105 protein-coding genes (1 of these 105 only partly in view) are annotated in these 113316 nt (G+C 69.0%); 52 read left to right on the top strand and 53 right to left on the bottom strand.

What is annotated here, in order from left to right:
- The 3 genes from argF to kynB form a co-directional block, all read left to right on the top strand.
- Positions 1-939, top strand: partial view of an ornithine carbamoyltransferase gene (argF, locus tag KBC94_RS05115; protein ID WP_234196151.1) — the 3' portion only. 18 nt of this gene lie to the left of the window's left edge; the window shows 939 of its 957 coding nt (coding positions 19-957); its start codon lies beyond the left edge, outside the window; the stop codon is at positions 937-939.
- A gap of 19 nt (positions 940-958) precedes the next feature.
- Positions 959-1267 carry a YkgJ family cysteine cluster protein gene (locus tag KBC94_RS05110; RefSeq protein ID WP_294367055.1) on the top strand — a complete coding sequence of 103 codons (309 nt, stop codon included), beginning with the start codon at positions 959-961 and terminating at the stop codon, positions 1265-1267.
- A 100-nt stretch (positions 1268-1367) separates the two neighbouring features.
- A complete protein-coding gene (gene kynB, locus KBC94_RS05105; protein ID WP_294367053.1) occupies positions 1368-2012 on the top strand; it encodes an arylformamidase in 645 nt (214 codons plus the stop codon).
- Between the two features lie 6 nt (positions 2013-2018).
- On the opposite strand, the gene KBC94_RS05100 is transcribed toward kynB, so the two are convergent.
- A complete protein-coding gene (locus KBC94_RS05100) occupies positions 2019-2399 on the bottom strand; it encodes a RidA family protein (RefSeq protein ID WP_017761821.1) in 381 nt (126 codons plus the stop codon).
- Positions 2400-2619: 220 nt separating this feature from the next.
- Here KBC94_RS05100 and KBC94_RS05095 point away from each other — a divergent pair, with 220 nt between their 5' ends.
- Both KBC94_RS05095 and kynA read left to right on the top strand, forming a co-directional pair.
- Complete coding sequence (locus KBC94_RS05095) at positions 2620-3813, top strand: amino acid aminotransferase (protein ID WP_294367048.1); 1194 nt, start codon at positions 2620-2622, stop codon at positions 3811-3813.
- Positions 3814-3839: 26 nt separating this feature from the next.
- Positions 3840-4724, top strand: coding sequence for a tryptophan 2,3-dioxygenase (gene kynA, locus KBC94_RS05090; protein ID WP_294367041.1), 885 nt, complete (start codon positions 3840-3842; stop codon positions 4722-4724).
- Positions 4725-4731: 7 nt separating this feature from the next.
- On the opposite strand, the gene KBC94_RS05085 is transcribed toward kynA, so the two are convergent.
- The 6 genes from KBC94_RS05085 to KBC94_RS05060 form a co-directional block, all read right to left on the bottom strand.
- Positions 4732-5928: an FAD-dependent monooxygenase gene (locus KBC94_RS05085; protein ID WP_294367038.1), complete on the bottom strand. Its 1197-nt coding sequence runs from the start codon at positions 5926-5928 to the stop codon at positions 4732-4734.
- Between the two features lie 64 nt (positions 5929-5992).
- Positions 5993-6259 (bottom strand): DUF6587 family protein, encoded by a 267-nt coding sequence (locus KBC94_RS05080; protein WP_294367037.1) that lies wholly within the window; start codon positions 6257-6259, stop codon positions 5993-5995.
- Positions 6260-6284: 25 nt separating this feature from the next.
- A complete protein-coding gene (gene feoB, locus KBC94_RS05075) occupies positions 6285-8165 on the bottom strand; it encodes a ferrous iron transport protein B (protein WP_294367035.1) in 1881 nt (626 codons plus the stop codon).
- Complete coding sequence (locus tag KBC94_RS05070) at positions 8158-8451, bottom strand: FeoA family protein (RefSeq protein WP_234196137.1); 294 nt, start codon at positions 8449-8451, stop codon at positions 8158-8160. The genes feoB and KBC94_RS05070 overlap by 8 nt, the downstream gene beginning before the upstream one ends.
- 224 nt (positions 8452-8675) lie before the next feature.
- Positions 8676-11423: an aconitate hydratase AcnA gene (acnA, locus tag KBC94_RS05065; RefSeq protein ID WP_294367027.1), complete on the bottom strand. Its 2748-nt coding sequence runs from the start codon at positions 11421-11423 to the stop codon at positions 8676-8678.
- 90 nt (positions 11424-11513) lie between these two features.
- Positions 11514-11933: a hypothetical protein gene (locus tag KBC94_RS05060; RefSeq protein ID WP_294367022.1), complete on the bottom strand. Its 420-nt coding sequence runs from the start codon at positions 11931-11933 to the stop codon at positions 11514-11516.
- 136 nt (positions 11934-12069) lie between these two features.
- On the opposite strand from KBC94_RS05060, the gene KBC94_RS05055 reads away from it, so the two are divergent.
- Together KBC94_RS05055 and KBC94_RS05050 are read left to right on the top strand one after the other, a co-directional pair.
- On the top strand, positions 12070-12930 hold the full coding sequence (locus KBC94_RS05055) for a helix-turn-helix transcriptional regulator (RefSeq protein WP_294367020.1): 861 nt from the start codon (positions 12070-12072) through the stop codon (positions 12928-12930).
- Between the two features lie 117 nt (positions 12931-13047).
- Positions 13048-13545: a pyridoxamine 5'-phosphate oxidase family protein gene (locus tag KBC94_RS05050; protein WP_234196131.1), complete on the top strand. Its 498-nt coding sequence runs from the start codon at positions 13048-13050 to the stop codon at positions 13543-13545.
- A gap of 149 nt (positions 13546-13694) precedes the next feature.
- Here the strand turns inward: KBC94_RS05050 and KBC94_RS05045 are convergent, their stop codons facing one another.
- From KBC94_RS05045 to KBC94_RS05025, 5 genes are all read right to left on the bottom strand, one after another.
- On the bottom strand, positions 13695-16286 hold the full coding sequence (locus tag KBC94_RS05045) for a bifunctional aconitate hydratase 2/2-methylisocitrate dehydratase (protein ID WP_294367014.1): 2592 nt from the start codon (positions 16284-16286) through the stop codon (positions 13695-13697).
- Between the two features lie 147 nt (positions 16287-16433).
- On the bottom strand, positions 16434-17018 hold the full coding sequence (locus KBC94_RS05040) for a hypothetical protein (protein WP_294367012.1): 585 nt from the start codon (positions 17016-17018) through the stop codon (positions 16434-16436).
- 31 nt (positions 17019-17049) lie between these two features.
- Positions 17050-18075, bottom strand: coding sequence for a CoA ester lyase (locus KBC94_RS05035; protein ID WP_294367009.1), 1026 nt, complete (start codon positions 18073-18075; stop codon positions 17050-17052).
- Positions 18072-18848 (bottom strand): trans-aconitate 2-methyltransferase, encoded by a 777-nt coding sequence (tam, locus tag KBC94_RS05030; RefSeq protein WP_294367006.1) that lies wholly within the window; start codon positions 18846-18848, stop codon positions 18072-18074. The genes KBC94_RS05035 and tam overlap by 4 nt, the downstream gene beginning before the upstream one ends.
- Positions 18849-18982: 134 nt before the next feature.
- On the bottom strand, positions 18983-19969 hold the full coding sequence (locus KBC94_RS05025) for a malate dehydrogenase (RefSeq protein ID WP_058644257.1): 987 nt from the start codon (positions 19967-19969) through the stop codon (positions 18983-18985).
- A gap of 206 nt (positions 19970-20175) precedes the next feature.
- On the opposite strand from KBC94_RS05025, the gene KBC94_RS05020 reads away from it, so the two are divergent.
- From KBC94_RS05020 to KBC94_RS04920, 21 genes are all read left to right on the top strand, one after another.
- Positions 20176-20931, top strand: coding sequence for a GntR family transcriptional regulator (locus KBC94_RS05020; RefSeq protein ID WP_234196123.1), 756 nt, complete (start codon positions 20176-20178; stop codon positions 20929-20931).
- 187 nt (positions 20932-21118) lie between these two features.
- On the top strand, positions 21119-21565 hold the full coding sequence (gene sdhC, locus KBC94_RS05015; protein ID WP_234196121.1) for a succinate dehydrogenase, cytochrome b556 subunit: 447 nt from the start codon (positions 21119-21121) through the stop codon (positions 21563-21565).
- A gap of 25 nt (positions 21566-21590) precedes the next feature.
- Positions 21591-21956, top strand: a complete 366-nt coding sequence (sdhD, locus tag KBC94_RS05010) for a succinate dehydrogenase, hydrophobic membrane anchor protein (protein ID WP_017761522.1) — start codon at positions 21591-21593, stop codon at positions 21954-21956.
- A gap of 4 nt (positions 21957-21960) precedes the next feature.
- Positions 21961-23769, top strand: a complete 1809-nt coding sequence (sdhA, locus tag KBC94_RS05005; protein WP_294366993.1) for a succinate dehydrogenase flavoprotein subunit — start codon at positions 21961-21963, stop codon at positions 23767-23769.
- Between the two features lie 28 nt (positions 23770-23797).
- Positions 23798-24499 carry a succinate dehydrogenase iron-sulfur subunit gene (locus KBC94_RS05000; RefSeq protein ID WP_017761520.1) on the top strand — a complete coding sequence of 234 codons (702 nt, stop codon included), beginning with the start codon at positions 23798-23800 and terminating at the stop codon, positions 24497-24499.
- A gap of 34 nt (positions 24500-24533) precedes the next feature.
- The gene (locus KBC94_RS04995) at positions 24534-24845 is read left to right on the top strand and encodes a succinate dehydrogenase assembly factor 2 (protein ID WP_294366978.1); all 312 of its coding nucleotides are present in this window, start codon (positions 24534-24536) and stop codon (positions 24843-24845) included.
- Positions 24846-24908: 63 nt separating this feature from the next.
- Positions 24909-26219: a citrate synthase gene (locus KBC94_RS04990; protein ID WP_294366975.1), complete on the top strand. Its 1311-nt coding sequence runs from the start codon at positions 24909-24911 to the stop codon at positions 26217-26219.
- Between the two features lie 171 nt (positions 26220-26390).
- Positions 26391-26531, top strand: a complete 141-nt coding sequence (locus tag KBC94_RS04985) for an entericidin A/B family lipoprotein (RefSeq protein WP_114802580.1) — start codon at positions 26391-26393, stop codon at positions 26529-26531.
- A gap of 186 nt (positions 26532-26717) precedes the next feature.
- Positions 26718-27689 carry a LysR substrate-binding domain-containing protein gene (locus KBC94_RS04980; protein ID WP_294366971.1) on the top strand — a complete coding sequence of 324 codons (972 nt, stop codon included), beginning with the start codon at positions 26718-26720 and terminating at the stop codon, positions 27687-27689.
- A gap of 208 nt (positions 27690-27897) precedes the next feature.
- Positions 27898-29319, top strand: a complete 1422-nt coding sequence (gene leuC / locus KBC94_RS04975) for a 3-isopropylmalate dehydratase large subunit (RefSeq protein ID WP_294366967.1) — start codon at positions 27898-27900, stop codon at positions 29317-29319.
- 17 nt (positions 29320-29336) lie between these two features.
- Positions 29337-29987, top strand: coding sequence for a 3-isopropylmalate dehydratase small subunit (leuD, locus tag KBC94_RS04970; protein ID WP_294366963.1), 651 nt, complete (start codon positions 29337-29339; stop codon positions 29985-29987).
- 29 nt (positions 29988-30016) lie between these two features.
- Positions 30017-31087: a 3-isopropylmalate dehydrogenase gene (gene leuB, locus KBC94_RS04965; RefSeq protein ID WP_294366960.1), complete on the top strand. Its 1071-nt coding sequence runs from the start codon at positions 30017-30019 to the stop codon at positions 31085-31087.
- 319 nt (positions 31088-31406) lie between these two features.
- The gene (gene asd, locus KBC94_RS04960; protein ID WP_294366957.1) at positions 31407-32537 is read left to right on the top strand and encodes an aspartate-semialdehyde dehydrogenase; all 1131 of its coding nucleotides are present in this window, start codon (positions 31407-31409) and stop codon (positions 32535-32537) included.
- Between the two features lie 145 nt (positions 32538-32682).
- Positions 32683-35370: a FimV/HubP family polar landmark protein gene (locus KBC94_RS04955; RefSeq protein ID WP_294366954.1), complete on the top strand. Its 2688-nt coding sequence runs from the start codon at positions 32683-32685 to the stop codon at positions 35368-35370.
- A 124-nt stretch (positions 35371-35494) separates the two neighbouring features.
- Positions 35495-36307 carry a tRNA pseudouridine(38-40) synthase TruA gene (truA, locus tag KBC94_RS04950; RefSeq protein ID WP_294366952.1) on the top strand — a complete coding sequence of 271 codons (813 nt, stop codon included), beginning with the start codon at positions 35495-35497 and terminating at the stop codon, positions 36305-36307.
- Between the two features lie 64 nt (positions 36308-36371).
- Positions 36372-37064, top strand: coding sequence for a phosphoribosylanthranilate isomerase (locus KBC94_RS04945; protein WP_294366946.1), 693 nt, complete (start codon positions 36372-36374; stop codon positions 37062-37064).
- 127 nt (positions 37065-37191) lie between these two features.
- Positions 37192-38448 carry a tryptophan synthase subunit beta gene (trpB, locus tag KBC94_RS04940; protein WP_294367617.1) on the top strand — a complete coding sequence of 419 codons (1257 nt, stop codon included), beginning with the start codon at positions 37192-37194 and terminating at the stop codon, positions 38446-38448.
- Complete coding sequence (gene trpA / locus KBC94_RS04935; RefSeq protein ID WP_294366944.1) at positions 38445-39308, top strand: tryptophan synthase subunit alpha; 864 nt, start codon at positions 38445-38447, stop codon at positions 39306-39308. The genes trpB and trpA overlap by 4 nt, the downstream gene beginning before the upstream one ends.
- A gap of 108 nt (positions 39309-39416) precedes the next feature.
- Positions 39417-40289 (top strand): acetyl-CoA carboxylase, carboxyltransferase subunit beta, encoded by an 873-nt coding sequence (gene accD, locus KBC94_RS04930; RefSeq protein ID WP_017761322.1) that lies wholly within the window; start codon positions 39417-39419, stop codon positions 40287-40289.
- Positions 40290-40456: 167 nt separating this feature from the next.
- Positions 40457-42550 (top strand): TonB-dependent siderophore receptor, encoded by a 2094-nt coding sequence (locus KBC94_RS04925; RefSeq protein ID WP_294366926.1) that lies wholly within the window; start codon positions 40457-40459, stop codon positions 42548-42550.
- An 18-nt stretch (positions 42551-42568) separates the two neighbouring features.
- Complete coding sequence (locus KBC94_RS04920; RefSeq protein WP_294366923.1) at positions 42569-45034, top strand: sulfite reductase flavoprotein subunit alpha; 2466 nt, start codon at positions 42569-42571, stop codon at positions 45032-45034.
- A 60-nt stretch (positions 45035-45094) separates the two neighbouring features.
- Here KBC94_RS04920 and KBC94_RS04915 read toward each other — a convergent pair whose 3' ends face one another.
- Positions 45095-45652, bottom strand: coding sequence for a YggT family protein (locus KBC94_RS04915; RefSeq protein WP_294366920.1), 558 nt, complete (start codon positions 45650-45652; stop codon positions 45095-45097).
- 72 nt (positions 45653-45724) lie between these two features.
- Here KBC94_RS04915 and KBC94_RS04910 point away from each other — a divergent pair, with 72 nt between their 5' ends.
- Positions 45725-46351: an LON peptidase substrate-binding domain-containing protein gene (locus tag KBC94_RS04910; protein ID WP_294366918.1), complete on the top strand. Its 627-nt coding sequence runs from the start codon at positions 45725-45727 to the stop codon at positions 46349-46351.
- Between the two features lie 231 nt (positions 46352-46582).
- Positions 46583-48121 (top strand): lysine--tRNA ligase, encoded by a 1539-nt coding sequence (gene lysS / locus KBC94_RS04905; protein ID WP_294366915.1) that lies wholly within the window; start codon positions 46583-46585, stop codon positions 48119-48121.
- A 38-nt stretch (positions 48122-48159) separates the two neighbouring features.
- Here lysS and KBC94_RS04900 read toward each other — a convergent pair whose 3' ends face one another.
- The 23 genes from KBC94_RS04900 to KBC94_RS04790 form a co-directional block, all read right to left on the bottom strand.
- Positions 48160-48393: a DUF167 domain-containing protein gene (locus tag KBC94_RS04900; RefSeq protein ID WP_294366912.1), complete on the bottom strand. Its 234-nt coding sequence runs from the start codon at positions 48391-48393 to the stop codon at positions 48160-48162.
- Between the two features lie 11 nt (positions 48394-48404).
- Entirely contained in the window at positions 48405-49508 is a 1104-nt protein-coding gene (nagZ, locus tag KBC94_RS04895; protein ID WP_294366908.1) for a beta-N-acetylhexosaminidase, read from the bottom strand.
- Positions 49509-49613: 105 nt separating this feature from the next.
- Positions 49614-50009, bottom strand: a complete 396-nt coding sequence (gene acpS, locus KBC94_RS04890) for a holo-ACP synthase (RefSeq protein WP_017758930.1) — start codon at positions 50007-50009, stop codon at positions 49614-49616.
- Positions 50006-50770: a pyridoxine 5'-phosphate synthase gene (locus KBC94_RS04885; RefSeq protein WP_294366902.1), complete on the bottom strand. Its 765-nt coding sequence runs from the start codon at positions 50768-50770 to the stop codon at positions 50006-50008. Before KBC94_RS04885 ends, acpS begins: the two co-directional genes overlap by 4 nt.
- Positions 50771-50828: 58 nt before the next feature.
- Positions 50829-51611, bottom strand: coding sequence for a DNA repair protein RecO (gene recO / locus KBC94_RS04880; RefSeq protein ID WP_294366900.1), 783 nt, complete (start codon positions 51609-51611; stop codon positions 50829-50831).
- 221 nt (positions 51612-51832) lie between these two features.
- Positions 51833-52819 carry a GTPase Era gene (gene era, locus KBC94_RS04875; RefSeq protein ID WP_294367615.1) on the bottom strand — a complete coding sequence of 329 codons (987 nt, stop codon included), beginning with the start codon at positions 52817-52819 and terminating at the stop codon, positions 51833-51835.
- Between the two features lie 80 nt (positions 52820-52899).
- On the bottom strand, positions 52900-53583 hold the full coding sequence (gene rnc / locus KBC94_RS04870; RefSeq protein WP_294367614.1) for a ribonuclease III: 684 nt from the start codon (positions 53581-53583) through the stop codon (positions 52900-52902).
- A 61-nt stretch (positions 53584-53644) separates the two neighbouring features.
- Positions 53645-54001 carry a DUF4845 domain-containing protein gene (locus KBC94_RS04865; protein ID WP_294366899.1) on the bottom strand — a complete coding sequence of 119 codons (357 nt, stop codon included), beginning with the start codon at positions 53999-54001 and terminating at the stop codon, positions 53645-53647.
- Between the two features lie 63 nt (positions 54002-54064).
- Positions 54065-55039 (bottom strand): signal peptidase I, encoded by a 975-nt coding sequence (lepB, locus tag KBC94_RS04860; protein ID WP_294366897.1) that lies wholly within the window; start codon positions 55037-55039, stop codon positions 54065-54067.
- 52 nt (positions 55040-55091) lie between these two features.
- On the bottom strand, positions 55092-56903 hold the full coding sequence (lepA, locus tag KBC94_RS04855; protein WP_294366895.1) for a translation elongation factor 4: 1812 nt from the start codon (positions 56901-56903) through the stop codon (positions 55092-55094).
- 558 nt (positions 56904-57461) lie between these two features.
- Positions 57462-58931 carry a DegQ family serine endoprotease gene (locus tag KBC94_RS04850; RefSeq protein ID WP_294366893.1) on the bottom strand — a complete coding sequence of 490 codons (1470 nt, stop codon included), beginning with the start codon at positions 58929-58931 and terminating at the stop codon, positions 57462-57464.
- Positions 58932-59060: 129 nt separating this feature from the next.
- A complete protein-coding gene (locus KBC94_RS04845) occupies positions 59061-60011 on the bottom strand; it encodes a MucB/RseB C-terminal domain-containing protein (protein ID WP_017758939.1) in 951 nt (316 codons plus the stop codon).
- Between the two features lie 158 nt (positions 60012-60169).
- A complete protein-coding gene (locus KBC94_RS04840) occupies positions 60170-60796 on the bottom strand; it encodes a sigma-E factor negative regulatory protein (protein ID WP_294366889.1) in 627 nt (208 codons plus the stop codon).
- Between the two features lie 13 nt (positions 60797-60809).
- Complete coding sequence (gene rpoE, locus KBC94_RS04835; protein ID WP_294366888.1) at positions 60810-61448, bottom strand: RNA polymerase sigma factor RpoE; 639 nt, start codon at positions 61446-61448, stop codon at positions 60810-60812.
- Complete coding sequence (locus KBC94_RS04830; RefSeq protein WP_294366886.1) at positions 61445-61906, bottom strand: hypothetical protein; 462 nt, start codon at positions 61904-61906, stop codon at positions 61445-61447. The genes rpoE and KBC94_RS04830 overlap by 4 nt, the downstream gene beginning before the upstream one ends.
- Positions 61907-61956: 50 nt before the next feature.
- A complete protein-coding gene (gene fabF / locus KBC94_RS04825) occupies positions 61957-63201 on the bottom strand; it encodes a beta-ketoacyl-ACP synthase II (protein ID WP_114802592.1) in 1245 nt (414 codons plus the stop codon).
- A 181-nt stretch (positions 63202-63382) separates the two neighbouring features.
- The gene (gene acpP / locus KBC94_RS04820) at positions 63383-63622 is read right to left on the bottom strand and encodes an acyl carrier protein (RefSeq protein ID WP_017758944.1); all 240 of its coding nucleotides are present in this window, start codon (positions 63620-63622) and stop codon (positions 63383-63385) included.
- Between the two features lie 152 nt (positions 63623-63774).
- Complete coding sequence (fabG, locus tag KBC94_RS04815) at positions 63775-64518, bottom strand: 3-oxoacyl-ACP reductase FabG (protein WP_294366879.1); 744 nt, start codon at positions 64516-64518, stop codon at positions 63775-63777.
- A 30-nt stretch (positions 64519-64548) separates the two neighbouring features.
- Positions 64549-65496 (bottom strand): ACP S-malonyltransferase, encoded by a 948-nt coding sequence (gene fabD, locus KBC94_RS04810; protein ID WP_294366878.1) that lies wholly within the window; start codon positions 65494-65496, stop codon positions 64549-64551.
- Positions 65497-65568: 72 nt separating this feature from the next.
- Positions 65569-66546, bottom strand: coding sequence for a beta-ketoacyl-ACP synthase III (locus KBC94_RS04805; RefSeq protein WP_294366876.1), 978 nt, complete (start codon positions 66544-66546; stop codon positions 65569-65571).
- On the bottom strand, positions 66543-67634 hold the full coding sequence (plsX, locus tag KBC94_RS04800) for a phosphate acyltransferase PlsX (protein WP_294366873.1): 1092 nt from the start codon (positions 67632-67634) through the stop codon (positions 66543-66545). Before plsX ends, KBC94_RS04805 begins: the two co-directional genes overlap by 4 nt.
- 60 nt (positions 67635-67694) lie before the next feature.
- Positions 67695-67877: a 50S ribosomal protein L32 gene (rpmF, locus tag KBC94_RS04795; RefSeq protein ID WP_017760020.1), complete on the bottom strand. Its 183-nt coding sequence runs from the start codon at positions 67875-67877 to the stop codon at positions 67695-67697.
- Positions 67878-68152: 275 nt separating this feature from the next.
- Entirely contained in the window at positions 68153-68719 is a 567-nt protein-coding gene (locus tag KBC94_RS04790) for a YceD family protein (RefSeq protein WP_294366869.1), read from the bottom strand.
- An 81-nt stretch (positions 68720-68800) separates the two neighbouring features.
- Here KBC94_RS04790 and KBC94_RS04785 point away from each other — a divergent pair, with 81 nt between their 5' ends.
- From KBC94_RS04785 to KBC94_RS04775, 3 genes are read left to right on the top strand one after another with little or no spacing between them, the layout of a single operon-like run.
- Positions 68801-69382 carry a Maf family nucleotide pyrophosphatase gene (locus KBC94_RS04785; protein ID WP_294366867.1) on the top strand — a complete coding sequence of 194 codons (582 nt, stop codon included), beginning with the start codon at positions 68801-68803 and terminating at the stop codon, positions 69380-69382.
- Positions 69379-70185 carry an SAM-dependent methyltransferase gene (locus KBC94_RS04780; protein WP_294366865.1) on the top strand — a complete coding sequence of 269 codons (807 nt, stop codon included), beginning with the start codon at positions 69379-69381 and terminating at the stop codon, positions 70183-70185. The genes KBC94_RS04785 and KBC94_RS04780 overlap by 4 nt, the downstream gene beginning before the upstream one ends.
- The gene (locus KBC94_RS04775) at positions 70182-71360 is read left to right on the top strand and encodes an MFS transporter (protein ID WP_294366863.1); all 1179 of its coding nucleotides are present in this window, start codon (positions 70182-70184) and stop codon (positions 71358-71360) included. The genes KBC94_RS04780 and KBC94_RS04775 overlap by 4 nt, the downstream gene beginning before the upstream one ends.
- A 26-nt stretch (positions 71361-71386) precedes the next feature.
- Here KBC94_RS04775 and KBC94_RS04770 read toward each other — a convergent pair whose 3' ends face one another.
- From KBC94_RS04770 to KBC94_RS04755, 4 genes are all read right to left on the bottom strand, one after another.
- The gene (locus KBC94_RS04770) at positions 71387-72436 is read right to left on the bottom strand and encodes a S49 family peptidase (RefSeq protein WP_234196049.1); all 1050 of its coding nucleotides are present in this window, start codon (positions 72434-72436) and stop codon (positions 71387-71389) included.
- 45 nt (positions 72437-72481) lie between these two features.
- Positions 72482-72853: a Rieske 2Fe-2S domain-containing protein gene (locus KBC94_RS04765; protein WP_234196047.1), complete on the bottom strand. Its 372-nt coding sequence runs from the start codon at positions 72851-72853 to the stop codon at positions 72482-72484.
- A 118-nt stretch (positions 72854-72971) separates the two neighbouring features.
- Positions 72972-73652 (bottom strand): HAD-IA family hydrolase, encoded by a 681-nt coding sequence (locus KBC94_RS04760; protein ID WP_294366859.1) that lies wholly within the window; start codon positions 73650-73652, stop codon positions 72972-72974.
- Positions 73639-74688, bottom strand: a complete 1050-nt coding sequence (locus tag KBC94_RS04755; RefSeq protein WP_294367613.1) for an RluA family pseudouridine synthase — start codon at positions 74686-74688, stop codon at positions 73639-73641. The genes KBC94_RS04760 and KBC94_RS04755 overlap by 14 nt, the downstream gene beginning before the upstream one ends.
- A gap of 238 nt (positions 74689-74926) precedes the next feature.
- On the opposite strand from KBC94_RS04755, the gene KBC94_RS04750 reads away from it, so the two are divergent.
- Both KBC94_RS04750 and KBC94_RS04745 read left to right on the top strand, forming a co-directional pair.
- Positions 74927-75127: a hypothetical protein gene (locus KBC94_RS04750; protein ID WP_294366857.1), complete on the top strand. Its 201-nt coding sequence runs from the start codon at positions 74927-74929 to the stop codon at positions 75125-75127.
- Positions 75128-75267: 140 nt separating this feature from the next.
- Positions 75268-78309, top strand: coding sequence for an Rne/Rng family ribonuclease (locus KBC94_RS04745; RefSeq protein ID WP_294366852.1), 3042 nt, complete (start codon positions 75268-75270; stop codon positions 78307-78309).
- Positions 78310-78519: 210 nt separating this feature from the next.
- Here KBC94_RS04745 and KBC94_RS04740 read toward each other — a convergent pair whose 3' ends face one another.
- The 4 genes from KBC94_RS04740 to hemC are packed head-to-tail and all read right to left on the bottom strand — an operon-like array spanning position 78520 to position 82593.
- Positions 78520-79794, bottom strand: coding sequence for a heme biosynthesis HemY N-terminal domain-containing protein (locus tag KBC94_RS04740; protein ID WP_294366849.1), 1275 nt, complete (start codon positions 79792-79794; stop codon positions 78520-78522).
- A 4-nt stretch (positions 79795-79798) separates the two neighbouring features.
- On the bottom strand, positions 79799-80884 hold the full coding sequence (locus KBC94_RS04735) for a uroporphyrinogen-III C-methyltransferase (RefSeq protein WP_294366848.1): 1086 nt from the start codon (positions 80882-80884) through the stop codon (positions 79799-79801).
- A complete protein-coding gene (locus KBC94_RS04730) occupies positions 80881-81639 on the bottom strand; it encodes a uroporphyrinogen-III synthase (RefSeq protein ID WP_294366846.1) in 759 nt (252 codons plus the stop codon). Before KBC94_RS04730 ends, KBC94_RS04735 begins: the two co-directional genes overlap by 4 nt.
- A gap of 42 nt (positions 81640-81681) precedes the next feature.
- Positions 81682-82593, bottom strand: a complete 912-nt coding sequence (gene hemC / locus KBC94_RS04725; RefSeq protein WP_294366845.1) for a hydroxymethylbilane synthase — start codon at positions 82591-82593, stop codon at positions 81682-81684.
- Between the two features lie 104 nt (positions 82594-82697).
- On the opposite strand from hemC, the gene ppc reads away from it, so the two are divergent.
- The 8 genes from ppc (at position 82698) to KBC94_RS04685 (ending at position 94938) form a co-directional block, all read left to right on the top strand.
- The gene (gene ppc, locus KBC94_RS04720) at positions 82698-85559 is read left to right on the top strand and encodes a phosphoenolpyruvate carboxylase (protein ID WP_294366843.1); all 2862 of its coding nucleotides are present in this window, start codon (positions 82698-82700) and stop codon (positions 85557-85559) included.
- A 174-nt stretch (positions 85560-85733) separates the two neighbouring features.
- Positions 85734-87527, top strand: a complete 1794-nt coding sequence (gene gcl, locus KBC94_RS04715; RefSeq protein ID WP_294366841.1) for a glyoxylate carboligase — start codon at positions 85734-85736, stop codon at positions 87525-87527.
- 93 nt (positions 87528-87620) lie between these two features.
- Positions 87621-88400: a hydroxypyruvate isomerase gene (gene hyi / locus KBC94_RS04710; RefSeq protein ID WP_294366839.1), complete on the top strand. Its 780-nt coding sequence runs from the start codon at positions 87621-87623 to the stop codon at positions 88398-88400.
- Between the two features lie 41 nt (positions 88401-88441).
- On the top strand, positions 88442-89416 hold the full coding sequence (locus KBC94_RS04705; protein WP_294366837.1) for a 2-hydroxy-3-oxopropionate reductase: 975 nt from the start codon (positions 88442-88444) through the stop codon (positions 89414-89416).
- A 287-nt stretch (positions 89417-89703) separates the two neighbouring features.
- Positions 89704-92004: an NADP-dependent malic enzyme gene (locus tag KBC94_RS04700; RefSeq protein ID WP_294366834.1), complete on the top strand. Its 2301-nt coding sequence runs from the start codon at positions 89704-89706 to the stop codon at positions 92002-92004.
- A gap of 188 nt (positions 92005-92192) precedes the next feature.
- Positions 92193-93224, top strand: a complete 1032-nt coding sequence (locus tag KBC94_RS04695; protein WP_294366831.1) for an ABC transporter substrate-binding protein — start codon at positions 92193-92195, stop codon at positions 93222-93224.
- Between the two features lie 79 nt (positions 93225-93303).
- Positions 93304-94146: an ABC transporter ATP-binding protein gene (locus tag KBC94_RS04690; RefSeq protein ID WP_294366829.1), complete on the top strand. Its 843-nt coding sequence runs from the start codon at positions 93304-93306 to the stop codon at positions 94144-94146.
- Between the two features lie 24 nt (positions 94147-94170).
- A complete protein-coding gene (locus KBC94_RS04685) occupies positions 94171-94938 on the top strand; it encodes an ABC transporter permease (protein ID WP_294366827.1) in 768 nt (255 codons plus the stop codon).
- A 342-nt stretch (positions 94939-95280) separates the two neighbouring features.
- On the opposite strand, the gene KBC94_RS04680 is transcribed toward KBC94_RS04685, so the two are convergent.
- Positions 95281-95694, bottom strand: coding sequence for an OsmC family protein (locus KBC94_RS04680; RefSeq protein WP_294366826.1), 414 nt, complete (start codon positions 95692-95694; stop codon positions 95281-95283).
- A 415-nt stretch (positions 95695-96109) separates the two neighbouring features.
- Here KBC94_RS04680 and KBC94_RS04675 point away from each other — a divergent pair, with 415 nt between their 5' ends.
- Positions 96110-96970, top strand: coding sequence for a DUF2272 domain-containing protein (locus tag KBC94_RS04675; RefSeq protein WP_294366824.1), 861 nt, complete (start codon positions 96110-96112; stop codon positions 96968-96970).
- Between the two features lie 89 nt (positions 96971-97059).
- A complete protein-coding gene (locus KBC94_RS04670) occupies positions 97060-97509 on the top strand; it encodes a C40 family peptidase (protein ID WP_294367611.1) in 450 nt (149 codons plus the stop codon).
- 56 nt (positions 97510-97565) lie between these two features.
- Here KBC94_RS04670 and KBC94_RS04665 read toward each other — a convergent pair whose 3' ends face one another.
- From KBC94_RS04665 to araD, 6 genes are all read right to left on the bottom strand, one after another.
- A complete protein-coding gene (locus KBC94_RS04665) occupies positions 97566-98555 on the bottom strand; it encodes a tripartite tricarboxylate transporter substrate binding protein (RefSeq protein WP_294366823.1) in 990 nt (329 codons plus the stop codon).
- Between the two features lie 49 nt (positions 98556-98604).
- The gene (locus KBC94_RS04660; RefSeq protein ID WP_294366821.1) at positions 98605-99564 is read right to left on the bottom strand and encodes a 2-hydroxyacid dehydrogenase; all 960 of its coding nucleotides are present in this window, start codon (positions 99562-99564) and stop codon (positions 98605-98607) included.
- Between the two features lie 65 nt (positions 99565-99629).
- Positions 99630-100601 (bottom strand): tripartite tricarboxylate transporter substrate binding protein, encoded by a 972-nt coding sequence (locus KBC94_RS04655; protein WP_294366819.1) that lies wholly within the window; start codon positions 100599-100601, stop codon positions 99630-99632.
- A gap of 12 nt (positions 100602-100613) precedes the next feature.
- Positions 100614-101594 carry a tripartite tricarboxylate transporter substrate binding protein gene (locus KBC94_RS04650; protein WP_294366817.1) on the bottom strand — a complete coding sequence of 327 codons (981 nt, stop codon included), beginning with the start codon at positions 101592-101594 and terminating at the stop codon, positions 100614-100616.
- Positions 101595-101635: 41 nt separating this feature from the next.
- Entirely contained in the window at positions 101636-102346 is a 711-nt protein-coding gene (locus KBC94_RS04645) for a ribonuclease activity regulator RraA (protein WP_294366815.1), read from the bottom strand.
- Between the two features lie 74 nt (positions 102347-102420).
- Positions 102421-104151 (bottom strand): L-arabinonate dehydratase, encoded by a 1731-nt coding sequence (gene araD / locus KBC94_RS04640; RefSeq protein ID WP_294366814.1) that lies wholly within the window; start codon positions 104149-104151, stop codon positions 102421-102423.
- A gap of 101 nt (positions 104152-104252) precedes the next feature.
- On the opposite strand from araD, the gene KBC94_RS04635 reads away from it, so the two are divergent.
- Positions 104253-104942, top strand: coding sequence for a GntR family transcriptional regulator (locus KBC94_RS04635; protein WP_294366811.1), 690 nt, complete (start codon positions 104253-104255; stop codon positions 104940-104942).
- Between the two features lie 33 nt (positions 104943-104975).
- Here the strand turns inward: KBC94_RS04635 and KBC94_RS04630 are convergent, their stop codons facing one another.
- Entirely contained in the window at positions 104976-105980 is a 1005-nt protein-coding gene (locus KBC94_RS04630; RefSeq protein ID WP_294366810.1) for a 2OG-Fe(II) oxygenase family protein, read from the bottom strand.
- A 535-nt stretch (positions 105981-106515) separates the two neighbouring features.
- Between KBC94_RS04630 and KBC94_RS04625 the strand changes: the two genes are divergently transcribed.
- The 5 genes from KBC94_RS04625 (at position 106516) to KBC94_RS04605 (ending at position 110620) form a co-directional block, all read left to right on the top strand.
- Positions 106516-107544: an ABC transporter substrate-binding protein gene (locus KBC94_RS04625; protein WP_294366808.1), complete on the top strand. Its 1029-nt coding sequence runs from the start codon at positions 106516-106518 to the stop codon at positions 107542-107544.
- A 17-nt stretch (positions 107545-107561) separates the two neighbouring features.
- Positions 107562-108524, top strand: a complete 963-nt coding sequence (locus KBC94_RS04620) for a 2-oxoglutarate and iron-dependent oxygenase domain-containing protein (protein ID WP_294366806.1) — start codon at positions 107562-107564, stop codon at positions 108522-108524.
- A gap of 140 nt (positions 108525-108664) precedes the next feature.
- Positions 108665-108934 (top strand): hypothetical protein, encoded by a 270-nt coding sequence (locus KBC94_RS04615; protein ID WP_294366804.1) that lies wholly within the window; start codon positions 108665-108667, stop codon positions 108932-108934.
- 206 nt (positions 108935-109140) lie between these two features.
- A complete protein-coding gene (locus tag KBC94_RS04610; RefSeq protein WP_294366802.1) occupies positions 109141-109659 on the top strand; it encodes a nucleoside deaminase in 519 nt (172 codons plus the stop codon).
- A gap of 130 nt (positions 109660-109789) precedes the next feature.
- Positions 109790-110620: an urease accessory protein UreD gene (locus tag KBC94_RS04605; RefSeq protein WP_294366800.1), complete on the top strand. Its 831-nt coding sequence runs from the start codon at positions 109790-109792 to the stop codon at positions 110618-110620.
- Between the two features lie 248 nt (positions 110621-110868).
- Here KBC94_RS04605 and KBC94_RS04600 read toward each other — a convergent pair whose 3' ends face one another.
- On the bottom strand, positions 110869-111105 hold the full coding sequence (locus tag KBC94_RS04600) for a hypothetical protein (RefSeq protein ID WP_294366798.1): 237 nt from the start codon (positions 111103-111105) through the stop codon (positions 110869-110871).
- Between the two features lie 122 nt (positions 111106-111227).
- On the opposite strand from KBC94_RS04600, the gene KBC94_RS04595 reads away from it, so the two are divergent.
- Positions 111228-112688, top strand: coding sequence for an MFS transporter (locus KBC94_RS04595; protein ID WP_294366796.1), 1461 nt, complete (start codon positions 111228-111230; stop codon positions 112686-112688).
- The last annotated feature ends 628 nt before the right edge of the window (positions 112689-113316 follow it).

Here is a 113316-nt window from a genome sequence, read left to right as displayed (position 1 = left end):
CGCCACTACCTCCAGTTCAGCGACTTCACGGCCGACGAGTACGCGTACCTGTTCCGACGCGCGGCGCTCATCAAGAAGAAGTTCAAGACCTACGAGAAGCACCACACGCTGGCGGATCGCACACTGGCCATGATCTTCGAGAAGGCCAGCACCCGCACCCGCGTGAGCTTCGAGGCCGGCATGTACCAGCTCGGCGGCAGCGTCGTGCACCTGACCACCGGCGACAGCCAATTGGGTCGCGCCGAGCCCATCGAGGACAGCGCCAAGGTCATCAGCCGTATGACCGACCTGGTCATGATCCGCACCTACGAGCAGGAGAAGATCGAACGCTTCGCCGCCAACTCGCGCGTGCCGGTCATCAACGGCCTGACCAACGAATTCCATCCCTGCCAGATCCTGGCCGACCTGTTCACCTACCTGGAGCACCGCGGTCTCGGCGCCGACGGCACGCCGGACCCCGAGGCGCTGCGTGGCAAGACTGTGGCCTGGGTGGGCGACGGCAACAACATGGCCAACACCTGGCTGCAGGCTGCCGAGATCCTCGGCTTTGCAGTGCACGTGAGCACGCCCAGCGGCTACGAGGTGGACCAGGCCGTCGCCGGCATCCGCTCCGGCGACAGCTACAAGGTCTTCAAGGACCCGATGGACGCCTGTCGCGACGCCCATCTGGTCACCACCGATGTGTGGACCAGCATGGGCTACGAGGCCGAGAACGAGCAGCGCCGCCAGGCCTTCGCCGACTGGTGCGTGGACGAGGCCATGATGGCCGTCGCCCAGCCCGACGCCCTCTTCATGCATTGCCTGCCCGCCCACCGCGGCGAAGAGGTCACGGGCGAGGTCATCGACGGCCCGCAGTCGGTCGTCTGGGACGAGGCCGAGAACCGCATGCATGTGCAGAAGGCACTGATGGAGTATCTGCTGCTCGGCCGCATCGGCTGACGGCGTTCGCGGCGCGTCCATGAGCCCCTGCCAGAGCTGCGGTGCCTGCTGCGCCAGCTACCGTGTCGACTTCAGCATCTATGAGCTGGACGACATGGGCGGCACGGTGCCCGCCGGGCTGACGGTCGAGGTCAACGGCGCCACCTGCCGCATGCGAGGCACGGACCATGTGCCGATTCGCTGCGCGGCGCTCACCGGCAAGGTGGGGCAATCGGTGAGCTGCGGCATCTACGAGTGGCGACCGAATCCCTGTCGCGAACTCGAGCCCGGGAGCTACGGCTGCGAGAAGGCGCGCGCACGGCACGGCCTGCCGGCACTCGAGGGCTGAGCGAGCGCCTGACGCCGGGGCAACGCGCACAGGTCGCGTCTTCGTCCGCGTTGGGAATAACCGACACCACGCCCGCCGCGGCAGCGCTATGGTCCGACCCATGTCTGCCACCTCTGCCCGCCTCTGGGACATTTCGCCGCCCGTCTACGTCGGCGCCCCCGTCTTTCCTGGTGACACGCCCTATGCACAGCAATGGGCCGCGACGCTGGGGCCCGGCTGCCCGGTCAACGTCAGCCAGATCACGATGTCGCCACACGTGGGCGCGCATGCCGACGCCCCTCTCCACTACGCGGCCGATGGCACGACCATCGGCCTGGTGGACCTGGACGCCTTCCTCGGCACCTGCCGCGTGATCCATGCCATCGGCGCGGCGCCGCTCATCGAATGGCGGCACATCGCTCATGCAGTCGACGACCACCTGCCGCCGCGCGTGCTGGTACGCACCTATGAACGCGCCCCCGTGGACCGCTGGGACCCGCAACTGCCCGCCTACGCGCCCGAGACGGTCGAGCGCCTCGCCGCGCTGGGCGTGCGGCTGATCGGCATCGACACGGCCAGCATCGACCCGGCCGACAGCAAGGCCCTGCCCAGCCATCAGACCATCCGCCGCCACGACATGCGCGTGCTGGAGAATTTGGTGCTCGACGCCGTGCCCGAGGGCGACTACGAGCTGATCGCGCTGCCACTCAAGCTTGTGCAGGCGGATGCCTCGCCCGTGCGCGCCGTGCTGCGCGCGCTGACCTGACGGCCCTCAGGCCGGCACCATGGCGTAGGCGACGATCTCTATCTTCATGCCCGGCACCACCAGCGCCGCCACGGCGGCGCTGGAGCGGTTGGGATACGGCGCCTCGAAGAACTCGCGGTAGACCGCGTCGATGGCCGGCATGTCGGCCACGTCGGTCATGTAGATCAGCACCTGCGTCACATCGGCCATCGTGCCGCCGGCCGCCTGCACGGCGCGCCGCAGGTTCTCGAAGGTCAGGCGCGTCTGCGCCTCGATGGTCCCGGTGTCGATGGTCCCGTCGGTGCGGACGGGCCCATGCGCGGTGAACAGCATCGCGCCCGTGGCCTTCACGGCCCAAGAAAAAGGTTGCTTGAGCGCCGGCAGGCCCACATCGATCACTTGCTTCATCACAGCCCCAGATGTTCCATACATAAAACGACGTTTATTTTATGGTCACCGTTGGAAATAAGCGACACAACGCATTTTTTGACGGTGATAACTTCCCCGCTTCGCTCCGTAGCGCCCTGTCCTACGCCGCTCGTCCCCGAGCGCGGCAGCCCGCCCGGCCCGCAGCTTGCATCGTCCGTGCCGCCCTCCGCCCACGGACCGCACCACCGAAAGCCACGCCATGTTCGAACACATTCCCGCCTACCCCGGTGACCCGATCCTCTCGCTGATGGAGGACTTCCAGCGCGACACGCGGCCCAACAAGGTGTCGCTGAGCATCGGCATCTATTTCGACGACGACGGCCGCCTGCCCGTGATGAAGGCGGTGCGCACCGCCGAGACCGCGCTGCTGCAGGAAATCGGCCCGCGCTCCTACCTGCCCATGGAAGGCATGGCCGACTACCGCGCCGCGGTGCAGAAGCTGGCCTTCGGCCCCACGCACGAAGCCGTCACCAGCGGCCGCGTTGCCACCATCCAGACCATCGGCGGCTCCGGCGGCCTGAAGGTGGGCGGCGACTTCCTCAAGCGCTACTTCGGCGATTCGCAGGTGTGGGTCAGCGACCCGACCTGGGAGAACCACCGCGCCATGTTCGAGGGCGCCGGCTTCCAGGTGAACCTGTACCCGTACTACGACCCGGCCACCGGCGGCCTGCGCTTCGAGAACATGCTGGCGGCCTTCAAGACGCTGCCCGCCCGCAGCATCGTGCTGATGCACGCCAGCTGTCACAACCCCACGGGCGTCGACCTGTCGCAGGACCAGTGGAAGCAGCTGATCCCCGTGATCGCCGAGCGCGGCCTGATTCCCTATGTGGACATGGCCTACCAGGGCTTCGGCGACGGCCTGGTCGAGGACGCCTTCGCGCCGCGCGCGCTGGCCGATGCGGGCGTGCGCTTCTTCCTGGCCAACTCCTTCTCCAAGAGCTTCTCGCTGTACGGCGAGCGCTGCGGCGGCCTGTCGGTGGTGTGCGGCTCGGCCGAGGAAGCCGGCCGGGTGCTGGGCCAGCTCAAGAGCTCGGTGCGCGCCAACTACTCCAGCCCGCCGACGCACGGCGCGCGCATCGTGACGCGCGTGCTGAGCACGCCCGAGCTCTACGCCCAGTGGGACGCCGAGCTCGCCGAGATGCGCGGCCGCATCAAGGCCATGCGCGAGGCCCTGCATGCCACGCTGGCCGACCGCCTGCCCGGCCGCGACTTCGGCTACTTCCTGACCCAGCGCGGCATGTTCAGCTACACCGGTCTCACGCCCGAGCAGGTGGACCGCCTGCGCGAAGAGCATGCGGTGTATCTGGTGCGCTCGGGCCGCATGTGCATCGCCGGCCTGTCGACCAAGAACGTGGCCTACGTCGCCCAGGCCATGGCCGCCGTGCTGGACTGACCCCTACCCCTCCAAGGAGCCTTGCGATGAATTCCTCGACATCCGCCGGCCCGGCGGAGTGCGGAGCACTGCCCGAACAGATCGTCCACGAAGAAAAGGCCCAGCTCGACTTCAGCCAGTCGATGAGCTACGGCGACTACCTGCATCTGGACGAGATCCTGAGCGCCCAGCATCCGCTGTCGCCCACGCATGACGAGCTGCTGTTCATCGTGCAGCACCAGACCAGCGAGCTGTGGATGAAGCTCATGCTGCACGAGTTGACGGCCGCCACGGCCGCCATCGCCAACCCGAGCGAGAACACCAAGCCCGAGGCCTTCAAGATGCTCGCGCGGGTGACACGCATCATGGAGCAGCTGGTGGGCGCGTGGACGGTGCTGTCGACCATGACGCCGCCGGAGTACACCGCCATGCGGCCCTACCTGGCCAATTCCAGCGGCTTCCAGAGCGCGCAGTACCGCTGCATCGAGTTCGCGCTGGGCAACAAGAACGCCGCCATGCTCAAGCCGCATGCCCACCGGCCGCACCTGCTGGCCATGGTGGACGCCGCGTGGCGCCGCCCTTCGCTCTACGACGAGACCCTGCGACTCATGGCCCGCGAGGGCCTCGCCATTCCGGCCGACAAGCTCGAGCGGGACTGGACGCAGCCCTACACCGCGAGCGAGGCCGTCCAGGAGGCCTGGCTCACGGTCTACCGCGACCCGAAGGCCCACTGGGACCTCTACCAGCTCGGCGAGAAGCTCACCGACATCGAGGACGCCTTCCGCCTCTGGCGCTTCCGCCATGTGACGACGGTGGAACGGGTGATCGGCTTCAAGCGCGGCACTGGCGGCACCGGTGGGGTGAGCTACCTGCGCAAGATGCTGGACGTGGTGCTGTTCCCTGAACTCTGGACGCTGAGGACGGAGCTTTGATGGCTATTCAGCCCGCGTAGAGCCAGGGCTGGTCCATCAGGGCCGGACCGGCCAGGCGCATCGCGAGGTCGCGACCCCAGCGCACCGGCCCGCCCAGGTGGAAGATGCGCCCGTTGCGCCGCGCACGGGCCTGCACCTGCGCATTGCGGGCCCAACGCGCCTGCGCATAGCGCGCCAGGGCCTGGGGCACCTCGGCCGAGGTGCAGCCACTGAGCTGCTGCGCCAGCGTCACGGCGTCCTCGATCGCCATGCCGGCACCCTGCGCCAGGTAGGGCAGCATCGGGTGCGCCGCATCGCCCAGCAGCGCCACACGGCCGTCGACCATCTCCTGCGGACCGGTCAGCGGCGTCCGGTCGCACAACGTCCAGGCTCGCCACGCCGGAACGGCATCGAGCAGCGCCCGCAGCGGCTGGCCGACATGGCCGGTGGCACGGTCGAGTGCAGCGCGGCTGGCGGCCTGGTCCCAATCGCGCGCATCGGCACCGACCTCGTCCGGCGATGTTTCGGTCAGCACCACCAGATTGAGCCGTTCGCCCCCCCGCACCGGATAGGCCACGGCGTGCAGTCGCGGCGCCAGCCAGACATCCACCTGCCGGCTGCGCAGTGCCGCGGGCAAGGCGTTCTGCTCCAGCAATGCACGAAAGGCCATGTGCCCGGTCGGCCGCGCCGGCGCTGCGTCGGGCCAGATGCGCGGCCGGACACGACCCCACACACCATCGGCGCCGATGAGCGCATCGCCTTCCCAGGCGCGGCCATCGTCGGTGGCGGCGCAGACGAATTCGTCGCCGCGGGTGGACAGGCGCTCGATGCGCGCGCCCGTGCTGAGCGTCACGGCGCCCGAGGCCTGCGCGCGTACGGCCTCCAGCAGCAGGCCGTGCAGATCGGCGCGATGGACCGTGAAGTAGGGCGCGCCGTAGCGCTGCTCCATGGCGCCTGCAAGGGGCATGGTGGCGATGCGGCCACCATTCAGCGCCGATGACACGCACAGCCGCTCGGGATGGGCCACGATGGCATTCAGCGCCTCGCCAAGCCCCAGAGCGCGCAGCCTCCGGACCACGTTCGGTCCCAGCTGGATGCCCGCGCCCACCTCGCTGAAGGCGGGCGCCTGTTCCATCAGGTCTGCCGTGTGGCCGGCCCGCGCCAGGGCCAGGGCGGCGGCCAGACCGCCGATGCCGCCGCCGACGATGAGGGAATGGATGCGCATGCGCTCGTGGATCCCAAAAAGTCCACGATTCTCGGCCCGACCGCGCCGGCCGGGCTGCGCTGGATCAGCGGCGCGCCGACGGCGAGGCACCGTCGCGGCCCGAGACCGGCGTCGGGCCGCAGGTGCCGCAGCTGTCGCAGGAACCGCAGCCGCCCGCCTGGCCCAGGGAGCGGGCCACCTTGGCCTCGCGCTCCTCGCGCACCAGGCCGCTGCGCGCCATCCAGCGCGCCATGCGGGGCGCGAGCGACCGGCGCCAGCCGGCCGGCATCCAGTGCCAGGCGGCATAGACGGCGGCCACGAGGACGATCAGGGCAACGACGGCGTTCTGCATGACTCGGATCTCCGCAAGAGAAGCGTCAGCCGGCCCCGAGGGCCACTGCGACGCGGTAGGTGATGAAGCAGGCCACGTAGGCCAGCCCGAACAGGTAGCCGGCCATGATGAAGACCTGCTTCCAGCTGTTGGTCTCGCGCTTCACGGTGGCCAGCGTCGAGATGCACTGCGGCGCGAACACGAACCACACCAGTAGCGACAGGGCCGTGGCCAGCGACCAGCTGCCGGCGATCAGCGGCTCCAGCGCGCCCGCCACCTCTTCGCCGGAGGCCGCCAGCGCATACACCGTGCCCAGCGCGCCCACCGCCACCTCGCGGGCGGCCATGCCGGGCACGAGGGCGATGGAGATCTGCCAGTTGAAGCCGATGGGCGCGAAGATGTATTCCAGCAACTGGCCCAGCCGGCCGGCGAAGCTGTATTCGATGGCCGGGCCGGTGGCACCGGCGGGCGGCGCCGGGTAGCTGGACAGGAACCACAGCAGGATGGTGAGCGTGAGGATGATGGTGCCCACGCGACGCAGGAAGATCCACGCCCGCTCCCACAGCCCCAGCAGCAGATTGCGCAGGTTGGGCCAGCGGTAGGCCGGCAGTTCCATCAGCAGCGGCGAATGGCCCTGCTGCGTGCGCAGGCGCTTGAGAACCCACGCCACGGCCATGGCCGAGACGATGCCGAAGACATACAGCAGGAACAGCACCACGCCCTGCAGGTTGAAGATGCCCAGCACCTCGCGCTGCGGGATGAAGGCGCCGATCAGCAGCGCATACACCGGCAGGCGGGCCGAGCAGGTCATCAGCGGCGCGATCAGGATGGTGGTCAGCCGGTCGCGCCAGTTGCTGATGGTGCGCGTAGCCATGATGCCGGGAATGGCGCAGGCGAAGCTGGACAGCAGCGGAATGAAGGAGCGCCCCGACAGGCCCACCGTGCCCATCACCCGGTCCAGCAGGAAGGCGGCGCGCGGCAGGTAGCCCGAGTCCTCCAGCGCCAGGATGAAGAGGAACAGGATCAGGATCTGCGGCAGGAAGATCAGCACGCCGCCCACGCCCGCCACCACGCCGTCGACCAGCAGGCTGCGCAGCGGGCCCTCGGCCATGACACCCTGCAACCAGCCGCCGATGGCGTCGGTGCCGGCCTTGATGGCGTCCATGGGCACCGCTGCCCAGCTGAACACGGCCTGGAACATCAGGAACAGGGTCACGGCCAGCACCAGCATGCCCCACACCGGGTGCAGCACAACGCGGTCGATGCGGTCGCTGGTGGCCAGGCTGCCCTGCGGCGTCTGCACCGCGAGGTCGAGGATGCGGCGCACTTCCCTGTGCGAGGCCAGCACGTCGTCCATCGAGGGCGCCTCCCAGGGCAGCGGCGAGGAGGCGGGCACTGGGATGTCGAGCGCGGCCAGCAGGTCGGTGGCGCCATTGCGGCGCACGCCCACGGTGCGGATCACCGGGATGCCCAGCTCGCGCGAGAGGATGTCGGTGTCGACGCGGATGCCCTGGCGCTCGGCCATGTCGGTCATGTTCAGCGCCATCACCATCGGCACGCCCAGGCGCTTGGCCTCGAGCACCAGGCGCAGGTTCAGCCGCAGGTTGGTGGCGTCGGTCACGCACACCAGCAGGTCGGGCAGTTGGTCGCGCCGGCCAGTGACGACGTCGCGCGTCACCGCCTCGTCGGCCGACAGCGCATTGAGGCTGTAGGCACCGGGCAGATCCAGCACCGCCACGTGGCGACCGCCGGGTGTGCGCAGTTCACCTTCCTTGCGCTCGACGGTCACGCCGGCGTAGTTGGCCACCTTCTGGCGGCTGCCCGTCAACAGATTGAACAGGGCCGTCTTGCCGCAGTTGGGATTGCCCAGCAGCGCGACGCGGCGCGGTGGGTTGGGCGACTGGAACGCGATGCTCGCCTTAGCCATGGGCGGCCTCCGCAGGTGCGACGTGGATCAGTGCGGCCTCATAGCGACGCAGGGCGAAGGTGGTGTGACCCAGGCGCACGGCCAGCGGCTCGCGACCGGGGTGACCACTGGCCACCACGCAGACGCGCTCGCCGGGGACGAAGCCGATTTCAGTCAGGCGCAGCGCCAGGTCGCGGTCGTCCGCGGCTTCGCCGCGGGCGACATCCATCACGGTCGCCCATTGGCGGTCGGGCAGTTGGTCGAGCGGCAGAAAGGCGGCCGGTGCGCGCGAGGCAGAGGTGGACACGGAAGCAATGGGCCCCGCCGCAAGGCGAAGCTCTCTCTGGCAAAAGCCAGATGCTAACAATTTTCAATTGCAAGCAGGAGTCCCGGGGATCAGAAACCGCGTTGCCATTCGGCAATGCTGGCCAAAGCGGGCCGCGCAAAACAAAGGCCGCGGACCGGCGCTCACCGTTCCGCGACCTTGCTGGCACCGGGACCGCGTCCAATCGGACGCAGCGGCCGGGCGCTTCAGCCCTGCAGCAGCTGCCGCAGCACGAAGGGCAGGATGCCGCCGTGCTTGTAGTACTCGACCTCGATCGGCGTGTCGATGCGCAGGCGCACGGTCACCTCCTTGCGGCTGCCGTCGGCGCTTTCAATCACCAGCTTGACGTCCTCGCGCTGCGGCTTGAGCTCGCCGGGAATGAGCACGTCGATCTTCTCGTCACCCTTGAGGCCCAGGCTCTGCCAGGAGTCGGCACCCAGGAACTGAAGCGGCAGCACGCCCATGCCGACCAGGTTGGCGCGGTGGATGCGCTCGAAGCTGCGGGCCACCACGGCCTTGATGCCCAGCAGCTGCGTGCCCTTGGCGGCCCAGTCGCGGCTGGAGCCAGTGCCGTATTCCTCGCCGGCGAAGATCACCGTCGGCACGCCCTGTTCGATGTACTTCATCGCGGCGTCGTAGATGTACATCTTCTCGCCATTGGGCTGGAACAGCGTCAGGCCGCCCTCTTCCCGCGAGCCGTCGGCGCCGGCCGGCAGCATCAGGTTCTTGATGCGCACGTTGGCGAAGGTGCCGCGCATCATCACCTCGTGGTTGCCGCGGCGCGAGCCGTAGCTGTTGAAGTCGGCCTTGCCCACGCCATGCGCCTTGAGCCACTGTCCGGCGGGCGAGCTCTCCTTGATGGAGCCGGCCGGCGAGATGTGGTCGGTGGTGATCGAGTCGCCGAAGAGCGCCATCACGCGCGCCCCGGTCACGCCCGCCTCCGTTGCCTCCGGCTGCATGCCGAAGCCTTCGAAGAAGGGCGGCTCGGCAATGTAGGTGGAGGTGGGCCAGTCGTAGACCTCGCCCTGCACGCCCTTGATGCTGTTCCACAGCTCGCCCGGGTTGGCGGTGATCTGCTCGTAGTTGCGGCGGAAGGCCTGCGCGTCCATGGCGAAATGCAGCAACTCGTCCACCTCGGCGGCGCTGGGCCAGATGTCGCCCAGGTACACGTCCTTGCCGCCCGTGCCCTTGCCCACGGGCTGCGTCATCAGGTCGACCGTCACGTTGCCGGCGATGGCGAAGGCCACCACCAGGGGCGGCGAGGCCAGGAAGTTGGCCTTGAGGTTGGGATGGATGCGCGCCTCGAAATTGCGGTTGCCCGACAGCACGGCCGCGCACACCAGGTCGTTGCCGGTGATGGCGTCGTTGATCTCGGGCGCCAGGTCGCCGGCATTGCCGATGCAGGTGGTGCAGCCATAGCCGGCCAGGTAGAAGCCCAGCTTCTCCAGGTATGGCAGCAGCTTCGTCTTCTGCAGGTAGTCGGTGACGATGCGCGAGCCGGGCGCCAGCGAGGTCTTGACGTGCGGCTTGACCGTCAGGCCCGCCTCCACCGCCTTCTTGGCCAGCAGGCCGGCCGCCAGCAGCACGCTGGGGTTGGAGGTGTTGGTGCACGAGGTGATGGCCGCGATCAGCACGTCGCCGTTGCCGATGGAGACCTGCTTGCCGTCCAGTGCGATGTCATGGCGCACTGCCAGCTTGTCGGCCGGCTGGTTGAAGCCGCTGGCCTCGTTGGGCTTGCTGTAGAGCTCGGTAAAGCGGCCGGCCAGATGGCCCAGGTCGATGCGGTCCTGCGGCCGCTTGGGGCCGGCCAGGCTGGGCGTGACGGTGGACAGGTCCAGCTTGACGGTCTTGGTGTAGTTGAGCGCGCCGGGGGCGGGCATGCCGAACAGGCCCTGGGCCTTGTAGTAGGCCTCCAGGCGCTCGATCTCCTCGTCCGTGCGGCCGGTGCCGCGGAAGTACGCGATGGTCTTCTCATCCACCGGGAAGAAGCCCATGGTGGCGCCGTATTCGGGCGCCATGTTGCCGATGGTCGCGCGGTCGGGCACCGGGATGGACGCGGCGCCCGGGCCGAAGAACTCGACGAACTTGCCGACCACCTTCTCCTGCCGCAGGATCTGCGTGACGTAGAGCACCAGGTCGGTGGCAGTCACGCCTTCGCGCAGCTGGCCGGTGAGCTCGAAGCCCACCACGTCGGGCGTGAGGAAGTACACCGGCTGGCCCAGCATGGCGGCCTCGGCTTCGATGCCGCCCACGCCCCAGCCCACGACGCCCACGCCGTTGATCATGGTGGTGTGGCTGTCGGTGCCGACCAGCGAATCGGGATACCAGGTCGCCACCTCGGCCTTGTCGTCGGCCGCCTTGTAGACACCGCGCGCCAGGTACTCCAGGTTCACCTGGTGCACGATGCCGAAGCCCGGCGGCGTGACGCCGAAGGTGTCGAAGGCCTGCATGCCCCACTTCATGAACTGGTAGCGCTCCTTGTTGCGGGAGAACTCCAGCTTCATGTTCAGGTCGAGCGCTTGCGGCGTGCCGTAGTGGTCGACCATCACCGAGTGGTCCACCACCAGGTCGACGGGCACCAGCGGCTCGATGGTCTTGGGCGACTTGTCCAGGCGTTTGGCGGTGCTGCGCATGGCGGCCAGGTCGGCCAGCAGCGGCACGCCGGTGAAGTCCTGCAGCACCACGCGCGTGACGACGAAGGGAATCTCTTCCGTGCGCTCGGCATTGGGCTGCCAGTTGGCCAGCTGCTCCACATGCTCCGCGGCGACCTTCTGGCCGTCGCAGTTGCGCAGCACCGACTCCAGCACGATGCGGATCGACACTGGCAGCTTGGCAATGTTGGGAAATTTCTTGGTCAGCTCGGGCAGCGACCAGTATTTGCCTTGCCGGCCGGAGGCCGTCTTGAAGGTCTTGAGGGCGGAAGCGAAGACGTGGGCAGGAGCAGCGTCGGCCATGGAAAGCATCCTTCTTGTTCGAACCAACGAGCAAGATAGCAGGCTTTGAAGGCACTGGACGTCAGCGGGATGCCCCTCCTACCGAGGCGCTCAGGCTTGCAGCGCCGGCCGGCGGCGGGGCGACGTGGCGCGCAGGCCGGCCCATTGCGCAGCAGCCAGTGCCAGCACCACCACGGCCTGCAACCCCACCCAGGCCGCGCCGAGCGCCGTGGGCTGCAGGCGGCCACCGGCAAGCAAGGCCAAACACCCCAGCGCCCAGCCGAGATTGCCGACGGCCACCAGGGCGATGAGAACGCGGGGCGGCGCGGCGCGGCTGGCCATCCACGCCGCCGCGGCGGCATAGACCAGCAGGAACAGGCCGCTGTAGCCAAGCAGTGCCGAAGGCAGGCCGGTCAGCGCGGACAGCGGCGCGGTCGCTGCGCACTGGATGGCGCCCGTGAGCAGGCAGGACGCGGCATCCAGCCCCATCACGCGGGAAAGAAAACGGGGCGAGGTCAGGATCGGGGACATGGCAACTCCTTGCAGGGTGGATGGAATCGACGGGGCCGCGGGACCCCGTCGAACGCATCCTCCCGCCGCCGCTGCACCGCGGCCATGACCTGGCAGGTCATGGTCCGGCCGCGGAGGGGGCCGCCAGAATGGCCGCATGTCCGCCAGTCCCCACCCCGACTCCTCCCCGCCGCCGGGCAGCGACGCGTCTTTCGGTGCCCATCTGCGCCACTGGCGCCAGCACCGGCGAATGAGCCAGCTCGACCTGGCCCATGAGGCCGACATCTCCACGCGCCACCTCAGCTGTGTCGAAACGGGCCGAGCCCTGCCCAGCCGCGACATGGTGCTGCGGCTGGCCGAGCGGCTCTCGGTGCCGCTGCGCGAACGCAACCGGTGGCTGGTGTCCGCCGGCTATGCGCCGATGTACCGCGAACGGCCCATCGACGATCCGGCCCTGGCCATGGCCCGCAAGGCCGTCGACCGTCTGCTGCAGGCCCACGAGCCCTACCCCGCACTGGCAGTGGACCGCCACTGGCAACTGGTGGCCGCCAATGCGCTCGTGCCACGGCTGCTCGAAGGCGTCGCGCCCTTTCTGCTGGCAGCGCCGGTCAACGTGCTGCGCCTGAGCCTGCATCCCCAGGGCCTGGCGCCGCGCATCACCAACCGGCGCGCCTGGCGGGCACACCTGCTGGAGCGCCTGGCCCAGCAGATCGGCGCCACCGGCGATCCGGTGCTGCAGGCGCTGCACCAGGAGTTGTCCGGCTACGCCCTGCCGGCGCCCCGGGACGAGGCGGTGGCCGATGGCGATCTCGCGGGCATCGCCGTGCCCTTGTGCCTTCGCCATGGCGGGGCGGTGCTCAATCTCATCAGCACCACCACCGTCTTCGGCACGCCGGTGGACATCACGCTGCAGGACCTGGCCATCGAATCCTTCTTCCCTGCCGACGCGGCCACCTCGGCGGCGCTTGCCGCCCTGGCAGACGACGCACCGCTGTCGAGCGGGGTCGGCATGCGCTGACAGGCGGACGCGCCTGCAGGCGTCAGGCGCCCCCGCGGAGGGCTTCTACGGTGCATGGCACGCGTCCACACGACGCGCCGCCTCACCCACCCATCAGAAGGACAAAGGAAGTTCGCCATGACTCACACCGACGACCACGCCAAGCTCTGGGAGCTGATCAAGGACACGCGCTTCGGCATGCTCACGCACCGCCATGGCGATGGCCTGCTGCACAGCCACCCGCTGACTACGCAGAACCGCTCGGTGGACGAGAACGCCACGCTGTACTTCTTCATCCCGCTCGACGGCGAGATCGCCCGCCATGTCGCCAGCGATCCGGTCGTGAACGTGGCCTATGCGAATCCGGACGACGACAGCTATGTGTCGGTAGCCGGCCGGGCCGTGCTCTCGAATGACGAGACCATGAAGCGCGAGCTCTTCAACAAGGTCGCGGAGGCCTGGTTCCCCAAGGGCGTGGACGATCCCAACCTGGGTCTGCTGGCTGTGGGTATCGAAGCGGCCGAGTACTGGGACGTGACCGAGAGCAAGGTCACGCAGCTGCTCAAGATCGCGCGCGCCGCCATGGGCGGCAAGGCGCCGCCCTCGATGGGCGAGCACAAGAAGCTGGATCTCTGATCCCGTTGCGCGCTTCTGCTCGGCGCGACGGGGCTTTAACCGAACGACAGCGAGGCTGCAGGTTTGCGGCCCCCGGACGAACGAAAAAGGGCCCGCCGAAAGGCGGGCCCTTGCATTGGCGATGCGCTGGCTGAGGCCGGCGATCAGGATCAGGCAGCGACGCCGTCGGCCACTTCCTTGTAGTCCTCGATCTTGTCGAAGTTCAGGTACTGGTAGATCTTGTCGCCGTTCTGGTTGATGACGCCGATGTCCGCCATGTACTCGTCCTTGGTCGGAATGCGGCCCAGCTTGGAGCAGATGGAGGCCAGTTCCGCCGAACCCAGGTACACGTTGGTGTTCTTGCCCAGACGGTTGGGGAAGTTCCGGGTGCTGGTCGACATCACCGTCGCGCCTTCGCGCACCTGGGCCTGGTTGCCCATGCACAGCGAGCAGCCCGGCATCTCGGTACGGGCACCGGCATTGCCGAACACGCCGTAGTGACCTTCCTCGGTCAGTTGCTGGGCATCCATCTTGGTCGGCGGTGCGATCCACAGCTTGACCGGGATGTCGCGCTTACCTTCCAGCAGCTTGGACGCCGCGCGGAAGTGGCCGATGTTGGTCATGCACGAGCCGATGAACACCTCGTCGATCTTGGCGCCGGCCACGTCGGACAGCGTCTTCACGTCGTCCGGGTCGTTCGGGCAGGCCACGATGGGCTCGTGGATGTCGGCCAGGTCGATCTCGATCACGGCGGCGTACTCTGCGTCCGCGTCGGCCTTGAGCAGTTGCGGGTCCTTCAGCCAGGCTTCCTGCGCGTCGATGCGGCGCTGCAGCGTGCGGGCATCCGCGTAGCCCTCCGCGATCATCCACTTCATCAGCGTGATGTTGCTGTTGATGTACTCGATGATCGGTTCCTTGTTCAGGTGCACCGTGCAGCCGGCGGCCGAGCGCTCGGCGCTGGCGTCGGACAGTTCGAAGGCCTGCTCCACCTTCAGCTCGGGCAGGCCCTCGATCTCGAGGATGCGGCCGGAGAAGATGTTCTTCTTGCCCTTCTTCTCGACCGTCAGCAGGCCCTGCTTGATGGCGTAGAGCGGAATGGCGTTGACCAGGTCGCGCAGCGTGACGCCGGGCTGCATCTTGCCCTTGAAGCGGACCAGCACCGACTCGGGCATGTCCAGCGGCATCACGCCGGTGGCGGCCGCGAAGGCCACCAGGCCGGAGCCTGCGGGGAAGCTGATGCCGATCGGGAAGCGCGTGTGCGAGTCGCCGCCGGTACCGACGGTGTCGGGCGTCAGCAGGCGGTTGAGCCAGCTGTGAATGACGCCGTCGCCCGGGCGCAGCGAGATGCCGCCACGGGTGCTGATGAAGTCGGGCAGCTCGTGGTGCATCTTCACGTCCACCTTCTTGGGGTAGGCGGCCGTGTGGCAGAAGGACTGCATGACCAGATCGGCCGAGAAGCCCAGGCAGGCCAGGTCCTTCAGCTCGTCGCGGGTCATCGGACCGGTGGTGTCCTGGGAGCCGACCGAGGTCATCTTGGGCTCGCAGTAGGTGCCCGGGCGGATGCCCTGGCCTTCGGGCAGGCCGCAGGCGCGGCCGACCATCTTCTGCGCCAGCGAGAAGCCCTTGCCGGTGTCGACCGGCGCCTTGGGCAGGCGGAACAGCGTGGAGGCCGGCAGGCCCAGCGCCTCGCGTGCCTTGGTGGTGAGGCCACGGCCGATGATCAGCGGAATGCGGCCACCGGCGCGCACTTCGTCGAACAGCACGTCGCTCTTGACCTGGAACTCTGCGATGACCTTGCCGTCCTTCAGGGCCTTGCCTTCGTAGGGACGCAGCTCGACGGTGTCGCCCATGTTCATCTGGCTCACGTCCAGCTCGATGGGCAGGGAGCCGGCGTCTTCCATGGTGTTGTAGAAGATCGGGGCGATCTTCGTGCCCAGGCAGATGCCGCCGAACTTCTTGTTCGGGATGTAGGGGATGTCCTCGCCCGTCCACCACAGCACGCTGTTGGTGGCCGACTTGCGCGAGGAGCCGGTGCCGACCACGTCGCCGACGTAGGCCACGGGCAGGCCGCGGGAGACCAGGTCCTGGATGAACTTGACCGGGCCGCGCTTGCCGTCTTCCTCGGGCTCGAAGGGCGCGCCATCGCGCTTGTTCTTCAGCATCGCCAGGGCGTGCATCGGGATGTCGGGACGGGTGGTGGCGTCGGGGGCGGGCGACAGGTCGTCGGTGTTGGTCTCGCCGGGCACCTTGAAGACGGTGAAGGTGATGCTCTGGGGCACTTCGGGCCGGCTGGTGAACCATTCCGCGTCGGCCCAGCTCTGCAGCACCGCCTTGGCGTTGGCATTGCCGGCATCGGCCAGTTCCTTGACGTCATGGAACTGGTCGAACATCAGCAGCGTCTTCTTGAGGCCTTCGGCCGCCACGGCGCCGACCTCGGCGTCCTTGAGCAGATCGATCAGCGGGCCGATGTTGTAGCCGCCCAGCATGGTGCCCAGCAGTTCGGTGGCGTGCGCACGGCTGATGAGCGCGTTCTTCTCGGTGCCATGGGCGATGGCGGCGAGGTAGCTGGCCTTGACCTTGGCCGCGTCGTCCACGCCGGCAGGCACGCGATAGGTCAGCAGGTTCAGCAGGAATTCGCCATCCTTGGCGGTGGCGGACTTCAGAAGTTCGATGACTTCGCTGGTCTGCTTGGCCGACAGGGGAAGCGGGGGGATGCCCAGCGCGGCGCGCTCGGCGACATGGTCAACGTAGGCTTGCAACATCTTTCTTTTCTCCGGAAAACGTTCGGACAGCATCCATTCACGCCGGCAGCCGCAGGGGTTCGAGCCCTCCCAGGGCCTGCGCGCCGACGGTGGCCACGGCGACGGGCTCCAAGCAAGAGCCGCGCCGGTGACCAGCCGGGCTGTGGGTTACTTCTTGGGTGCGTCGGCGCCTTCGAACAGCGCCTTGGGCGGGTTCTTCTTCATCTCTTCGGCAAAAGCCACCTGCGGTGCAGCCTGGCATTCGTCGGCCATGCGCACGCCCTGCTTCTGGTTCATCAGCATGGACTTGTTGCCCAGCTGCAGCCACATGGCGCCGGCATGGCTGTCTTCCAGGCGGATGGCGCCGGTGCGGCTCTCGACCGGGTGCATGCGGTACTTGGCGCCCTTGGTGCTGACGGTGAAGAAGCCGGGCTTGGCATCGTCGGCCGTGACGGTCACGTCGGCACCCAGTTCGCACTGGATCTTGCCGGTGAAGACGCGCTTGGCGACTTCGATGTCGTTGTCGGTGAGCACGGCGTCGTCGGCGACGGGCGTGGTCTCTTCCACCGCCTTGACGGCGCTGGCCTTGAGGTGCTGTTTGCCCTTGACGTGCACGACCTTGTCCTTGGACGCGGCCTTGGCGGCAGGCTTGGCCTTGGTGGCGGCCTTGTCGGCGGTACTGCTGGTTTGGGCCAGCGTGGAAAGCGGCAGCGCGAGCGCGGCAGCGGTGATGAACGCGAGGGTCTTGTTCATGGTGAGAGGAACCTTCCTTGGATGGCGGAGTTCAGGTGGACGCGTTGTCGGTCGCAAACCAGCCGGCAGCGCGGCCCGGCAATGTGCGTCCGGTGGCGTGTGCGCGCATCAGCACCTGCCAGAAGTGGCGGTAGCTCGCGCGGTCGTGCAATGTGCCATCAAAGCTGATGGGCGCCCAATCTGCTTCTTGTGCTGAAGCTATTATTTGTGTAGCAATTTGAATCTGATCCTCGTCCGGCGCAAAGGCCTCGAGGATGGGACGGATCTGGTTCGGATGGATGCTCCACATCCGCGTGTAGCCGAACTCCCGCGCCGCCCGGCGCGCGGCGCTCTTCATGGCCTGCGCATCGTTGAACTCGGTCACGACGCAATGGGACGGGACCTTGCCAAAGGCGTGGGCGGCACTCGCGATGGCCAGCTTGGCGCGGACGACCAGCGGGTGCGAGAACTGGCCCTGCGCGCCCATGCCGTCCGCCGGGATGGCACCGGCATGGGCCGAGACGAAGTCCATCAGGCCGAAACTGAGCGACTGCACCCGAGGATGCGCCGCGATGTCGAAGGCATGGTGCACCGCCAGGGGAGACTCGATCAGCACATGCAGCGGCAAGCCGGAGGCGCCGGCCGCGTCCAGCGCGGCCACGGCGCGCGCCACATCGGCCGGCCGTTCCACCTTCGGCACCATCAGGTAGGCCAGGCGGTCGCCGGCCTGGCCGGCAATGGTGTCGACGTCGGCCTCGAACGCAGGATGGTCGACCGGATGAACGCGAACGCCCACTCGCATGCCGGGCGCAGCGTTGCGGGCCAATTCGACGACGAGCCGGGCATGATCCACTTCGCCGCCGACGGGCGCCCCGTCCTCGCAGTCGAGCGTGACGTCGAAGACGCAGGCCCCGAATTCGGCCGCCATCTCGGCCTGCAGCGCCAGGCTCTTGCGCATGCGGGCCTCGACGCCACTGTAGTGGTCGCACACCGGCAGCGCGATAGCGCCGGCCTGGGCGCCGAGCAGTACCTCCGCCGGGTGCGCGGCGCGTCGTACAGCGATGGAATCGGCACTCATGAGGGACGGCGTGCCACGATGAACATGCGCGGAAAGGCCAGCAGGCGGCGGCCGTCGGTGCGCACCGGATAGGCCGCGTCGACGCCCTGCTCGTAGGCCTGCAGGTAGCTGGCCCGCAGGTCCGCTGGCAAAGGATCGAGGAAAGGGCGAAGGCCGGTACCGCTGACCCACTCGACGATGGCCGCGGCAGAAGCCATGCGGTGCTGATAGACGGTGTGCCAGACGTCGACCTCGGCCGCCTCGGCCGCCAGCAAGTCGTAATAGCCACCGATCGTCAGCAGCTCGGTGCGCACGCGGTCGGCATCGCCGATGTGCGTGGACCAGGGCGTGCGACCGGCCAGCTCGCGCATCAGGCGATGCGTGGGCTCCTGGCGGTTGTCGGGCATCTGGATGGCCAGCACGCCCCCCGGCGCCAGCGAGGAGAAGAGCCGCGGCAGCAACTCCTCGTGGCCCGGCACCCATTGCAGGGCGGCATTGGCATAGATGAGATCGGGCGCGTCGCCTGAAGGCTGCCAGGTGCCGATGTCGCCCAACTCGAAGCGGGACTGCGGCAGCCGCTGGCGCGCGGCGGCGACCATGGATTCGGCGTTGTCGACGCCGATCACCTCGGCATCCGGGAAGCGGCGCACCAGGAGCTCGGTGGAATTGCCCGGGCCGCAACCCAGGTCGACCACCCGCCTCGCCCACGTCAACGGCACCCGCGCCAGCAACTCGGCGGCCGGGCGAGTCCGCTCATCCTCGTAGCGGCGGTACAGCGCGGGATCCCAATCCATGGTGTCGAAGGAAGAGTCGGAAAACGGGCCCCGCGTTCCCGGGCCATCGGAAAGAAGGTCCGCGAGGCGGCTGGAACCCCTTCCCGCCGCGCGCCCGGCCGAGCCGGCCGGAACGCGCGTGGCCTCGGAAGGCCTCAGAGCAGGTGCTTGACGCCGTCCTGCTCGCCCTGCAGTTCGGCCAGGGTCTTGTTGATGCGCTCTTGCGAGAAGGCGTCGATCTCCAGGCCTTCGACGATCTTGTACTTGCCGTTCTCGGTGGTGACCGGGAAGCCGAAGATCACGTCCTTGGGGATGCCGTATTCGCCGTTGGAGGGCACGCCCATGGTGACCCACTTGCCCTGCGAGCCCAGGGCCCAGTCGCGCATGTGGTCGATGGCGGCGTTGGCCGCCGAAGCAGCCGACGACAGACCGCGCGCATCGATGATGGCGGCGCCGCGCTTGCCCACGGTGGGCAGGAACACGTCGGCGTTCCAGACCTGGTCGTTGATGGCGTCCTTGACGCTCTTGCCGCCGATGGTGGCAAAGCGATAGTCGGCGTACATGGTGGGCGAGTGGTTGCCCCACACGGTCAGCTTCTCGATCTCGCCGACCTGGCCACCAGTCTTGGCGGCGATCTGGCTGGCGGCGCGGTTGTGGTCCAGGCGCAGCATGGCGGTGAAGTTCTCGCGCGGCAGGCTGGGCGCGCTCTTCATGGCGATGTAGGCGTTGGTGTTGGCGGGGTTGCCGACCACCAGCACCTTGACGTCGCGGCTGGCGACCTTGTCCAGGGCCTTGCCCTGGGCGGTGAAGATCTGGGCGTTGGCGGCCAGCAGGTCGGCGCGCTCCATGCCAGGACCGCGGGGGCGCGCACCCACCAGCAGGGCGTAGTCGGCGTCCTTGAAGGCGACTTCCGGGTCACCGGTGGGGATCACGCCGGCCAGCAGCGGGAAGGCGCAGTCTTCCAGCTCCATGATCACGCCCTTGAGCGCCTTCTGGGCCTTCTCGTCGGGGATTTCCAGCAGTTGCAGGATGACCGGCTGGTCCTTGCCGAGCATCTCGCCCGAGGCGATGCGGAACAGGAGGGCGTAACCGATTTGGCCGGCGGCGCCGGTGACGGCGACGCGAACGGGCTTTTTGCTCATGGGAAGACTCCAGACGAAGAGAAAGGAAACGGAACGTGCCGTGTGAGCCCTGCCTGCAGGAATCTGCACATCGACCGGCACCGCCAATCGACCCGGGGCAGGAAACAACCGCTCATTCTAGGCCGATTCCATGGCGCACGTCTTATGTCTTATATAAGATGTGGGACTTGGCACGCTTCGCGATGCCCGTCTTGCACACCCCACCCATGTCCTCCCCACCCGCCGCGGATGCCGGCACGCCTTCCTTCAGCCCGCTGTACCAGCAGATACGGGCCTTGATCCTGCAGAGCCTGCAGGCGGGGGAATGGAAGCCGGGTGAGCCGATCCCCAGCGAGATCGAACTTGCCGCCCGCTTTCGTGTGAGCCAGGGCACGGTGCGCAAGGCCATCGACGAGCTGGCGGCCGACAACCTGCTGGTCCGCCGGCAGGGCAAGGGCACCTTCGTCGCCACTCATGCAGAGCAGCAGGTGCAATACCGCTTCCTCAAGCTGGTGCCCGACCAGGGAAGCCCCACCAGCGAGGGCCCCGCAGAACGCACCATCGTGGACTGCAGAAGGGTGCGCGCGAGCGCCGAGGTCGCGCGGGCGCTGGCCTTGCGCGCGGGCGACGCCGTGTTGCAGGTACGCCGCGTGCTGGCCTATGCCGGCGTTCCCACGATCCTCGAAGACCTCTGGCTGCCCGGCGCGCCCTTCAAGGGACTCACGGCGGAACGTCTGGCCGAGTGGCGCGGCCCCATGTACGAGATGTTCGAGACCGAGTTCGGCGTCCGCATGGTGCGGGCAGAGGAGAAGCTGCGCGCCGTTCTCCCCGATGCCGAGCAGGCTTCGCTGCTTCAGGTGACACTGCAGACGCCGCTGCTCTCGGTGGAACGCATCGCCCACACGTATCACGATGCGCCGATGGAGCTGCGCCGCGGCCTGTACCGCACCGACACGCACCACTATCGCAATGACCTCGGCTAGCCCGCTGCCCCCTCCGACACTGATGGGCAGAAACGATGTTGCTCCAAAAAATATAGCAACAGAGCAAGGCGACAGAAAGCTTCAGAGACAGCCCATGCAACATGGTGCATTGCAATAGAATTTTGAGTTGCCTGCATAAACGTCCTGACACGAGTCGCCCTATCGACCTCCCAGAAAGAACCTCCCCATGACAGAGCTAGCTTCCAAGACCAGGCCGCCGCGCCGCGAATTCCGCAACATCAACGTGGTCACGGATCTCACGGGCTACCGGCTTCCGCCGGCGGGCATCGTGTCCATCCTGCACCGTGTCAGCGGCGTGCTGATGTTCCTGCTGATGCCCTTCATCATCTGGATGTTCGACACCTCCGTCTCTTCGGAAATCTCCTATGCCAAGTTCAAGGCCGCCTTCGACAGCGGCCTTGGTTTTTTGCCGGGATGGTTCCTGAAGCTCGTGGCCCTGGCTCTGATCTGGGGCTACCTGCACCACTTCTGCGCGGGCCTGCGCCATCTCTGGATGGACGTCAGCCATGCGGCCGTGACCAAGGAGTTCGGCAAGACCTCCGCCATCGTCGTCCTGGCCATCAGCATCCTCCTGACACTGGCGCTTGGCGCCAAGCTGTTCGGCCTGTACTGATCACAAGAAGAAGGCACACAACACCATGGCAGTGAATTACGGCTCCAAGCGCACCGTCGTCGGCGCGCACTACGGCCTGCGCGACTGGCTCTCGCAACGCGTCACCGGCGCGCTGATGGCGGTCTTCACCATCGTCGTCCTGGCGCAGGTTCTCCTCACGCGCGGCCCCGTCGGCTACGACCAGTGGGCAGGCATCTTTGCCCCGCAATGGATGAAGGTCCTGACCTTCGCAGTGATCGCCGCGCTCCTCTGGCACGTATGGGTGGGCATGCGCGACGTGTGGATGGACTACGTCCAGCCCGTCGGCATCCGTCTGTTCATGCAAATCTTCACCATCGTCTGGCTCGTGGGTTGTGCCGGCTGGGCGATTCAAGTGCTCTGGAGGATCTGAGCCCATGTCGTACACCAAAGCAAAAATCGCGACGCGCAAGTTCGACGTCGTCATCGTCGGCGCCGGCGGTTCCGGCATGCGTGCCGCGCTCGAGCTCTCGCGCGCCGGCCTGAACGTGGCCTCGCTGTCCAAGGTCTTCCCGACCCGCTCGCACACCGTGGCGGCGCAGGGCGGCGTGTCGGCCTCGCTCGGCAACATGTCCGAGGACAACTGGCACTACCACTTCTACGACACCATCAAGGGTTCTGACTGGCTGGGCGACCAGGACGCCATCGAGTTCATGTGCCGTGAAGCACCGAAGGTCGTCATCGAGCTCGAACACTTCGGCATGCCCTTCGACCGCAATCCGGACGGCACGATCTACCAGCGCCCCTTCGGCGGCCACACCGCCAACTACGGCGAGAAGCCCGTGCAGCGCGCCTGCGCCGCGGCCGACCGCACCGGCCACGCCATGCTGCACACGCTGTACCAGCAGAACGTGAAGGCCAAGACGAACTTCTTCGTCGAGTGGATGGCCCTGGACCTGATCCGCGACGCCGACGGCGACGTGGTGGGTGTCACCGCCATCGAGCTGGAAACCGGCGACCTGTTCGTGCTGCAGGCCAAGGCCGTGCTGCTGGCCACCGGCGGCGCGGGCCGCATCTTTGCCGCGTCGACCAATGCCTTCATCAACACCGGCGACGGCCTGGGCATGGCGGCGCGCGCCGGCATCCCGCTGCAGGACATGGAGTTCTGGCAGTTCCACCCCACCGGCGTGGCCGGCGCAGGCGTGCTGCTGACCGAAGGCTGCCGCGGCGAAGGCGCCATCCTGCTCAACAGCAATGGTGAGCGCTTCATGGAGCGCTACGCGCCCACGCTGAAGGACCTGGCCCCGCGCGACTTCGTCTCGCGTTCGATGGACCAGGAGATCAAGGAAGGTCGCGGCTGCGGTCCCAACAAGGACTACATCCTGATGAAGCTCGACCACCTGGGCGCCGACACCATCCGCAAGCGCCTGCCTTCGGTGGAAGAGATCGGCCACAACTTCGCCAACGTCGACATCACCAAGGAGCCGATCCCGGTCGTGCCCACCATCCATTACCAGATGGGCGGAATCCCGACCAACATCAACGGCCAGGTGGTGGTGCAGAACGGCGAGGTGCACAACCAGGTCGTGGGCGGCCTGTACGCGGTGGGCGAATGCTCCTGCGTGTCGGTGCACGGCGCCAACCGCCTCGGCACCAACTCGCTGCTGGACCTGCTGGTGTTCGGCAAGTCGGCCGGCAAGCACATCGTCGACTTCGTCAAGAACAGCGGCGAGCACAAGCCCCTGCCGGCCGACGGCGCCGACCGCACCCTGGCGCGCCTGAACCAGTTGCAGGACTCCAACGACGGCATCTACGCGCAGGACATCGCCAACGACATCCGCGCCACCATGCAGCAGCACGCCGGCGTGTTCCGCACCCAGGCCAGCATGGACGAAGGCGTGGTCAAGGTGGCCGACCTGCGCAGCCGCGTTCCTTCGGTGACGCTGAAGGACAAGTCCATGGTGTGGAACACCGCGCGCATGGAAGCGCTCGAAGTCGACAACCTGATCGAAGTGGCCCAGGCCACGATGGTCTCGGCCGCTGCCCGCAAGGAATGCCGCGGCGCCCATACGGTGGACGACTACGAGCACCCGGCCGACCATCCGGAGTTCCCGCTGGGCCGCAACGACAAGGAATGGATGAAGCACACGCTGTGGCACAGCGCGGGCAACAACCTGACCTACAAGCCGGTCAACCTCAAGCCGCTGACCGTCGACAGCGTGCCGCCGAAGGTCCGCACGTTCTGACATCGCCGCAACCCCACGAGACACCGACATGAAGCGCACATTCCAGATCTACCGCTACGACCCGGACAAGGACGCCAAGCCCTACATGCAGACCGTCGAGATCGAACTCGACGGCCACGAGCGCATGCTGCTGGACGCCTTGGTCAAGCTCAAGGCCCAGGATCCGAGCATCGCCTTCCGCCGCTCCTGCCGCGAAGGCGTGTGCGGCTCGGACGCGATGAACATCAACGGCAAGAACGGCCTGGCGTGTCTGACCAACATGAACACGCTCAAGGGCACCATCGTGCTCAAGCCGCTGCCGGGGCTGCCGGTCATCCGCGACCTGATCGTGGACATGACCCAGTTCTTCAAGCAGTACCACTCGATCAAGCCGTACCTGATCACCGAGGGCCTGGCGCCCGAGCGCGAGCGGCTGCAGTCGCCCGAGGAGCGTGAAGAGCTCAACGGCCTGTACGAGTGCATCTTGTGCGCGAGCTGCTCCACCAGCTGCCCGAGCTTCTGGTGGAACCCCGACAAGTTCGTCGGCCCGGCCGGCCTGCTGCAGGCCTACCGCTTCATCGCCGACAGCCGCGACGAAGCCACCGGCGAACGGCTCGACAACCTCGAAGACCCGTACCGCCTGTTCCGCTGCCACACGATCATGAACTGCGTGGACGTGTGCCCCAAGCACCTGAATCCCACCAAGGCGATCGGCAAGATCAAGGAGCTGATGGTGCGTCGCGCCATCTGATCCTGGCCGAACGAAGCAACGGAGACGACACGCCATGCCGCAATCGCAGCCAGCCCCGGGCGCATCCGACGAACGACTCGACGAGCGCGCCCTGGCCCGGCTGCAGTGGCGTTGCCGACGCGGGTTGCTGGAGAACGACATCTTCATCACCCGCTTCTTCGAGCGGCATGGTTCTGGCTTGACCCGGGCCCAGGCCCAGGCGATCGAAACCCTGATGGACCTGCCGGACAACGACCTGCTCGACCTTCTGCTGCGCCGAAAGGAGCCCGAGCCCGCATGGGCCGGGGCCGAGGTGGCGGCGGTGCTGGAGCTGATGCGCCCCCCGGGCGACCGGCTCGCGGCCTGAGCCGCTCCATCCGATCCTTCGCCACCCTCCCCATTTCCTCCACCTTCTCAAGAGAAAGTCGACATGAAAGCCTCCGACATCAAGGCCACGCTCGCGTTCAGCAATGGCGATCAAGCCATCGATCTGCCGATCTACAAGGGCACGGTCGGTCCGGACGTCATCGACATCCGCAAGCTGTACGCGCAGACGGGCATGTTCACCTACGACCCGGGCTTCCTGTCCACGGCGTCGTGCCAGTCGGCCATCACGTACATCGACGGCGACAAGGGCGAGCTGCTGTACCGCGGCTACCCCATCGAGCAGCTGGCGGTGAACTGCGACTTCCTGGAAACCTGCTACCTGCTGCTCAACGGCGAACTGCCCAACGAATCGCAGAAGGCCGAGTTCACCGACACGGTGACGCGCCACACGATGGTGAACGAGCAGATGCAGTTCTTCCTGCGTGGCTTCCGCCGCGACGCGCACCCGATGGCCGTGCTGACCGGCTTGGTGGGCGCCCTGTCGGCCTTCTATCACGACAGCACCGACATCAATAACCCCGAGCATCGCGAGATCGCGGCCATCCGCCTGATCGCCAAGATGCCCACGCTGGTCGCCATGGCCTACAAGTACGGCACCGGCCAGCCGTACATGTATCCGAAGAACGACCTGAGCTACTCAGGCAACTTCCTGCGCATGATGTTCGGCACGCCGTGCGAAGAGTACAAGGTCAACCCGGTCATCGAGCGCGCCATCGACCGCATCTTCATCCTGCACGCGGACCACGAGCAGAACGCGTCGACCTCCACCGTGCGCCTGTGCGGCAGCTCGGGCACCAACCCGTTCGCCGCCATCGCGGCCGGCGTGGCCTGCCTGTGGGGCCCCGCCCACGGCGGTGCCAACGAGGCCTGCCTGAATATGCTGGAAGACATCCAGCGCAATGGCGGTGTTTCCAAGGTTGGCGAGTTCATGGAGAAGGTCAAGGACAAGAACTCCGGCGTCAAGCTGATGGGCTTCGGCCACCGCGTGTACAAGAACTACGACCCGCGCGCCAAGCTGATGCAGGAAACCTGCAACGAGGTCCTGTCCGAGCTGGGCCTGGAGAAGGACCCGCTGTTCGCCCTGGCGAAGCAGCTGGAAAAGATCGCCTTGGAAGACGACTACTTCGTGCAGCGCAAGCTCTACCCGAACGTCGACTTCTACTCCGGCATCGTGCAGCGCGCCATCGGCATCCCGGTCAACCTGTTCACCGGCATCTTCGCGCTGGCCCGCACGGTGGGCTGGATCGCGCAGCTGAACGAAATGATCAGCGACCCCGAGTACAAGATCGGCCGTCCGCGTCAGCTCTTCACCGGCGCCGACAAGCGCGACGTGAAGCCGATCGCCCAGCGCTGAACGCCGCCCGCATGCAGGTGCCGCGAGGTGCCCGCCTGCAATGCATAGGCCGCCTTCGGGCGGCCTTTTTGCGTCTTGACTGACATCCGCCTGACTTCCTGGTCGTCACATTGCGCTGCGGAGGGTGACCTCCGACATCCACATCGTCCACGAAGAGGAAGGAAACGTCCCATGAAGAAACTCGCCGCCCTGCTCGCCATCACTTTCGCCGTCTCCGTGCCGCTGGCCGGCTGCAACACCTTCAAGGGTGCGGGCCAGGACGTCCAAAAGGCTGGCGAAAAGATCGAAGATTCTGCAAAGAAGCGACAGTGACCGTGGGCGGCATTGCCGCTCCACACCACCGGACGGCCCCTCGTGGGCCGTTTTTCTTGGCACCCCGCGACCGTCATGGCGCGACGGGGCACAACGGGTTCGCGCCTTGCCAGCCACCCCATCGCCATCCGCGATGACTAGCATGGACAAACCATAGGAAAATCACGCCTCCCCTCGTGGATCGTGATGACCTCGCCCGCCCCGCTCACCCTCGAACGCAGTTTTGCGCGCCGCATCGACCTGACGTCGCTGCAGCTCTTCGTGGCCGTGTGCGAGCTGGGCAGCATCGGCCGTGCGGCCGAGCGCGAGTTCATCGCGGCATCGGCCATCAGCAAGCGGCTGTCCGACCTCGAATCCACACTCGGCATCAGCCTGCTCTACCGCCATGCCCGAGGGGTGGACCTGACGCCCGCTGGCGAAAGCCTTCTGCACCACGCCCGCGCCATGCTCTACAGCCTGGAGAAGATGCAGGGCGAGCTCTCCGAGTACGCCGAGGGCGTGCGCGGCCATGTGCGGGTGCATGCCAACATCTCCGCCATCGTGCAGTACTTGCCCGAGGATCTGGGCGCCTTCGCCCGGCTTCACGAAGGCATCAAGATCGATCTGGAAGAACACCTCAGCCACGAGGTGGTGCGCGCGGTGCAGGCCGGAGCGGCCGATCTGGGCATCTGCCATGTGCCCGAGGACGATGCGGGCGAGTTGCAGACCCTGCCTTACCGGCGCGACCAATTGGCACTCGTGCTGCCGCAGCAGCATCCCCTGGCCGCGCAGCCCTGCGTCGGCTTCGCCCAGACGCTGGACGAGGACCACGTGGGCCTTCACACCCACAGCTCCATCTACCGCGCGATGTACCAGGCCGCCACCGCCGAGGGCCGCAGCGTGCGGCTGCGCATCCACGTCACCGGGCTGGACGCCATGTGCCGCATGATCGACAACGGGCTGGGCGTAGGCGTGATGCCACGCCGCGCCTTCGAGCTCATGCAGGCGGGCATCGGCCGCCGGCTGGCCGCAGTGGACCTCAGCGACGACTGGGCGCACCGCGAGATCCGCCTGGTGGCCCGCGACTTCTCCACCCTGCCAGTGGCGGCGCGCACGCTGGTTCAGCACCTGCAGCAGGCAGAAGCCGCACAGGTGCCCGCCGACGCGGACGACGCCTGACAAGGTGTGAACGAACCCGACATGCCCGCCCGTCCTGCCAAAACACGCCCACTCCGCGTTGCAAATGCTCGCCATAGCCCGAGCTATGGCTGCGCTTTGCTCCTTGATTGGGAGCGTTTTCGCAGCCCGCTCGGCCACGCCGGATTCATTCACACCTTGTGAGACCTCCCGAATACCAACCCCGATCCCCCACGAAAGACGAGACCCCATGGCCCGCACGCTCTACGACAAGATCTGGGACGAGCACGTCGTCCACACCGAGGAAGACGGCACCGCCGTCCTCTACATCGACCGGCACCTGGTGCACGAAGTGACCAGCCCGCAGGCCTTCGAAGGCCTGCGCCAGACCGGCCGCAAGCTGTGGCGCGTCAGCTCGGTGGTGGCCACGGCCGACCACAACACGCCCACCACCGGCTGGGAACGCGGCTACGACGGCATCGCCGATCCGATCAGCAAGGAACAGGTCACCACGCTGAACACCAACATCGAGGAATTCGGCGCCGCCGCCTTCTTCCCCTTCCTGTCCAAGCGCCAGGGCATCGTGCACGTGATCGGCCCCGAGAACGGCGCCACGCTGCCGGGCATGACCGTCGTATGCGGCGACAGCCACACCTCCACCCACGGCGCCTTCGGCGCGCTGGCCCACGGCATCGGCACCAGCGAGGTCGAGCATGTGATGGCCACGCAGACCCTTCTGGCCAAGAAGGCCAAGAACATGCTGGTCAAGGTCGAGGGCAAGCTGCCGCTGGGCTGCACGGCCAAGGACATCGTGCTGGCCATCATCGGCAAGATCGGCACGGCGGGCGGCACGGGCTACACCATCGAGTTCGCCGGCTCCGCCATCCGCGACCTGTCCATGGAAGGCCGCATGACGGTCTGCAACATGGCCATCGAAGGCGGCGCGCGCGCTGGCCTCGTGGCGGTGGACCAGAAGACCATCGACTACGTGAAGAACCGCCCGCTGGCGCCCACCGGCGTGGAATGGGACCAGGCCGTCGCCTACTGGAAGACGCTGCATTCCGACCCCGACGCGAAATTCGACACCGTGGTCGAGCTCAATGCCGCCGAGATCAAGCCGCAGGTCACCTGGGGCACCTCGCCCGAGATGGTGCTGCCCATCGACGGCCGCGTGCCCGACCCGGACAAGGAGAAGGACGCCAACAAGCGCGGCGCCATCGAGCGTGCCCTGGCCTACATGGGCCTCGAGCCCAACAAGGCGATGAACGACATCTTCGTGGACAAGGTGTTCATCGGCAGCTGCACCAACAGCCGCATCGAGGACATGCGCGAGGCCGCCACGGTGGTCAAGAAGCTCGGCCAGAAGGTGGCCAAGAACATCAAGGTGGCGATGGTCGTGCCCGGCTCCGGCCTGGTGAAGGAACAGGCCGAGCGCGAAGGCCTGCACGAGGTTTTCAAGGCCGCCGGCTTCGAATGGCGCGAGCCCGGCTGCTCGATGTGCCTGGCCATGAACGCCGACCGGCTGGAGCCGGGCGAGCGCTGCGCCTCCACCAGCAACCGCAACTTCGAAGGCCGTCAGGGCGCCGGCGGGCGCACCCACCTGGTGAGCCCGGCCATGGCCGCCGCCGCCGCCATCCGTGGCCACTTCGTCGACATCCGCACCATCGCCTGAGCCAGGGAGCAGACACCATGCAGAAATTCACCGTGCACAAGGGCCTCGTGGCCCCGATGGATCGCGAGAACGTCGACACCGACGCCATCATCCCCAAGCAGTTCCTCAAGTCGATCAAGCGCACCGGCTTCGGCCCCAACCTGTTCGACGAGTGGCGCTACCTGGACCATGGCGAACCCGGCATGGATCCGGCCAGCCGCAAGCCCAACCCCGACTTCGTGCTGAACCAGCCGCGTTACCGAGGCGCCTCGGTGCTGCTGGCGCGCAAGAACTTCGGTTGCGGCTCCAGCCGCGAGCATGCGCCGTGGGCACTGGACCAGTACGGCTTCCGCGCCATCCTCGCGCCCAGCTTCGCCGACATCTTCTTCAACAACAGCTTCAAGAACGGCCTGCTGCCCATCGTGCTGCCGGAGGCCACCGTGGCGAAGCTGTTCGATGAGGTGTTCGCCTTCCCGGGTTACGAGCTGACCGTCGACCTGGATTGCCAGGTCGTCGTCAAGCCCGATGGCGAGGAGATCCCCTTCGAGGTGCAGCCCTTCCGCCGCTACTGCCTGATGAACGGCCTGGACGACATCGGCCTGACGCTGCGCCACAAGGACAAGATCAAGGCCTTCGAGGCCGAGCGGCTGGCGGCCAAGCCCTGGCTCGCGCATCAAATGCTGGCCTGACCCATTTCACTTTCAACCAAACACCACTTATGAAGATCGCAGTTCTGCCCGGCGACGGCATCGGCACCGAAATCGTCGCGGAGGCCGTGCGCGTGCTGGACGCGCTGGACCTCAAGTTCGAGATGGAGACCGCCCTGGTCGGCGGCGCCGCCTACGAGGCCCACGGCCATCCGCTGCCCGAGGCCACGCTCAAGCTGGCCAAGGAAGCCGATGCGGTGCTCTTCGGCGCCGTCGGCGACTGGAAATACGACAAGCTGGACCGCCCGCTGCGCCCCGAGCAGGCCATCCTGGGCCTGCGCAAGAATCTGGGCCTGTTCGCCAACTTCCGCCCGGCCATCTGCTACGAGCAGCTGACGCATGCCTCCAGCCTCAAGCCCGAGCTGGTCGCAGGCCTGGACATCCTCATCATCCGCGAGCTGACCGGCGACATCTACTTCGGCCAGCCGCGTGGCAAGCGCGTGGCCACCGACGGCCACTTCCCGGGCGCCGACGAGGCCTTCGACACCATGCGCTACTCGCGCCCGGAGATCGAGCGCATCGCCCGCGTGGCCTTCGAGGCCGCCCGCAAGCGCAACAAGCGCGTCACCAGCGTGGACAAGGCCAACGTGCTGGAGACCTTCCAGTTCTGGAAGGACGTGGTCACCGAGGTGCACAAGGACTACCCCGACATCGAGCTGGAACACATATACGTCGACAACGCGGCCATGCAGCTCGTGAAGAAGCCCAAGGCTTTCGACGTGATCGTGACCGGCAACATGTTCGGCGACATCCTCTCGGACGAGGCCTCGATGCTGACCGGCTCCATCGGCATGCTGCCCTCGGCCAGCCTGAACGACAGCAACCAGGGCCTGTACGAGCCCAGCCACGGCAGCGCACCCGACATCGCCGGCAAAGGCGTGGCCAATCCGCTGGCCACCATCCTGAGCGCCGCGATGATGCTGCGCTTCTCCCTCAACCAGGAAGACGCCGCCCAGCGCATCGAGACCGCCGTCAAGGCCGTGCTGGCGCAGGGCCTGCGTACGCCCGACATCTGGAGCGAAGGCACCACCAAGGTTGGCACCCGGGAAATGGGCGATGCCGTTCTGAAGGCTCTGGCCTGAAAAGGTGTAAACGCTGCGCCCGTCGGGCGCACGCGACACCCACTGCAAAGCGGCCCTGTCGGGCCGTTTTGCATGTAGGACTGCGCCGATGCCGGCTACAATCGCGCCCCATGTTTGTCGCCCGCCCGTTCGCCCTGAACACCGTGCCTGCCGCCCTGGCCAGCACCGCGCGCGCATCCATCACCAAAACCACGACGACCATTAAGGGCTGACCCAGCCTGGTTCGTCGCGCGTGCCTCCCCCCTGGCCCACGGACGAGCCAGGCGGGCCAGCCCCTTCGCCGCGGTCTTCTTTGTATGACTCTGAAAGGGCTTTTGACATGAGCAAGTTGGTAGGTTTGGTCGGCTGGCGCGGCATGGTCGGCTCGGTCCTGATGGACCGCATGGTGGCCGAGAAGGATTTCGATCTGATCGAGCCGCTGTTCTTCTCCACCTCGAACGCCGGCGGCAAGGCGCCCGCCATGGCGAAGAACGAGACCACACTCCAGGACGCGTTCGACATCGACCAGCTCAAGCGCTGCGAGATCATCATCACGGCCCAGGGCGGCGACTACACCACCGAAGTCTTCCCCAAGCTGCGCGCCGCCGGCTGGAACGGCCACTGGATCGACGCCGCCTCCACGCTGCGCATGAAGGACGACGCGGTCATCGTGCTCGACCCGGTCAACATGCCGGTCATCAAGAACGCCCTGTCCGACGGCGGCCGCAACTGGATCGGCGGCAACTGCACCGTCAGCTGCATGCTGATGGGCGTGGGTGCGCTCTACAAGGCGGGCCTGGTCGAGTGGATGAGCACGCAGACCTACCAGGCCGCATCGGGCGGCGGCGCGCAGCACATGCGCGAGCTGCTGACGCAGTACGGCACACTCTATTCGGAAGTGAAGGCCCTGCTGGACGACCCCAAGAGCGCCATCCTCGAGATCGACCGCCAGGTCATCGCCAGGCAGCGCAGCCTCTCGGGCGAAGAGACGGCCAACTTCGGCGTGCCCCTGGGCGGCTCGCTGATCCCCTGGATCGACAAGGACCTGGGCGACGGCATGTCCAAGGAAGAATGGAAGGGCATGGCCGAGACCAACAAGATCCTCGGCCAGGGCGAAGGCTTCGGCAGCCCCGCCGTGCCGGTCGACGGCTTCTGCGTGCGCGTGGGCGCCATGCGCTGCCACAGCCAGGCCCTGACATTCAAGCTCAAGAAGGACGTGCCGCTGGCCGACATCGAGGCCATGATCGCGGCCGACAACGCCTGGGTGAAGGTGGTGCCCAACACGCGCGAAGCCACCCTCAAGGACCTGACGCCCGTGGCCGTGACCGGCACCATGACGATCCCGGTCGGCCGGCTGCGCAAGATGGCCATGGGCCCCGAGTACCTGGGCGCCTTTACCATCGGCGACCAGCTGCTCTGGGGCGCGGCGGAACCATTGCGCCGCATGCTGCGCATCCTGCTGGACGCTTAACACTCCTCATCATGCGTTGCCCCGGGGCAACGCATGATCTGGATGAGACGGCCGGCGCCCCAACCGAGCGGGGCCCTTCGCCTTGTTTTTGGGCAGCGCGGGTGTTAACGTCTACTTACATTTTTCGGGCATGGCCCGCGACAGCATGACCAGACTCTCGCCGCCTGCGCAGGCCGCCGGGCGCGACACGGCCGCTTCGGCGGCCGTTCGCCGTTTCCGCATTTCTCCACTGGGCTGGGCCGTGGTGGCGGCGTTCGGCCTGTGGTCCACCCAGTCGCAGGCGCTGACGCTGGGCGCGCTGAATGTGCTGTCGGCGCTGGGCGAGCCCCTGCGGGCCGAAGTCCAGGTCACCGACGTCACCCAGGCCGAGGCGACGAACCTGCAGGTCCGCCTGGCTGCACCTCAGACTTTCCAGAACGCCGGCTTGACGTTCGCCGATACGCTCCAGGGCGTGCGCACCACGCTCCAGCGGCGCGCGGACGGCGGCTACGTGGTCCGCCTGGAAGGGGTGCGTCCGATGAACGACCCGTTCGTGGACATCCTGATCGAAGCCAATTCGCCCAGCGGGCGACTGGTCCGGGACTACACCGCCCTGATCGATCCGCCGCAGGGCCGGGCGCCCGCGACATCGTCCGGCGTAGCCATCGACCGCCCGATCACGCCCGCACCCACCCGCCAGGCCGCAAGGGCCGAGCGGCCGGCAGCAACCTCGTTGCAAGGCGCGGCAGCGCCTGCTCCGGCAGCGGCGCCGCCAGGGCCTGCAAGCGCCATCACCGTGCGCGCGGGCGACACCGCCGGCCGCCTGGCCGTGGCCGCCAAGCCGGCCGATGTCTCGCTCGACCAGATGCTGCTGGCCATGCTGCGCGCCAACCCCAGCGCCTTCATGAACGGCAACGTCAACCGGCTGCGCGCCGGCGCCGTGCTGCAGATGCCTTCGGCCGATGCGGCCCGGGCCACACCGCCGGAAGAAGCCCGCCGCACCATCGTGGCCCAGAGCCGCGACTTCAACAGCTACCGGCAACGCCTGGCCACCAACGCGCCGTCGATGAACGTGGAAGGGGCGGACCGGCAGGCGTCGGGCGGCCTCCAGGCGCGCGTGCAGGACCGATCGGCCGCGGGTGCATCCGCGGACCGGCTGACCATCTCGCGGGGCGCGGCGCCGGGCCAGGCCTCGGCCGAGGAGCGCCTGGCACAGCAGCGCCAGGCAAAGGAATCCAGCAGCCGGGTCGCCGAACTCTCCCGCAACATCGAGGAACTCAACCGGCTGCAAGGCGCATCAAGCGGCGCGTCCGCAGGCACGGCGGCGCCCGCACAGGCTGCACCTGCCGGGCCTTCCGCCCCTCAGGCCGCGGCGCCCTCCGAGGGAACGGCGGGCGGTACGGGCGCACCAGGCGTGACGGCGCCTTCCACCACAGGGTCCGCCTCGTCGACACCCGCAGCCACGGCGCCAACGCCGCAAGCCGCCGCGTCCGGCGGGGCCGCCGTGGCGCTACCGGCACCACCCGCCTCCGCAGCGGTGGCTCCCGCACCGGTCCCGCCTGCCCCCTCCGCCGCGCAGGAAGAACAAGGCCTGCTGGATTCGCTGCTGGCCAATCCGCTGATGCTGGCGGGCGGCGGCATTGTCCTGCTGCTGTTGCTGCTCGCCCTGCTGGCTCGCCGGCGCCAGCAGCAGAAGAAGGACGCGGCCGAGAGCCTGTTCCCCGAAAGCCTGCAGAAGGACTCCTACTTCGGCGGCTCCGGCGGCGCGACGGTCGACACCAAGGAGGACCACAGCGGCGCCTCCTCGCTCAACTATTCGCCCAGCCAGCTTGATGCAGGCGATGTGGACCCGGTGGCGGAGGCGGACGTGTACCTCGCCTACGGCCGCGACCTCCAGGCCGAGGAGATCCTCAAGGAAGCGCTGCGCACGTCGCCGGAACGCACCGGCATCCAGCTCAAGCTGCTGGAGATCTACGCCCGCCGCCGCGACGCCCGCGCTTTCGAGCAACTGGCGCTCGAGTTGCAGGGGCAGACGGGCGGCAAGGGGTCCGACTGGCATCGCGCGCAGGAATTGGGCCGCAGCCTAGACCCGTCCAACGCGCTCTACCAGGGCGCCCATGCGGCCGACGCCCCGGCAGCCGCCCTGCCTGCCGGCCTGGCGCCTGCCATGAGCGCCGCCGGCATCGCCGCATCCGCCAGCGCGGCCGGCGCCATGTCCGCCCCCCCGGAGGAGCCGAAGCCCCAGGCGTTCGTGCCTTCGGTCGCGCCCCTGGATTTCGACCTGGATCTGGACCTGCCGCCCGCACGCACGCCGGCGGCCGCTCCGGCGCCCACGACGCCATCGGTCTCGTCGCTGTTCCCGTCGGCGCTGGCAGACGACGCGCGTCCGGTCCCCGGCGGGCCAGCCTCGGGACTTCGCGGCGCGGCGGACGAGCCCACCATTCCGGCGCCCCTGCGTTCGGCCCCGGTCGGCGATCTGGGCAACGACTTCGACACCGCCCCGGCCGAACTGGAGCCAATGGCAGGGTTCCGCCATGTCGGCGACGAGGTGCGCACCCAGCCCGCCACGCTGCACGCGCCGCTGTCCATGGAAGGCTCGGACATCTTCAGCCGCGACTTCCACGCCGCGCTCAACACGGCCGACACGCAGCCCATGGACCTGCCGCTGCACATTCCCACGGGCATCGACCCTGGCCCCGGGGAGAGTGCCGACGCCGTCAAGCTGTCGCTCGCGCGCGAGTTGCACGCGCTGGGCGATCCGGAAGGCGCCCGCATGCTGCTGGAGGAGTTGATCGCTGAAAGCGACGGCGCCCTGCAGGAAGACGCACGCCGCCTGCTGGCCGAACTGCGCTGATACTCCAGGGCCGCGCCGTACCACCCACCCAGGGTGGCCGGCCCTCTTTTTCTGCCATGCCCGCGCTGCCGTCCTGCCCTCCGATCTTCCTCGCCTGCCTGCCCGCTGCAGGCGCGTCGCGCGCATGAGGCTCGCGCTCGGCGTCCGCTACAACGGCCGCGCCTACGACGGCTGGCAGAGCCAGCCTTCCGGTCGCACGGTGCAGGACCAGCTCGAACGGGCGCTCGAACGCTTTGCGCAGCAGCGCATCGGCACGCTGTGCGCCGGCCGCACCGACGCGGGCGTGCATGGCTGGATGCAGGTGGTGCACTTCGACACCGACATCGAGCGCGTGCCCTTCTCATGGGTGCGCGGGCCCAACCGCTTCCTGCCGGAGGACATCGCCGTGCAGTGGGCGCAGCCGGTGCCCGACCGCTTCCACTGCCGCGCCGCGGCCCTGGGGCGGCGCTACCGTTATGTGCTGTCGCAGTCGCCGGTGCGGCCCAGCCTGGAGGCGGGCAAGGTGGGCTGGTCGATGCATGCGCTGGATGGAGAGGCCATGCGCGCCGCCGCCGCGCACCTGCTGGGCGAGCACGACTTCAGCTCATTCCGCGCTTCGGCGTGCCAAGCCAAATCGCCGGTCAAGACCGTGCGGCGCATCGCCATCGCGCGCGTCGGTGCGGCAGAGCGCTGCCACTGGCACTTCGACTTCGAGGCCGACGCCTTCCTGCATCACATGATCCGCAACATCATGGGCTGCCTGGTGCGCGTGGGCCAGGGCCATGCGACACCCGACTGGCTGCGCGAGGTGCGCGACGCGCGCAGCCGGCAGGCAGCGGCGCCCACCTTCGCAGCCGACGGGCTGTACTTCCTCGGGCCGATGTACGACGCCGGATGGGGGCTTCCGCCCGAGGTCACCATGGGCGTGGAGCCTGGTGCCTGCGAGAACCTGCCCTGAACATCGTCGGGCATTCACCCCCTCTCGCCCAGTCACGCGCCCTGTTCCTCTGTCCGCACACGCCATGCCACCTTCGTCCGCCACCTTCCGCACCCGCATCAAGATCTGCGGTCTCACGCGCGAGCAGGACGTGGACGCGGCCGTGGACGCGGGAGCCGATGCGGTGGGCTTCGTGCTCTACGCCAAAAGCCCGCGGGCCGTGACCTTGCAGCGCGCCGCGGAGCTGGCGCGCCGGCTTCCGCCTTTCGTGGTGCCGGTGCTGCTCTTCGTCAATGAAGCGCCGGATCGGGTGCAGGCTGCGCTGGCGGCGGTGCCGGGTTCCATGGCCCAGTTCCACGGCGACGAGACGCCCGAACTGTGCTGGCAATCCACGGGCAAGGGCCGCCAACGCTGGCTGCGCGCCGCCCGCATCCCCCTGGGCGCGGCAGGGGCCGGCTTCGACCTCTTAAACTACGCTGCTTCTTTTTCCCAGGCCAGCGCCATCCTGCTCGACGCCCATGTCGACGGCTTTGGCGGTGCCGGCAAGGTCTTCGATTGGTCACTCCTTCCAGCCGCCGTCGACGCTCACCTCGTCTTGAGTGGTGGGCTCGCACCTGCAAACGTGGGCGATGGCATCGCGCTGCTGCGCCCGCGCTGCCGGTCGCTGTCGGTTGATGTGAGCTCGGGCGTCGAGACGGCCAAGGGCATCAAGGACGGCGACAAGATCCGCGAGTTCGTCGCCGCCGTCCGCGCGGCCGACGCGCTCCTCGCCCGCTGAGCCGGGGCCTTCGGGCCCGCCGGCTGCACCGTCAGGACACTGCGCGTCCTGACGGCTGCCAAGAAGACCTCATCGTTCTGCCGGTGCCCGCCTGCGCACCGGCGCCATCATCACGATCGCCATGAACATGCCCACCTATGCCCTGCCCGACGCCGCCGGCCATTTCGGCCCCTACGGCGGCAGCTTCGTCAGCGAGACGCTGACCCATGCCATCGCCGAACTGCGCGAGGCCTACGACCGTTACCGCGAGGACCCGGACTTCCTCGCCGAATTCGCCTACGAGCTCAAGCACTTCGTCGGCCGGCCATCGCCGATCTACCACGCGGCCCGCACCAGCCGCGAGCTGGGCGGCGCGCAGATCTACCTCAAGCGCGAGGACCTCAACCACACCGGCGCCCACAAGATCAACAACGTGATCGGCCAGGCCATGCTGGCGCGCCGCATGGGCAAGCCGCGCATCATTGCCGAGACCGGCGCCGGCCAGCACGGCGTGGCCACGGCCACCATCTGCGCCCGCTACGGCCTGGAATGCGTGGTCTACATGGGCAGCGAGGACGTCAAGCGCCAGAGCCCCAACGTCTACCGCATGAACCTGCTGGGCGCCACCGTCGTGCCGGTCGAATCCGGCAGCCGCACGCTCAAGGACGCGCTCAACGAGGCCATGCGCGACTGGGTGACGAACGTGGAGAACACCTTCTACATCATCGGCACGGTGGCCGGCCCGCACCCCTACCCGGCCATGGTGCGCGACTTCCAGAGCGTGATCGGCAAGGAATGCCTGGAGCAGATGCCCTCGATGCTCCCGGGCGAAGGCAGCCAGCCCGACGTGGTGGTGGCCTGCGTGGGCGGCGGCAGCAATGCCATGGGCATCTTCCATCCCTACATCCCTTATGAGCAGGTGAAGCTGGTGGGCGTGGAAGCCGCCGGCGAGGGCCTGGACAGCGGCAAGCATTCGGCCTCGATCCAGCGCGGCAGCCCGGGCGTGCTGCACGGCAACCGCACCTACATCCTGCAGAACGAGGACGGCCAGATCACCGAGACGCACAGCATCAGCGCCGGCCTGGACTACCCCGGCGTGGGCCCCGAGCATGCCTACCTGGCCGACATCCGCCGCGCCGAGTACGTGGGCGTGACCGACACCGAGGCGCTGGCTGCCTTCCACCACCTGTGCCGCGCCGAAGGCATCATCCCGGCGCTCGAGTCCAGTCATGCGGTGGCCTACGCCATGAAGCTCGCCAAGACGATGCGGCCCGACCAGTCCATTCTGGTCAACCTGTCCGGCCGCGGCGACAAGGACATCGGCACCGTGGCCGATCTGTCGGGCGTGGACTTCTACGACCGCCCCTCCATGCGTGGCCTCTCGGTGAAGGGAGGCAAGCAATGAGCAGCACGAGCACCACGCCGGACAGCCGGCGCATCGCGTCCACCTTCGCGCGCCTGGCGGGCGAGAGCCGCAAGGCGCTGATTCCTTATGTCACCGCCGGCTTTCCGCAGGCCGACATCACGCCTGCACTGATGCACGCCATGGTCGCCGCCGGCGCCGACGTGATCGAGCTGGGCGTGCCCTTCTCCGATCCGATGGCCGACGGCCCCGTGATCCAGAAGGCCGGCGAGGCCGCACTGGCGATGGGTGTGGGCATGGCGCAGGTGCTGGTCATGGTGGCCGAGTTCCGCGGCCAGGACACGAAGACGCCCGTGGTGCTGATGGGCTATGCCAACCCGGTGGAGCGCTACGACCTCAAGCATGGCGTCGGCGCCTTCGTGCGCGACGCGGCGGCGGCGGGCGTGGACGGCGTGCTCATCGTCGACTACCCGCCCGAGGAATGCGAAGCCTTCGCCGCCGACCTGCGCGCCCATGGGCTGGACCTGATCTTCCTGCTCGCCCCCACCAGCACCGACGCGCGCATGGCGCAGGTGGCTCGGGTGGCCAGCGGCTACGTCTACTACGTCTCGCTCAAGGGCGTGACCGGCGCCGGCCACCTGGACACCGGTGCCGTCGAGCAGATGCTGCCGCGCATCCGCCAGCACGTGACGGTGCCGGTGGGCGTGGGCTTCGGCATCCGCGACGCGCAGACGGCGCAGGCCGTGGGCCGCACGGCCGACGCGGTGGTGATCGGCACGCGGATCATCCAGCTGCTGGAGGGCCAGCCGCGCGAAGCGGCACTGGCTGCGGCGGGCGATTTCCTGCGCGGCATCCGCGCCGCGCTGGATGCGCTGCCGGTCTCCGGGCCGAAAGCGGGATAATCCGTCCCCTCGTTCCCCGCCCTGCCCGGCCACCGCGCCCGGCAGGCGCCGCGGACAGGCGGCCTGGCCGCCCCGTCCGCCTCCTTGCACAGAACTCGGACGCACACCATGAGCTGGCTCGAAAAACTCCTCCCCCCCAAGATCGCGCCCACCGACCCCGGTGCCCGGCGCCAGATGCCCGAGGGCCTGTGGATCAAGTGCCCGAGCTGCGAGACGGTGCTCTACAAGACCGACCTGGAGCAGAACCAGAACGTCTGCCCCAGCTGCAGCCATCACCACCGCATCGGCGCCCGCGCGCGGCTCGACGCCTTCCTCGATGCCGAAGGCCGCTACGAGCTGGGCCAGGAAGTGCTGCCGGTCGACGCCCTCAAGTTCAAGGACAGCCGCAAGTACCCCGAGCGCCTGAAGGAAGCGCTGGAGTCCACCGGCGAGACCGACGCCCTGGTGGTGATGGGCGGCTCGGTGCTCAACATCGGCGTGGTCGCCGCCTGCTTCGAGTTCGAGTTCATGGGCGGCTCCATGGGTTCGGTGGTCGGCGAGCGCTTCGTGCGCGGCGTCGAAACCGCCATCGAGCAGAAGGTGCCCTTCATCTGCTTCACCGCCACCGGCGGCGCCCGCATGCAGGAAGGCCTGCTGTCGCTGATGCAGATGGCCAAGACCAACGCCGCCCTCACCCGCCTGGCCAAGAAGGGCCTGCCGTACATCAGCGTGCTGACCGACCCGACCATGGGTGGCGTCTCGGCCGGCTTCGCCTTCGTGGGCGACGTGGTGATCGCCGAGCCCAAGGCGCTGATCGGCTTCGCCGGCCCGCGCGTGATCGAGTCCACCGTGCGGGTGAAGCTGCCCGCGGGCTTCCAGCGCGCCGAGTTCCTGCAGGAAAAGGGCGCCGTCGACTTCATCAGCGACCGCCGCGAGCTTCGCAAGACCATCGCCAGCGTGCTGGCCATGCTCACGCGCCAGCCGGCCGACGCGGTCGGCTGATCGCCCTTGGGCGCCCGGTCCGAAGCGGCCGGGCCGTGGTGCGATTGCGACAATCGCCACGAACATGAGAAAAGTTCTCATTAGCAAGGCAGAATAGGGTTTTTACCAGTTCGCCAACAGCGCGCATCGGCGCGCTTTTTTGTGGCCGCACGCCGGCCCGCCTGCTCATGAGAAGACTGCTCCCTGTCGCCGCCGCCCTGGCGCTGCCGCTGCCCTGCGCCGTCCTGGCCCAGACCACCCTGGACACCGTGGACGTGCGCGCCGACCGCAGCAACGGCTTCGTCGCCAACACGGTGGAGGCGGGCACCTTCCGCGGCGGACAGCTGATGGACGTTCCGGCCACCGTGAATGCCGTCACCAGCGCCGTCATCGAACTGCAGGCGGCCGACAGCGTCTACGACGTGCTGCGCAACACCGCCGGCGTCACGCGCCAGCAGAACGGCGGCGACACCTTCGACCAGTTGGTCATCCGCGGCATCGGCGTCGAGAACCGCACCAACTACCGGCTCAACGGCTCGCTGGCCATCCCCAACATCTCCGAGATCCCGATGGAGAACAAGGAGCGGGTGGAGGTGCTCAAGGGCGCCTCGGCGCTCTACTACGGCTTCACCTCGCCGGCCGGCATCGTCAACTTCGTGACCAAGCGGGCCGGCGCCACGCCGGTGACCAGCGTGGGCGTGAAGGTGGACGACCATGGCGGCGCGCAGGGCCTGGTGGACATCGGCCGGCGCTTCGGCGCGGACGATCAGTTCGGCGTGCGCATCAATGCCGCGGGCGGCAGCCTGGGCTCGGCCATCGGCGGCGTGGACGGCAACCGCCAGATGCAGTCGCTGGCCTTCGACTGGCGCGTGAACTCGCAGCTGACCCTCAAGGCCGACATCGAGCACTACCAGAAGCGCATCGTGGAGCAGGCCGGCATCGCCCGGCCGGCGGCAGTCAATGGCGTGATCACGCTGCCGGCCCTGCCCGACCCCACCCGGCTGCTCGGCCCCACCTGGGCGCCTTTCTCCGCCGAGGTGACCAACACCCAGCTGCGCGCCGACTACTCGATCAACGGCGACTGGGCGCTGATGGTCGAGGCCGGTCGATCCGACGCCGAGCGCGACCGCGGGCTGGCGACCTTCAGCAACTACAACGTGACGACGGGCCGGGGCCGCATCACCGGCACCGTGCAGCACCTGGAGCAGACCTCGCAGCTGCTGCGCACCGAGCTGTTCGGCACCTTCCAGACGGGCAGTCTCCAGCACGAGCTGACCCTGGGCGTGGCACGGGCCGACAAGAGCCAGGCACCGCTCTACAACCGCAGCTACGGCAGCGCCAGCACGGTGCAGTACCTGTACGCCCCGCTTCCCATCGCGCCCCTGGCGCTCAGCAGCCGCACGCTGGTGCCCACCAACGGCTTCCAGGACAGCAGCGACCTGGGCCTGTACGCGCTGGACCGCATCGTGATCTCGCCCGAGTGGCAACTGGTGGCCGGCGTGCGCCACACGCGTTACCAGAGCGTGCAGGGCGCCAGCACCACGCTGCCGGTGATCGCCTACGACGTCGACAAGACCTCGCCGCTGCTCGCGCTGACCCACAAGTTCACGCCGGACCTGGCCGTCTACGGCTCCTATGCGCAGGGTGTGGAGGAAGGCGAGGCGGCGCCCGCCGGCACCACCAACCAGAACCAGCGGCTGGCCCCGGGCGTGAGCAAGCAGAAGGAACTCGGCCTGCGCTGGCAGGCGCCCACCGGCACGATGTTCTCGGCCGCGGTGTTCGACATCGACCGGCCCGGCACCTACACCAACAGCGCCAACACCTTCGTGGGCGACGGCCGGCAGGTCTTCCGCGGGCTGGAGCTGTCGGCCCAGGGCCAGATCACGAAGCAGCTGGCCTGGCAGGCCTCGGGCCAGCTGCTGAACGCCGCCTTCCGCGACATCAACGCCCAGTACAACGGCAAGATGCCCGAGAACACGGCGCGCAAGACGGCCAGCCTGTTCCTGTCGTATGACATCGCAGGCGTGCCAGGGCTTTCGATCAACGGCGGCGCCTACTACACGGGCCGACGGCCCATCGACGACCTGAACCAGGGCTTCATCGGCGGCTACACGCTGTTCGACGTGGGGGCGCGCTACGTGACGCAGCTGTTCGGCAGGCGCACCCAGTTCCAGCTGAACGTGGAGAACGCCGGCGACAAGCGCTACTGGTCGGCCGCCGGGACGCGTCTGGCTGTCGGCACGCCGCGCACCGTGAAGGCCTTGATGAAGGTCGACCTGTGAGCGCAGCGAGAGGCTGACATGCGCTGGACCTGGCGCCAAGTCCTGTTCCAGTTGCACTGGCTGGCCGGCATCACGGCCGGCACGGCGCTGGCGGTCATCGGCAGCAGCGGCGCGCTGCTGGCCTACCGCGCGGAGATCGTCCAGGCGTTGAATCCGGCACTGTTCCAGCGCCAGCCGCCCATGCCCGGCGCTGCGCCGCTCAACCCCGCCGCGCTGGTCGCCGCCGTGCAGGCGCGTGACCCGAAGGTACAGGTGCAGACGCTCACCCTGCGCGAGCAGGCCGGCTGGCCCGTGCGCATCGGCCTCGCACCGGCGCCCGGCCAGCGCCGCGGCGCACAGCACTGGCTGGACCCGTGGACCGCCGAGCCGCTGCCCGAGCCGCAGGGCGACGAATTCTTCGAGACCGTCGAATCGCTGCACCGCTGGCTGCTGCTGCCGCGCGACATCGGCAAGCCGGTGACGGGCGTGCTCGCGGCCTCGCTGTTGTTGCTGGCCCTCTCCGGCCTGGTGCTGCGCTGGCCGCGCCGGACGCTGGACTGGCGCGCCTGGCTGCGCGTGGACTTGCGCCTGCGCGGCCGCGCGCTGCTGTGGAACCTGCATGCGGTGGCGGGCACGCTGGCGCTGCTGTGCTACCTGGTGTCGGGGCTGACCGGCGTCTACTGGGGCTTCGACGCCGTGCGTGCGGCGGTGGACGGCGCGGTGGGCGAAGGACAGGCGGTGCGCATGCAGCGCAGCGGCGGCAACCCGGCCGGCCGCACCATGGGCGCCGCTGGCGGCGCGTCGTCCGCGGCGGGCCCCGGGTCTGCGCCACCCCGCGTCGCGCCCGATCTGGACCGGCTCTGGCAGGGATTCCTGCGCGCATCGGACGGCAATTGGCAGCTGGTGACGCTGCGCTTGCCGGCACGCGCCAATCCGCGGGTCGAAGTCACCTACCTGCGCCGCGACGCCGAGCACGAGCGCGCCCGCAACCGGCTTTACCTGGACGCCGCCACCGGCGAGCCCATCGAGCATCGCCGCTATGCCGAACTGAGCGCGCCAGCGCGGCTGGTCAACAGCATCTATCCGCTGCACATGGGCAGCTTCTGGGGCCCGCTCGGCCGGGTGGTGATGGTGCTGGCCAGCGCCGGGCTCCTGCTCTTCGCCGTGACGGGCTGGCTGCTGTACCTGCGTCGGCGGCGCGAGGCAGCGGCGGCTCGGCAGGCGCGGCGGGCCTCGCTGGCCGCCGCAGGGGGCAGCGCCACACCCGAGACCGGCGGGCTGCTGATCGCCTTCGCCACCCAGACGGGCCACGCCGAACGACTCGCCTGGCAGACCGCGGCAGCCCTGGGCGCCGCTGGCGTGCCCGCCAACGTCCGGCCGCTGCAGGCGCTGGCCCCGGCTGATCTGTCCCGCCACCCGCGCGTGCTGGTCGTGGCCAGCAGCTATGGCGACGGCGAGCCGCCCGACGCGGCACGCGCCTTCGCCCGGCGGTTGAGCACGATGAGCGGGCCGCTGACGCCGGCGCCCGCCTTCGGCCTGATGGCCCTGGGCAACCGCCAGTACGGCGCCTTCTGCGGCTTCGGTCGTGCACTCGACGGGCAACTACGGCGTCTGGGCGCGCGACCGCTGTTCCCGCTGGTGGAAATGGACGAGACGGACGCCTCCGCCCTCGTGCGCTGGCGCGCCGAAGTGGGCGCAGCCTTCGGCGTCGTGCTGGACGAGGACGCAACGCTGGGCCCGGCCCAGGCCGTGCCTGACTGGCTGCATGCCGAGCTGGGCCTGCGCACGCACCTGAATCCTGGAAGCGCCGGCTCGCCGCTGTTCGAGCTACAGATCGCCCTGCCCCCCGAGACCGCCTGGCAGCCAGGCGCGCTGGTGGAGATCGAAGCGCCCACGTCCGGCGAGCCGCCACGGCGCTATTCCGTCGCCTCGATCCCGGACGACGGCACCCTCAGCCTGCTGGTGCGCCAGCGCGTGCTGGACGACGGGCGCCTCGGCCTCATGTCCAACTGGCTCACGGTGCAGACCCTGCCTGGCGCACCGCTGCGCCTGCGGCTGGTCGACAACCCGGGCTTCCGGCTGATCGACGACGACCGCCCCTGCATCTTCATCGGCAACGGCTCGGGCTTCGCGGGCCTGCGCGGACATCTGCGCGAGCGGGCGCAGCGCGGCCACGGGCGCAACTGGCTGGTCTTCGGCGAGCGGCACCCAGACCACGACGCCTTCTTCGCCGACGACGTGCAGGCCTGGCAGGCTCGCGGCCTCCTACCGCGGGTGGACCTGGCTTGGTCGCGCGTAGCGCCCACCGGCCGCCATGTGCAGGACGCGCTGAAGGATGCAGGCGACGCGTTGCGCCGCTGGATGGACGACGGCGCCGTGCTCTATGTCTGCGGCAGCCTGGCAGGCATGGCGCAGGGCGTGGATGCCGCGTTGCGCGAGCTGCTCGGTGCCGCGGCAGTGGAGGCGCTGCTCATGGAAGGCCGGCTGCGCCGCGACGTCTACTGAGCGGCTTCAGGCGCAGTTGCCCGGCGCCCGCCCTGTGGGGCTCGGCGCCGGCTCCGTGCCTCAGCGCCCGATGCCGTAGATGCCCACCAGCAGGTTGCCCAGCACCATCGCCACGATCTGCAGCAGCACGATGGCCACGAGCGGCGACAGGTCCACGCCGCCGATCAGCGGCACCACGCGGCGGATGGGCCGCACCAGCGGCTCGGCCAGGCGCTGCACCAGGTCGTGCAGCACCGGCGAGGCACCGGGCACCCACGACAGCACCGCATAGACGATCAGCAGCGCCGTCAACCCCGACACCGCCAGCTGCAGCAGCCCGAACAGCGACAGCAGCGGCAGCGCCACCGGCCGCAGCCCGCCGGCCAGCAGCATCAGCAGCAGGTACTTGAGCATGACGATCAGCCAGGCCGCCACCAGGCTGGCGAGGTCCCAGCGGCCCGCCGCGGGCAGGATGCGGCGCAGGGGCAGCACGATCCAGTCGGTCAACGCGAAGACGAAACGCCCCAGTGGATTGCCGAAGGGCACGCGGTGCAGCTGCATGTACAGGCGCAGCAGGCAGGCGCCGCCCAGCAGGCCGGCGATGACGTCCAGCAGGAACGAAGGGATCTGGTAGAGCATCGTCAGGAAATCGAAGGCGCCGCAGGGGGCAAGGAGGGAGTGCGATGATAGCCACGCACTTTTGCGCCCATCATGTCCGAAGCCAACGCCTTCCTGCCGCTTTTCCCCCTCGGAACCGTGCTCTTTCCGGGCGGGCTGCTGCCGCTGCGGATCTTCGAGCTGCGCTACCTGCAGATGATCGGCGAGTGCCACAAGGCCGGCACGCCCTTCGGCGTGGTCGGGCTGATGCGGGGCGCGGAGGTGCGCGCTGCCGGCGCCGCGCCCGAAGTCTTTGCGGACCTGGGCACGCTGGCCACCATTCGTCACCTGGAGTCGCCTCAATCCGGCCTGCTGGTCATCGAATGCGTGGGCACCGAGCGCTTTCGCATCCTGGAGCGCCGGCAGCAAAACAACGGCCTGTGGACGGCGCGCACCGAGGTGTTGCCGCCCGAAGCCCGCGTGCCCGTGCCGGACGACCTGCTCGGCGTGGCCGATGCGCTGCGCCAGTTCGCCGAGACCCTGCGCCAGCGCGGCGGGCCGCTGCCCCTGGCCGAGCCGCCGGACTACGACGACTGCGCCTGGGTGGCCAACCGCTGGTGCGAGCTGCTGCCCTTGCCCTCCGAGATGCGGCAGCGCCTGCTGGCACTGGACAGCCCGCTGCTGCGCCTGGAGCTGGTGAGCGACCTGCTGGCGCAGACCCGCATCTCGGGCCAGCGCTGAGCGAACGGCGCGGGCCGCCCGCCCCCGTTATTACACTGCGAGCACACAGGCTTCGCCCAGGCGGCGTTCCCGCGGCGCGCGTACCGCGTTGCACAGCGCGGCCCCGCTAAAATCGCCGGCCGCGCTGCACCGGGCCCACCGCCCGGCGACCCTGGCGCCCTTCCCCTGACAGCCGCCCTCCCCCGGTCGCCCCCGCGCCCGGCGGCGGCCTCCAACTGCACGACGCCCTCCATGTCCGACCCCACCACGCCGGCCGCTGCCGCCCCTTCCGTTGACGACAACCAGCTGATCGCCGAACGACGCGAGAAACTGAAGGCGCTGCGGGCCGGCCAGGCCGAGGGCCGCGGCGTCGCCTTCCCCAACGACTTCAAACCCGCCGACCGCGCCGACGCCCTTCTCGCCGCCCACGGCGAGACGGCCGCCGAGACGCTCGAAGCCACGCCCGTGGCCGCCAGCGTGGGCGGCCGCATGATGCTCAAGCGCGTGATGGGCAAGGCCAGCTTCGCCACGCTGCAGGACGCCACCGGCCGCATCCAGCTCTACGTCACCCGCGACGCCCTGGGCGAAGAGGCCTACGCCGACTTCAAGAAGTGGGACCTGGGCGACATCGTCGGTGCCGAAGGCACGCTGATGAAGACCAAGACCGGCGAGCTGTCGATCAAGGTCAGCCGCCTGCGCCTGCTGACCAAGAGCCTGCGACCGCTGCCGGACAAGTTCCACGGCATGAGCGACCAGGAGCAGAAGTACCGGCAGCGCTACGTGGACCTGATCACCGACGAGGCCGCCCGCACCCGCTTCGCCGCCCGCAGCAAGGCCGTGAGCGGCATCCGCGAATTCATGGTGAGCCATGGCTTCCTGGAAGTGGAGACGCCCATGCTCCATCCCATTCCCGGCGGCGCCAATGCCAAGCCCTTCGTCACGCACCACAACGCGCTGGACCAGGAGATGTACCTGCGCATCGCGCCCGAGCTCTACCTCAAGCGCCTGATCGTGGGTGGCTTCGAGCGCGTGTTCGAGATCAACCGCAACTTCCGCAACGAAGGCATCTCGGTCCGCCACAACCCCGAGTTCACGATGATGGAGTTCTACGCGGCCTACTGGAACTATCGCGACCTGATGGACTTCACCGAAGCGCTGATCCGCGACGCCGCCACCAAGGCCGTGGGCACGCTGCAGCTGACCTACCAGGGCAAGCCGGTGGACCTGGCCGCGCCCTTCGAGCGGCTGACGATCCGCGAAGCCATCGTCAAGCACACCGAGGCCGGCGACAACGTGGACAGCCGCGACTGGCTGATCGCGGCGCTGCGCAAGCTGGGCATGAGCGAAGAAAAGGACCGCCTGGCCGGCCGCACCCTCGCCAGCCTGCAGGTGCTGTACTTCGAGGAAGTGGTCGAAGAGAAGCTCTGGCAGCCCACCTTCATCATGGAGCACCCGACCGAAATCTCGCCGCTGGCCCGTGCCAACGACGAGCGGCCCGAAGTGACCGAGCGCTTCGAGCTCTACATCACCGGCCGCGAGTTCGGCAACGGCTTCTCGGAGCTGAACGACGCCGAGGACCAGGCCGCCCGCTTCAATGCGCAGGTGGCCGCCAAGGACAGCGGCGACGACGAGGCCATGTACTTCGACCACGACTTCGTGCGCGCGCTCGAGTACGGCATGCCCCCCACTGGCGGCTGCGGCATCGGCATCGACCGCTTCATGATGCTGCTGACCGACTCGCCCAGCATCCGCGACGTGATCCTGTTCCCGGCACTGCGGCGCGAGGGCTGAACGGGGCTGTCGGGGCCGGCGCGGCGGCCTGGCCGCTCTCAGCCCTGATGCACCTTCACCAGCTTCATCCGCCCGCCCGCGCCGGCATGGATGTCGACGGCCGCCTTGGCCACGCCCAGTTGCTTCGCCACCAGGGCGATCAGCTCGGCATTGGCCTTGCCGTCCACCGGCGGCGACTTCAGCTGGGCCAGCCAGGTGCCGTCTTCCTGTTGCACCAGCGTGCTTGCCCGGGCGTTGGGCTTGACCTTCACCTGCAGCATGGTGGTCGCCATGGGCCGCGTTCTCAGACGGTGGCGGGCAGCAGCGCGCGGGCGTGGCGGTAGGCCGGATCGGCCATCAGCGCGTCCCAGCCCAGTGCCTCCCCGCGCGGCAGCAGGGCCCGGCGGCGGGCTTCGCGTTCGGGCGACGGCGCGAGTTCGCCACTCGCCCGCGCCTGCGTCATCGCATCCAGGAATTCGTCCAGCACCGCGCCGCCGTTCAGGCTCTGGTTGCACAGCAGCGCCAGGTCGCAGCCGGCCTGCAGAGCCTGCAGCGCCGCCTGGGCCGGCTGCAGCAGCCGGCCTTCGAGGTGGCGGGCACCTTCCATGCTGAGGTCGTCGCTGATGACCGCGCCCGTGAAGCCCAGGCGCTGGCGCAGCACCTCCTGCAGCCAGCGCGACGAGAAGCCTGCCGGCCGCGCATCGACGGCGGGATAGACGACATGCGCCGGCATCACCGCCGCCAGGCTCGCGCTGAGCCAGCGATAGGGTGCGGCGTCGTCGGCCAGGATCTCCTCCAGGCCACGCGGGTCGACCGGCACGGCCACGTGCGAATCGGCCGCCGCGAAGCCGTGACCGGGGAAATGCTTGCCGCAATGCGCCATGCCGGCATCGCGCAGGCCGTGCATCACCGCCCGGGCGAGCGCCGCCACGATGGCCGGATCGCGGTGGAAGCTGCGGTTGCCGATGACGGCGCTGCGCGAGGCCGGTGTCTCGCCCGCGGCGGCGTCGGCATGGTCCAGGTCCAGCACCGGCGCGAAGGAGAAGCCGATGCCGCAGGCACGCAGCTCCGCCGCCAGCACCTGGCCGAGAGCGACCGCCGCGTTCTGTGCACGCTGCGGTCCGTCGTCCCCCGACTGCCACAGCATGCCCAGCGGCCGCATGGACGGCAGCGCCGTGAAGCCATCCGTGCGGAAGCGCTGGACGCGGCCGCCCTCATGGTCCACCGCGATCAGCAGGTCGGGGCGCAGCGCCTGGATCTCGGCCGAGAGCGCCGTGATCTGCGCCCGGCTCTCGAAGTTGCGGCTGAAGTAGATGCAGCCGCCGACAAGCGGATGCTGCAGCCGGCGCCGGTCGTCGGCCGTGAGGGCGGTGCCGGCGACGTCGATGATGAGCGGGGAATCGGTCATGGGGTCAAGGTACGGCGCGAGGCCCGGAGAACAGACGGCGGGGCGACCGGCAAGCGCTGTGAGACTGCCGGGCGGGCGCCGATCAAAGGAACGAGCGGCACCTCCTCAGTCGCGCTTCTCGACCACCACGAAGCTGGCCGCATAGTCGGCCTCGTCGGTGACGGTCACATGGGCCGACAGACCCTGCGCCTCGAACCAGCTCTTGAGCGGATCGTGCAGCGCGATGTAGGGCTTGCCGCTGCGGTCGTTGAGGATCTCGCACAGGCGCCAGCTCATGGGCATGCGCATGCCCAGCCCGATGGCCTTGCTGAAGGCCTCCTTGGCCGAGAAGCGGGTGGCGAGGTAGCGCATGCCGCGCGCCGGCCAGCGGCTGCTGCGCTGGCGCCAGATCGCGAGCTCGGCATCGCCCAGCACGCGCTCGGCGAAGCGGTCGCCCTGCCGGCCGACGGTGGCTTCGATGCGACGGATGTCGCACAGGTCGGTGCCGATGCCGTGGATCACGAGGCAGCCGCGTCGATGCAGCCCAGGTAGGCGCGCGTGGTGGCGTCGTAACCGGCTTCGAGCGCGTCGGCGACGAAGGCATGTCCGATGGACACCTCCTTGACCTGCGGCACGGCGCGCAGGAAGTCCGTGAGGTTGTCCTGGCTCAGGTCATGGCCGGCGTTCACTTCGAGGCCGACCGCCTGCGCGGCCCGGGCAGCGGCGGCGTAGCGGGCCAGCACGGCATCGGCGTCGGACCGGCCGCGGGAGGCCGCATAGCCTTCGGTGTAGAGCTCGACACGGTCGGCTCCCACGGCGCGGGCCGCGGCCATCATCTCGGGCACAGGATCCATGAACAGGCTCACGCGCACGCCGAGGGCCTTCGCCTCGGCGATCAGCGGGCGCAGGCGCTCGGCGTCCTGCGGGAAGGTCCAGCCATGGTCGCTGGTGAACTGGTCTTCGCTGTCCGGCACGAACGTGGCCTGATGCGGGCGCAGTTCGCGAACGAAGTCCATCAGGTTGTGGAAGGGGTTGCCTTCGATGTTGAACTCGACGCCCGGCCAGTCCTGCTTCAGCAGCGCGTGCAGTTCGTGCACGTCGCCCGCGCGGATGTGGCGGGCGTCCGGCCGCGGATGCACGGTGATGCCGTGCGCCCCGGCCTGCAGGCACAGCGTGGCCGCACGGGCGACGCTCGGAATGCCCAGGTGGCGGGTGTTGCGCAGCAGCGCGACCTTGTTGACGTTGACGGACAGTGCCGTGCGGGAGGAAGTGGCGGTGTTCACGGATGGACCTTCGGCTTGGCCTGGATGGCGAACGTTGCGACCGGTGGTCGGACGCGCCTCACAGATCCTGCAGGTCGCGCATCATCTGCCGGGTGCGCAGCTGGGCGACGCCGCAATGGTAGTGGAGCAGCTGGCGCAGCTGGCTGCGCAGCGCGCCACTGGCGCCGGGCGACAGCTCGGCCACGGTGCGCAGCGTGCGGGTGAAGGGGGCATGGTCGGCGAGTGCGCGCTGCAGCGACTGCCAGCCTTCGGCACCGATGGACGCGGGCTCGTCCTCGCCGGCCTCGCGCAGCCCGGCCTCGGGCACCAGCAGGTAGCGGCCGCCCGGCGTGAGCGGGCTCAGCGTGAGGGTCTGGACATCCAGGTCGGGCAGGAAGCCGGTCTCGCGCAGCAGCAGCAGCTCGAAGGCCCGCAGGGCCGAGGCCTGCACCGCCTGCTGCGAGGCCGGATCGTGCGGCGTGCCCAGCACCTGCACGACGGCCGCATAGGCGTCGAACAGCGTCGGGTGCGCATCCTCGCGCGCCAGCAGGCGCAGCAGCAGCTCGTTGAGGTAGTAGCCCGACATCAGCGCGTCGCCGGTCGGCATGACGTGGCCGCCCATCCATTCGGCGGACTTGAGGGTGCGCACCTCGGCATCGCCGCCGAAGGCCAGTTGCAGCGGCTGTAACGGCAGCAGCACCGGCCGGAAGTTGGAACTCGGCCGCTTCGCCCCCTTGGCCACCAGCGCGATGCGCCCGTGGTGGCGGGTGAACACCTCCAGGATCAGGCTGGACTCGCTCCAGTCGTAGCGGTGCAGCACGAAGGCGGGTTCATGCGCGACCCGGCGCGCCGCCCCGGCCACTCAGTTCCCCAGCCCCGGTCGAATGGCCGCGGAGCAGGCCATGCGTGAGCGCCCGCGGAACCGGCTTAGCCGGGCCGCCAGCGAGGTCTTGCAGACCGCGCCGCCCCTCCGGCGCGACCCCTCGCCAGTCAGCCGAGATTCACAGGATCTCGGCTGTACGGGCTCGGCCCCCTTGAGGAGGGAGGCGGCTACACGAAGTGAGCAAGCAACGGGGGGGAGCATTACTCGTAGCCGAAGCTCTTGACGCGGGCTTCGTCGTCGGCCCAGCCGGAACGCACCTTCACCCACAGCTCGATGAACACCTTGGCGTCCATCAGCTTCTCCAGTTCCTGGCGCGTCTCCATGCCGATGCGCTTGATGCGCTCGCCCTTGTCGCCGATCACCATGGCCTTGTGGCCGTCGCGCTCGACCACGATGGTGGCGGCGATCTTGACCAGGCGCTTGTGGCCCTTCTTCTGCGGCGGCTCTTCCTCGAACTTGTCGACCACCACCGTGGAGGTGTAGGGCAGTTCGTCGCCGGTCAGGCGGAACAGCTTCTCGCGCACCGTCTCGCCGGCCAGGAACTTCTCGCTGCGGTCGGTCAGCTCCTCGGCGTCATACCACCAGTTCTGCTCGGGCAGGTATTTGGCGCAGATCGCGAACAGGCGCTCGATGTCCTTGGCGTTCTTGGCCGACATGGGCACGAACTCGGCGAAGCGGTCCTGCGCCTCGCCGCCGTGCTCGCGCTGCATCTGCTGCAGCCACGGGGCCAGGTCGGCGCGACGCAGCACGGTGTCGAGCTTGTTGGCGATCAGCAGCACTGGAATGTTGCGGTCGAGCAGGCCCAGCACCTTGGCATCCGCCGACGTGAAGCGGCCAGCCTCGACCACGAAGAGGATCAGGTCGACGTCGGCCACCGCGCCCAGCACCGTCTTGTTGAGCGAGCGGTTGAGCGCATTGGCATGCCGCGTCTGGAAGCCGGGCGTGTCGACGAACACGAACTGCGTGCCACCGGGGCCCTCGGCGTCGGCCACGGTGCGGATGCCGGTGATGCGGTGGCGCGTGGTCTGGGCCTTGCGCGAGGTGATGCTGATCTTCTGGCCCACCAGCGCGTTCATCAGCGTGGACTTGCCCACGTTGGGCTTGCCGACGATGGCCACCAGCCCGCAACGCTGGCCCGGGATGGGCTCGGCCTGAACGCCCGCGGGCAGCGGCGGCATGGGGGGCATGTCGGGCACCGGATCGTGGTCGGGCGCGGAAGGGACGTCGGGAAGGTCGTTGTGCTCGTTCATGACAGCAAGAGGGAGATTCAGCGGCCGCGGGTCTTCAGGCGCTGCAGCATGGTGGCGGCCGCCGCCTGCTCGCCAGCCCGTCGCGAGCCGCCGCTGCCCCGCTCGACCAGGCTCAGTTCCGGCACCTCGCACTCGACCTCGAAGGTCTGCTTGTGCGCGGCACCCAGGGTACCGACGACGCGGTAGGTCGGCAGTTTCATTTTGTGGCCCTGCAGCCATTCCTGCAGCTCGGTCTTCGGGTCCTTGGACGCGGCGCTCATCTGCGGATCGATCTCGATCCCGGCATAGAGTCGCTGGACCAGCGCCTGCGCCGGGCCGAAGCCGGCGTCCAGGTAGACGGCGCCGATCAGCGCCTCGACCGCATCGGCCAGGATCGAGGGGCGGGCCGCGCCGCCCGAACGGGCCTCGCCCTCGCCGAGCCGCAGCAGGCCGGCCAGCTCCAAGCGCTGCGCGATACCGTGGAGCGTGTCCTGCTTCACGAGGTTGGCGCGCACGCGCGACAGGTCGCCCTCCGCCTGACGGGCCAACCGGGTGTAGAGCAGATGCGAAATGGCCAGGCCCAGGACCGAATCACCCAGGAATTCCAGGCGCTCGTTGTGCTCGGCCGAATAGCTGCGGTGCGTGAGGGCCCGCTGCAGCAGGCGCTCGTCGGAGAAGGCATGCCCCAGGCGCACCTGGAGCGCCGCCAGGCTGCTGCTCAGATTCACGTGAAGACTTCCCTGTTGTGGTGGTGCCGCAGCCTGCTGGAAGCCGAGGCGGCTCTCAGTCGGTGCGGCCGGAGTATTTCATCAGCAGCCAGGCCGGTCCGACCAGATGGATCTGCTTCTCGTAGGCAAAGGAGACCACCACCTTGTCGCCCACCTTCTGCACATCGAGGTCCTTGCCCGAGATGGCGGTGAAGTCGTCGATGGCCTGGCCCCGGTCGAACAGCGAGCGGACCTCGGGCACGGTGGTGCCGGCCTTGGCCCGCTCCGCCGCCTTCATGATGGCCTGGTACTCGATCAAGGTGGGCACCAGTTGTGCGGCGACCACGCCGACACAGCCCAGCACGACCACGACGAACAACAGCCCGATGAACGAAATGCCCCGCTGACGGGTTCTGCCTTCGCCTGCCCTCATGAACTTCACTCCTTCGCCGGGATGACCCGCCCTCGTTGCCCGCCGCCACGCTGCGGCGCCTGATCAGTGGAATGGCCCGATCCGCTTGAGGTTGCCGAAGTTCATCCAGACGAAGAAGGCACGGCCCACGACGTTCTGGTCCGGCACGAAACCCCAGTAACGCGAATCGAGGGAGTTGTCGCGGTTGTCGCCCATCATGAAGTACTGACCGGTCGGCACCTTGCAAACAAACCCTTCAACACTGTAACGACAATTTTCACGATTGGGGAAGGCCATGATCTCGGCGTCCGACAGGCCTGCGCGGCGGCTGTCGTCGTTGAGGATCCGGTGCTCGACGGCGCCCAGCTTCTCGGAGTACTGCTTCGAATAGCGCATCGTGTCTTCGTCGAAGTAGTCGGGCAGCGGGTCCTTGCTCACGGGCTGACCGTTGATGGTCAGCCGCTTGTTCTGGTAGGACACCTCGTCGCCCGGCACGCCGACGACGCGCTTGATGTAGTCCATCGACGGCTGTGGCGGATAGCGGAACACGACCACGTCGCCGCGGGCCAGCGGCGTGCCCTCGGTGATCTTGGTGCCCAGCACCGGCAGGCGCAGACCGTAGGTGAACTTGTTGACCAGGATGAGGTCGCCGGTCAGCAGCGTCGGCATCATCGAGCCGGAGGGGATCTTGAAGGGCTCGGCCACGAAGGAGCGCAGGAGGAAGACGACCAGGATCACGGGGAAGAGGCCCGCCGTCCAGTCGAGCCACCAGGGTTGTGCCAGCAACCGCTCGCGCGTCTTGCCGCCGTCGTCGGTGTCGAGCCGGTCGATGCCCTGGCGCTTGAGTTCTTCGCGGCGCTGCGCCTGCGTGGCCTCGAAGGCCTGGGCCGCCTGGCGGCGCCGCGGCAGGAAGACCAGCCGCTCGGCCAGCCAGTAAAGGCCCGTGACCACGGTCGCCAGAAAGAGCAGCAGGGCAAAGTTGCCCTCCACCGCGCCGACATACCAGGCGCCGATGTAGCCGGCGAACGCGGCGAGGATCAGGGAGGTGAGGATGGGCATCGCTTGGAATTGTTCTGGGGGAAGCTGAGTGGCGGCGGACCGGCAGATCCGCTCAGTCCTCGACCTGCAGGATGGCGAGGAAGGCTTCCTGCGGCACCTCGACCGAGCCGATCTGCTTCATGCGCTTCTTGCCGGCCTTCTGCTTCTCGAGCAGCTTGCGCTTGCGGGTGATGTCACCCCCGTAACATTTTGCCAGCACGTTCTTGCGCATCGCCTTGACGGTCTCACGGGCGATGATGTTGGCGCCGATGGCGGCCTGGATGGCCACGTCGAACATCTGGCGGCTGATGATCTCGCGCATCTTGGCCACCACGGCGCGACCGCGGTACTGCGACTGGCTGCGGTGGACGATGATGGACAGCGCGTCCACCTTGTCGCCATTGAGCAGGATGTCGACCTTGACCACGTCGGAGGCGCGGTACTCCTTGAACTCGTAGTCCATGGAGGCATAGCCGCGGCTCACCGACTTCAGCTTGTCGAAGAAGTCCAGCACGATCTCGCCCAGCGGCATCTCGTAGGTGAGCATGACCTGCCGACCGTGGTAGGCCATGTTGATCTGCACGCCGCGCTTCTGGTTGGCCAGCGTCATCACCGGGCCCACGTACTCCTGCGGCATGTACAGGTGCACCGTCACGATGGGCTCGCGGATCTCGGCCATGCGGCCGATGTCGGGCATCTTGGAGGGGTTCTCCACCATGATGACCTCGCCGTCGCTCTTGAGTACCTCGTACACGACGCTCGGCGCGGTGGTGATCAGGTCCTGGTCGAACTCGCGCTCCAGGCGCTCCTGCACGATCTCCATGTGCAGCAGGCCCAGGAAGCCGCAGCGGAAGCCGAAGCCCAGCGCCTGCGACACCTCCGGCTCGAAATGCAGCGAGGCGTCGTTGAGCTTGAGCTTCTCCAGCGCGTCGCGCAGCTGGTCGTATTCGCTGGCCTCGGTCGGGTACAGGCCCGCGAAGACCTGCGGCTGGATCTCCTTGAAGCCCGGCAGCGGCTCGGTGGCCGTGAAGGCGGCGCCACCGGAGCCCTGCTTGATCAGCGTGACCGTGTCGCCCACCTTGGCGGCCTGCAGTTCCTTGATGCCGGCGATGATGTAGCCCACCTCGCCCGCCTCCAGGCTGTTGCGCGGCTCGTTGGCCGGGGTGAACACGCCCAGGTTGTCGGCGTTGTAGGTGGCGCCCGTGGCCATCAGCTTGATGCGCTCGCCCTTGGCCAGCCGGCCATCGACCACGCGCACCAGCATGACCACGCCCACGTAGGCGTCGAACCAGCTGTCGATGATCATGGCGCGCAGCGCGCCATCCGGATTGCCGCGCGGCGCAGGGATCTTGGCAACGACAGCCTCCAGGATCTCGTCCACGCCCATGCCGGTCTTTGCCGAGCAGGGGATGGCGTCACCGGCATCGATGCCGATCACATCCTCGATCTCTTCCTTCGCGCGGTCCGGATCGGCCTGGGGCAGATCCATCTTGTTGAGCACCGGCAGCACTTCGACACCGAGGTCCAGCGCCGTGTAGCAGTTGGCCACCGTCTGCGCTTCCACACCTTGCGAAGCATCGACCACGAGCAGCGCGCCTTCGCAGGCGGACAGCGAACGCGAGACCTCATACGAGAAGTCGACGTGGCCCGGCGTGTCGATGAGGTTGAGGTTGTAGACCTGCCCGTCCTTGGCCTTGTAGTGCAGCGCAGCGGTCTGCGCCTTGATGGTTATCCCACGCTCCTTCTCGATGTCCATGGAGTCGAGCACCTGCGCTTCCATCTCGCGCTCGGCCAGGCCGCCGCAACGCTGGATCAGGCGGTCCGCCAGCGTGGACTTGCCGTGATCGATGTGCGCAATGATCGAGAAGTTTCTGATGTGGTTCATCAACGAGAAGACTTAAGTCTTTGAATTTGCTGGTGCAGCAGGGCGAAGCGCACAAGAAAAAAGGGCGCGTCCTCGGCAGACGCGCCCTGAACCAACAAGCAATGGCAACTGCAGTAGTTGGAACTTCATTGTAGGCAAAACGGGGGGCGCGTACAGGCCGGCGGACGCCGGGGAAGCCTCGTTGCAGGTCAGCAACAGGAATTTATCAACACCTTATTCACAGGCTGTGTGGGTTGTTTTCTGGACAACTTGTGGGCGATCTGTGGACCGACGGTGCATCGCGACCTTGAATCCCGCATCGTGAACAAGCGATGGGTGCTTATGAAGCAAAACCGCACTGAGGCGGCCTCATTCTACCGAAATGGTTGTTAGCGCCTGAGATCCCGCCGAGGCGATGCGTCCTATCAACCTCCACCGGTCGTTCGCAAATTTTTATCCGAGAGGCGCCGTCAAGGCCGCCCCACGAAGCCCGAATGGCCTCAAAAACCAAGTCATGGATGGGGCCACTCAGAATCCGCCCGCCGCACTCCTGACGGGCCCCGACACCGTCCGCAGCGCTCAGCGGGTGGGGCGGATCAACGCGTACTGGGCCCAATCCCCACGCCGGAAAAGCACGCTGACGGCCTTGTTCCGGTCCATCTTGGCCAGTGCGGCGTCGAATTCCTTGAGGCTGGCCACTTCCACATTGCCCACCGACAGGATGATGTCGCCCTCGCGCAGGCCGGCGCGGGCCGCCGCGTCGGTGGCGGATTCGACCCGGACACCGCCGCGCAGCTTGAGATCGCGCCGCTGGGCCTCGGTGAGCTCGGCCAACGCCAGCCCCAACGACTTCGCGGCCGCCGAAACGGAAGGCTTGGGCTCTTCCTTGCCGGCGGCCGGCCGGCGCGTCGGCTGGTCGGCCTCCAGCTCGGCCACCGTGATCGAGAGGTCACGCGTCCCGCCCCGGCGGAACACGGTCACCGTGGTCTTGGTCCCTGGCTTGGTGTTGCCGACCATGCGCGGCAGGTCGCTCGGCCGCTCGATGTCGCGGCCGTCGTACTTCAGGATGACGTCGCCGGGCTCGATGCCAGCCTTGTCGCCCGGGGAGCCGCTTTCGACACCGCGAACCAACGCGCCCTGCGCCTTCGGCAGGCCGATGGATTCCGCCACATCCTTGCTGACCTGGTCGATCTGCACGCCGATGCGCCCGCGGGACACGCGGCCCGTCGCACGCAACTGGTCGCTGACACGGATGGCCTCATCGATCGGGATCGAGAAGGAAATGCCCATGAAGCCGCCCGACCGCGAATAGATCTGGCTGTTGATGCCCACGACCTCGCCGCGCATGTTGATCAACGGCCCGCCCGAGTTGCCCGGGTTGATGGCCACGTCGGTCTGGATGAAGGGCAGGTATTCGCCCGTGTCGCGCTGCTTGGCGCTCACGATGCCCGCCGTCACGGTGTTCTCCAGACCGAAGGGAGAGCCGATGGCCATCACCCATTCGCCCACGCGCAGGCGGGAGATGTCGCCCACCTTCACCGCCGGCAGGCCGGTGGCGTCGATCTTGACCACGGCCACATCGGTTCGCTTGTCGGCGCCGACGATGCGGGCCTTGAACTCACGCTTGTCGGTGAGCGTGACGATCACCTCCGATGCGTCCTCGACGACGTGGGCGTTGGTCATCACATAGCCGTCCGCGGTGAGGATGAAGCCTGAGCCGACGCCACGGGGCCGCTCTTCCTCTTGCGGTTGCTGCTGGGGCCGGTTCTGCCGCGGGACGTTAGGCAGCGGCTGGCCGAAGAAACGGCGGAAGAATTCCTGCATCTCCTCGTCCATCTCCCCCGAACCGCGGCGCGTGACCCGCTCCACCGTGCGGATGTTGACCACCGACGGGCCGACCTGATCGACCAGGTCGGTGAAGTCGGGCAGTGTGCGGGTCGCCTGAGCCGCCTGGGCCACGGCCGGCTGCATCGGCACCAGCAGCGTCAATCCGGACAGGGCGGCGAAGGCCAGCGCCGGAACGCGGCGGACCAGGGCGGAAGAAGACATGAAACGGTCTCTGTTCGTCATCCTCGGACTTCTTTCAACAACAGGGAGAGCAAAGGAGCGGGCACCACGATAGCCGCTGGGCCGCCCCTCTCGGGAGATGCCCTTGAGAAGGCCCAGGCGGCGAAAGGTTCAGCGGGTGCGCGCGAGCGCGCGGGCGAAGGCGTCCAGGGTGCGCATCGGCACCTCGCCCACGGCAGTGAGCCACCAGTCGCCCGCAGCGTCGGGGAGCTTGCGCGAGAGGGTGTAGGTGGCGCCCTGGGCCTGGGCCCCCTCCTGGCGCGGCTGGTCGCCGTAGGGCTCCAGGAACAGCGACACCGTGGCCAGCCCGTCGGAGAAGGTCCACTGCAGGATGCGCTTGCGCGGCCCAAAGAAGAAGCGCGGCTCGCCGATGGGACGCAGGTAGCTGCTGACCGGCTTGAAACCGGGGACGGGCTGCGACAGCGTCCAGCCCTCGGCGTCGACATTGACGGACTCGAGCCTGGAGCGCTCGGTCTTCCAGCCCTGGGTGTTGTCCATCATCTCGGCCAGCGCCGGAACGGGCATGGGCTCCTCGAACTGGAGTTCGGAGAAGGCCGACTGCTCCACCACGGCGCCGCGCGCATCGAGGGTCTGCAGCTTCAGCACCAGGCCCGAGCGTCGCTCGCACCACACGCGGTAGCCGAAGCGCATCGCGTCGCGGGCGACGATCTGGACCACGTCGGCCTCGATGCCGGCCACGCGGCCCCGCCCGAGCGGACGGGCGTCGTAGAACTCGGTAATGGAGCCCTCGGTCGCCCCCAGGAGATTGGGGAAGACGTCGAGGTTCTCGCGCTGCTCGGTCTTGACCAGCCGCTGGTCCGGCAGGAAGGTACGCACCAGCTCGTTGCGGCGGAAGGTGGACCGCTGAGGCCCCGACAGCGTCTCCACACGCTCGATGCACACCGGGCCGTCGCAGGCGTGCCAGATGCGCGCACTCGACAACGCGCCGGCGCCGGTCGAGACCACGAAGGTGCCCACGTATTCGGTGGTGCGCGCCGCCTCGTGCATGCGGCGCAGCCAGTCGATCGCACCTGAGCCGGTCGGCGCCTGGACAGGCGGCAAGGTGGTCGTCGAAGGCGAGGCACTGCCCGGAGGCGGCGCCGCCTGCACGCCTGCTGGCGCAGCAGCCAATACCAGCAAGGCAGCGGGAACGGTCGCGACCAGTCGGCGGCGCGAGGCGGGAGAAACGGGCATCGGCAGTGGAATGGCGATCCGGTCGGTCAGCGGGAAGGGGCTTCGAAGGTGGCGTTGCGCAGGAAGCCTGATGGCATCTGGGAGGCGCCGCCGGCCTCCTGGTGGGCTTCGAGCAACTCGTCGAGCCGCGGGTCGCGCAGCATCACCTCGGGGCGGTTGCCCACCTGGACGAGGCTCTGCTGCTGCGCGGGCGCCGGACTGACGGACGCCAGCGTCGGCGCGCCGACATCCTGCCTCGCCATCTGGGCGCCGCCGGAGGTGCCGCCACCCGACACGAAGCTCCAGCCGACCGCCGCCGCCACGGCCACCGAGGCCACACCGGCCACGATGCGCCACCGGAACACTGGTTCGTTGGCCGCCTCCGCGCGACGGCTCCATTCGAACGGGGGTTGCACCACTTCGATGGGCCGCAGCACCGGCGGCTCCTGGGCCATGCGCTGACGCAGCTTGTCGAGGAAGGCATCGCTGTCGGTGCAGGCGGTGTGCCGTCCGGTGCGCAGCGCCTCGCCCACGAGGTGGTACATCTGCCAGGAGTCACGCAGTGCGCCGTCGCCGGCCACCTGTTGCACGGCCTGCGCCATTTCGTCCGCCGGCATCTCGCCGTCCATCAGCGCCGATACCCGTTCGAGGGTCTGGGTCCTAAGCTCGTTCATGGGGTTCACCTGATCACCAACGTTTGCCCGACTGGTTCTCCAGCAGGGGTTTCACTCGCGCAGAAATCGCCTCGCGGGCCCGGAAGATGCGCGAACGGACGGTACCGATCGGGCAATTCATCGCTTCGGCGATTTCCTCGTAGCTCAACCCCTCGATCTCACGCAAGGTCACGGCCTGGCGCAATTCGGCCGGCAGCGCCTCCATGGCGGCATTCACCGCCGCAGCCACTTCATTGGCCGCGAGCACGGATTCAGGGGTTTCGTCGCTGATTGGTTCGTTTCCGCCGCGGTAAGTTTCATCGTCGTCGTCACTGCTGCGCAGCGCCGCTTCGGACACCGTCGGGTCGCGTTTCATGTCCACCAGCGCCTTCTTGGCGGTGTTCACCGCAATCCGGTACAGCCAGGTGTAGAACTGCGCGTCGCCACGGAACTGGTGCAGCGCACGATAGGCCCGGATGAAGGTTTCCTGCGCGATGTCTTCGATCAGGTCCACATCGCGCACCATCCGGCCGATGAGGCGCTCGATCCTTCGCTGGTACTTGATCACCAGGAGTTCGAAGGCCTTGGCGTCGCCGGCCAGGGTGCGCTGGACCAGCAGAAGATCGGCTTCGCCCGGATTGGCAGGCGGTGGCGGCGGCGGAGCGCTCGTCATGCCGACGCCCCCTGGGAACGGCGCCCTTCGGCGGGCACACCATCGAAAGCAGCCCGGCGCAGGGCCCGCCACCGCAGGGGATCGGCGTCCCGGTCCAGCCACATCCAGTGGGTGCGGCCGTCGGTCATCACGCACCGCACCAGCATCAGCGTGCCGAGGTCCATGAGCACGGCCAGCGCGCCGCCCGCCTGCGGGTTCAGGCCGCGAAGGTCGGTCATCGACCATTCGCCACCGGTCCAATGCAACACGCCCCGGCCAGCGGTCCGGCGCGCATCCCACGCCAGTACCACGCCCGCCACTGCAGCCAGGATCATCGCGACAGTCGCCGCATCGAAGGCGGCGAAATGGAAGCCCCAACCCAAGGCGCAGAGGCCTCCGATGCCCGCGACGGCCCCATGCAGGGCTACCGCGCGGCGGGAGGCCCCGACCGGAAAACTCACCGCCGGGGCGTGGTGCATGGGAAATTCAGAGGGGCGAAAAGCGACGGGAGGAACGCCAAGGGAACGCGTCAGACCCGCTTGAACACCAGCGTGCCGTTGGTGCCGCCGAAGCCGAAGTTGTTCTTCACCGCCACGTCGATCTTCATGTCGCGCGCAGTGTTGGCGCAGTAGTCCAGGTCGCATTCGGGATCCTGGTTGAAGATGTTGATGGTCGGCGGACTTTTCTGCTCGTGCACCGCCAGCACCGTGAACACCGATTCGATGCCCCCGGCGCCGCCCAGCAGGTGGCCCGTCATGGACTTGGTGGAGTTCACCACCATGTTCCGGGCGTGGTCGCCGAAGGCCAGTTTGATGGCGTTGGTTTCGTTCAGGTCGCCCAGCGGCGTGGACGTGCCATGCGCATTCAGGTAATCGACCTGGTCGGCGTTGATGCCGGCGTTGCGCAGGGCGGCCTGCATGCTGCGGCGCGGACCGTCCACGCTGGGCGCAGTCATGTGGTACGCGTCGGCGCTCATGCCGAAGCCCACGAGCTCGGCATAGATCTTGGCGCCACGGGCCTTGGCATGCTCGTATTCCTCGAGCACCACGACCCCAGCGCCCTCGCCCAGCACGAAGCCGTCGCGGTCCTTGTCCCACGGGCGGGAGGCCGTGGCCGGATCGTCGTTTCGCGTGGACAGCGCACGGGCGGCCGCGAAGCCGCCGATGCCCAGCGGCGAGACGGTCGATTCGGCGCCGCCGGCCACCATCACGTCCGCGTCGCCGGCCTGGATCAGGCGCGCCGACAGGCCGATGGCATGCAGACCGGTGGTGCAGGCCGTGACCACCGCGATGTTCGGGCCGGTGAAGCCGTACTTGATCGACAGGTGGCCCGAGATCATGTTGATGATCGAAGCCGGCACGAAGAAGGGCGAGATGCGGCGCGGGCCGCGGTTGGTCAGCTCGGCATGCGTCTCTTCGATCATCGGCAGGCCACCGATGCCCGAGCCGATGTTGCAGCCGATGCGCTCAGCCAGCTCGGGCGACAGCGCCTCGCCGGTGGGCAGACCGCTGTCCTGCACCGCCTGGATCGAGGCGGCGAGTCCGAGATGGATGAAGCGGTCCATGTGGCGCGCCTCCTTCTCGGAGATGTATTGGGTGATGTCGAAACCCTTGACCTGGCCCGCAAAGCGGCAAGCCAGGTTGCTGGCATCGAAGCTGGTGACGGTGCTGATGCCCGACTGGCCCGCCACGAGATTGGCCCAGCTCTCGGCCACAGTGTTTCCGACGGGGGAGATGCAACCGAGCCCGGTGACGACGACGCGGCGTTGAGTCATGCCGGCGAACCTTTCTGCAATGGTGGGTCTCCCAGACCTGGGGCGCCGTGCGCCTGAAACGTCATTGAAAGGACGGTTCCGGGAGGAAGTGAAGCCGAAGGCCCGCGAAACGGGAGAGGAGGGAGCCTCGCAAAGCGCCGGTCGTGCAGCGCAGCGGGCAAACGGCTTGGGGCTTGGCCGATCAGGCCTTCTGGTTCTTGACGGCGTAGTCGATGGCGTTCTGCACCGTCGTGATCTTCTCGGCGTCTTCGTCCGGGATCTCGATGCCGAATTCGTCTTCCAGCGCCATCACGAGTTCGACCGTGTCCAGCGAGTCGGCGCCCAGGTCGGCCACGAAGGCCTTTTCGTTGGTCACTTGCGACTCTTCCACGCCGAGTTGCTCGGCGATGATTTTCTTGACACGTGCTTCGATATCGCTCATTTAGGTTCCCTCTGAGGGTGGTAAAGAATCAAGGATTTTAGCCGGGCCGCTCCGGGCGAAGTCCCGGCAAGGGCCTACGGCCGCTCGGAGAAGCCACTGTCCAGCCCCCTGCGCAGATTCGTCCGACGGACGCGCGCGGCGGCTGGCGGCGTTCACATGTACATGCCGCCGTTGACGTGCAGTTCCTGCCCGGTCACATAGCCCGCTTGCGGCGATGCGAGATAGGCCACGGCATGGGCCACGTCGGCTGGCTTGCCCAGGTGGCCCAGCGGGATCTGCGACAGCAGCGCCTGCTGCTGCGCCTCGGGCAGGCTTGCGGTCATGTCGGTCTCGATGAAGCCAGGCGCCACGCAGTTCACCGTGATTGCACGGCTGCCCAGCTCGCGCGCCAAGGCACGGGTCATGCCGGCCACGCCCGCTTTGGCAGCGGCGTAGTTGACCTGCCCCGGATTGCCAGAGGCGCCCACCACGCTGGTGATGCTGATGATGCGGCCATAGCGCTGCTTCATCATCGGCCGGATCACCGCCCGCGAGAGGCGGAAGACAGCCTTCAGGTTGGTGTCGATGACGGCATCCCAGTCCTCGTCCTTCAGCCGCATGGCGAGCATGTCGCGGGTGATGCCGGCGTTGTTGACGAGCACATGCAGGCCCCCGTGGGCCTTCACGATGGCGTCGATCATGGCCTCCACGGCCGGGCCGTCGGTGACATTCAGCACTTGGCCTTCACCACCGTGGGGCGACAGCGCTGCGCCGATCTTGGCGGCGCCGTCGGCGCTCGTGCCCGTGCCGATGACCTTGTAGCCGCGCTGGGCGAGTTCCAGCGCGATGGCTGCGCCGATGCCGCGCGTGGCGCCGGTGACAAGGGCCACCTGGCCCTGGATCGCGGGAGTGTTCATGCGTGTTTCCAGAAAAAGGGAGAGACGGCGTCAGGCGACCAGTTGCCGCGCTTCGCCCAGCGAGGCCGGATCCTGGATGAAGCCGCTGGCCAAACCGGGCGCGATGCGCTTGACCATGCCCGACAGCACCTTGCCCGGACCGCATTCGACGACGGCCTCGACGCCCCGGGCCTGCAGCGCCTGCACGCTCTCGACCCAGCGCACCGGACCTGCCGCCTGGCGCACCAGCGCCTCGCGGATTCGGGCCGGATCGGTTTCGATCGCCACGTCGATGTTGTTGAGCACGGGAATCTGCGGCGCCTTCAGTTCGACCTCCGCGAGGCGGCGCGCCAGGGCCTCGGCCGCCGGCTTCATCAGGCTGGAATGGAAGGGCGCCGACACCGGCAGCGGCAGTGCGCGCTTGGCGCCCTGGCTCTTGAGCAGTTCGCAGGCGCGCTCGACGGCCGCCTTGCTGCCGGCGATCACGGTCTGCATCGGGTCGTTGAAATTGACGGCTTCGACCACTTCACCTGGGGCGCCCATGGCGGCCGTGGCCTCAGCACAGCCGGCCTTTACCTGCTCGGCCGCCATCCCCAGGACGGCGGCCATGGCGCCCGTACCGACCGGCACGGCCTCCTGCATCGCCTGGGCACGGAAGCGGACCAGCGGCGCCGCCTGCGCCAGCGTCAGCACGCCGGCAGCGACCAGCGCGGAATACTCGCCGAGCGAGTGACCGGCCACCACCGACGGTTGAGCGCCGCCTTCGGCCAGCCAGGCGCGCCAAGCGGCGATGCCGGCCACCAGCATCACCGGCTGGGTGTTGGTGGTGAGGGCCAGGATTTCCTTCGGGCCTTCCTTGATCAACAGGCCCACGTCCTGGCCCAGCGCCTCGGACGCCTCGGCGAGGGTCTCGCGCACGGCCGGATGGTCGCCCCAGGCGTCGAGCATGCCCACGGACTGCGAGCCCTGGCCCGGGAAGACGAATGCGAAGTTCTTCATGGTGATTGAGTCTCCATCGGCGCGCATCCTGTGATGGACGCGACGCCCAGCGATCCCGGTGACGGAAGCGCCTTACAGGTTCAGCAGCACGGCGCCCCAGGTGAAGCCGCCGCCCACGCCTTCGAGCATGACCGTGTCTCCGGTGCGCACCTGCCCGCCACGCACCGCGGCATCCAGCGCCAGCGGGATCGACGCGGCCGAGGTGTTGCCGTGCTCATGCACGGTCACGACCACCTTGTCGAGGCCCAGCTTCAGCTTCTTGGCCGTGCCCTGCATGATGCGGATGTTGGCCTGATGCGGGATCAACCAGTCGATGTCGGCCTCGGTCTTGCCGGCCTTGGCCAGCGTGGCACGCGCGGCCTCTTCGAGCACCCGCACGGCCAGCTTGAAGACAGCTTGGCCGTCCATGTGCAACAGCGGCGTGCCCAGCACCTGGCCGCCCGACACATGGCCGGGCACGCACAGGATGCCCACGTGCGAGCCGTCGGCATGCAGGTCGCTGGCCAGGATGCCAGGGGTGTCGCTGGCCTCCAGCACCACGGCGCCGGCGCCATCGCCGAACAGCACGCAGGTGGTGCGGTCGTTGAAGTCGAGGATGCGCGAGAACACTTCGGCGCCGACGACCAGCGCGCATTTGGCCGCGCCTGTGCGCACCATGGCATCGGCCACCGTCAGCGCATAGACGAAGCCGCTGCACACGGCCTGCACGTCGAAGGCGGGGCAGCCGGCGATGCCGAGCTTGTGCTGGAGGATGGCGGCCGACGAGGGGAACACCATGTCGGGCGTGGACGTGGCCACGATGATCAGGTCCACCTCGGCTGCGCTGCGGCCGGCGGCCTCCAGGGCATGGCGGCAGGCTTCCAGCGCCAGATCGCTGCTGTTGACACCGTCTGCCGCGAAATGGCGGGCATGGATGCCGGTGCGCTCGACGATCCATTCGTTGGAGGTCTCGATGCCGCGACCAGCCAGTTCCTGCGCCAGTTCGTCGTTGCTGACCCGGCGCGGCGGCAGATAGCTGCCGGTGCCGGTGATGCGGGAATAGAGCGTCATGAAGCTTGGAGTGCCGCGTTGTCGGTGGGCGCCGTCACCTCAGGCCGCGCCAGCAGTGGGGCGGCATGGGCGATGCGGGCGCGGACGCGGTCGAGCAGGTTGTTGCGGGCGGCATCATAAGCGCGATCCAGAGCATGCCCGAAGGCCAGCTCGTCGGCCGAGCCGTGGCTCTTGAACACCAAGCCGCGCAAGCCCAGCAGCGCTGCACCGTTGTAGCGACGGTGGTCCAGCCGCTTCTTGAGGGCCTTGAGCACCGGGTAGGAGACCAGCGCCGCGACCTTGCTCATCAGGCCGCGCGAGTACTCCTGCTTGAGGAAGTCCACGATCATCGAGGCCACGCCCTCGGTGGCCTTGAGCGCGACGTTGCCGACGAAGCCATCGCACACCACGATGTCAGTGGTGCCCTTGAAGATGTCGTTGCCTTCGACGTTGCCGTGGAAGTTGAGGTCGCGCGACTCGGCCGCCTGGCGCAGCAGCACGCTGGCGCGCTTGATGACCTCGCTGCCCTTGATGACCTCTTCGCCGACATTGAGCAGGCCGACCGTGGGCGAATCGTCGCCGCTCATCGACGACACCAGCGCCGAGCCAAGCACCGCGAACTGCAGCAGCGTCTCGGCATCGCAGTCCACGTTCGCCCCCAGGTCGAGCACCGTGGTGGCGCCCCCCTTCATGTTGGGCAACTGGGTGGCGATGGCCGGCCGGTCGATGCCGTCCAGCGTCTTGAGCACATAGCGGGCGATGGCCATCAGCGCACCGGTGTTGCCGGCGGAGACGGCCGCATGCGCGGCGCCGTCCTTGACCTGCTGGATGGCCACGCGCATGGACGAGTCCTTCTTGCGGCGCAGCGCCACCTCGACAGGGTCGTCCATGCCCACCACTTCGGTGGCGACCACATGCCGCGCCCGCTCGTGGCTGAAGCCAGCCACGGCCGACTCGACGCCGACCAGCACCAGGTGGGCATCAGGATGGTTGTCGAGAAAACGGCGGCAGGCCGCGAGCGTGACGCGGGCGCCATGGTCGCCGCCCATGCAATCGACCGCGAGGGTGATCGCCGTGGCAGCCGGAGCGTGCAGATCGGTGCTGGACATCAAAACAAAGGCCCGACGCTACGGGTTCAGTAGCCTCGGGCCTTGGCCTTGAAGGGGCAATCAGGCTTCGTTCTTGGTCTTCAGCACCTTGCGGCCACGGTAGAAGCCGTTGGGGCTGATGTGGTGACGCAGATGCGTCTCGCCCGTGGTGGGCTCGACGGCAATGCCGGGCACGCCCAGCGCGTTGTGCGAACGGTGCATGCCGCGCTTGGAAGGCGACTTCTTGTTTTGCTGAACGGCCATGGTTGGCTCCTGCGAATCTGTTGGGGTGGCGGAAAGGCGCGAGACCCTGAGGCAGCGGCGCCAGCGGTCGAACCGGCCTGGCTAACCGCGCTGCAACCCGCGAGTGCCCAGCCAACAATCAGTCAGCAATGCCGACCAAAGAGCGGAGCACCGGGGGCGGCCCGGACATGCACGAAGCATTCGTGCATCGTCTGACAGGGCCTGCGGCATGCGCGCGAAGCCAATGAGTATAACCCAGCCGGCAAGGTCAGCGCCAGAGCCAGCCGCCTCGGGCGTCAATCGTTCGATTCGGACTTGGGCTTGCGCAGGCCTTCGAGCACCGCGAAGGGGTTGGGCTTGTCGCTGCCGGCCGCGTCGAAATCCTCGTCCGCCGCCGAAAAGCGCGGCTGCTCGGGGCAGACCTCGTGGCGCGGCGCCACGGGAATATCCATCAGCAGCTCGTCCTCGACCAGTGCGCGCAGGTCGAAGTCGGCCGACAGGGCCAGCACGTCCTCGTCGGCTTCTTCGTCCTCGGCCGCGGCAGTGGCCTCGTCGGCGACGAAGCGGAACCACCGGTCCACCGACAGCACAGTCTGCACAGGGCCCAGGCAGCGTTGGCATACCAGCGGCAGTTGCACCTCGGCCTCGACATGGAGCCAGGGCACGCCGGGGCCGGTGGCGCTGCCGCGCATTTCACCGTGCGTGCTCCAGGCGACTTCCACAGGTCCTGCATCACCGGTGGCCTGCGCCGCCTCCTCGGTCAGGCGCGTCCATTGCGCGAGCGGGCTGGTTTCGGCCAGGGTGGCACCGGCCTGGGCAAAGGCCTTCACGTCCAGGCGGGCCGCATCGAATTCCGTCTTCATGGGGCGCAGTCTACGTCCCCCCCTGGCCGCACGGCATCGCGGCCGACCCGCCACCCCCGAAGGCTCGCAGAGAATCCGCGCATGCAACGCACCGTCATCCTCGGGTCCACGTCCCGCTACCGCCGCGAAATGCTGTCGCGGCTTCGCCTGCCCTTCGATGTCCAGCCGCCCGAGGTGGATGAAACACCCCACCCCGGCGAGGCGCCCGCCGCACTCGCCGCCCGCCTGGCGCTGGCCAAGGCCCGCGCGGTGGCCGAGCGATTTCCCGAGGCCATCGTGATCGGCTCCGACCAGGTCGCGGACCTCGACGGGGAGCCGCTGGGCAAGCCCGGCGACCACGAGCGCGCCACCGCCCAACTGCGCCGGATGAGCGGCCGCACCCTGGTCTTCCAGACCGCGCTGGCCGTGGTCTGCCGGCGCACGGGCTTCGTGCAGCAGGACCTGGCGCCCGTGCGCGTCACCTTCCGCACGCTCAGCGACGCCGCCATCGAACACTACCTGCGTGCCGAGCAGCCCTACGACTGCGCCGGCAGCGCCAAGAGCGAGGGCCTGGGCATCGCGCTGCTCGACGCCATCGACAACGACGATCCGACGGCGCTGGTGGGCCTGCCGCTGATCCGCACCTGCCGCATGCTGCGTGCCGCGGGAGTGGAACTGCTGTGAGCGAATCCTCCACGCCAGCCCACGCCCTTCCACCCGACGGACACCCGCGCCCCGGCACGCTCTATCTGGTGCCCGCCCCCCTGGACTTCGGCTGCGAGACCCAGGTGCCGGTCGAGGACGGCCTGCCCGCCGCCACCCTGCGCGCGGCCGCCGGCCTCGGCCACTGGGTCTGCGAGAACGCCAAGAGCGCCCGAGCCCTGCTCAAGCGCATCGACAGCGTGGCGCCGCTCACCGTGCCGATCCAGCAGATGTCGATCCGGGAGCTGCCCCGCGAAGTGCACAAGAAGGGCGATCACGGCGGCGGCTTCGACGCCCGTGACCTGCTGGTCGACCTGCAGGCCGGCCACGACGTCGGGCTGCTGAGCGAGGCCGGCATGCCGGCCGTGGCCGATCCCGGTTCGTCCGTGGTGCGCGCGGCCCACGACCTGGGCGCGCCGGTGGTGCCGCTGGTCGGGCCCGTGTCCCTGCTGCTGGCTCTGTCCGCGAGCGGGCTGGGCGGCCAGGACTTCGCCTTCACCGGCTACCTCCCGCAGGACGCCGAGGCCCGGCGCCAGCGCATCCGCGACCTGGAGGGCCTGGCCCTCAAGCGCGGCCAGACGCAGATCGTCATCGAGACGCCCTACCGCAACGAGGCCGTGCTCCAGGCCCTGGTGCAGACGCTACAGCCGAACACGCGCCTGGCCGTGGCCTCGGGACTCACCCTGCCGCAGGCGCAGATCAGCAGCCGCAGCGTGAAGGCCTGGCGAGCCCTGCCCGAGCGCGCCCTGGGCAAGCTGCCGGCGGTCTTCGCGTTCGGCCGATGAGTGCGCCACCGCTGATTCAACCGGCAGCCCGCCTGCCCGCCGCCCGCTGGGCGGCGCGCACGCAGTTCTTCTGCTCCGGCTTCATCTTCGCCACCTGGGGCGTGCACATTCCCACCGTCAAGGCGCACTACGGCATCGACGAGGCAGCGCTGGGCCTCGCGATGCTGGCCGCTGGCGCGGGGGCGCTGCTCGGCCTTGCGCGCGCCGGCCGCTGGATCGGCCGCCACGGCGCCAATCGCATCGCCGGCGCAGCCGGCTGCTGCTATGCGCTGCTGCTCGCCCTGCTGCTGGCCATGCCAGGCTATGCCGCCCTGCTCGCGCTGCTGGCCGTGTTCGGCCTGCTCACCAGCGTGTTCGACGTCGCGATCAACACCGAGGCCGCCGCCATCGAACTGGCCGAAGGCGTGCCACGCATGAGCGGCATGCATGGCATGTTCAGCCTGGGCGGCATGGCGGGCGCCAGCAGCGGCGCCGCGCTGCTCGCGGCCGGCTGGCCGCCCGTCACCCACCTGGCGGTCGTCGCCGGGGCGATGGCGCTCGCCATCGGCGTGGCAGCGACGCGCATGCTCCCCGCCTCGCACACGGCCTCCGCCAGCGCAGATGAAGGCGGTGGCCTGCGCGATGCGGGCGGCCCGCTGCTCGTCCTTGGCCTGCTGGCGGCCCTGGGCCTGGTGGCCGAAGGCGCGATGTACGACTGGAGCGTGCTGTACCTGCAGCAGGAACTCGGCAGCCCGCAGCAGCAGGCCGCCCTCGCCTACGCCAGCTTCTCGGCGGCCATGGCCGCGGCGCGCTTTGGCGGCGATGCCTTGCGGGCCCGCGTCCCGTCGACGCGGCTGCTGGCAGGAAGCGCCCTGCTGGCCGCCGCCTCCATGACGGTCGGCCTGCTCACGCATTCGCCCTGGGTGGCGCTGGCCGCCTTCGCAGGCGTCGGACTGGGCTTCGCGAATGTGGTGCCGCTGCTTTTTGCAGCCGCAGCCCGCGTCCCGGGCGTGGAGCCCGCGCGGGGGATCGCGGCCGTCTCTGCGGCCGCCTACCTGGGATTCATGGCGGGACCACCCGTCATCGGCCTCATCGCCGGCGCCAGTTCGCTGACCCACGCCCTCTCGGTGGTGGTGCTGTTCGCGCTGGCACTGGCGGTTTCGGCGCCGCTCGCGGCACGCGGCACCGCCCGCTGAAGAAGCGGCATCGCCGCTGCGCCGGCTCAGCGCACCGAAGGCGCGGCGCGCAGGGTGGCGTGCACCGCCACATCGGCAAAGGCCGCACCGAACTTCTTGGCCAGGCGCTCGGCCACGTTGTCGCGGCGGGTGTAGTCGACCACGTCCTCGGCCTGGATCACGTCGCGCGCCACGTAGTCGATGCTGCCAAGCTGGTCGGCCAAGCCCAGGTCCACGGCCTCCTGGCCGGTCCAGAACAGGCCGCTGAACAGGCCGGGCGTGTCGAGCTTGAGTCGGTCGCCCCGGCCCTTCTTGACCACATCGATGAACTGCGCATGGATCTGGTCGAGCATGCGCTGGGCGTGGGCGCGCTGGGCATCGCTCATGGGGCTGAACGGATCGAGGAACCCCTTGTTCTCGCCAGCGGTAAGCAGCCGGCGCTCGACGCCCAGCTTCTCCATCGTGCCGGTGAAGCCGAACCCGTCCATCAGCACGCCGATGCTGCCGACGAGGCTGGCCTTGTCCACATAGATCTTGTCGGCGGCGGCGGCGATGTAATAAGCCGCCGAGGCACAGCTTTCCTCGACCACGGCGTAGATCGGCTTGCCGTATTTGGCGCGCAGGCGCTTGATCTCGTCATGGATGATGCCGGCCTGCACCGGGCTGCCGCCGGGCGAGTTGATCAGCAGCACGACGCCCTTGGAACCCGGATCCTCGAGGGCGCTCTTGAGCGAGGCGATGATGAATTCGGCACTGGCGTCTGCGCCGTCGGCGATCTCCCCGCGGATGCTCACCACGGCGGTGTGGGCGGTGGTGGTGGCTGTGCTGGGCGCTGCGCGGCTCAGGGCCATCCAGGCCAGCGCAATGAAGAACACCAGCCAGGCCAGGCGGACGAAGGTCTTCCAGCGGCGTGCGGCGCGCTGCTCCTTCAACGAGGCGAAGGCGAGTTTTTCCAAGGTGGCGCGCTCCCAACCGGGCGCGGAGGTCGGATCGTTTTTCACGGAAGTGGGTGCAGGGGCTGCGGATTCGTTCAGGGGCGCGGGCTTGGGCTCGAAAGGCTCGAAGCCGGAGGGTTCCAGGCGGTCGGGAGGACTCATGATGCGGAAGGCCGTCGAGCCGTGATGATCAATGCAGGCTCGGGTTCAGAAGGTGAACGGGCGCAGGTTCCAGGCAGTATGCCAGTGCACCACGCCCTCGATTTCGCTGAGCTCGATGCGCACCAGCCCGCCGCGGCAGGGCCCGCCGGCGCAGGCGCCGGTGTCGGGGGAATAGGCCGCGCCATGGGTGGCGCACAGCAGCCAGCGGCCGGTGTCATCGAAGAAGCGTCCCTCCTGATAGTCCATTTCCATGGCGACATGGGTGCAACGGTTCAGGTAGGCATGCGGCCGACCTTGCCAGCGGATGGCGAAGGCCCGGCAGGTCTGGCCGCCATAGATGACGTCGAATGACACCGCTAGCCCACCATCGGTCAGGTCGGCGCTGCGGCACAAGGGAATGGGGGCGTCGTCGGCCACTTGGGCAGCGTACCAAAGAACGCCCCGGATGCCGTATCGGGGGTTGCCGCGGCGCCACACCGGCCACCGCCCGGCGGCGCCGGCAAGTGCCCCCGGCGCGGCCAGGGGCTGGGCGGCCTCAGCCGTGCCGCAGAAGCCAGTCGGTCAGCTCCGCCACGGAATGGGCCACATGCAACGGCCCCAGCGCCTCGAAGCCCTCGGTCGAATGGGCGCCATAGCCCACGCCCACGCTGGCGCAGCCGGCATTGCGTGCCAACTGCAGGTCGTGCACCGTGTCGCCGATCATCAGCGTGCGCTCGGACGTCACGTCCAGTTCGTCCATCAGTTCGAGCAGCATGCGCGGATGCGGCTTGCCGAAGGTCTCGTCGGCCGTGCGCGAGGCATCGAAGCGATGGCGCAGCGCGACGGTATGAAGCGCCTGGTCCAGTCCCCGGCGCGACTTGCCGGTGGCCACCGCCAGCTTGTGGCCGCGCGCGGCCAGCGCGTCGAGCAACGGGAGCACCCCATCGAAGAGCACGAGGTCGTCCTGGTGGCGCAAATAGTGGAAGCGGTAGCGCTCGCCCAACTCGCGGTACTTCTCGGGCGGCACGTCTGGCGCGGCGCGGGCCAGCGCCTCGGCCAGGCCCAGGCCGATGACCCAGGCCGCGTCCTGATCGCTGGGCCGGCGGCCGCCGACGTCGACCACCGCCTCCTGGATGCAACGCACGATGACCGCGGTGGAGTCGTACAGCGTGCCGTCCCAGTCGAAGGCGATCAGGTCGAAGCGGCGGCTGGCCGCGGGCGTGTCAGTGTTCGTCATGGGGATCGGTCAGGGCGACGAGCGCCTGCGGCGGCAGCAGCTGCGCCAGTTCGTCGGGAAGCGCCGCCTGCAGCGCCACGGGCGCCTCGGAGACGGGATGCTGGAAGCGCAGCCGCCAGGCATGCAGGAACATGCGGCGCAGGCCCAGCCGCGCCAGCGTACGGCGACGCTCGAAGTCGCCGTACTTGTCGTCACCGGCAATGGGATGGCCCTCGTGCGCCAGGTGCACGCGGATCTGGTGGGTGCGGCCGGTCTTGATGGTCACGGCCAGCAGGCTCATCGGCGCGTCGTCGCCGGGCAGCTGCACGCGGGCCAGCACGCGCACCAGCGTGAGGGCGCGCATGGCGTCGGGATGGTCCTTGTCCACCACCTTCACGCGGCGTTCGCCCTCGGCGGCGCCGTCCTTGGGCGGCAGCAGGTAGCGGGCGAGCGGAGCGTCGAGCACCTTGCGGCGGGCCGGCCAGTCGCCGTCCACCAGGGCCAAGTAGGTCTTTCCCGTCTCGCGGGTGCGGAACTGCGCCTGCAGCGCCGTGAGCGCGCTGCGCCGCTTGGCAACCAGCAGGATGCCGGATGTCTCGCGGTCCAGCCGGTGCACGAGCTCGAGGAAGCGCGCCGTCGGCCGGGCGGCGCGCAGTTGTTCGATCACGCCGAAGCTCACGCCGCTGCCCCCGTGCACGGCCGTGCCGGCAGGCTTGTTGACGGCCAGCAGCACCTCGTCCTCCATCAGCAGATCGAAGTCGCGGGCCGGCGCGGTCGGTGCGTAAGGCGCTGGGGCCGCCGTCACCCGGACCGGCGGCAGGCGCACCACGTCGCCCTCTTCCACCCGGGAGTCGGCCTGCACGCGGCCCTTGTTCACCCGCACCTCACCCGAACGGATGATGCGGTAGACATGCGTCTTGGGCACGCCTTTGAGGTGACGGAAAAGAAAGTTGTCCAGGCGCTGGCCGGCGGACTCGGCGTCCACCGTCACCAACCGGACTTCGGGGGCCGGCGCCCGCGCCGGACGCTCTTTGGGGCCGGGCTTAAGACCTATAATATTTGTCACCAGCGCGGCTCGGTCAGTGCTTATTCGAACGAGAAGTTTAGAGCACCCGCCGGAAGCGCTGGAGGTCGATGCCACTTGCGTGGTCCACCATCGCCGGCCCCGCGCCCACCAGGCCACGGGCGGCGCCGGATGCGCAAGGCGAGCCGACGCCGACGAAACCCCGAGACGGATTCCCCCCTTGCCGGCCGGCGGCCTGTTCTTCCAGAGACGGGCGCCGGACGGCGGATCGATGCGAGACCCCCTTGTGCTGCTGATGTGGCTGCTCCGTATGTGTCTGCGCTGGCTGATGCCGGTGGCAGCGCCCATGCATCCAGCGCCCGCCACTTCGGTGCCTGCCCAGCCGCCCTACGTCCCCAAGATGTCCGGCCGGCGGCAGATCGGTCTCGCGCCCATCCTCGCGCCCCCTCCCCTGCTGCGTCCTGCGGGCTGATGCCCGGCCGGTGGCTGCGTGCCGCCTGCACACCTGCGGAAAGGAGAACGGCGCTGTCCCGTCGTTTCGCCGCGTCGTCCGCGCATCGTGGGCCCCTTCCGGGCCAGTGAAGACACACACGAACAAGGACACGCACTCCCATGAAACGGATGCTGATCAACGCCACGCAGGCCGAAGAACGCCGCCTGGCGATCGTGGACGGGCAGAAGCTGCTCGACTACGAAATCGAGATCGAAGGGCGCGAGCAGCGCAAGGGCAACATCTACAAGGCCGTCGTCACCCGCGTCGAGCCCAGCCTGGAGGCCTGCTTCGTCGACTACGGGGAAGACCGCCACGGCTTCCTGCCCTTCAAGGAAATCTCCAAGCAGTACTTCGCCGAAGGCGTCTCCGCCAGCCAGGCGCGCATCCAGGATGCGATCCGCGAGGGCCAGGAACTGCTGGTCCAGGTCGAGAAGGAAGAGCGCGGCAACAAGGGCGCCGCCCTCACCACCTTCGTCAGCCTGGCCGGCCGCTACGTGGTGCTGATGCCCAACAACCCGCGCGGCGGCGGCGTCAGCCGGCGCATCGAGGGCGAGGACCGCGCCGAGCTCAAGGAGGCGATGGACCAGCTCGAGTACCCCAAGGGCATGTCCATCATCGCGCGCACCGCCGGCATCGGCCGCACCGCGCCCGAGCTCCAGTGGGACCTGAACTACCTGCTCAAGCTGTGGACCGCCATCGACGGCGCCGCCAAGGGCGGCAAGGGCGCCTTCCTGATCTACCAGGAATCGTCGCTCGTCATCCGCGCCATCCGTGACTACTTCAATCACGACATCGGCGACATCCTCATCGACACCGACGACATCTACGAGCAGGCGCAGCAGTTCATGGCGCACGTCATGCCCGAGCATGCCGCCCGCGTGAAGCGCTACCGCGACGATGCCGCGCTGTTCAGCCGCTTCCAGATCGAGCACCAGATCGAGTCGGCCTACGCGCGAACGGTGCAGCTGCCGTCCGGCGGCGCCATCGTGATCGACCACACCGAGGCGCTGGTGTCCATCGACGTCAACTCGGCCCGCGCCATCAAGGGCGGCGACATCGAGGAGACGGCCACCCGCACCAACCTCGAAGCCGCCGACGAAGTGGCCCGCCAGATGCGCCTGCGCGACCTGGGCGGCCTGATCGTCATCGACTTCATCGACATGGACGAGTCGAAGAACCGCCGCGAGGTCGAAAACCGCCTGCGCGACGCGCTGCGCCAGGACCGCGCCCGCGTACAGTTCGGCACCATCAGCAAATTCGGCCTGATGGAAATGAGCCGCCAGCGCCTGAAGCCGGCGCTGTCCGAAGGCTCGTCGATCCCCTGCCCGCGCTGCGGCGGCTCCGGCCACATCCGCGACACCGAGTCGAGCGCGCTGCAGATCCTGCGCATCATTCAGGAAGAGTCCATGAAGGACAACACCGCCGCCGTGCACGTGCAGGTGCCGGTGGAGGTCGCCTCCTTCCTGCTGAACGAGAAGCGCACCGAGATCGCCAAGATCGAGCTCAAGCAGCGCGTGAACGTGCTGATGATCCCGAACAAGACGCTGGAGACGCCCAACTACAAGCTGGAGCGGATGAAGCACGACGACCCGCGCCTGGATCAGCTGCGTGCCAGCTACACCATGGCCGACGAGGTCGAGGACCCGACGCGCATCACGCGCCGCTCGCAGGAGCCGACCAACCGCCAGAGCCCCGTCATCAAGGGTGTGCTGCCGGATGCGCCGGCGCCTGTCGTGCCCGCGCGCGAGGAAAAGCCCGCGGCGCCGGCGCCCGTTGCCGCCGCACCCGTGGTAGCACCGGCGCCGGCAGCGCCCGCACCGGCCGAACGCGGCTTCTTCGGCTGGCTCAAGGGCCTGTTCGGCGCCACGCCAGCGCCAGCGCCCATCGCCGCCCCGACTCCTGCACCGGCACCGGCAGCGGAAGAAACGGCACGCCCAGGCGGCGGCAATCGCCGCGGCGAACGCGGAGGTCGCAACGGCCGCGGTGAAGGCCGTGGTGGCGAAGGTCGCGGTGAAGGCCGTGGCAACCGCGAAGGCCGTGCCGACCGAGGCGAGCGTGGTGAACGCCGCGAGGCACTTAACGGCGAAGGCCGGCGCGAGCCGCGCGAAGGCCGTGACGCCCGCGAGGGCCGCGAGCCGCGTGAAGCCCGCAACGGCGACACCGCGGGACGCGAAAGCCGCGCACCGCGCGAAGGCGGTGAACGCGAACGCCGCAATGGCCGTGGCGAGCGTCGCGATGCCGCGCCGGTCGAAGCCCTGCAGGCGCCGGTCGACGGCACGGTCGAGGGCAGCGATGCGCCCGCAGAGCGCCGTGAACGCGGCGAGCGTGGGGAGCGTGGCGAGCGCAACGGCCGCCAGGGCGAACGTCGTGAACGCGGCGAGCGCGGCGAACGCCGCCGCGACGACGGCATGGCGCGCGAAGGCGCCGCTGCCGAGGGCGAGGACGCACCGCGTGGCGGCGATCCGGCGCCGCGTGAAGGCCGCCGCGAGCGGCGCCCGGTCGACGCCCTGCCAGCCGCAGTGACCGAGGCCGAAGCCCTGCACCAGACGCCGGCCGAGGCGGCCGCCGTTGCCGAAGCGGCCGACGCCGCGGTGGGCGACGACCAGGCGCCGCGCCGCGAAGGCGAGGAGCGCCGCCGCTCCCGCGACCGCTATGGCCGTGATCGCCGCGACCGCGCCTCGCGCGAGCGTGAGGCCGGCGAGGCGGTCCGCGACGAGGCCGACGCGCCGCTGGCATCCGCCGTCGAGCCGGGCCTGACCGCTGCCGCGCCGAACGCCGAACCGGCGACCGAGCCGGCCGTCGCCGCTGCACCCGTGCCCATCGCGCCCGTGCCGGCACCGGCCCCTGCTGCGGCCGCACCGGGCCGCGGCGCACTGCCCCGTGTGACCGCCTTCGCCCTGCCGGCCGACGAACTGGCCGCCGTGGCCCAGGGTGCCGGCCTCGAATGGGTGAACTCCAATCCCGACCGCATCGCCGAAGTGCGGGCGGCCATCGCGGCCGAACCCAAGCCGGTCCACGTGCCGCGCGAGCGGCCGCCGGTGGTGGTGCTGGACGAAGGCCCGCTGGTGCTGGTCGAGACCCGTCGCGACCTGGGCGCCATCACGCTGCCCTTCGAGAAGGCGGCCGATCTCGGCAGCCAGCCGGCAGCAACCGTGTCCTGATCGAAAGGAACATGCCGGACCCGCTGCGGCGGGCCGGCAGCCCAGGCCCGACCTGTCTTGCAGGTTGCGTCAAAGCAAAAGGCCCGTGGCGCAAACCACGGGCCTTTTGCATGGGAGTCGGCCGGTCATCGGGAGATGCCGGACCCGAGCCCGAACGACACCGCCCGGGGGCCGAAGACACCGGCTGTCCTCGAACGCGCCCTGGCCTTTTCAGCCGCCCTGCGCGGCCCGCTTCCAGGCCATCAGGGCCTGCTCGGCATCCTCGCGCTGCTCGGCGAGCTGGGCAACGGCCACCCAGGCACGGCGATGCAGTTCCGCGTCCTGCTGGCCCAAGCCGGCCTGGGTCAGCAATTGCTGCGCCTTGCCCCAGAGCTGCCGCTTCATGCAGGCCATGCCGGCCAGGTACTGCAAGTGCGCATCGCGCGGCTGGGCGCGCTGGGCGCCTTCGATGCGGGCCAGCCATTCGGGATCGACCGTGTCGAGCCCCGCCTCCAGCGCACGCACGAGCTTGGCACGCTGACTGTCGCTGAGCGCGTCGGGCTGGGCCAGCGAGCGCTCCCACACCGGCAGCAGCCAGGCCCGCGCCATCGCAAGGTCGCCGCGCAGCACCACCATGCGCTGGGCCGCCTGGATGGCCACCTCGGGGATGGCGCGCTCGGCCGGGTCCAGTTCGCTCCAGGCACGCATCAACTGGGCCGGGTCGTGCGCCTGGCCAACCAGTTCCAGCGCCAGGCCACGCACGATGCTGCGCGCACCGTCTTCCGAGAAGGCACGGTGCTTGGCCAGCAGACGCGCAGTGTCGAGCGCATCCTGCGTGCGGCCCGACAGGCGCGTGGCCTTCAGCCGCAGGCGCAGTGCCAGCGTGCGACGCTGCACGCCCTGCGGCAATTCGGCCAGGCGGTCCAGCGCGGCCACGGCATTGCGATCTTCCAGGGCCCAGCGGGCCGAGCGCAGCTGCACGCCGTCGCGTGTCTCGGCGGACATGCCGCCGCGGTCGCGGCCCTCGTTCAGGGCATGCTGCAGATGGGCGTCGCGCGCCGCGCGGTCCTGCAGCGCCTGGGCACTCTCGGCGGCCATCAGGTGGGCCAACACCCGCACCTGCTGCGACTGGGGCAGCCGGGCGTCCAGCCCGGCCAGCACATGCTCCTGCGCCAGCGCCGCCAGCGCCGACTTGCGCGCGCGGGTGAAGCGGCCGGCCAGCAGCTGCACCACAGAGTCCAGCAGGGCCGCGTGCAGATTGCGCTCTTTCTGCTGCAACCGCCACTGGCGCGCCTGCACGGGCAACGAGAACAGCGCCTGCAGCGCGCGCAACGCGCCATACAGCAGCATGAACACGAGGATCAGCAACAGCAGCGCGAAGTTGAGCGACAGGTCCACCCGCGTGGGCGGCCAGAAGACGGTGACGATGCCCTGGTTGTTGCCCGCGAACAGCGCCACCGCGGCCGCGACCGCGAAGAGCACCAGGAGCCAGACGGCCGCGCGCATGACCTCAGCGCCCCGCGGACACGGCGGCCAGGGCCGTGAGGGTGTCGTCGATGCGCGGCGGCTCGGCGGCGCGCACCAGCGCCTGCACCTGCTGCAGCTGCGTGGCCGCGGCCTGCACGCGGCGCGAGGCGGGGTCGAAGTAGCGGTTGAGCGAGGCCGTCACGCCAGCCAGCTCGGCCCGTGCCGGCGCCACCTGGCCGGCCAGCAGGGCCAGCCGGGCGCTCAGCAGCTTGAGCTTGAGGTTCTCGCGCAGGAAGTAGGTCTGGTCGGGAGCGAGCAGCACCGATTCGGGCCGGTCGATGCGCGAAACGCGGATCAGCGAGCGCACCTCGTTGCGCACGCCCAGCAGGATGCGCTGCCACCAGGGCGCGTCGGCCGGCACGGCCTCGTTGGCCCAGCCGTCGCTCGCGGCGCGGTTGCCGCGCGGCGCCAGCGCGTTCATGACGGGCAGTTCGTCCACGCCCTTGAGCAGGTCGTCGAGCCGCGACAGGGCCTCGCCGCCGTCGCCACTAGCCGTGGCGCGGATGCGGTCGGCATCGCGCTGGATGGCACGCTGCACGGGCTGCAGCCGGGGCTGGCTGGCGCGCACGATGCGCTGGTCGCTGGCCTTCAAGGCGGCCAGCAGCGGCTGCACGTTGCCGGTGGCCTGGGCCTGTTCCAGTGCCAGCCGCAGGGCGGCGTCGATGTCCACCAGCAGGCTTTCGTCGCGCGAGCGCGACAGGCTCTGCAGCGCCTCTTCGACCTGCGCGCGCTGAAGGCTGACCTCGGCCAGGCGGGTTTCGAGCAGCGCCACGCGGGCATCGGCGGCGCGCACCGTCTCCTGCGCTTCGCGGGCCAGGGTACGGGCCTCGGTGGCCTGGCGCGTGGCGTCGGCGCTCTGGCGCGCCAGTTGCTCCTGCATGCCGCCCACCTTCTGCCACAGCATGGCGGCCATGACGATGGCGACCAGCGCCGCGAGGGTAATGGCGCCAAAGGCCAGCCGCACCACCAGCACGGCGCCGGGGGCGGGCACGGGAGATGGGGGAACGGGGGCCAGGGGTCGCGCGACGGGATCGGTGACGGTGTCGTCGGTCGCGGGGGGTGCGCTCATCGCGGGAATTCTATCGACGCGGCCACGGCGTCCAGATCGGGCGGCACCACGCGGACAAGGCCGAAGCCGGCATCGCGCGCGGCCTGGGCGATGCGCTCGTGCGTGGCCAGGGCTGCGGCGCGCGACCAGTCGGCCTGGGGCACCAGGCCACGCAGGTTGCCCACGGCCTCCGAGCTGCTGAACAGCCAGGTCGCCCCGCCCTCAATGCCGGCCTGCACGATCCGGGCACCCGCGTCGCCGAGCACGGGCGCCAGCCGACGGTAGACGGGCAGTTGCACGGCCACGCCCCCTGTGGCCTCGATCTGGCGCGAGAGCCAGTCGCGGCCCGCGGCGCGGCCCTGGGCATCGGCACCGCGCACCAACCAGACGCAGGCGCCCGGCCCGACCTGGTCATGGACGCGGGCCCACAGCGATTCCGAGTCGAAGGGACCTTCGGCGGGCGGCTGGTCGATGCGGGTCGCATCCACACCGGCTTCGGCCAGCGCGCGGGCCGTGCCGGGGCCGGTGGCCCAGCAACGGCAGGTGGCGACGGCCTCGGGCGGCCGGGCGGTGTAGAAGTGCCGCACGGCGGCGGCGCTCACGAACATCAAGGCCTGCGGCGGCGTGCCCACAGGCCAGGCGATGGCACCGGCGAGCGGCGCGATCTCGATCAGCGGCAAGGCGTGTGCATCGATGCCCCGCGCGCGCAGCGCCTCGGTCCAGCGCGTGGCCTCGGGCTCAGGCCTCGTGACGATCAGCGACGGCGCCGCAGTCATGGCAGGGCAGGACAGCGCTCGGGCCGCGGGCGCCAGTGCCGCTCAGCCGAGCCGGGCACCGCCGGCCTGCAGACGCCGTGCCGCCTCGGTGCCCAGGGCCTCGGCCGCAGCGAGGTCGGTGGCGACATCGGTCAGCTCGGCCCGCACCAGCGCACCTGGCTGCTCCGCATCGCCCCAGGCGGCACGCACATGCAGCCGCCCGTCGCCGAGGTCCTGCACGAAGGCGGCCAGCGGCATGGAGCAGCTGCCGCCCATCGCCCGGCTCACCGCGCGCTCGGCCGCCACACGGCGCCAGGTCGTCATGTCCACCAGCGGAGCCAGGGCGTCGCGAAGGTCGGGCCGGTCGGCACGGATCTCGATGCCCAGCGCTCCCTGTCCAGCGGCCGGCAGCATCTGTTCGGGCTCGAAGACAGTGCGGATGCGCGAGGCCAGGCCCAGGCGCATCAGACCGGCAGCGGCCAGCACGATCGCGGCATAGTGCCCTTCATCCAGTTTGCGCAGCCGGGTGTCGAGGTTGCCGCGCAGCGGCTCGATGCGCAGGTCGGGCCGCAGTGCGCGCAGCAGCACGGTGCGCCGCAGGCTGGAGGTGCCGATGACGGCCCCCTCGGGCAGGTCGTCCAGCCGGGCGTACGTGGGAGAGACGAAGGCATCGCGCGCATCCTCGCGTTCGAGAACGGCCGCGAGTTCGAAGCCTTCGGGCAGTTCCATCGGCACGTCCTTGAGCGAATGGACGGCGATGTCGGCGCGGCCTTCTTCCAGCGCGAGCTCGAGTTCCTTGACGAACAGGCCCTTGCCGCCGACCTTGCTGAGCGTGCGGTCCAGGATCTGGTCGCCGCGGGTGGTCATGCCCAGCAGTTCGACCGTGTGGCCCTGTTCTTGCAGCAGGTCCCGCACATGCTCGGCCTGCCACAGGGCAAGGCGGCTTTCGCGGGTGGCGATCACGATGTGGCTCACAGAGCGGTCTCCGCGTGGTTTGCTGGGTCGCGGATGCTAGCATGTTGCGCCGCAGCAACGACTGATGGCGCACACCACAACCACTGCGAAGAGGAGAGTCCTGCATGCCGCCCGCCAACCGGACGAAGAGCACGAAGAAGCCCGGCGACACCATCGCCCCGCCCTTGCGCAAGGGCCCCGACGATGCCCCCCTGATCGAAGACATCCGGCTGCTGGGCCGCATCCTGGGCGACGTCATCCGCGAGCAGGAGGGCAAGGACAGTTTCGATCTGGTCGAGAAGGTGCGCACGCTGTCGGTGGCCTTCCGCCGCGACGCGGACCACTCGGCCGACCGGGCGCTCAAGCAGTTGCTCAAGGGCCTGTCGGCGGCGCAGACCGTGCAGGTGATCCGCGCCTTCACCTACTTCAGCCACCTGGCCAACCTGGCCGAGGACCGCCACCTGATCCGTCGGCGGACCGAGGCCGAGCGCGCCGGCGAAGCCATCGACGGCAGCCTGGACGTGGCCCTGGCCCGCATCCGCAAGGCCGGCGTCTCGGCGGACGAGGTGGTGGGCACGCTGGCGCACAGCTACCTGTCGCCGGTGCTCACCGCCCACCCGACCGAGGTGCAGCGCAAGTCCATCCTCGATGCCGAGCGCGGCATCGCCCAGCTGCTGACGGCCCGCGACGAGATCCGGCAGCGCCAGGTCCTGTTCGCCGGCCAGAAGGACACGCTCACGCCGCGCGAGCTCGAAGAGAACGAGGCCCTGCTGCGCACCCGCGTCGTGCAGCTGTGGCAGACGCGGCTGCTGCGCTTCACCAAGCTCACCGTGGCCGACGAGATCGAGAACGCGCTCTCTTACTATGAAGCCACCTTTCTGCGCGAGATCCCCAAGGTCTATGCGACGCTGGAAAAGGCCCTGGGCGCGGAGCACATCGCCTCCTTCTTCCGCATGGGCCAGTGGATCGGCGGCGACCGCGACGGCAACCCCAACGTCACGGCCGAGACGCTCGAATACGCCCTGCGCCGCCAGTGCGAGCTGGTCCTGCGCCACTACCTGACCGAGGTGCATTACCTGGGCGGCGAGCTGTCGATGTCCGCCACGCTGGTCGATGTGACGGTGGAGATGCAGGCCCTGGCCGAGGCCTCGCCCGACCCCAACGAGCACCGCCACGACGAGCCCTACCGCCGCGCGCTGACCGGCATCTATGCCCGCCTGGCCGCCACACTGCGCGACCTGACCGGCGGTGTCGCCGCGCGCCATGCCGTGGCGCCGCAGAACCCCTACAAGTCGGCCGAGGAGTTCCTGGCCGACCTGCGCACCATCGAGGAATCGCTGATCGACAAGCACGGCAGCGTGCTGCTCGACCAGCGCCTGCGCCCACTGATGCGCGCGGTGGAGGTCTTCGGCTTCCACCTGGCCACGGTGGACCTGCGCCAGAGTTCCGACAAGCACGAGGCCGTGATCGCCGACCTGCTCAAGGTGGCCCGCCTCGAGCCCGCCTATGCCGAGCTGGCCGAAGAGGACAAACAGACGCTGCTGCTCAGGCTGCTCAACGACGCGCGCCCGCTGCGCGTGCCCGGCGCCAGCTACCAGCCGCTCACGGTGAGCGAGGTGGCGATCTTCCAGCAGGCGCTGGAGTCGCACCGCCGCTACGGCCGCGCCGCCATCCGCCACTACATCATCAGCCACACCGAGACGGTGAGCGACCTGCTCGAGGCCATGGTGCTGCAGAAGGAAGTGGGCCTGCTGCGCGGCACGCTGCAGGAGGACGCGGTGTGCGACCTGATCGTCGTGCCGCTGTTCGAGACCATCGCCGACCTGCGCAATGCGGCGCCCATCGTGCGCGCCGTCTACGAGCTGCCCGGCGTGCGCGCCATGATCCAGCGCTCAGGTGGCGAGCAGGACATCATGCTGGGCTACAGCGACAGCAACAAGGACGGTGGCATCTTCACCAGCAACTGGGAGCTCTACCGCGCCGGCATGGCGCTGGTGAAGCTGTTCGACGAGATGAACGAGGGCCAGAAGGACGGCATCCGCCTGCGCATGTTCCACGGCCGCGGCGGCACCGTCGGCCGCGGCGGCGGCCCCAGCTACCAGGCCATCCTGGCGCAGCCGCCCGGCACCGTGCGCGGTCAGTTGCGGCTCACCGAGCAGGGCGAGGTGATCGGCTCCAAGTACGCCAACCGCGAGATCGGGCGGCGCAACCTGGAGACGCTGGTCGCGGCCACGCTGGAGGCCACCTTCCTCGGCTCCACCAAGTCCGCGCCCACGGCCTTCATCAATGCCGCGTCGACCATCTCGCAGGCCAGCATGGACGCCTACCGCGCGCTGGTCTACGAGACGCCCGGCTTCGTCGACTACTTCTTCGGCTCCACGCCGATCCGCGAGATCGCCGAACTCAACATCGGCTCGCGTCCGGCCTCGCGCAATCCCAAACGCAACATCGAGGACCTGCGCGCCGTGCCCTGGAGCTTCAGCTGGGGCCAGTGCCGCCTGACCATCAACGGCTGGTACGGCTTCGGCAGCGCGATCCAGGCATTCCTGGGCGAAGCCAAGGACGTGGCTGGGCGCAAGGAGCGTGAGGCGCTGCTGCAGAAGATGTATGCCCAGTGGCCCTTCTTCCGCACGCTGCTGTCCAACATGGACATGGTGCTGGCCAAGAGCGACCTGCAGCTGGCCGCGCGCTATGCCGAGCTGGTGGGCGAGCGCAAGCTGCGCCAGAAGGTGTTCTCGATGATCGAGGCCGAATGGCGCCGCACCTCCGATGCGCTCACGCTCATCACCGGCGCGAAGCAGCGGCTGGAGGGCAATGCCGAGCTGCAGCGCTCGGTGCGCCACCGCTTCCCCTACATCGACCCGCTGCACCACCTGCAGGTCGAGCTGATGCGGCGCTTTCGCGGCGGCGACGGCAGCGAGCGGCTGCAGCGCGGCATTCACCTGTCGATCAACGGGGTGGCAGCGGGGCTGCGCAACACGGGCTGACACTCCGGCGCGCCGCGCCCTTCCACAGCCGCGCCGGCCCTGCGCCTGCGCGGCTTTTCTTCGCCCGCGCCTGCCACGCCATTCGCTGGCGGAATAGCGCTTATCGCCGGCCGGCGTCTTCTGCGTTCGCCCTGCCCTTCCTAGAGTGCGGTCCATCGAACGAGGAGACCACTCATGGCAAGAATGACCGCGGCCCAGGCCGCCGTGCTGGTGATGGAGCGCGAGGGCATCGTGCAGGCCTTCGGTGTGCCCGGCGCCGCCATCAATCCGCTGTATGCCGCGCTGCGCGCCCATGGCGGCATCGGCCACATCCTGGCGCGGCATGTGGAAGGCGCCTCGCACATGGCCGAGGGCTACACCCGCGCGGTGGCCGGCAACATCGGCGTGTGCATCGGCACCTCGGGACCGGCGGGCACCGACATGATCACGGGGCTCTATTCGGCATGGGCCGATTCCATCCCGATCCTGTGCATCACCGGCCAGGCGCCGCGTGCCCGCCTGTACAAGGAGGATTTCCAGGCGGTGGACATCGAGTCCATCGCCAAGCCGGTGACCAAGTGGTCCGTCACCGTGCGCGAGCCGGCCCAGGTGCCGCAGGTCTTCCAGCAGGCCTTCCACCTGATGCGCTCGGGCCGGCCCGGCCCCGTGTTGATCGACCTGCCCTTCGATGTGCAGATGGCCGAGATCGAATTCGACATCGACACCTACGCGCCGCTGCCGCCCTACAAGCCGGCCGCCACGCGGGCCCAGATCGAGAAGGCCCTGGCCATGCTCAACGCGGCCGAGCGGCCGCTGATCGTGGCCGGCGGCGGCGTCGTCAACGCCGATGCCAGCGCGCTGCTGGTGCGCCTGGCGGAGCTGACCGGCGTGCCGGTCATTCCCACGCTCATGGGCTGGGGCGCCATTCCCGACGACCATCCGCTGATGGCCGGCATGTGCGGCCTGCAGACCAGCCACCGTTACGGCAACGCCACCCTGCTGGCCAGCGACTTCGTGCTGGGCATCGGCAACCGCTGGGCCAACCGGCACACCGGCTCGGTGGACGTCTACACCCACGGCCGCACCTTCGTGCATGTGGACATCGAGCCCACGCAGATCGGCCGCGTGTTCATGCCCGACTTCGGCATCGTCTCGGACGCCGGCGCCGCACTGGCCCTGTTCGTCGAGGTGGCCGAGGCCATGAAGGCCGAGGGCCGCCTGCCCGACCGCGGTGCCTGGGCCGCCGAATGCCGCGAGCGCAAGCGCACGATGCTGCGCAAGACCGACTTCGCCGAGGTGCCGATGAAGCCGCAGCGCGTCTACCAGTGCATGAACCGGCACTTCGACCGCGAGACCTGCTACGTCAGCACCATCGGCCTGTCGCAGATCGCGGCCGCGCAGTTCCTGCATGTCTACCAGCCGCGGCACTGGATCAACTGCGGCCAGGCCGGCCCGCTGGGCTGGACGGTGCCGGCCGCACTGGGCGTGCGCGCCGCCGATCCGTCGCGCCGCGTGGTGGCGCTGTCGGGCGACTACGACTTCCAGTTCATGGTCGAGGAACTGGCGGTGGGCGCGCAGTTCAAGCTGCCCTACCTCCACATCGTGGTCAACAACAGCTACCTGGGCCTGATCCGGCAGGCGCAGCGCGGCTTCGACATGGACTACTGCGTGCAGCTGGGCTTCGAGAACATCAATGCCGCGCCCGATGCCGGCATCGAGCGGCACTACGGCGTGGACCACAAGAAGGTGGTCGAAGGCCTGGGCTGCAAGGCCATCCGCGTGCAGCGGCCCGAGGAGATGCAGCCCGCGTTCGACCAGGCCGAAGCGTTGATGGCCGAGCACCGCGTGCCGGTGGTGATCGAGGTGATGCTGGAGCGCGTGACCAACATCGCCATGGGCACCGAGATCGACGCCATCCGCGAGTTCGAACCGCTGGCCGAGGGCCTGGCCGACGCACCCACGGCACTTGCCGTCGCCATGCTCGATTGAGAAGGTGCGAGCGAACTCGCCATGGCCGCTCGGCCATGCCGGATTCATTCACGCCTGCTGAGCACCGTCCCATTCCGAAAACAAGAGACCGCCATGCCCCGCTTCGCCGCCAACCTCACCATGCTGTTCACCGAGTTGCCCTTCCTGCAGCGCTTCGAGGCCGCCGCCCGCGCCGGCTTCGAAGGGGTGGAATACCTCTTCCCCTACGACTTCGAGGCCCGCGAACTGGCCGAGGCCCTGCGCGCCCACGGGCTCGTGCAGGTGCTGCACAACCTGCCGGCCGGCGACTGGGCGGCGGGCGAGCGCGGCATCGCCTGCCACCCGGACCGTGTGGCCGAGTTCCGCGACGGCGTCGGCCGCGCCATCGGCTATGCCAAGACGTTGGGCTGCCCGCAGCTGAACTGCTTGGTGGGCAAGCTGCCCGAAGGAGCGACGCTTGCCGACGGGCAGCCCGTGCTGGTTGACAACCTTCGCTTCGCCGTCCGCGCACTCGACACCGCCGGGCTGCGGCTGCTGGTCGAGCCCATCAACCACTTCGACATTCCCGGCTTCGCCCTTACCCGGACCGATCAGGCGCTGGCCCTGCTCGACCAGGTGGGGGAGCCCAACCTACGCATCCAGTACGACGTCTATCACGCCCAGCGCATGGAAGGCGAGCTGACCAACACCCTCGGCCGGCACCTGGACCGCATCGGCCACATCCAGGTGGCCGACAACCCGGGCCGCGGCGAGCCCGGCACGGGCGAGATCAACTACCAATGGCTGTTCCAGCACATCGACGCGCTGGGCTATGGAGGCTGGATCGGCTGCGAATACAAGCCCCGCGCCAGCACGCAGGAAGGGCTGGACTGGATCAGCGCACTGACCGCCTGAGCCGCACGGATCGCGCAAGCACTTCGACGGAGACGACCCTCATGAACGCCCATACCTCGACCGACACCAGCACCGGCGCCCGCAACGCCCCCACCGCACCGCGCCGCATCGGCTTCATCGGCCTCGGCATCATGGGAGCGCCCATGGCTGGCCACCTCGCCGCTGCCGGCCACACGCTCTTCGTCCACACCCGCGGCCAGGTGCCGGCCGCCCTTGCCGGCCGGGCCGAGGCCTTCGCCAGCGCCGCCGAGGTGGCGCGCCAAGCCGAAGTGATCTTCCTCATGGTGCCGGACACGCCCGACGTGGAGAAGGTGCTGTTCGGCGAACACGGCGTGGCCGAGGGCCTGGCCGACGCAACCCGCGACTGCAGTGGCGGCGCAGGCAAGACGGTGGTCGACTGCAGCTCCATCGACCCCATCGCCACGCAGGACTTCGCCCGCCGCATCGCGGCCCTGGGTGCCGGCTATGTCGACGCGCCCGTCTCCGGCGGTGAGGTCGGTGCCAAGGCCGCCAGCCTCACCATCATGTGCGGCGGGGACGAGGCGGTGTTCGAGGACGTGCGGCCCTTACTGCACACCATGGGCAGGAACGTGACGCGTGTGGGCGAGGTGGGCGCCGGCCAGATCACCAAGGTGGCCAACCAGATCATCGTGGCGCTCAACATCGCTGCCGTGGCCGAAGCCCTGGTCTTCGCCAGCAAGGCCGGCGCCGATCCGGCCAAGGTGCGGCAGGCGCTGATGGGTGGCTTCGCGGCCAGCCGCATCCTGGAGGTGCATGGCGATCGCATGATCAACCGCAGCTTCGCCCCCGGCTTTCGCATCGCCCTGCATCAGAAGGACCTGAACCTCGCGATGCAAAGCGCCCGCAGCCTGGGCGTTGCCCTGCCGCAGACGGCGGGTGCGGCGCAGCTGATGAATGCCTGTGCGGCGCTCGGTCATGGCCAGTCGGACCATTCCGCCCTGGTGCTGGCACTCGAGGCCACTGCGGGGCATCCGGTGACACCAGACGGTGGCTGAACAAGGGAAAGGTCCGAACGGATCGCCTTTCGTTAGGCGTCGCAGCCGCGACGCATCGCCGCACCAGCACGAGAATGTCCGACGCCGCGCGTCCCCCACCGGGACGCGCGGCGCATTGCATTCGGCATCCGCCACGCGCGATCCCGCCGACTGCATGAGCCCATGCCGTATCGGCATGAGACGGCTGATGGCGCTGTCGCTCCCGGCCTCTTCCGGGCCCGCCCTTTGCGTTAGCCTCGGCCCCCTTTCCAACGATTCCGACCGTTTCCCGCCCCCAAGGAGATTGCATGTCCAAGCCGCTGTCCCCCGCAGAAGAAGCCCTGCGCGACGCTGCCCGTGAATACCACCGCGCCGGTGTGCGCGGCAAGATTTCGGTCACGCCCACCAAGCCGCTGGTCAACCAGCGCGACCTGTCGCTGGCCTATTCGCCGGGTGTGGCCTATCCCTGCCTGGACATCCAGGCCGATCCCTCCAAGGCGGCCGAATACACCGCCCGCGGCAACCTGGTGGGCGTGGTCACCAACGGCACCGCGGTGCTGGGGCTGGGCGACATCGGCCCGCTGGCCGGCAAGCCGGTGATGGAAGGCAAGGGCTGCCTGTTCAAGAAGTTCGCCGGCATCGACGTGTTCGACATCGAGCTGGCCGAGCGCGACCCCGACAAGCTGGTGGACATCATCGCGGCGCTGGAGCCCACGCTGGGCGGCGTCAACCTCGAGGACATCAAGGCGCCCGAGTGCTTCTACATCGAGAAGAAGCTGCGCGAGCGCATGAACATCCCCGTCTTCCACGACGACCAGCACGGCACGGCCATCATTTCGGCCGCCGCCCTGCTCAACGGCCTGGAGCTGGTGGGCAAGAAGATCGGCGACGTGAAGATCGCCGTCTCGGGCGCCGGCGCCGCCGCCATCGCCTGCCTGGACGTGATGGTGGGCTTGGGCGCCAAGACGGCCAACATCTTCGCCTGCGACTCCAAGGGCCTGATCTACTCGGGCCGGGCCGGCGGCTTCGATGAGTCCAAGGCTCGCTTCGCCCAGCCCGACACGGGCGCGCGCACCTTGGCCGACGTGGTTCAGCAGGCCGACGTCTTCCTCGGCTGCTCGGCCCCGGGCGTGCTGACGGCCGACATGGTCAAGACCATGGCGGACAAGCCCATCATCCTGGCGCTGGCCAACCCCGAGCCCGAGATCCGCCCCGAGCTGGCCAAGGCCGTGCGCCCCGACTGCATCATCGCCACCGGTCGCAGCGACTACCCGAACCAGGTCAACAACGTCCTGTGCTTCCCCTACATCTTCCGCGGCGCGCTGGACTGCGGCGCGACCAAGATCACGGAAGAGATGAAGCTCGCCTGCGTGCGCGAGATCGCCGACCTGACCAAGGCCGACATCAGCGAGGAAGTGGCCAACGCCTATGCGGGCGAGGAGCTGTCCTTCGGGCCCGACTATCTGATCCCGAAGCCCTTCGACTCGCGCCTGATCCTGCGCATCGCCCCGGCCGTGGCCAAGGCTGCCGCCGCATCCGGCGTCGCCACCCGCCCCATCGAGGACCTGGAGGCCTACCGCCAGCAGCTGTCGCGCTTCGTCTACCAGACCGGCATGTTCATGCGCCCGGTCTTCGCCGCCGCCAAGATGGCCGAGAAGAAGCGCGTGGCCTATGCCGAGGGCGAGGACGAGCGCGCCCTGCGCGCCGCCCAGCTGGCGGTGGACGAAGGCATCGCGCGTCCGATCCTGATCGGCCGGCCCGACATCATCGCCATGCGCATCAAGAAGGCGGGCCTGAACCTGCGCCCCGGCGTCGACGCCGAGGTGGTGGATCCCGAGAACGATCCGCGCTTCCGCCAGTACTGGGAGGCCTACCACCGGCTCATGGGCCGCCACGGCATCAATCCGGAAGCCTCCAAGGCGATGGTGCGCCGCTCCAACACCACCATCGCCGCGCTGATGGTGCACCTGGGCGACGCCGACGCCATGCTGTGCGGCCTGGTCGGGCGCTTCGACAGCCACCTCAAGATCCTGGGCCAGTTGCTGGGTACCCAGCGCGGCGTGCCGGACTTCGCCACGCTGAACGCGCTGATGCTGGACAAGTACACGCTGTTCATCGCCGACACCAACGTGCACGAGGACCCGACGGCCGAGCAACTGGCGCAGATCGCGCTGATGGCCGCCGACGAGGTGCGCCGCTTCGGCCTGCCGCCCAAGGTGGCCTTCCTGTCGCATTCCAACTTCGGCACCTCCGAGCGCGCCTCGGCCCGCAAGATGCGCATCGCCCGCGACCTGTTCGCGCAGATGGCGCCCGACATCGAATGCGACGGCGAGATGCACGGCGACGCCGCGCTGTCGGAATCGGTGCGGCGCGAATCGCTGCCCGGCTCCTCGCTGACCGGCGAGGCCAACCTGCTGATCTGCCCGAACCTGGACTCGGCCAACATCCTCTTCAACGTGCTGAAGATGACCGGCGCCAACGGCGTGACAGTGGGCCCGATCCTGCTCGGCTCCGCCAAGCCCGCCCATGTGCTCACTGCCAACGCCACGGTGCGTCGCGTGCTCAACATGACGGCCCTGGCCGTGGCCAACGCCAACACCACGCGCTGAGTTCCCGCCGCTGAAGACGCGCCAACTTGGCGCATCGACGCCCCACGTGCGTGCACGCCGTGGGGCGTTTTGCTGTCCGCTCCGGGATGACCCGGGTGCACCGCTTTGGCGCAAGGCTGAGGATCGCACCCCAACGGTGCAGGCACCGTTATTGCTTTTTCCTGCCACATCCCTCAGCGAGAGTCTTCATGAACAAGCGACAAGTCCTGCAGTCCTTCCTGGCCGCCTCGGCCTTCGCCTTCGGCCTGGGCGCGGCCCATGCCCAGGCCACCACGCCGATCAAGTTCCAGCTGGACTGGCGCTTCGAGGGGCCCGCCGCCCTGTTCCTGCATCCGGCCGCCAAGGGCTACTTCAAGCAGGCCGGCATCGACGTGACCATCGACGCCGGCAACGGCTCGGGCGGCACCGTCACCCGCGTGGCCTCGGGCGCCTACGACATGGGCTTCGCCGACCTGGCGGCGCTGATGGAGTTCCACGCCAACAACCCCGACAGCCCCAACAAGCCGGTCGCGGTCATGATGGTCTACAACAATACGCCGGCTTCGGCCATGGCGCTCAAGAAGAGCGGCATCACCAAGCCGGCCGACCTGTCGGGCAAGAAGCTGGGCGCCCCGGTGTTCGACGCCGGCCGCCGCGCCTTCCCCATCTTCGCCAAGGCCAACAACATCACCAACGTCACCTGGACGGCGATGGACCCGACGCTGCGCGAGACCATGCTGATGCGCGGCGACATCGACGCCATCACCGGCTTCACCTTCACCTCGCTGCTCAACCTGGAAGCGCGCGGCGCCAAGGCCAGCGACGTGGTCGTGCTGCCCTACCCCGACTACGGCGTGAAGCTGTACGGCAACGCCATCATCGTGTCGCCCAAGCTGCTGGCCGAGAAGCCGCAGGTGGTCAAGGCCTTCCTGTCGGCCTTCACCAAGGGCGCCAAGGAAGTGATCGCCAACCCGGCCGTGGCCATCGAATCGGTCAAGGCCCGCGACGGCATCATCGATACCAAGCTGGAGACGCGCCGCCTGCAGTTGGCCATCGACACCGTCATCAACAGCCCCGACGCCCGCGCCGAAGGCTTCGGCAACGTGGTGCCGGCGCGCCTGGCGCTGATGGCCTCGCAGGTGTCCGACGCCTACGGCACCAAGACCCGCGTCAAGCCCGAGGCCATCTGGAACGGCAGCGTGCTGCCGCCGGCCGCCGAGCTGGCCATCCTCAAGAAGTAAGCGGCGCCCGCGCCTTCTTTTCCTCGGCCTGCGGCCGGCCCCCGGCGGCCGGCGCAGGCCGGTTTCTTGTGCACCGCCCATGGACACGCAAAACACCACGCCCTTCGTCGACTTCCAGGACGTCTGGCTCGCCTACAACGAGCAGTTGCTGCGCGAGAACCACTTCGCCGTCGAGGCCATCGACCTCAAGGTGAAGAAGGGCGAGTTCATCGCCATCGTCGGGCCTTCGGGCTGCGGCAAGTCCACCTTCATGAAGCTCACCACCGGCCTGAAGATGCCGTCGATGGGCAGGATCCGCATCGACGGCCAGCCGGTGACCGGCCCGCTCAAGATCTCGGGCATGGCCTTCCAGGCGCCCTCGCTGCTGCCCTGGCGCACCACGGTCGACAACGTGCTGCTGCCGCTGGAGATCGTCGAGCCCTACCGCTCCACCTTCAAGTCGAAGAAGAAAGAGTACGAAGAGCGCGCCCGCCGCCTGCTGCAGAAGGTGGGCCTGGCCGGCTACGAGGACAAGTTCCCCTGGCAGCTGTCGGGCGGCATGCAGCAGCGCGCCAGCATCTGCCGCGCACTGATCCACGAGCCCAAGATGCTGCTGCTGGACGAGCCCTTCGGCGCGCTGGACGCCTTCACCCGCGAGGAGCTGTGGTGCATCCTGCGCGACCTGTGGACCGAGCAGCGCTTCAACGTGATCCTGGTGACGCACGACCTGCGCGAATCGGTCTTCCTGGCCGACACGGTGTACGTGATGAGCAAGTCGCCCGGCCGCTTCGTGGTCAAGCGCGAGATCGAGCTGCCCCGACCGCGCGAACTCGAGGTGACCTACACCAAGGAATTCAGCGACATCGTGCACGAGCTGCGCGGCCACATCGGGGCCATCCGCCAGGGCGGTGCCGGCGCACCCGCCGCGCCGCTGCCGCAGTAAGAACGCTCAGGGAACCGTCTGCATATGAACAACAAGTTGCTCGAACGCTGGTCGCCGTGGCTGCTGCTGGTGGCCGTGATCCTGCTGTGGCAGATCATCTGCTCGGCCTTCTCCGTCTCGGAATTCATCTTCCCCAGCCCCTGGCGCATCTGGACGCAATTCTGGGAGTTCAAGACCATCATCGCCGGCCATGCCTGGCGCACCTTCTGGGTGACGATGGCCGGCTTCGGCCTGGCCATCGTGGTGGGCGTGCTGCTGGGCTTCGTGATCGGCAGCTCGCGCCTGGCCTATGCGGCCATGTACCCGCTGATGACGGCCTTCAACGCGCTGCCCAAGGCGGCCTTCGTGCCCATCCTGGTGGTGTGGTTCGGCATCGGCGTCGGGCCGGCCATCCTCACGGCCTTCCTGATCAGCTTCTTCCCGATCATGGTCAACATCGCCACCGGGCTGGCCACGCTGGAGCCGGAGCTGGAGGATGTGCTGCGGGTGCTGGGCGCCAAGCGCTGGGACGTGCTGATGAAGATCGGCCTGCCGCGCTCCATGCCCTACTTCTATGCCTCGCTCAAGGTGGCGATCACGCTGGCCTTCGTGGGCACGACGGTGTCGGAGATGACCGCCGCCAACGAGGGCATCGGCTACCTGCTCATCAGTGCCGGCTCGGCCATGCAGATGGGCCTGGCCTTCGCCGGCCTGATGGTCGTGGGCGCCATGGCCATGGTGATGTACGAGCTCTTCAGCGCGCTGGAGAAGCACACCACCGCCTGGGCGCATCGGGGCACGCAGGGCGGCTGAGCGCTGCGCACCCCGTTCGCGCGGATCACCGTGCCCTGCCAAGCCTTGCGCATTAAGCGCGCGAGCGCGGGCGCATCGCGGTGGGGACGGCAACTGGCCACTTCGCGAAAGGGCTTGCGCAAGTCGCGGGGCCACCCAAAGGAAGCGGCCCTTCGCGCAGCGTGAGCCGGCCCCAGGGGTGCTCTTCACGAATCGAGCGGCAAGTGGGCGCTGCGGATCGGGATGAGCTGCGAGGCGCAAAGCGCAGCAATAGCAATAGCCCGGCTATTGCGAGCATTTGCAACGACGCAGATCGCCCGAGTCCGCAGATGCCCACGGCGCGCGCATTCGTGAAGAGCATCCCTAGGCAACCGTGCCGTCGGCCCAGTCTGTCTCGATCTCGGTCTTCACCTCCGTCATGAGCTTGTGCACCGGGCACTTGCCGGCCACGCGCAGCAGCTCGTCGCGCTGGGCATCGCTGAGCGCGCCGCCGACCTGCAGCCTGGCCGACAGCCGGTAGGTGCCCTGCCGCTCCTGGCTGGCGTCGCGGTCGACGTCGACCTGAATGTCCTCGACCGGGATGCCGCGCCGCTGTGCGTACAGCAGCATCGTGAGCGCCTTGCAGGCGGCCAGCGCGGCGTCGTACAGGTCGTGCGGGTCGGGGCCGGCGTCGGTGCCGCCGCCTGCGATCGAAGCGTCGACGGTGATGGCATGGCCGCGGATGTGCAGCGTGTGGGCAGTGCCGCTGCTGCCGTTGCGGCGAACGGTGACGGTCATTCGAGGCTCCTGGATTTGAAGGAAGGAAAAAAGGAAGGACTCGGCCCAAGCGCCGTGGGCCGCCGCGGAATCCGCCCAACGACAACAGGGCCACGGTGTACACGGACAACGCGCCGTCAAGCGTCGGCTGACGTCTTGGACGAAAGATACAAGAGGACGACGCCCCTGTTCCGCCAGACGCCGATCCGCACATCGCCGGCAATCCGCGCAGCGTATGCTCCTCGCCATGTTTCCATCGGCTCTCGCCACGCTGCGACCCCGTTTGCGCACCTGGCTGCGGCCCTGTCTCGCGGCGTGCCTTGCGCTGATCGCCAGCCTGCGCTGCGCTGCCGCAGACAACCCGGCGGCGGCACCTTCCTCGCCTGAACGCTGCGCGGCCACGAGCAACCAGCCTTCGCCGCCGCGCGCGCTCGCCATGGCCCGCATCGCGCAGGCCGAGCACGCCGCCTGGGGCGGCGCGCGGCTGGACGCCGAAGGTCGGCTGATCCGCAGCGGCGCCGCCGAGGCGGAAGAAAGCGGCGTCTTCGCCCGACCCGCACCCTGGCAGCGCGTGTTGCGCTACTGGTCCGCCGTCGACGACGCCGAGCAGGCCCGTTGGCCCTCGGCCGTGCGCTTCGGCGCCGCGCGTCCCGCGCAACGCGAACTGCTGGAACAGGCGCTTCAGATGGCATCCGCCGACCTGCTCCAGGGCCTGGGCGTCGGCCAGGGACTGGGCCTGCAAAGCGACGAGCGCCGCGCCATCGCCGTGGCGCTGGCGCGCGTCGCCGTCATCGACACGCCCTGGTCGGCGGCCTTCATCAGCTGGGTCGGGCGCGAGGCCGGCCTGCGGCCTGGCGAGTTCCTCTTCTCCGAGGCGCATGCCGACTATGCGGCCGATGCGTGGCATACCCGCATGCAGGAAGGCGCCGGCGCCCCTTCCACGGGCGCGATGCGGGCCTGCGACCTGCGCACCACCACGCCCCGCGTGGGCGACCTGGTGTGCCATGCCCGCGCCGGCAGCCGCGACCTCGTGACGCTGGACGAACTGGGCCAGGCGCTGGAGCTCCGCCGCACGGCCGGCAGCGGCCTACCCATGCATTGCGATGTGGTCGTGCAGATGGACGACGGTGGCTTCGACACCGTCGGCGGCAACGTGCTCGACAGCGTGACCGGGCGGCGCCTGGCCTTTGCGCCGGGCGCCCGTCTTCTGGACGCCAGCTACCAGCCCGGCTGCAGCGGCTGCACCGACCGGCACATGAGCACCGCACCCTGGGTGCTGCTGCTGCAATGGCGCTGATGGCAGCAGGGTCGGCGGTGCGTGCGCGGGCGGCGGCCTGCGCCAGAATCGCGCCCGTGACGCCCGGCAAGCGACTCTTCCTCTCAGCGATGCTGCTTCAGGGCCTGCTGCTGGCGGGCTGCGGCAGCGCACCGTCGCGGCCCGACCGCTACCGCTACCCGCCCCTCACGCCGGATCAGGCCAGCGACATCGCGATCCACGCCCTCGGCCTGGTGGGCACGCCCTACCGCTACGGCGGCAACACGCCCGACGGTGGCTTCGACTGCAGCGGACTCATCGGCTATGTCTATCGCACCCGCGCCGGCTTGGTGCCGCCCCGCACCGTGGCGCAGCTCGACGAGTTCGGTGAACCGGTGCGCGTGGACGCGCTGCGCACCGGCGACCTCGTGCTCTTCGGTGGTGGCCGGCCCAGCCATGCCGGCATCTACGTGGGCGACGGACGTTTCGTGCATGCTCCGTCGACCGGCGGCACCGTGCGGCTGGACCAGCTTGCCGGCGTGTACTGGTCGAAACAGCCCGTGAGTGCCCGGCGGCCCTGAGCGACTGCGCGGCATCCAGCGCAAGGACAGGCGCGGCGCCGGGCCAGGCAACTTCATCAGTCGATGCGCACGCCCCGCGTCTTGATCACCTGTCCATAGCGCACCTTGTCGGCATCGATCACCTGCTGCAGCTCGGCCGCGGTGGTGCCCCGCGGTGTGGCACCCTGGGCCACCAGCGCCTCCTTGACCTCGGGCATGCGAGCCACCTCCTGCACCGCAGTCGACAGCCGCTCGACGATGGCGGGCGGCGTGCCGGCCGGCGCCATCACCGCCGTCCATGAGCCCGACTCCGCATTGGGCACACCCAACTCGGCCAGCGTGGGCACATCGGGCATGGCGGGAGAGCGCTGAGCGCTGGTCACGGCGAGCGCGCGCAGCTTGCCGGCCTTGACGTAGCCGGAGGTCTCCAGCACCGAGGCGAAGAGCATGTCCACATGGCCGGCGATCAGGTCGGCCATGGCGGGCCCGCCGCCTTTGTACGGCACATGGCGCAGCTCGATGCCCGTGGCCTGCTGGAAGATCTCGCCGGTGAGGTGCGGCGATCCGCCGTTGCCTGAGCTGGCGAAGGTGTACTTGCCAGGCGAGGCCTTGGCCAGTGCGACCAGCTCCTTGGGCGTGCGCGCCGGCAGCGCGGTGTTGACCACAAACGCGAAGGGCAGCTCGGCGAACAGCGACACCGGCGCGAAGGCCTTGTCCGGGTCGTAGGGCATCTTGTAGAGCCAGGGATTGATGGACTGCGTGCCCACGTTGCCGAAGAAGAGCGTGTAACCGTCGGGCTTGGCCTTGGCGACGAGGTCGGCACCCACCAGGCCGCCAGCGCCGGCGCGGTTCTCCACCACCACCGACTGGCCCAGCTTGGCACTGAGGCGCGTGGCCAGCAGGCGCGCCGCGATGTCGGTGCCGCCGCCCGGCGAGAAGGGCACGATCAGCGTGATCGGCCGCACGGGATAGGCGGACTGCGCCAGCGTGCCCAGCGGTGCCAGGCCGGCCAGCGCGCTCAGTGCCAGAAGGGCACCGCGGCGCCGAAGGAAGGGTCTTGTCTCCATGGGATCTGCTCCTCGTTGGTCGGTGAAATCGTCGAAGGGCGCTCGCGCCTCAGGCCGAGCCCGGCACCGGCACGCGGACCCGGCCGGTCGCGAAATAGCTGGCCAGGTTGTCCATCACGAGGTCCGCCATGGCCTGCCGGGTCTCGTGCGTGTTGCTGGCCACGTGGGGCAGCAACACCACGTTGTCCATCGCGAACAGGGCCTCGGGCACCTGTGGCTCCTGCTCGAAGACGTCCAGCCCGGCGCCCGCGATGCGGCCCTGCTGCAGCGCCTGCACCAGCGCCGCCTGGTCGACCACGGTGCCGCGCGACACATTGACGAGGAAGCCCTGCGGCCCCAGCGCGTCGAGCACCGCGGCCGAGATCAGCCCGCGCGTGGCCGGCCCACCGGCGCTGGCCACCACCAGGAAGTCGGCCCAGCGCGCGAGGCCCTCGAGCGTGGGCTCGTAGCCGTAGGGCACGTCGTCCACGGGCCGGCGGTTGTGGTAGCGCACCGCCATGTCGAAACCGCTGGCACGCCGGGCAATGACGCGGCCGATGCGGCCCAGCCCGACGATGCCCAGGCTCTTGCCGCTCACACGGTGGCTGAGCGGGAACTGTCCCCGCAGCCAGTCCCCCCGGCGGGTGAAGCGGTCGGCTGCACTGAAGCGGCGCGCCACGTCCATCACCAGGCCGAAGGCGGTGTCGGCCACGCAGTCATTGAGCACGTCGGGCGTGTAGCCCACGGCAATGCCTCGCTCCCGGGCGCGCTCGACATCGATGGTCTCAAAGCCCACGCCAAAGTTGGAGATGACGCGCAACGAGGGCAGCGCATCGATCAGCGCGCGCGGCGCACCGATGCGCGCCGTGCAGGCGATGCCGTCGAACTGCGCGCCCTCCGCCGCCAGGAAGGCCGCGGGGTCCGGCTGCGCCTGCAGAAGGGTGAGGCGATAGGTGGCGGCCAACGCCTGTTCGAGTTGCGGCAGCAGCGGGCCGTTCTGGAGGATGCGGGGTCGGGTGTCGAGGGTCATGGTTCTGTCGGGCATTGCACGGACGGTCGCACGTGGGCGATGTTCGAAAGGGGCCGTGCCGGTGCTCACTCGGGCTGGATGCCGGCCTGGCGGGCCACCTGCGCCCACTTGGCCATCTCGCTGGCGATGAAGGCGCCGAACTGCTGCGGCGTGCTGCCGCCGGGCTCCATGCCGGCGTTCTGGAAATGCTGGCGCACCTCGGGCAGCGCCAGGATGCGGTTGACTTCGGTATTGATGCGGCCAATGGCCGACGCCGGCGTGCCGGCCGGTGCCAGCAGCCCGCCCCAGGTGCTGGTCTCGTAGCCGGGCAGGCCCGCCTCGGCCATGGTGGGCACGTCGGGCAGCATGGCCACGCGCCGCGGCGTGGTCACGGCCAGGGCGCGCAGCTTGCCGGCCTTCACCTGCGCGTTGACCGCCGCCAGCGTGTCGAACATCAGCGCCACACGCCCGCTCATCAGGTCCGGATGCGCCAGCGTGCTGCCCTTGTAGGGAATGTGCGTGAGGTCCAGTCCCGCCATGCTCTTGAACAGCTCGCCGGAGAAATGCGGCGCACCACCCGAGCCGCTGGAGGCGAAGGCCAGCTGGCCCGGCCGCGCCTTGGCAAAGGCGATCAGCTCCTGCACGCTGCGCACCGGCAGGCTGGGCGCCACCACCAGCACCAGCGGTACCACATGGGTCAGCACCACGGGCTCGAAGCTGCGCAGCGTGTCGAAGGGCAGCTTGCGCACCATGCTCGGATTGATGGCATGGCTGCTGGCCACCAGCGCCAGCGTGTGGTCATCGGGCGGGCTCTTGGCCACGAAGTCCGTGCCGATGATGCCGGTGGCACCGGCACGGTTGTCGACCACCACCGGTTGATTCCAGGCCTCGCTGAGCTTCTGGCCGATCAGGCGAGCGGCGAGGTCGATGGCACCGCCCGGCGAGGCGGGCACCACGATGGTCAGCGAGCGGCTGGGAAAGGCGGTCTGCGCCGCGGCCGGCAAGGCCCAGGCGGCGGCGCTGGCGCTCAGGGCGCCAAGCAGGTGTCTGCGTTGCATGATGCGCGCTCCTCAGTCGGCCGTGGCGCCGGATTTCTTCACCAGCTCGGCCCAACGCGGGATCTCCTGCGCCATGAAGTCGCGCAGTTCTTCCGGCGAACTCGCCACGATCTCCATCGCGAGCTGGCCTTCGAGCTTGTCCTTGACGTCGGGCTGGCGCAGTGCCTTGACGATCTCGGCATTGAGGCGCTGCACGATGGGCTTCGGCGTGCCCTTGGGCGCATACACGGCCTGCCAGGACGACATCTCGAAGCCGGGCAGCCCGGCCTCGATCATGGTGGGCAGCTGCGGCTGCAGTGCGATGCGCTTGCCCGCGGTCACGGCCAGCAGCTTGAGCTTGCCGCTCTGCACCAGCGGCAGCGCCGCCGTCACCTGGTCGAACATGAAGGGCACGAGGCCCGCCGCCACGTCGGTCATGGCCGGCGGCGTGCCTTTGTAGGGCACGTGGGTGAGCTTGACGCCGATGGCGTCGGCGAACATTTCACCGGCCAGGTGCGTGGACGTGCCCGCGCCCGACGATGCGAAGTTGCGCTTGGACGGGTCCTTCTTGAGCAGCGTCACCAGCTCTGCCACAGAGTTGACGCCCAACTGCGTGTTGACGATCAGTACGTTCGGCAGGCGGGCGGTAAGGCAGACGGGTTCGAAGTCCTTCACCGGGTCATACGGCAGCTTGCGGTACAGACTGGCGTTGATGGCGTGCGTGCTGATGGTGCCGCCGAAGAGGGTGTAACCGTCGGGCGCGGCCTTGGCCACGTATGCGGCACCGATGCCGCCGGCCTGGCCGGGGCGGTTGTCCACCACCACCGATTGCTTGAGGCTTTCGCCCAGCTTCTGGGCCAGGGTGCGGCCAACGATGTCCGTGGAGCCGCCCGGCGTGAAGGGCACCACGTAGGTGATGGGCTTGGCGGTGGGCCACTCGGCCTGGGCCTGGGCCAGCCCGGGCAGGGTCAGGGCAATGCCGGCCTGCAGGGCCTGGCGGCGGTTGATGGTCATGGTGTCGTCTCCGTTGTTGTTCGAGGGGTCGGCCTGCGGGCTCAGCGGCCGCGCTCGGCGCGCCAGGCGGCGAAGTCGCTGCGGCTTTGCTCTTCGGTGGGCGGATAGAGGCCGAGGATGGATCGGCCCTCCATCACCTTCTCCTGCACGAAGTCCTCGAAGGCCGTCATCTCCGTGGCCTCGGCCGCGACCTCGTCGGCCAGGTGGGCGGGGATGACGATCACGCCTTCGGCATCGCCCACCACCACGTCGCCGGGAAACACCGGGGCATCGCCGCAGCCGATGGGGCCGTTGATCTCGATGGCCTCGTGCAGCGTCAGGTTGGTCGGGGCGCTGGGCCGCAGGTGGTAGGCCGGCATGTCGTAACGCGCGATGTCGGGGCTGTCGCGAAAGCCGCCGTCTGTGACCACGCCGGCCACGCCGCGCTTCATCAGCCGCGCAACCAGGATGCCGCCGGCCGAGGCCGCCCGCGCGTCCTTGCGGCTGTCGATCACCAGCACGGCGCCGGGCGGGCACTGCTCCACCGCCTGGCGCTGCGGATGGTTGCGGTCGAGGAAGACGTCGATGCGGTTGCGGTCCTCGCGCGCCGGCATGTAGCGCAGCGTGAAGGCCTCGCCCACCATGTTGGGCAGGCCGGGGTTCAGCGGACGCACGTCCTGGATCATCTGGTGGCGCAATCCGCGCTTGAACAGCGCGGTGCACAGCGTGGCGGTGCTGACCTTCATCAGCAGCGCGCGGGTCTGGTCTTTCACGAAGGGCTCCTGTCGGAAGAAGAGAAAGTCGGTGCGGGAGGCACGGGCGCGCTGCAATCCGCGCCCGGCCAGCGTCAGAAGATGTCCGGCTCCGGCACCGGCCGGCCGAAGCTGGTTTCGAGGAAGTCGAAGTCGCAGCCCTCGTGGGCCTGCTTGATGTGGCGGCCGAACATCCAGCCGTAGCCGCGCTCGTAGCGCGCCGGCGGGGGGTTCCAGGCGGCGCGGCGGCGGGCGAGCTCCTCGTCGTCCACATGCAGGTGGATGCGCCGCGTCGGCACGTCCACGCTGATGCGGTCGCCCGTCTGCACCAGCGCCAGCGGGCCGCCGACGGCCGCCTCGGGCGAGCAGTGCAGCAGGCAGCCGCCGTAGCTGGTGCCGCTCATGCGCGCGTCCGACAGCCGCAGCATGTCGCTCACGCCCTGGCGCAGCAGCTTGGTGGGGATGGGCAACATGCCCCACTCCGGCATGCCGGCGCCGCGCGGCCCGGCATTGCGCAGCACCAGGATGTCCTCGCCCGTGACGTCGAGCGCCGGGTCATCCACGGCTTTCTTGAGCGAGGGATAGTCGTCGAACACCAGCGCACGACCGGTGTGCTGCAGCAGGTGCGGCGCGCAGGCGCTGGGCTTGATGACCACGCCGTCGGGCGCCAGGTTGCCGCGCAGCACGGCCAGCGCGCCCTCGGCATAGATGGGGTTGTCCAGCGGCCGGATCACGTCCGCGTGGTGCACCTCTGCACCGGCGATGTTCTGGCCCAGCGTGCAGCCGTTGACGGTGAGCGCCTCGGTGTGCAGGTGGCCGCGGATCGCCTCCAGCAGGGCGCGCAGGCCACCGGCGTAATAGAAGTCCTCCATCAGGTAGGCGTCGCCAGTGGGCCGGATGTTGGCGATCACGGGCACGCGGCGGCTGGCGGCGTCGAAGTCCTCCAGGCTGACCGGATGGCCGGCGCGGCGCGACATCGCGATCAGATGGATGATGGCGTTGGTCGAGCAGCCCATCGCCATGGCGCAGGCGATGCCGTTCTCGAAGCTGGCGCGGCTGAGCAGCCGCGCGGGCGTGAGGTCTTCCCACACCATCTCGACGATGCGGCGGCCGCAGTCGGCACTCATGCGGATGTGGTTGGCATCGGCGGCAGGAATGCTGCTGGCGCCCGGCAGCGTCAGGCCCACGGCCTCGGCGATGCCCATCATGGTGGCGGCCGTGCCCATGGTCATGCAGGTACCGTGGCTGCGGGCGATGCCGGCCTCCATCTCGCGCCAGGCGGTCTCGTCCAGTCGGCCGGCGCGCCGCTCGTCCCAGTACTTGAAGGCGTCGGAGCCCGACCCCAGCACGCGGCCCTTCCAGTTGCCGCGCAGCATGGGGCCGGCGGGCAGGTAGATGAAGGGCAGGCCCATGCTGGTGGCGCCCATCACCAGGCCGGGCGTGGTCTTGTCGCAGCCGCCCATGAGCACGGCACCGTCCACCGGATGGCTGCGCAGCAGCTCCTCCGTCTCCATCGCCAGGAAGTTGCGGTAGAGCATGGAGGTGGGCTTGACCATGCTCTCCGACAGCGAGATGGCCGGCAGCTCCAGCGGCCAGCCGCCGGCCTGCAGGATGCCGCGCTTGACGTCCTCCACCCGCTGCTTGAAGTGGCTGTGGCACTGGTTGGCATCGCTCCAGGTGTTGACGATGGCGATGACGGGCTTGCCCATCCAGTCCTCGTAGCCGTAACCCATCTGCAGCACGCGCGAGCGGTGGCCGAAGGATCGGAAGTCGTCGGGGGCGAACCAGCGCGCGCTGCGCAGGCTCTCGGGGGTGCGTCGGGTCATGAAAGCGTGTCTCCGGCGCCGCCGGTGGTCGTCTGTCCGGCGGTCGAGGCGCATTGAAACACTAATATATTAGTGCGTCAAATGCCAGAATCCGGGCGCTGATGGCTCCCTTGTCCAAGACCCGACTCGACCGCACGCGCCTTGCCGCGCCGCAGGTGCTCGAAACGCTGCGCGGCGCGATCCTCGCGCTCGACCTTCCCCCCGGCTCGGTGCTCGCGCGCCAGGAGCTGGCCGACCATTTCGGCGTGAGCCAGACGCCGGTGCGCGAGGCCCTGCTGCGCTTGGCCGAGGAAGGGCTGGTGGATGTGTTTCCGCAGCACGCCACGCTGGTCAGCCGCATCGACATCGCGGCGGCACGACAGTCCCACTTTCTGCGCCGCTCGCTGGAGCTGGAGCTGGTCCACCAGCTGGCGACGAGCGCGCCGCCCGAGCTGCTGGCGCGGCTGAAGGCCACGGTGACCCAGCAGTCGGCGCTGGCCAAGGCCCAGCGTTATGGCGACTTCGTGGAGGCCGACCGCGACTTCCACCGCCTGATGTACGAGGCCGCCGAAGTGCCCGGCCTGTGGGCACTCGTCAACAAGGCCTCGGGCCATGTGGACCGGCTGCGGCGGCTGCACCTGCCGACGGCCGGCAAGACCGAGTCGATCCTGCGCGACCACCGCGCCATCGTGCGCGCCATCGAGGCCGGCGACCCGGCCGCCGCGCAGCAGGCGCTGCGCACCCACCTGTCGGGCACGCTCAGCGCAGTGGACGAGATCTGCCGGCAGTATCCGGACTACGTGCTCGTCTGAGCACGGTCGGGTCCGCCTCCTGCGTGGCGAGGCTCAATACTTCTTGCCGAAATTCGCCGCAATCCGCTGCTTGAGGTAGTCGCCCGCCGTGATGGACGGGTACTTGCCCGAGGGCGATTCGATCAGCGCGTCGCGGTTGGCCTGGCAGAAGAAGGCGATGCTGTAGCGCGGACCCATGTACTCGCCCGGCAGCGGGTTGCGCACGCGGTGGAAGTTGCTGGGCAGCTGGTCGTCGCTCCAGCGCATGAGCATGTCGCCGATGTTGCAGGTGATGACGTCCTCGTCGGGCGGGATGGAGGTCCATTCCTGCTTCTCGAATTCCTTGCCCGGGCACACCTGCAGGCCGCCCTGCCCCTGGCGCTGGTAGAGGATCGTGAGGCAGTCGAAATCGGTGTGCGCACCGGCACGCCAGAGGTCCAGGTTCGCCTGCGCCTCGGGCGGGATGGCGTAGTAGTGCAGCAGACGCAGCGTGCTCTGGTACTCGGCGCTGGACTTGTCGTGCGCGCGGGTGAAGAACTCGGTGTCGAAGCCGAGCTTGAGCGCAAAGCAGGACAGCACCTTCATGCCGATCTCCCAGCTCTTCTGCTCGAAGGCCAACATGGCAGCCTTGAAGCCGGGCAGCTCCACCTCGGTCGGAAAGAGCGGGCCCATCAGCGGCAGCGTGATCTGGTAGCTCTCCTTCTGGTCGGCGGTGCCGGTGGAGGGCCGCACCTGTGCCTTGCTCTCCCAGCCGGCGTTGTTGGCCAGCGGGTACTGGGCCTTCACCGCATCGGGCAGCGCGAAGAAGCGCTCGGCCTCGGCGAAGGCGGCGCGGATGTCGGCCAGGTCGATGCCGTGGTCCACCAGCTGGAAGAAGCCGACGTCGACGGCGGCATCCCACAGCTGGTCGGCGATCTCGGCGCGGCGGGTGTCGAAGTCGGCCAGGCTGATGCGGCGCACCTCGCGGGTGGTGGTCTCCGAACCCATCGCGCCCATGCGCGATTCCTTTTCAAGCTCGGCAAGGGCGAAGTCGGGGGCGGTGGTGGCGATGGCGGTCATGGTGGGGCTCTCCGGTGAGTGGGGTGGAAGGAAGTTGTCCGTCCGTCGGAGACCATGGAGGGCGGGCTTCGGGGCTGCTGCTGCATCCTGATCGCGCCGCGCCACGGTGCACGTGGGCAGGACGTCAAGAGCAATTCCCGGGCCGCTGACACCTGCCGGGGCGGCAGGCGGGCGTTGCTGAACGCTTCTACTCTCTGGGCCGCGATTATGGGCGGCGCACCCCGGGACGCAGCAAGCGTTTTGTGCGCTTTCCGAGATCGACCAAGGGTCTCTTGCGCCAAGCCGGGGCGTGACCAACCAGGGCGGTGCGCGCGCCGCCATGGCCGCACCACACGCGAGCGCTGGTGGTGCACGAGCCCAGGCCGCGCGGGCGCGCAGGCATTGCAACGCGCGCGGCATGGATCGTGCTGAAACCCTTGCAGGAGTAGAAGCGTTCAGCGGCCCCACCCGGAGCCGCCCGGAAATTGCTCTGGCATCCCCGCGCCCGGCCCACCGCCCGCGGGGCTTTCCAACGCATTTGTTCGAAGACCGCACCATGCTGCACCGCCGCTCCCTCCTGGCCGCCTCGGGCGCCGCCACCCTGCTTGCCGCCACGCCCTTCGTGCGTGCCCAGGGCTCCCTGCAGAAGTTCAAGTTCAACCTGGGCTGGAAGGTCGAGGCCACGGCCGCCGGCTTCCTGCTGGCGCAGCAGCGCGGCTACTACAAGGACGCCGGGCTCGACGTGGCCATCGACACCGGCAACGGCTCGGCCGCCGCCATCAGCCTGGTGGGCAGCGGCGCCTACGACTGCGCCTCGGCCGATCTGGCCACCATGGTCGAGTTCGACGTCAACAACCCCACGGCGGGCCTCAAGGCCGTGGCCATCCAGTACGACCTGAACCCCAACGCCATCCTGGTGCGCAAGGACGGCCCCATCAAGAAGCCCACCGACCTGGCGGGCAAGACGCTGCTGGGTCAGCCCTTCAATGCCTCGCGCAAGCTGTTTCCCGTCTTCGCCAAGGCCCAGGGCTTCGACCCGGCCAGCGTCAAGTGGGAGAACGTGGCGCCCGACATCGGCGACACCCGCTTCGTCAAGGGCGACTTCGACGGCGCGGGCTACTTCTACTTCACCGGTCTGCTCAACCTCAAGCTGCGCGGCATGGGCCCGGAGCAGATCACGGCGTTCCGCTTCTCGGACTACGGCATGAAGTCGTACGGCAACGGTCTGGTCGCCAATGCGAAGAGCATGGAGAACGCCGAGGCCATGAAGGCCTTCGTCAAGGCCACCACACGCGGCTGGATCGAGGCCATGGCGGACACGAAGGCGGGCGCCGCCGCCATCAAGGCCCGCGAACCGCTGGCCAACGAGGCCATCGAGCACGAGCGCCTGCAGCTGATCGTCGACGGCAGCATGAAGACACCGGGCACGATGGCCCTCGGCTGGGGCGCCGCCACGCCCGACCGCCTGCAGGCCACCATCGACGAGACCGTCGCCGCCTTCGGCCTGAAGAGCTCGCCCACCGTGGGCGACATCTGGACCGACCGCTTCCTGCCCACGGCTGCCGAGCGCAAGCTCAAGGCCTGACAAGGTACGAGGCCGCCATGACCATCCCCGTCATCGACCTGGGCGGCGCGCTCGCCCTGGGCGGGCCGCGCAGCGCCGAGGTGGCCGCGCAGATGCGCGCCGCCGCCATGGCCTCGGGCTTCTTCTACGTGCGCCACCATGGCGTGCCGGCCGCGCAGGTGCAGGCCCAGTTCGAGCTGGCCCGCCGGCTGCTCGACGTGCCGATGGCCACGCGCGAGGCGCTGGAGATGCACAAGTCGCCCGCGATGCGCGGCTACGAGCTGATGGGTGCACAGACCCTCGACGCCGCCGCCCGCCCCGACCTCAAGGAAAGCTTCTACTGCGGCATGGCCTACCCGGCCGACCATCCCTATGTGCTCGCCGGCTACCAGACCTACGGCCACAACCAGTGGCCGGCCGAAGTGCCCGAGGCGCCCGCGCAGTGCGAGGCGTACATCCAGGCCATGCTGGCCCTGTCGCGCCGGCTGATGCAGCTGATGGCCCTCTCGCTCGACCTGCCCGAGACCTGGTTCGACGCCACCAGCGACAGCCCCATGGTCACGCTGCGCATGATCCGCTACCCCGCCCACCCCGAAGGCGCCGACGCGCGCACGTTCGGCGCCGGGGCGCACACCGACTGGGGCGCCATCACCATCCTGGCGCAGGACGGCCACGGCGGCCTGGAGGTGCAGATGCCCGGTGGCGACTGGCTGCCCGCCACGCCCATCGCAGGCTGCTTCGTGGTCAACCTGGGCGACATGATTCCGCGCTGGACCAACGGCCTGTACCACTCCAACCCGCACCGCGTGCGCAACCTGCATTCGGGCGGCGCGCCGCGCTATTCCATCCCCTTCTTCTACGAGCCGGACTACCTGGCCCGCATCGAGGCCGTGCCCGGCACCGTCGCAGCGGGCGAGACGCCCCGCTTCGCGCCGTGCACGGCCGGCGAACACCTGGTGGAGATGTACCGGCGCACCTACGGCATCGCCGCCGCGGCCTGATGCGGTGGCGCGCCGGGCTACCCGCGCCGGCCCGTGCCGCTGTCGCAAACAAGTACTCACAGTCGACACAAGGCCTTGATCCAGCGTCACACTTGTTTGTGAATTAAGTCACAGAATGGCGGTTCGCACAGGAGGTGGCGATGTCCCTCGAATACCTGGCTCGCATCGAGAAGGAACGCTTTCCGCTGGCCGTCCGACAGACGGCCGAGGTGGACCACGTGCTGCTGCTGAAGGCTGCCCAACTGATCACCGCCAGCGTGCCGGCCGTGGGGCCTTTCGGGCCGGGCTCCGCCCGCGAGGCGGTCGTCTTCGGCATCACCGAGCTGGGCCTGCGCACCCTTCGCCAGTCGACGCTGCCACCCGAGGCACCGCTGCACCGGCAGGAGCGTTCGCTGGACTTCGACGTCTGATCGCCCGAGCCCGCACCGATCCTCCTTTCCTTCCTGCCGGCTTCATCGCAGGCCGTCCACCTTCGCCAGGCTTGGCGCATTTCAATCCCTGTCCCGTGCCCATCGCGCGCCTTCCGGCGCGGCTGGCATGCCTCCTGCAGTCTGCGACGCCCGGCCGTTCTGCCTCTTCCCCCTTCGTTCCGCGGCACCTGCCCGCCGCCCGCTCCATGTCTTTCTCCACCCTGCTTCCCCCGGAAGTCGCGCTCGACGAACGCGACGGCCGCTACCTGCGCAAGGCCATCGGCTGGTCGCATGCCGGCCGCCGCCGCGGCAACCGCCCTTTCGGCGCCGTCATCGTGTCCGAGGACAACCGCGTGCTGACCGAGGATTACTGCAACAGCGGCGAGACCGGCGACGTGACCGGCCATGCCGAGGCCAATGCCATCCGCAAGCTCGCCGGCCTGGGCCTCGGCCGCGAGGTGCTGGCCAAGGCCACGATCTATTCCTCGGCCGAGCCGTGCGTGATGTGCGCGGGGGCGATCTTCTGGTCGGGCATCGGCCGCGTGGTGTTCGGCATCGATGCCGAGCGGCTGCGCGAGTTCCGTGGCGAGCGCTCGGACCAGCGCGATGCCGAGCTCTCCTGCCGCGACGTGTTCCGCGCCTCGCCGCATGCCATCGACTGCCTCGGCCCCGCCCTGATCGACGAGGCCGGTGCGGCGCACTTCGGGGCCTGGAAGGCCGCGTAGTCTGCGCGGCTTCATTCCGGACGCGCCTCCGGCCGCCGCACGGCGATGCCGCCCCGCAACGGTCGGCGGCAGGCCGTCTCTGCAGCCTGCGCCGCCGAGACCGCACTTTCCGCCTGCTTAGACTCCCCCGATGCCCTGGCACGCCCGACTCTCCATCGACTATGCCGCGCGCGACGGCCGCAGCGTGGCGCGTTTCCGCCATGACGGTCCGCTGCGCATCCTGCAGAGCCTCTACCCCGAAGGCGACACCATCTGCCACAACGTGCTGGTGCACCCACCCGGCGGCCTGGTGGGTGGCGACACGCTCGACATCCACGCGACGGCCGCTGCCGGCAGCCACGGCCTGGTCACCACGCCGGGCGCATCCCGCTTCTACCGCAGCGAAGGCGAACCCGCGGTGCAGCAGACGCACCTGCAGGTGCAGGCCGGGGCGCGGCTGGAATGGCTGCCGCTGGAAGCCCTGTGCTACAGCGGCTGCCAGGCCCACAACCGCCTGCGCATGGATGTGGAACCGGGCGGCGAATTCATCGGCTGGGACGTGACGGCCCTCGGCCTGCCCCATGCAGGCCAGCCCTTCGTGGCGGGCAGCCTGCAGCAGCACCTGGAGGTGCCCGGTGTCTGGCTGGAGCGGGGACGCATCGAGGCCGGCGATGCCCCATTGCTCGACGGTGCGCTGGGCCTGGCCGGTCGGCGCTGCATTGCCTCGCTCTTCCATGTGAGCGGCACGCCCATCCCTCGCGAACGGCGCGAGGCCCTGCTGGAGATCGCCCGCACCCGCATCGACAGCCACGCCCTGGGCGAGGCCGCCGGCGCCACCAGCCCACAGCCCTCGGTGATCGTCGTGCGGGTGCTCGCGCCGGTGGTCGAGCCGGCGATGCAACTGCTGCGGGGCATCTGGACCGACTGGCGCCGCGAACTGTGGCGGCTGGACGGGGCGCCGCCGCGCATCTGGTCCACCTGAATCGGCGCATTGCCGGCATGGGCCCGGCATCGGTCGTGGCGCAGGGCCGGGCGTGGGGCTTCCGGCCCGTCTCGCAGGCTACGCAGGAAACGGCGCGGGCAGCGGCTCCGGCGAGGGCGACGGCGGCACAGGCGGCGCGGGTTCCGTGCCGGGCGGGAAAGGTTCGGTCAACGGCGGCACCGGGGTGGGCGGCGGCGGATCGATGACGGGCACCGTCTCGCCCATTGGCAGTGCGTCGTGCCCGCGCTTCATTGGCGATCCTCCTGTTGCTGGCGACGTTCGTCGCCCAGCTTTTCCATCATCTTCTCGCCCACCGGGTCCTTGCCGTCGAGGGGCACGGACTCTTCCTGGGTGACTTCCGGCTCGTCCTTGTAATGCGTGCCGGGCGAGGCCTTGTCCTGGCGGGGCGTCTCGCGCTGCGGCGACGAGGCGGGCGTCGCGCCTTGCGTGGCGACGTCCTGGGAGGGGTCTTGGGATTGGGTCATCGCCGCGACGCTGCGGCCCAGCGCCCGGGTCCGTCTACGTCCATTCGCCACATCGCCTGTCAGCCATGGCCGACGCCTCCGCGTCCCGGGCCGCGCTAGCGTGGCCCGCAGATCGGAGCGCCATGACGACCCTTGCCACTTCTTCCTCTCCGTCGGCGCCTGCAGGCGCCGACATCCCCGCACGACTGGACCGACTGCCCTGGTCGCGCTGGCATTGGCGCGTGGTGATCGCGCTCGGCATCGCCTGGGTGCTCGACGGGCTGGAGGTGACGATGGTCGGCTCCATCGGCGGCGTGCTGGAGCGCGGCGACACCCTGGGCCTGACGGCCGCGCAGGTGGGCCTGGCCGGCTCGCTCTACGTGGCCGGTGCGGTGACCGGTGCGCTGGTCTTCGGCCGCATGACCGACCGGCTCGGCCGCAAGAAGCTGTTCATGCTCACCTTGGCCGTGTACGCGGCCGCGACCTTCGCCACCGCCTTCTCGCCCACCTTCGCGATCTTCGCGGTCTGCCGCTTCTTCACCGGCCTGGGCATCGGCGGCGAATATGCGGCGATCAACTCCGCCATCGACGAGCTGGTGCCGGCGCGGGTGCGGGGCCGGGTCAACCTGGCGATCAACGGCAGCTTCTGGCTTGGCGCCGCGCTGGGCGCGGGGCTGGCGCTGGTGGTGCTCGACCCGCGGGTGTTCGGCCCGGTGTGGGGCTGGCGGGTGGGCTTCGGGCTGGGTGCGTTGCTGGCCCTGGCCATCGTGCTGATCCGCCGCCATGTGCCCGAGAGTCCGCGCTGGCTGGCCGCGCACGGGCGGGCGGCGGAGGCCGAGCGGATCCTGGCCGACATCGAGGCCCAGGTGGCGCGGGAGCACGGGCCGCTGCCGCCGCCGGTCGTCCATGCGCCGGTGGGCCACCGGCCCAGCCCCAGCCTACGCGAGGTGGCGCGCGTGCTGCTGGTGCACTACCGCCAGCGCAGCGCGGTCGCGCTGGGGCTGATGCTGTCGCAGGCCTTCTTCTACAACGCGATCTTCTTCACCTATGCGCTGGTGCTGACGCGCTTCCACGGCGTGGATGCGTCGCGGGTGGCGCTGTACATCTTTCCCTTCGCGCTGGGCAATGTGCTGGGGCCGCTGCTGCTGGGGCCGCTGTTCGACAGCGTGGGCCGGCGGCGGATGATCGCCCTCACCTATGCGGGCGCGGGCGTGGGCCTGGCGCTGACGGGTGTGGCCTTCATGGCGGGCTGGCTGGATGCCTTGACGCAGGCGCTGGCCTGGTCGGCGGTGTTCTTCCTGGCCTCGGCGGCGGCCAGTTCGGCCTACCTGACGGTGAGCGAGGTGTTTCCGCTGGAGATGCGGGCCATCGCGATTGCGCTGTTCTACGCGCTGGGCACGGGTGCGGGCGGCTTCGTGGCGCCCTGGCTTTTCGGGGCGTTGATCGAGACGGGCAGCCGCGGGGCGGTGGCCATCGGTTACGGCATCGGTGCGGCACTTGTCATCGCGGCGGGGCTGGCGGCGCTGCGCTGGGGCGTGGATGCGGAGCGGCGCACGCTGGAGGAGATTGCGCCGCCGATGGAGGGGGCGCGGCGGGGGTCTTGAGCCGGTCGGGTGGGTGGGGCAGTCAGGGTGTACTGTTGCCAGTCGTAGGGGCGCTCTGAAGGCCTGGGTTCGCAGGTCGTCGGGGCGGTAACCCGGCAGAGGGCGCCGGCATGCGCGCTCCCGGTGCACGCTCGCGCTGACCGGCTTGTTGCGCGACACAGGTGCTCGCTTTCCACCGACGTGCTTGCCGCACTGCACGGCGCCGCGAATGGCACCTCCGCACGCACACCGGCACCCTCCGCCTCGACGCTGCGCGCGAGCCCTCCCGTTTTTAGGACCCTGGGTCTTTGACGCCGTTGGGTCTTCGGCGTCGTCGGGTCTTCGGGTGCTCTGGGCCCTTCGGGCGCTGGAGCTAATGCCGGCCAGTCAATCCCAACCCGTTCGGGCTGAGCCTGTCGCAGCCCGCCCCTATAGGCAGCACGCAGGCGGCTCAAGCACCGCCGGGCATTTGCGCCGCGCGCCGCTCTGCCCTTCGACAGGCTTGTATGGTTTGGTTTCCACCAACCAAACCGTAAGAAAGGGCGAGGAGCCGGGATGTAGGGACATCGACAGGCATCGGCGGTAGCTTCAGACCCTACCGACCGACACCCTGAGTCATCACCCCATCCCTGCGCCGAGCGTCGATAAG

The organism is Pseudacidovorax sp. (genome assembly GCF_017991995.1).
In the GTDB taxonomy this organism is placed as follows: domain Bacteria; phylum Pseudomonadota; class Gammaproteobacteria; order Burkholderiales; family Burkholderiaceae_C; genus Xenophilus.
This window is presented reverse-complemented; position numbering and strand designations above follow the sequence as displayed.

Coding starts and splice junctions, on each gene's coding strand:
- KBC94_RS05110 (WP_294367055.1), top strand. CDS start 959: ATGAGCCCCTGCCAGAGCTGCGGTGCCTGCTGCGCCAGCTACCGTGTC.
- kynB (WP_294367053.1), top strand. CDS start 1,368: ATGTCTGCCACCTCTGCCCGCCTCTGGGACATTTCGCCGCCCGTCTAC.
- KBC94_RS05100 (WP_017761821.1), bottom strand. CDS start 2,399: ATGAAGCAAGTGATCGATGTGGGCCTGCCGGCGCTCAAGCAACCTTTT.
- KBC94_RS05095 (WP_294367048.1), top strand. CDS start 2,620: ATGTTCGAACACATTCCCGCCTACCCCGGTGACCCGATCCTCTCGCTG.
- kynA (WP_294367041.1), top strand. CDS start 3,840: ATGAATTCCTCGACATCCGCCGGCCCGGCGGAGTGCGGAGCACTGCCC.
- KBC94_RS05085 (WP_294367038.1), bottom strand. CDS start 5,928: ATGCGCATCCATTCCCTCATCGTCGGCGGCGGCATCGGCGGTCTGGCC.
- KBC94_RS05080 (WP_294367037.1), bottom strand. CDS start 6,259: ATGCAGAACGCCGTCGTTGCCCTGATCGTCCTCGTGGCCGCCGTCTAT.
- feoB (WP_294367035.1), bottom strand. CDS start 8,165: ATGGCTAAGGCGAGCATCGCGTTCCAGTCGCCCAACCCACCGCGCCGC.
- acnA (WP_294367027.1), bottom strand. CDS start 11,423: ATGGCCGACGCTGCTCCTGCCCACGTCTTCGCTTCCGCCCTCAAGACC.
- KBC94_RS05060 (WP_294367022.1), bottom strand. CDS start 11,933: ATGTCCCCGATCCTGACCTCGCCCCGTTTTCTTTCCCGCGTGATGGGG.
- KBC94_RS05055 (WP_294367020.1), top strand. CDS start 12,070: ATGTCCGCCAGTCCCCACCCCGACTCCTCCCCGCCGCCGGGCAGCGAC.
- KBC94_RS05050 (WP_234196131.1), top strand. CDS start 13,048: ATGACTCACACCGACGACCACGCCAAGCTCTGGGAGCTGATCAAGGAC.
- KBC94_RS05045 (WP_294367014.1), bottom strand. CDS start 16,286: ATGTTGCAAGCCTACGTTGACCATGTCGCCGAGCGCGCCGCGCTGGGC.
- KBC94_RS05040 (WP_294367012.1), bottom strand. CDS start 17,018: ATGAACAAGACCCTCGCGTTCATCACCGCTGCCGCGCTCGCGCTGCCG.
- KBC94_RS05035 (WP_294367009.1), bottom strand. CDS start 18,075: ATGAGTGCCGATTCCATCGCTGTACGACGCGCCGCGCACCCGGCGGAG.
- tam (WP_294367006.1), bottom strand. CDS start 18,848: ATGGATTGGGATCCCGCGCTGTACCGCCGCTACGAGGATGAGCGGACT.
- KBC94_RS05025 (WP_058644257.1), bottom strand. CDS start 19,969: ATGAGCAAAAAGCCCGTTCGCGTCGCCGTCACCGGCGCCGCCGGCCAA.
- KBC94_RS05020 (WP_234196123.1), top strand. CDS start 20,176: ATGTCCTCCCCACCCGCCGCGGATGCCGGCACGCCTTCCTTCAGCCCG.
- sdhC (WP_234196121.1), top strand. CDS start 21,119: ATGACAGAGCTAGCTTCCAAGACCAGGCCGCCGCGCCGCGAATTCCGC.
- sdhD (WP_017761522.1), top strand. CDS start 21,591: ATGGCAGTGAATTACGGCTCCAAGCGCACCGTCGTCGGCGCGCACTAC.
- sdhA (WP_294366993.1), top strand. CDS start 21,961: ATGTCGTACACCAAAGCAAAAATCGCGACGCGCAAGTTCGACGTCGTC.
- KBC94_RS05000 (WP_017761520.1), top strand. CDS start 23,798: ATGAAGCGCACATTCCAGATCTACCGCTACGACCCGGACAAGGACGCC.
- KBC94_RS04995 (WP_294366978.1), top strand. CDS start 24,534: ATGCCGCAATCGCAGCCAGCCCCGGGCGCATCCGACGAACGACTCGAC.
- KBC94_RS04990 (WP_294366975.1), top strand. CDS start 24,909: ATGAAAGCCTCCGACATCAAGGCCACGCTCGCGTTCAGCAATGGCGAT.
- KBC94_RS04985 (WP_114802580.1), top strand. CDS start 26,391: ATGAAGAAACTCGCCGCCCTGCTCGCCATCACTTTCGCCGTCTCCGTG.
- KBC94_RS04980 (WP_294366971.1), top strand. CDS start 26,718: ATGACCTCGCCCGCCCCGCTCACCCTCGAACGCAGTTTTGCGCGCCGC.
- leuC (WP_294366967.1), top strand. CDS start 27,898: ATGGCCCGCACGCTCTACGACAAGATCTGGGACGAGCACGTCGTCCAC.
- leuD (WP_294366963.1), top strand. CDS start 29,337: ATGCAGAAATTCACCGTGCACAAGGGCCTCGTGGCCCCGATGGATCGC.
- leuB (WP_294366960.1), top strand. CDS start 30,017: ATGAAGATCGCAGTTCTGCCCGGCGACGGCATCGGCACCGAAATCGTC.
- asd (WP_294366957.1), top strand. CDS start 31,407: ATGAGCAAGTTGGTAGGTTTGGTCGGCTGGCGCGGCATGGTCGGCTCG.
- KBC94_RS04955 (WP_294366954.1), top strand. CDS start 32,683: ATGACCAGACTCTCGCCGCCTGCGCAGGCCGCCGGGCGCGACACGGCC.
- truA (WP_294366952.1), top strand. CDS start 35,495: ATGAGGCTCGCGCTCGGCGTCCGCTACAACGGCCGCGCCTACGACGGC.
- KBC94_RS04945 (WP_294366946.1), top strand. CDS start 36,372: ATGCCACCTTCGTCCGCCACCTTCCGCACCCGCATCAAGATCTGCGGT.
- trpB (WP_294367617.1), top strand. CDS start 37,192: ATGCCCACCTATGCCCTGCCCGACGCCGCCGGCCATTTCGGCCCCTAC.
- trpA (WP_294366944.1), top strand. CDS start 38,445: ATGAGCAGCACGAGCACCACGCCGGACAGCCGGCGCATCGCGTCCACC.
- accD (WP_017761322.1), top strand. CDS start 39,417: ATGAGCTGGCTCGAAAAACTCCTCCCCCCCAAGATCGCGCCCACCGAC.
- KBC94_RS04925 (WP_294366926.1), top strand. CDS start 40,457: ATGAGAAGACTGCTCCCTGTCGCCGCCGCCCTGGCGCTGCCGCTGCCC.
- KBC94_RS04920 (WP_294366923.1), top strand. CDS start 42,569: ATGCGCTGGACCTGGCGCCAAGTCCTGTTCCAGTTGCACTGGCTGGCC.
- KBC94_RS04915 (WP_294366920.1), bottom strand. CDS start 45,652: ATGCTCTACCAGATCCCTTCGTTCCTGCTGGACGTCATCGCCGGCCTG.
- KBC94_RS04910 (WP_294366918.1), top strand. CDS start 45,725: ATGTCCGAAGCCAACGCCTTCCTGCCGCTTTTCCCCCTCGGAACCGTG.
- lysS (WP_294366915.1), top strand. CDS start 46,583: ATGTCCGACCCCACCACGCCGGCCGCTGCCGCCCCTTCCGTTGACGAC.
- KBC94_RS04900 (WP_294366912.1), bottom strand. CDS start 48,393: ATGGCGACCACCATGCTGCAGGTGAAGGTCAAGCCCAACGCCCGGGCA.
- nagZ (WP_294366908.1), bottom strand. CDS start 49,508: ATGACCGATTCCCCGCTCATCATCGACGTCGCCGGCACCGCCCTCACG.
- era (WP_294367615.1), bottom strand. CDS start 52,819: ATGCCCCCCATGCCGCCGCTGCCCGCGGGCGTTCAGGCCGAGCCCATC.
- KBC94_RS04865 (WP_294366899.1), bottom strand. CDS start 54,001: ATGAGGGCAGGCGAAGGCAGAACCCGTCAGCGGGGCATTTCGTTCATC.
- lepB (WP_294366897.1), bottom strand. CDS start 55,039: ATGCCCATCCTCACCTCCCTGATCCTCGCCGCGTTCGCCGGCTACATC.
- lepA (WP_294366895.1), bottom strand. CDS start 56,903: ATGAACCACATCAGAAACTTCTCGATCATTGCGCACATCGATCACGGC.
- KBC94_RS04850 (WP_294366893.1), bottom strand. CDS start 58,931: ATGTCTTCTTCCGCCCTGGTCCGCCGCGTTCCGGCGCTGGCCTTCGCC.
- KBC94_RS04840 (WP_294366889.1), bottom strand. CDS start 60,796: ATGAACGAGCTTAGGACCCAGACCCTCGAACGGGTATCGGCGCTGATG.
- rpoE (WP_294366888.1), bottom strand. CDS start 61,448: ATGACGAGCGCTCCGCCGCCGCCACCGCCTGCCAATCCGGGCGAAGCC.
- KBC94_RS04830 (WP_294366886.1), bottom strand. CDS start 61,906: ATGCACCACGCCCCGGCGGTGAGTTTTCCGGTCGGGGCCTCCCGCCGC.
- fabF (WP_114802592.1), bottom strand. CDS start 63,201: ATGACTCAACGCCGCGTCGTCGTCACCGGGCTCGGTTGCATCTCCCCC.
- acpP (WP_017758944.1), bottom strand. CDS start 63,622: ATGAGCGATATCGAAGCACGTGTCAAGAAAATCATCGCCGAGCAACTC.
- fabG (WP_294366879.1), bottom strand. CDS start 64,518: ATGAACACTCCCGCGATCCAGGGCCAGGTGGCCCTTGTCACCGGCGCC.
- fabD (WP_294366878.1), bottom strand. CDS start 65,496: ATGAAGAACTTCGCATTCGTCTTCCCGGGCCAGGGCTCGCAGTCCGTG.
- KBC94_RS04805 (WP_294366876.1), bottom strand. CDS start 66,546: ATGACGCTCTATTCCCGCATCACCGGCACCGGCAGCTATCTGCCGCCG.
- plsX (WP_294366873.1), bottom strand. CDS start 67,634: ATGTCCAGCACCGATCTGCACGCTCCGGCTGCCACGGCGATCACCCTC.
- rpmF (WP_017760020.1), bottom strand. CDS start 67,877: ATGGCCGTTCAGCAAAACAAGAAGTCGCCTTCCAAGCGCGGCATGCAC.
- KBC94_RS04790 (WP_294366869.1), bottom strand. CDS start 68,719: ATGAAGACGGAATTCGATGCGGCCCGCCTGGACGTGAAGGCCTTTGCC.
- KBC94_RS04785 (WP_294366867.1), top strand. CDS start 68,801: ATGCAACGCACCGTCATCCTCGGGTCCACGTCCCGCTACCGCCGCGAA.
- KBC94_RS04775 (WP_294366863.1), top strand. CDS start 70,182: ATGAGTGCGCCACCGCTGATTCAACCGGCAGCCCGCCTGCCCGCCGCC.
- KBC94_RS04770 (WP_234196049.1), bottom strand. CDS start 72,436: ATGAGTCCTCCCGACCGCCTGGAACCCTCCGGCTTCGAGCCTTTCGAG.
- KBC94_RS04760 (WP_294366859.1), bottom strand. CDS start 73,652: ATGACGAACACTGACACGCCCGCGGCCAGCCGCCGCTTCGACCTGATC.
- KBC94_RS04750 (WP_294366857.1), top strand. CDS start 74,927: ATGCGAGACCCCCTTGTGCTGCTGATGTGGCTGCTCCGTATGTGTCTG.
- KBC94_RS04745 (WP_294366852.1), top strand. CDS start 75,268: ATGAAACGGATGCTGATCAACGCCACGCAGGCCGAAGAACGCCGCCTG.
- KBC94_RS04740 (WP_294366849.1), bottom strand. CDS start 79,794: ATGCGCGCGGCCGTCTGGCTCCTGGTGCTCTTCGCGGTCGCGGCCGCG.
- KBC94_RS04735 (WP_294366848.1), bottom strand. CDS start 80,884: ATGAGCGCACCCCCCGCGACCGACGACACCGTCACCGATCCCGTCGCG.
- KBC94_RS04730 (WP_294366846.1), bottom strand. CDS start 81,639: ATGACTGCGGCGCCGTCGCTGATCGTCACGAGGCCTGAGCCCGAGGCC.
- ppc (WP_294366843.1), top strand. CDS start 82,698: ATGCCGCCCGCCAACCGGACGAAGAGCACGAAGAAGCCCGGCGACACC.
- gcl (WP_294366841.1), top strand. CDS start 85,734: ATGGCAAGAATGACCGCGGCCCAGGCCGCCGTGCTGGTGATGGAGCGC.
- hyi (WP_294366839.1), top strand. CDS start 87,621: ATGCCCCGCTTCGCCGCCAACCTCACCATGCTGTTCACCGAGTTGCCC.
- KBC94_RS04705 (WP_294366837.1), top strand. CDS start 88,442: ATGAACGCCCATACCTCGACCGACACCAGCACCGGCGCCCGCAACGCC.
- KBC94_RS04700 (WP_294366834.1), top strand. CDS start 89,704: ATGTCCAAGCCGCTGTCCCCCGCAGAAGAAGCCCTGCGCGACGCTGCC.
- KBC94_RS04695 (WP_294366831.1), top strand. CDS start 92,193: ATGAACAAGCGACAAGTCCTGCAGTCCTTCCTGGCCGCCTCGGCCTTC.
- KBC94_RS04690 (WP_294366829.1), top strand. CDS start 93,304: ATGGACACGCAAAACACCACGCCCTTCGTCGACTTCCAGGACGTCTGG.
- KBC94_RS04685 (WP_294366827.1), top strand. CDS start 94,171: ATGAACAACAAGTTGCTCGAACGCTGGTCGCCGTGGCTGCTGCTGGTG.
- KBC94_RS04680 (WP_294366826.1), bottom strand. CDS start 95,694: ATGACCGTCACCGTTCGCCGCAACGGCAGCAGCGGCACTGCCCACACG.
- KBC94_RS04675 (WP_294366824.1), top strand. CDS start 96,110: ATGGCCCGCATCGCGCAGGCCGAGCACGCCGCCTGGGGCGGCGCGCGG.
- KBC94_RS04670 (WP_294367611.1), top strand. CDS start 97,060: ATGCTGCTTCAGGGCCTGCTGCTGGCGGGCTGCGGCAGCGCACCGTCG.
- KBC94_RS04665 (WP_294366823.1), bottom strand. CDS start 98,555: ATGGAGACAAGACCCTTCCTTCGGCGCCGCGGTGCCCTTCTGGCACTG.
- KBC94_RS04660 (WP_294366821.1), bottom strand. CDS start 99,564: ATGACCCTCGACACCCGACCCCGCATCCTCCAGAACGGCCCGCTGCTG.
- KBC94_RS04655 (WP_294366819.1), bottom strand. CDS start 100,601: ATGCAACGCAGACACCTGCTTGGCGCCCTGAGCGCCAGCGCCGCCGCC.
- KBC94_RS04650 (WP_294366817.1), bottom strand. CDS start 101,594: ATGACCATCAACCGCCGCCAGGCCCTGCAGGCCGGCATTGCCCTGACC.
- araD (WP_294366814.1), bottom strand. CDS start 104,151: ATGACCCGACGCACCCCCGAGAGCCTGCGCAGCGCGCGCTGGTTCGCC.
- KBC94_RS04635 (WP_294366811.1), top strand. CDS start 104,253: ATGGCTCCCTTGTCCAAGACCCGACTCGACCGCACGCGCCTTGCCGCG.
- KBC94_RS04630 (WP_294366810.1), bottom strand. CDS start 105,980: ATGACCGCCATCGCCACCACCGCCCCCGACTTCGCCCTTGCCGAGCTT.
- KBC94_RS04625 (WP_294366808.1), top strand. CDS start 106,516: ATGCTGCACCGCCGCTCCCTCCTGGCCGCCTCGGGCGCCGCCACCCTG.
- KBC94_RS04620 (WP_294366806.1), top strand. CDS start 107,562: ATGACCATCCCCGTCATCGACCTGGGCGGCGCGCTCGCCCTGGGCGGG.
- KBC94_RS04615 (WP_294366804.1), top strand. CDS start 108,665: ATGTCCCTCGAATACCTGGCTCGCATCGAGAAGGAACGCTTTCCGCTG.
- KBC94_RS04610 (WP_294366802.1), top strand. CDS start 109,141: ATGTCTTTCTCCACCCTGCTTCCCCCGGAAGTCGCGCTCGACGAACGC.
- KBC94_RS04605 (WP_294366800.1), top strand. CDS start 109,790: ATGCCCTGGCACGCCCGACTCTCCATCGACTATGCCGCGCGCGACGGC.
- KBC94_RS04600 (WP_294366798.1), bottom strand. CDS start 111,105: ATGACCCAATCCCAAGACCCCTCCCAGGACGTCGCCACGCAAGGCGCG.
- KBC94_RS04595 (WP_294366796.1), top strand. CDS start 111,228: ATGACGACCCTTGCCACTTCTTCCTCTCCGTCGGCGCCTGCAGGCGCC.